The following is a 115,343-nucleotide window of genomic DNA, read 5'->3' on the forward strand; positions in this document are numbered from 1 at the left end:
GTAGGAAAAGAGTAGCTCATTGGAGTTACTCTTTTTTTTCGTTTAAGTGAAATCTAATTAGAAAAATGAAATCATTTCTCCTTATTTACACTCTTTTACATTCGGAGAAGTTGACTTCTTCATCTATAAGTTCTACGATATTAGTAAATAGAGGCTTGATTCGAAAGGGTGGTACTCTTGCAAGATTCTTCTGGTACTACGATTGATCCATTTTTAGAGTGGCTTGAAAAGGAAGGGAAATCATCAAATACCGTCTCGACTTATCATCAGGAACTTAAGAAATTTGAACAATGGCTTCAGGAGCGTCATCGTGGACTTGAAGACGTGAACCGGAATGATGTTCAGGACTACATCCGATTTTTAGAAGAAAAGGGGAAGAGTCCGATTACGACCGATAAGATTCTTGGTGTGATCAGGACTTTTTCTAAGTATTTGAAGAAACCTGATATTACATTTGATATTCATATTCATAAGGCTGAAAAGAGAGATGAGATAGACGTTCTTACTAGTGAAGATTGCGAGAAGTTACTATCTGAAGTAAAAGAGCATGAGAATGAAAGAAACATAGCCATTGTATATACGCTGCTTCATACCGGGATTCGTGTATCGGAGTTGTGTGCGCTTAATAAGTCTAATGTAGATTTGCAGCAAGATCTGCTTAAGGTTCCATCCGATAGTGGTAAGGGCAGGGTCATTCCGCTTTCTGAAGAAGTGAAATATCATCTTATGAAGTATTTGCCGCTTAATTCGATAGAGGCAGCTTTGTTTGTTTCGAAATCACATGAAAGATTAACGGAGAGAACCGTACAGTATATGCTGAAGAAGTACGGTGTCAATGCCCAAAAGTTGCGACACACGTTTTGTCAGGCATTGATTGATAAGGGAGTGAGCCTAGAAGTCGTCTCTAAGCTTGCTGGCCATAAGGATATTAATGTCACTAAGAGATATGCCAGGACCAGAGTGGAGCAGTCGGAGTACGAGGATGCAATCCGAAAGACCTTTTCGCCTGAAGGATGACCTGCTATAACAATGATAAAACCCCTTATTCAAAAGAATAAGGGGTTTTGGTTATTCGATAATATGTATGTCGGAATTTTTGTTATGCATATCTACATATATATACAAAATCCTTTATCTTACTCCTATATGATAGTAAGTATGATATAGGTGAGGGGGATATGCTGAATTTATGAGAATGTTACTATTGATTGGATTGATGATCGTCACGCTTTTTACACTAGTTAGTGGGAAGATTTATTGGGATGATAGGATAGAAAGAGTACAGGCCAAGGGGCAAACAGCGCATGAGGATTTTAATACTGGCGGGGATTCCCATGAGGAAGCTGAGGGAAAAAAGAACGTTGATGTCGTTACTCTCGATAAGCTAAATCTGCTTCCTAAAGAGATACAATCCTTATTTCGGTTAAAGGTGGGCCAGGGGCAATCTGTCAACCTTGCTATAGTTGGGTCAGCATCTGCCTCTAAAACAGAAAAAACATGGTCCCACTTGCTTGAAAGGAAATTGGTTGATACATACGGTGCCTCGGTGATTAAGATTACGACGAAAGAGATAGCAAATAAGACCTCCACACAGGTCATTAGTGAAAAGCTCCTTGACGGCCTTGCTGCATCCAAACCGGACATTCTGCTAATTGAGCCCTTTCTTTTATACGATAATACCAAATTGCCTATGGACGATCGATTGAAGAATCTTTCTACCATCATTGAACAGTTTAAATCTTTTAATTCCGATGTCACGGTCATGATTCAACCGTCCAATCCGATCTATCAAGCCCATTATTATCCTAAAGAGGAAAAGGAGTTGGAAAAATATGCCTATACTCATGGCTATACGTATCTCGACCATTGGAAAGCCTGGCCAAGCGGTGAATCGAATCAGCTGTTGAGTTATCTTACGGGAGGGGGGTTGCCCAATGATAAGGGGAATGAAGTTTGGGCACGTTATATAGAAGATTATTTCATTCAAAAAGCAGTTGATTGAGCCCATATTCCTGGTTGTCTAAAAATGTTGTCGATAAATAGATTAATAATTTATGGATTATTCAGACTTTTTTATAATATAATTGACAATATAAAGAAATTAACAGGAAGGAGGACCTGGTTTGCCGGTCTATTATATGAAGGAAATTTGGACGCCCCTGAAGATCATTGGAATTAAATTTTTCAGGTGCGAAGAAAAAAGGGTGTACATAAAAATTTTTCAATATCCCCGGAGACGGCTCTTTAGTTAACCAAAGAGAAAAGAATAGGATAGAACATATATGTACGATAAAGGCAAAACCATTGAAAGGTGGTGACGCAAAACTACAGGGGCTAACGTTCATCGAACTATGCCTGCCAGTTACCGAATACATATTGTTCCATGCGACTAAACCTTGAAAAGGTTTTTTTTATTTGGACAAAAAAGGTGTTTGAAGGCTGGGAAGATACGGTGAAAAGTGATCTTGTAGGTTGGTATAGTATTGGGCAGTTTAATCATCATGGTACCCACCTTTACACTATACTGATTTTTCACAAAAGAAACCTACAAATATACGAAAAAAAAAGCATAAGTCGTATGCAGAATAGAATAAACCAGAAACGATTTTCTACTTGAAAGTCCACATTTCCTCAAATTATGAGATTTTTCTCAAAAAACAACCAAATATAAATGGAAATATTCTGGGATTGGTATATAATAGTAATAAAGTCTCATATCTATAAAGATTCAGATAATAGAGGCTAATTTTGAAAAGAAAAAGGATGGTGTTTGGTTTGAAGAGTTTAAAAGAGTTGGTTACCCGGGGGACGCTGGCGATTGTCCCTGCCTATGATGGGATTCATCAATGCAGGGTCCATGACTTCGGGGGGATGAAGACGCTCAGCACGAAATCCACCAAGGAGATCCTGGACGAGTCCTGTATGGCTTACAGGTCCACATACGATGGAAGGATCAAAGCTGTCAGGCATGCCTTCGACTACCTAAGAAAGACACCTCTCATGATTTGCCCGCAGCAATACATCTATGCGATACCTACGATGGCCCCAACCGATTATGATTGTATCTGGTTATTCTGCCAGCATATTGAATCGACCTCCACCAGAGAAGGAAAAACCTATGTACATTTTACCAACGGGGAAAAGCTTGAGATCAACTGCTCAGAAAGTGTCATCAAGAGACAGAGGGAGCGGGCCGCCGTCACCATGACCCATTTCTCCACCATCCCGACCATTTCAACACTGAACCGTAACGAAACCGAACTCTATCTCCCGGGATTCCACTCACACCTCCAGAACCTGACTGAATTCGACTCCAGAGGGACGGACCTCTAAATAAGAATCAATCGAATAAGAAGAAACAGGAGTAGGAAACGTGTTCCAACTCCTATTTGACGTTGTTCGATAAATCTAGAAAACTTCCCCCCATTATTCCCACCAAAAACAATGGTCTATTCTAAAATTTAATTTCATATAATACAAAATAGAATTGAAATATTATTTTATAATTGAGTATAATAGAGTTAATGAAAACGCATACAGATTTCTGGGAGGAATGACTTGTGAAAGAAGATAATGTTTTTGAATTATCAACAGAAAAGGTGAATCAGAATACGCTTGGGATCGATACGGCGAGTACCGGCGACATTCTTACCATGATGAATGAGGAAGATCAGAAGGTGGCGGAAGCGGTAAGGCTCGTCATCCCGCAAATAGAAGAAGTGGTCGATAAGGTTGTGACGTCCATTTCGCAAGGGGGAAGGCTGATTTATATGGGAGCCGGTACAAGCGGCAGGCTCGGTGTCCTGGATGCGGTTGAATGCCCGCCGACGTTCAGTGTGACCAGTGATGTCGTCATCGGCTTGATTGCAGGTGGCGAAAAGGCATTCGTGAAAGCGGTGGAAGGTGCCGAGGATGATGAAGGCTTGGGCGTGGCAGATCTGAAGGAAATCGATCTGACGCCACAGGATACGGTTGTCGGGATCGCAGCGAGCGGTCGAACTCCCTACGTCATAGGTGGACTGAAATACGCGAGGGAAATCGGGGCGACCACGGTGGCTCTTTCCTGCAACAAGGGTTCGAAGATTTCTGCTGAAGCCCAGCATGCGATTGAAGTCGACGCAGGTCCCGAGGCATTGACGGGATCGACCCGCTTGAAGGCAGGGACCGCACAGAAGATGGTCCTGAATATGATTTCCACGGCAGCCATGATCAAGCTTGGGAAGGCATACGGAAATCTGATGGTGGATGTGAACATCAGTAATTACAAGCTTGAACAGCGGGCGATCGGCATCATCGAAAGCATCACGGGTGCCGATAAAGAAACGGCAGCCGCGACGTTGAAGACGGCGAATAATGAAGTGAAGCCTTCGATTGTGATGATCACCCTCGGCTGTGGGTATGAGGAAGCGAAGAATCGCTTGGAAGATGCCAACGGATATGTCCGCCTGGCCATTGAAAAATAGTCTATTTGTATAGGGGTACCTGTCCCATCCCATTCATAGACATTAAATGGGAGGGACACTCAATAGATTGAAGGAACGAAAGGGGAAGGTGAAATTGACGAATAAAGAACTGGCTGAAGTCTTATTGGAACGGTTTGGCGGGGCTGATAATATCGCAAGCTATGAACATTGTATGACGAGATTAAGAGTGAAAGTGTATAACGAAGAACTCATTCAGAAAGCAGAAATCAAAAAAACCGAGGGAGTCCTTGGATTTGTTGAGGATGAAACATACCAGGTCATCCTTGGACCGGGTAAGGTCAATAAGGTGACGGAAGAATTCGGGAAGCTCGTTTCAGCCGGTGCAGGGGACCTTGACCTGAAGGCAAGGGCAGCAGAGCAAAAGGCTGATCTGAAAAAGAAAAATGCCACACCATTCAAGCTGCTTCTAAGACGCGTGGCCAATATCTTCATTCCACTCATCCCTGCACTGATTGCGTCAGGGTTGATCACGGGCTTCACAAAGTTCTTCGTACAGGCCGGCTGGCTGAACGGGGAATCCCAGCTTGTCATGATGCTTTCCATCATCGGCAGTGGATTATTTGGGTATCTGGGTATCCTTGTCGGGATGAATGCAGCGAAGGAATTCGGAGGCTCGGCGGCGCTCGGCGGTTTGGCCGGAATCCTGATCATCAATCCCGCGATCGGTGATGTGACGCTGTTCGGAGAAAATCTATTGCCTGGCCGCGGTGGATTGATCGGGGTTTTGATTGCCGCCATCTTCATGGCGTTTGTAGAAAAGAACGTTCGAAAGGTCATTCCGCAGGCCATCGATATCATTGTGACGCCGACGATTGCGTTACTTGTCACAGGTTTGTTGACGTATACGGTATTTATGCCGGTTGGCGGTTTTATTTCAGACATTATCACAAATGGACTTCTATCCCTTATTGACATGGGTGGCCTGGTTGCCGGATTCGTCCTCGGTGCCACCTTCCTGCCACTGGTTGTGACAGGCTTGCACCAAGGATTGACGCCAGTCCATCTGGAATTGATCAACACGATCGGGGACGATCCCCTATTGCCGATCCTTGCGATGGGTGGAGCCGGTCAGGTTGGAGCGGCGTTTGCGATCTTCATGAAAACGAAAAAGAAGAAGTTGAAGAGAGCGATCGGAGGGGCTCTGCCTGCCGGAATGCTTGGTATCGGTGAGCCGCTTATCTTCGGTGTGACGCTTCCTTTAGGCCGACCGTTCCTGACTGCCTGTTTAGGTGCAGGATTCGGTGGGGCATTCCAGGCGTACTTCGATGTTGCGACGTTTGCCATCGGCGTATCCGGATTGCCGCTGATTTTCTTAGTCAACGCAGGGGAGATTCTCTACTATACTCTTGGACTATTGATTGCTTATGCGGCAGGATTCGCTTTGACGTACCTGTTCGGGTTCAAGGATGAAATGGCGAGTGAGTTTGAATGATCGGTATATCCGTCTATCTGTCTGATGAAGACGCGGAAGAGAGAATCCTCCGCGCTTCTTCATCGGGTGTCAAACTGGCGTTTACCTCCCTTCATATTCCGGAAGAATCGGGAGTGGGTCCGAAGCGTGTTGGCGAGCTCCTGTCCCTTTTTAAAAAGGAAGGATTTGAGGTGTTTGCCGATGTATCGAAGAGGACGCCTGAGAAGCTTGGGCTCCATCATTTTGAAGAGCTGAAAGGGTTGGGAGTCACCTCCCTCCGGCTCGATGATGGATTCACGACGGAAGAGATGCTGGAGTTGTCCCGACACTTCCGGATTGCCATCAATGCGAGCACCGTCGGAGAAAGGGAGCTTCAAGAGTGGATCGATTGCGGGATGGAAACGGGGGACATGATTGCCTGGCATAATTTTTACCCTAAGCCGGAAACAGGACTTGATCAGGAGTATTTCCTGAAGCAGCAAGATTTGTATGACAGGCTCGGAATTCCTGTCTATGCGTTTATACCGGGAGATGAAAAAAAGAGGGGTCCCCTCCATCTCGGACTGCCTACACTCGAAGATCATCGCGGTCAAAATCCATATGTCAGTGCCGTCCAGTTGAAGCGGTGGGGTGTGACCGGCGTCTTTGTCGGCGATCCCGGATGTTCGGGGGAACTGCTTCGAAAGCTCCATCACTTTGATCAGGAAGATGTCATCGAGCTCTTGTACAAGGGTAGCGGTGAAATCGAAGGGGAGTATCAGCTCCGGCCGGATCCTGGTCGGGACGTACTCAGGTTGCTCGATACAAGGACGAAGGATGAGGTGCCTCCCCTTGATACAGTGGAAAGGCCGCGGGGTTCGATTACACGGGATAATGATCTGTATGGACGGTATAGAGGGGAAGTGCAGATTGTTCGGAAAGATTTAATGAGAGATCCTGCAGTAAATGTGCTGGGGAATATATGTTTTGGGCCATTAATTGATTTGGTTCAGCCGGGGCAAAAGATCAGGTTCATAAAACAAGAACGATAACATAAAAAGAAATCCTGTCTACGGATCGAGACAGGATTTCTTTTTTACTGATCAACATAGCTTTTAAATTGTTTCATGGATACAGAATGAAAGATTTGAAACCTGGGAATCTCGTATATATGAGATTCGGGTGTAGCAAGGGCTTCTTCCGTTGTGAAGGCCATTTTGAAACCAAGCTCTTTCAAGATATCGATGGAACCTGGTGAATATTCACCATACGGATAAGCGAATGCGAGATTCTCACCCTCTAAATGAAAGAGGCTTGTCTTTAGATCTTTTTTTATTTCCTTTTGCGACTTTGATAATAGGTAAGGTTTGAGCACGTCATTCTTCTCATGATCCCGTTTATGGAGGTTATACGTGTGACTCTCAAATTGAAATACATCACATGCCTTTGTCAGCTCTTTCGTACTGAAGTACTGAACATATTCCGGGGTATATGTCTGGATGCGATTGGAAATCGCTCCGGTTATCAGGAAGCTTGCAGCTTGAAAGCCATATTCTTTCAATATTGGGTAAGCTTCCACGTAATTATCTTTATATCCATCATCAAAGGTCAAGACAACACTTTTCTCGGGGATCTTCAAATCCCGGGATAAAAACGCATAAAGCTCATCCAGTGTCAACGTAACGTAATCATTCTCTTTCAGGTACTTCATTTGTTTTCGGAAGTTTTCCGTTGTTACGATCATCGGATTTATTTCATCATCGATATAGTGGCGTTTGGATAGGTCTCCTTCTTCTGTAATGCGGTGATATGTCAGAACCGGAATGCTTTTCGCCCCTCCTTCTTTTACCGGAAATGAACGAATGTCCTGTTCTGATCCCTTCATGCATGCATCCAGGCCAAGTTCCTTGTCTTCAGGATAGGCCCCTTCGTATTCTTTGGCCAAAAGGTCATACTTATTGATATAAAATCCGAACCCCAAGAATATAAAGCTGACAAGAAAGAGAAATCCAAAGGCAAAGGTGACTTTCATGAAAAACTGCTTCATGCCCTTTTTTCCCCCTTCCAACCGACAGATCCGGATCGTTCAAGTTTATCCCAGGCCTGGGGCTTATAGAAATAGGACAGTGTTCCATACACAACGAAAGCCAGGTTGATCATCCGGTAGATGAAGATTTCAGAAGGAAGGAAGAGCAGTATGCGTCCTATGTCTTTTTTCGAAAAGGTAATATTGTGAAGGTGACAAATATAAATGGTCGTGATGCTTTGATACATAAAAAGGAAAACCGCCGTTAGTCCAAGCAGAATCAAAAGTAAGAAATTTCCCCTGTTCATAAAGAGCACAAAAGGAGTGATGATGACAGGGAAGGCGTTCAGAGTACCAATAAGGAATTGATCCAGGAGAAAGAAGACAGAGAATCTTTTTGAGAACTTGTGAAAATAACATCTGCGATAGTGGACGAGGCAATCGATGAAGGCCTTCTGCCAGCGAACCCTTTGTTTGAACATATCCCTGAAGGTACTGGGGCATTCGGTATAACAGATGGCTCCTGGAGCAAAAGCAATTTTTTCTTTTCGCCCGTTTTCTTCTATCCATTTATGGAGCTTCAGGGTAATATCCATATCCTCACCGATCGTGCTTCTGAACCCCTTGATCTTAAAGAGGGTCCCCCTCCTGAATGCGCCGAAAGCCCCGGCAATCACGGTGATCGCACCGACGGACGCCTGGGCACGCTTATGAAGGAAAAATGCCGTTAAATATTGAAGGAACTGGTACCGGATAATACCGCTTACCTGAAATGTTGGCCTTAACTGGTGGAGTTCCCCTTTAAATGCTTGAGAAATCATGACATTTCCACCAGAAGCAATGACTTCCCTTTCCTGGAAAACATCATTCATTTCGGATAACGCATTTGTTTCTAATATACTATCTGCATCGAGGGTGATGACGACCTCATTTTTGCTAAAGTTGATGCCTGCATTGAGGGCATCTGCTTTTCCCCCATTTACCTTATCGAGAACAAAGATGCCGGGATATTTAGTAGAACGATAGAAATTGAGTATCTCCTTATGCTTCAGTCTGCTATCTACAGGTCGATAATATCCCTTCAAATCAAGGGTTTGTCTTAATACCTCAAGAGTTTGGTCCTTGGAGCCATCATTGACGATGACGAGCTCGGCTGGTTGATGGTCCTGATGCAGAAAGCCCTGGATGCAATTTTCTATCACCCTGTCTTCATTATAGGCGGGAACAATGACGGAAAAACTGTAATTCTTATACACGACTTTCTCTTTCTTTTTTTCATTTTTGAAAATGGGGATGATGATGTATACCGTTTGGAACAACACAAAAGCGGTAAAAATAGCGAATGTGAGATAGAGAAAAAACATAGCATTTATCTCTCCTTACTGTTTGCTTGATAGACTCTTACATAATCGATGAGAAATTCTTTCGTCGAGCTATCATCTGGATCAGGTGGACCGGGCCATGTCCCGCCAATGGCTGTATTAATATAAAGAAATAATGGGGTATCGGGTGAATGCATCGTTGTTTCAAAAACCACTTCACCATCGAGTGTCCATGAAATGTTCTCCTTCTCCCAAATCAATCCATACGTATGAAAGTCATCAGAAAAGTTGGTATTGCTTGTGTATGTCGAGTAATCCCTCCGCTTTTCTCCATTTGAATCTGCCCAGTGAACGACAAAATAAATTTCATTTGGCACCTGCCCGATATTCTCCATAATATCAATCTCGGGAAGCCACTTTTCATTCGTTGAATTCACAAGCCACAAAGCAGGGAAAATTCCTGTTCCTTCAGGGATTTTTGCACGTATTTCCACTTTTCCATATGTGAACTCAAAGAGGTCTTCTGTCGTGATTGCCCCGGATGTGTAGCTTCTCTCCTTGAAGCGTTCTTTTTTGGACTGTATAACCAAATGACCATTTCTGATTTTCAGATTGTCAGGAGAGTAGTATTGTAACTCTTCATTTTTATCCGAAGCCCAATCTTGCAAGTTCCACCGGCTTCTGAAATCATAGCTGTCGAATTCATCGTTCCACACTAATGACCAGGGGTCTTTCTCCTTTACTTCAGCGGATAACGCTTTTGGGGGAAGTTCAACCTGTCTCTTCAAGCCTTCATTTTCCTGAGTAAGCCCCTCCGAGTTTTCAAATTTCTTCTTTATGGAAGAAAGAAGATCTCCCTGGTTGGAACATCCTGATACTGTGAGCATCACTATTAATATTCCTACTATTATTCTGATTTTTGCTCCCTCCTTTTAAGAGAATAAGGGTGTTTGGTCCTTCATCAAGAACAACTCATGTAGAAAGGGGAGGAGTGGTTTGTTCTGTATTGAGAACAATTGTATCAAAAAAGAATAACGGGGTAAAGAATTATCAAGTTAAGTTTATGTAAAAGCAAGGAATGGTTCGTTTATTGAACCTGCCGATCTTGCCCGATCTCCAGTTAGAGGCAGCAAACGTTTAGGTGATGATACATTGTAGAATAGGTGGAAACAAAAAAGAAGTCAGTCTCATACGCCTGGCTCCTTTTCCGTGCATCCTATTATTTGTGCTTCCTTTATCCCTAGCCGCCTGATACTTCCTGAAGGCAATTCTATAACAGAGTGGGCATGTCTAACTGGGAGGGTCATTTTCCAAGGATGCAAATCAGGAATCAGTTTGATCACCCTTTGTTCTCGATCGAGGAATACTGCGTCTATAGAAAATCTCATAAAGAACATGTGAATGGAGTTGCAGGGAGTAATCCAGATTCCTTCTTCCTGCAAGGGCTTCTTCCTGAACATCAACCCTCTCAATCTCAATAAAAAGCGATCGGCCTTCTTTAATGGATAGGGAATTGTTCGATATAAAGTGGTTTCCTCCAAGTCTTTCATCCTACCGCTCCTTTAAAAATAAATGTAGATAGACCTACTATACAACAGAAATTGATTAGTTCTCAATAGCGAATCATGTCGAATTTTTTATACAGCAATACTATTTACATGTTCATTATAATGAACTATTATGAGTGTACAAGGTGGTTCTTAAAAGAGAACAATCTATGAATCAAGAGGGACATACAAAAGGAGGAACGACAAATGGTGAACAAAATGAAGCAGTTAGTGATGGAAGAGGAAGGTCAGGGATTGTCGGAGTATGGGTTGGTGTTGGCTGGAGTTGTAGCTGTGGTTGCGATTGCGGTGGGTCTATTAAAAACAGAAATTACAAATCTATTCACAGGGCTTCTGAAAAGTGAATAAGATACCCGTTTTAAGTAAGCCCTGCAAAACAAGTAGGGCTTACCTTTACTAAACAGGAGTGATTCTTATGCTTTCCATCTATTTCGTACTTATATTTGCGTTAGGTGTATCCCTATTCACTGACTTGAAGAAAAGAAAAATACTGAATATCATCACATTCCCTGCTATCCTGATCGGCCTCCTATTCTATTCCATTACACAAGGATGGGATGGATTTTTTTTTAGCAGTGCAGGCTTCCTTGTGGGAATGGGGACATTACTGATCCCCTTCTTACTCGGGGGGATGGGTGCCGGGGATGTGAAGCTGATGGGGACGGTCGGGGCCCTTATGGGATCAGTATTTACATTGAAAGCATTTGTGGTGGTGGCTCTCATTGGCGGTTTCATTTCCTTGATCCTGATTGTTAAGAAAAATGGGATCATCCATTCGGTTAGAGCGTTTTATTTATTTCCGGTCCTGTTATCGGGGACAAAGGGGATGTTTCAAATGAAAGCCGACTCAGGATCGTCCATCGCCTTTCCATACGGTGTTCCGATTGTAATCGGGACCTTCATCACGTTGTTGTGGGGGGTTGTGTAGTGAAAAGTGAAAAAGGACAGTCACTTGTGGAATATGCGTTTGTGCTGCCCTTATTCTTATTACTCATCTTTGGGATTGTCGATTTCGGAAGGTATTTCCACGCCGCACTGACGGTGGATCATGCCGGGAGGGAAGCGGCAAGGGCGGCAAGTGTGGGGAAAAGCGACGTGGTGGGAGTGGCTGTGGAAAATGGGGCGAGCATACATTTAACCGCGGGTCAGGTTCAGTTCTCAACATCGACGGAGGAAGCGACCATCCGGATCGTCTATCCGATTACCTTCATCACTCCCGTCATCGGATCCCTTGTCGGGACATTGAATGTAGAAGATACCACGGTTATGAGGATTGAATGATGATGAAATTAAAATCGATAATTGGAAATGATCAAGGAAATATAGTGGTGTCCGCGGCTCTCTTCATGGTCGTATTGTTGGGGGTCGTAGGTCTGGCCTTGGATGGGGGAAGGATTTATGCCGAAAAGAGTTCGCTTCAGAAAGCACTTGATGCCGCCGTCTTGGGGGGAGTTCAAGTCATTCCGAGTAAAGGGGAAGCAGAGGCGATTACTGTTGCAAAGAACCTTGGGGCAAAAAATGCCCATTCCCTGGATGGAGGAACCTTTTCCACCACCGGCCAATCATTAAAGGTCAGTCAGAAAGTGACGGTGCCGATGACCTTTGCCCGGTTCCTTGGTTTTGATGAAGCTGCCGTATCCGCTTCGGCCAAAGCCATCGTAGCTCCTTTGCAAAAAGGGTTGAGAATCACCCCGATTGCTGTGGAAAAGGATTCCCTTCCACATAACACGGAATTGAAATGCGATAATACCGGTAAACAACATGGAAACTGCGGTTACCTTGCTTTTAATGGTAGAGGGGCAAGCAATCTGAAAGACAATATACTGAATGGGGTGGAAGTGTCGGTTGGGGAATTTGGGACGGTTGAGACCGAGCCCGGTCAGAAATGGGGCCCGGTTGAAGACGCGTTCACGACTTTGATCGATCGAGATGCCGGCAAGCCCCATTGTCAAAGCGCTGCTACGGCGGATAACAAGTGTGCCCGTGTCATTTATATCGTTGTCATCGATACATGGGAAGGGGTGAATGGCAGGGATACAGTAAATGCAGTGGGATTAGCGGCCTATTGGCTGGAAGGCATGCCTGAGAAGAAAAGGGTAACAGGTAAGTTCCTCAAAATGGTCACCCAAGGAGATATTGATGAATCGGCTCCTGATTATGGCTTGTATGGTGTGAAATTGGTTGAGTAAACTCTTTATTACTAGTAGCGGGAGGATGTTATGAAAACGAAGCGTATTTGGATGTGGTCATTTGTATTTGGAATCATTGCGGCACTTGTCGCTTATGTCGTCGTCTTTCCGGCACCTGCACCGGTTCCTGCTTCCACGACTACGGCAGTGAAGGACGATGGAAAGAAACCGGAACAAGAACCTGAATTGCCAGGCAGGGAAATGAATAACAAAATGATCCCTGCTGCAGAAGGTATGCGAGCCGTCTCCCTAAAGGTAACGGGCCTTGAACAGGGGGTTTCAGGGTATATTGAGCCAAATTCACATATTGATATCATTGCCTATGAATCGACCAGAGATGAAAAATCAAAAAAGGAGATGCGGACGGCTAAGCTCGTTCTTCAGAATATCAAGGTACTCGCCTCAGGTAAATCAGCGGACGGTACCGACGAAGCGCTTCGATATGAAACGGTGACGGTCGAGGTGACACCAGCACAAGGGGTTGAACTTAGTCTGGCATCAAGGGATAAGGATGGATTCTACTTTATGCTGCGTGGAAAAGATGATGCGCATATAGAGAAAGGTCCCATTTCATTTTCAAGGGAAGTTTTTAAAGAAGGGGAGAGTGAGGAATAGTGATTAACTGGTTTTATTACTCGGATACGAACACAGCTCCGGGAGACTTGGAGTTACTCCTTCAGAAGCAGTCATATGAACTCCATCAATTTCCGCAATGGGAGGATTTGATTTATCGAATCAAAGAAACGGATCATTCCATTCTATTTCTTAAAGCCAATGCCATTTATGACGGGTTTGAGCTGTGTCAGGAAATATCAATCCTGTTCCCTCATCTCTATATCATTTTAATCGTGCCGGATCATATGGAAAATGCAAGAAGAGCCATGAATGTGGGAGCATCTAACATCCTTCATTATTCATCGGAACAAAAAGAGAAAAAGGATGTCATCGATCAAGCCGTTAAATACTTGAAGCTCCGGGAAACGGGCGTGAACTTTCATCTTTCGAAAAATTGTAAAGTCGTATCGGTCTGCAGTCCCAAAGGTGGAATTGGACGGACCACAACGGCTGTCAACCTTGCAGTGACATATGCACAGATGGGGAAAAGGGTAGGGGTGCTGGACGCCAACCTCCAGTTTGGTGATCTGTTCATGCACTTTGATATCAGACCGAGTGGGACCCTTTATGAATGGGTGAAAGAAGAATATGAACGACATCGTTTTTCACTGGATAAATACCTCGTCGAACATGACAGTGGTGTCTCCATCCTTCCAGCGCCCCTCAGGCCGGAATTCTTTGAAATGATCACGGAGACCCATATGGAAAAAGTAATCGAAGAAATGAAAATGAGGTTTGACATTCTGATCATCGATATTCCTTCCTACTTATCAGAAGTTCATTTGAAGTGTTTGGAACGCTCGGAGGAATGCTTATTACTGGTGACAAATGACCTGCCGGTTTTAAAAAGAAGCAAGCTCTACATGGAAGCGCTCGATTCATTCCAATTCAGAGACAAAATAAAAATTATTCATATTCACAATAAGAAAAAGAAGCAGCTGGACCTGGGTAAAATGGAGAGGATTCTTGAAACCGTCGTCTTTTCTACCATACCGGCTCAAGAAGCTGTGATTGCCCAATCCATCAATCTGGGAATCCCTGCCGTTCTCTCGCATCCACGTAAACCGATCGGGAAGGGTTTTCTCACATTGGCCAAGAAGCTCATTCATCCGCCTGCTGAAATAAAACAAGAGGTACCACCAACGAAGAAAAAAGGTGTCAAACAATTAGTGCCTATGAAAGGAAGGTTATAGGATGGCCGTCTTCAGCAAGGTTGCCCAGGATCACAATTTGAAAGAAAACCACACTGATCAAGCCATGATGAGAGCTCCCAAAACCAATGAATTTTGGGAGCTGGGATCGCGACTCCATCACTATATAATAGAAGAATTAAAAAAATATCCCGGTCAGAATGAAGAGCAGGAGAAAAGTAAAATTAAAGAATGGAGTGAGGGATTTCTAAGTGAAGAGGGAGGACGGTTGACCTTCGAAGAGAAAAATCAGCTCGTGGAATCGGTGGAAGATGAGCTTCTGGGTTATGGTCCGATCACCCCTCTTTTGGAGGATTCTTCTGTTTCCGAGGTTATGGTCAATGGACCGCACCAAATTTACTACGAGCAGAATGGAAAGTTGATTCGGAGCTCAGTCACCTTCAGGGACGATCAGCATGTTCAGAGAATCATCGAGAAAATTGTCTCTCCCATCGGCCGCCGGGTGGATGAGAGCTCCCCGATGGTGGATGCAAGGCTCCCCAATGGTTCCCGTGTCAATGCCATCATTCCTCCCCTTTCGTTAAAAGGACCGATCGTCACAATAAGAAAATTTTCAGATACGCCTTTTTTAATAGAAGATTTGATACAATTCGGCACATTGAACCATGATATGGCGGAATTTCTTAAGGCATGTGTGTTGGGGCGATTAAATATCTTTATCAGCGGTGGAACCGGTTCAGGGAAAACGTCCTCCCTGAATGTTCTTTCATCGTTCATTCCTCATGACGAACGAATTGTGACCATTGAAGATGCGGCAGAACTTCAGCTCTCCCAGGAACATATTATTTCACTTGAATCCAGGCCGACGAATATTGAAGGAAGAGGGGAGATAACGATTCGGGATCTCGTCCGAAATGCGCTGAGGATGCGTCCCGACCGGATCGTGGTAGGAGAGGTGAGGGGTACTGAAGCTTTGGATATGCTTCAAGCGATGAATACGGGGCATGATGGAAGCTTGAGTACAGGACATGCCAACTCACCCCGGGATATGCTTGCACGGCTGGAAACAATGGTCATGATGGCCGGGTTCGATCTGCCGGTCCGAGCTATCCGCGAACAGATCGCCAATGCCCTGGATGTCATCGTCCAACAGGTCCGCTTAAAGGATGGCTCAAGAAGGATCACACATATTACGGAAGTACAGGGGATGGAAGGGGAAACCATTGTACTTCAAGATCTTTTTCACTTTAAGGAAACAGGATGGTCCCATGATGGGAAGGTGGTGGGAAGGTTCGTCTCAACAGGTATCCGGCCGGCGTTCATTGAACAACTTGAAGGAAATGGCATAGCCGTATCCCCGACCTGGTTCAAGGGGGAGTGGTAAGGTGGAAAATGGTATATGGACCTTAGGGATAGTCTTTCTCACAACCTGTTTCTTCTATATTATCCTTTCAAAGATTATGAAAAAACGACACGTGCAAAAGCGGATGGATCGCTATTTTGGCTCCCCTTCTTCCAGGCAAAGCGAGGAAAGTGAAGTAAAAAGGCACCACCCCTTGGAGAATATCAATCATACAATCTCCAAAGCATTCAAGGGTGTTCAGTTCAGTCAGAAAACAAAGGCACTATTAGTACAGGCAGGGAGTTCCATGTCGCCGGAGCAATTCTTTGCGTATCGGTTGATGGGCGCCGTTTCCCTCTCTTTATTACTGTTGATTCCCGGTCTGCATTGGATATTTGCGGTGATCGGCCTGACAATCGGCTTCCTCCTTCCAGGACTGGTAATGTCGCGGAGAAGGAAAAAAAGATTACAAGCCTTGCCGTTACAGTTAATTGACGCATTGGGAATGATGGCGAATTCAATGAGGGCGGGCTTCAGTTTTATGCAGGTGATGCAGCTTGTAGGGAAGGAAATGCCTTCCCCCATAGGGCCTGAGTTCCAACGGGCGGTCCGTGAAGCCGGACTTGGGATTCCGTTGGAAAAGGTATTTGACGATATGATCTATAGCTTACCCAATAAAGAGTTGGAGGTTGTCCTCGAAGCCATCATCGCCCAGCGGAGGAGCGGTGGAAATTTAGCCGAATTACTGGAAACGATGGAAGATACCATCAGGGGGAGAGTGAGGATCATGGGGGAACTGAATACGTTGACATCACAAGGGAAGCTGTCTTCACTTGTCATCACCATGCTCCCCATCGGGCTGGGTTTCTATTTATATGTAGTCGATCCCAATTATTTCGGTCCGCTCATTCACCATCCAATGGGCATCGCCATGCTCGTATTTGCGGGGTTACTCGTATTGCTTGGCTGGTTTGCCATCCAGAAAATACTGAGGATCGAGGTGTAGAAAATGAGTATTCTCTTTTTGTTGATGGCCATCTGTTCATTTACATGCTTAGCAGCAGCCATCCTTTTAACCTTAAACCGGAAAAGGATCGCCGTTGATACTCGGATCAATCACTATTTTCACCACATTCATCAGATGCACTCTGCCGATAAGGATAAGGGCAGAAGGAAACCCCAACGATTCACGCGATTATGGAATCGTGGACTGCAGCTGGTCAGTAAAAAAACAAGCAAAACCAAACAAAAGAAGCTGGACCAACTCATCCGGGATGCGGGTTATTCTGGGAAACTGACAGCAGTTGAATTCAGGTTGATTCAACTGCTTGTAAGCTTCGGGGGAGGAACGGCCGTTTTCTTCCTGTTTGCTCCCATGGCTGACAATATGGAGATGACGCTCCTTATGGCCTTTGGAATGTTCTTTCTTGGTTTTCAATACTCCACTTTCTATTTAAGTAAAAGAAGGACTCAGCGCATTGCCCGGATTAACCGGGATATGCCGGACTTCTTCGATACAGTGAATCTATTGATCGAAGCAGGGCTCGGCTTGGATGCTGCGATCTTAACGGTGTGCCAAAAGAAAAAAGGGCCGCTGTCCGAGGAATTTCTGTTCGTGTTGGAAGATATGAAACGAGGGAAATCAAGGAGGGAAGCATTCTATGAACTGCGGATGAGAGTCCCATCCGATTCCCTGCAAAGTACATTGACCACCATGATCCAAGCAGACTATCTTGGAGTGGGAATGGCAAAAGTCATCCGGAACCTGACCATCCGCATCCGTGAGCAGAGAAGGGAATCAGCGAGAGAACAGGCCATGAAAGCTCCCGTCAAAATGCTCTTTCCAATGGTCTTCTTCATCTTCCCATCCATCTTCATCGTATCCCTCGGTCCCCTTATCGTCAAAATCCTGACCGAAGGCCTGATGTAACCTGAGGGACGGACCTCCAATTAGGAGGTCCGTCCCTCTATGGTTATGAATGTTCAAATGATTGTAATCATTCCTCATGTTTTCTGGTATGATAATATCAACGAATATTTCGACAATAACCGGAGTGAAGGGAATGCCAATCAATGACTAGTGCTTCAACCATGCTGATTCAATACCTGGAAGATCATTCAGACGAATTTTTACATAATTGGCTCAAAAATATCGTAATCTCAGAAAGCGACATCTATAAAGAAGAAGTGTTGAACAATGGAGTGAAGATGTTTCAATTAGTGAAACGTGCGATCGTAAAGCCACTCAGTGAAGAAGAAATCACCATACTTGCCCATAAGACAGCCCTGGAGCGGGTCAATGCCAATGTGAATATCAGCGAGTTTGTATACAACGTGAACATAGGGAAGAGCATCATCATCAAATGGGTGAATAATTCCGGGATCGAACTGCGGGAATTACAGCCTTTGATTGAAGACATCAATTCGTTATTTGACCGCTTTTCCTACCTTGCCGTCAGAAAATATACGGAAATCAAAGAGCAGCAGCTTCAGGAGAAAGAGCTGTACATCGACCAGACTCATAAGGAGCGATTGACGATCCTTGGTCAGATGAGTTCAAGCTTCGTTCATGAGTTCCGGAATCCCCTCACGTCCATCATCGGATTTACGAAGCTCTTACAGAACGGTTATCCTGATCTTCCATACTTGGATATCATGCAGCACGAGCTTGAACAATTGAACTACCGCATCTCTCAATTCCTTCATGTGTCCAGAAAGGATATCATCGATAGTACGAGGGAAGAGATCACTCTGGCCGACCATCTGGAAGAAACCATTGAGTTTCTGTACCCGAGCCTCCTGGATGGGGATGTGTCGATTGATTTCAATTGCGGTGCTGACATCAAGGTGCTTGGGAACAGGGATGAACTAAGGCAGGTCTTTCTTAACCTCATCATGAACTCCATCGATGCCCTTCAAGAAGTGGAAGGACGTCGGCAGATCATTGTGACCTGTGATGTGAAAGAAGGAAGGACGAACCTGGAGATTTCAAACAACGGGCCCCGGATCAAGGAAGAAACCATCGAAGCAATCTTTGAACCTTTTTATACGACAAAGGATCTTGGAACGGGGATCGGTCTCTATATTTGTAAAAAGCTGATTGAAAAGCATGGCGGGAATATTTCCTGCCGCTCTAATGATGAATGGACGACATTTACGGTGGGGATCCCTGTGGAGTCAAACGTCGTCATGTAATGAAAAAACCTCGTTCACTGGGAATGAGGTTTTTTGACAGTGGAATGAATGACGGCAGGTCTTCCGATCGAGTAATAATCTATTGCAGCCTCCTCAGCTTCTTCAAGGGAGAAACAATTACGGCCGTCAAAAATGATCGGGGTTTTCATTAGCTTGGAGATGGTTTTCAGTCGTAAGACCTTAAATTCCTCCCATTCGGTCGCTATGAAGACCATTTCCTGATCCTCGATGGCATCGAAGCAGTTGTCTGCGAAGGCGACACTCGACCCGAGGATGGATTTCGCGTTTTCCGTGGCCACCGGGTCGTATACCGTCACCTGGACCCCTTCCAGGAGGAGTTGTTTGATCATTTCAAGGGAAGCCGCTTCTCTGATGTCGTCCGTATTGGGTTTGAAGGAGAGGCCTAATATCCCTGCGCGTCTCCCTTTTAATTCCTTTACGTGGTCCTTTGCGATTTGAACTAATTTTACCTGTTGTTTCGCATTAACGTGAATGACGGATTCCAATAACTCAAACTTATGTTCCATTTCCCCTGCCATTTGAACGAGGGCATTCGTGTCTTTCGGAAAACATGAGCCACCATAGCCGATCCCCGCCTGAAGGAAGGAAGCGCCTATGCGTTGATCCATTCCCATTCCTTTGGCCACGTCCTCAACGTTTGCGCCAAGCTTTTCGCACAAATTGGCGATTTCATTGATGAAGCTGATCTTGGTTGCTAAAAAGGCGTTAGACGAATATTTGATCATTTCAGCACTTTCGATCGAGGTGTGTAAAACCGGGACCCCAAACGGTGAGACCATAGCTTCCAATTTTATAGCCGCTTCTTCTTCTTCCGTACCAATCACGATCCGGTCGCCGTTGAAGGTGTCGTGGATGGCTGAGCCTTCTCGAAGAAATTCGGGATTCGAGGCTATCATGAATCTTCCCGGGGAGGAGGATTCTGTGTTCAACCAGGACTTGATCTTATGATTGGTCCCCACGGGTACGGTACTTTTGGTCACGATGATCGTTCCTCTGCGTTTCACATGGGAACCGATTTTCCCCGCCACATCCTGGATGGCGGACAGGTCGGCAGAGCCATCGGGAAGGGAAGGTGTTCCCACGGCAATGATGATGATCTCAGCTTTTTCACATGCGACCTGATAGTCTGTGGTGAAAGACAGGCGGTTGTTCTTTTTTACTAAAGCTTCTAATCCCGGCTCATAAATGGGCGACTTCCCGCGCTTTAATATTTCTACTTTCTGCTTGTCTGTGTCCAGGCAAATGACATGATGACCGATTTCTGCCAGACATGCCCCCGTGACAAGACCAACATAGCCGGCGCCGATCACTGATATATTCATTCCGACCCCACCTTTTCAAGCAATTCTTTCAGGTATGACGTCAACGGCAATTGTAGTTCCGGTCGTCTCATCGCACATTCAATCGTCGCTTTAATGAAGCCGAACTTATCGCCGATGTCATATCGGTCCCCGTTAAATACTTTGGCGTACATTGAGTGTTCCTGATTATAGTGGTTTAAAGCGTCGGTCAACTGAAGCTCGCCGCCTGCCCCCACTTGCAATCGTTCCAGATAGGGAAAGATTTCAGGGGTCAGGATATATCTTCCCATGATGGCCAGGTTTGAAGGAGCTTCAAGAGGATCCGGTTTTTCAACCATTCCCCTGATCCGATGGAGATCGTTTCCTGACATTTCTTCCGTTTGAAAAGGGGTCACGATCCCGTATTTTGAAACGTCCTCATCCTTTACTTCCTGCACCCCGATAATGGGCGCCTGACACTCATTAAATGAGTCGATCAGCTGACTGACACATGGTTGTTCAGAAAGAATCATATCGTCCCCCAGCATGACGGCAAACGGATCATCCCCGATGAAGGAACGGGCACAGAGAACGGCGTGACCCAACCCCAGTGGTTCTTTTTGCCTGATATAATGGATGTTTGCCAGATTCGCAATCGACTGCACTTCCTCCAGGGCATCCCATTTTTCTTTTTTCTCTAAACTCGCTTCTAATTCATATGATTTATCGAAGTGATCCTCGATACTCCTTTTTCCCCGGCCGGTAATGATGATGATGTCCGTAATCCCGGAGTGCACTGCCTCTTCAATGATGTATTGAATGGTTGGTTTATCTACGATCGGAAGCATTTCCTTCGGTTGAGCCTTCGTGGCCGGGAGGAATCGTGTGCCGAGACCTGCTGCAGGGATGATCGCTTTCGTGACCTTCTTCTTCTTGGGTAAGGATGATGCCAATAATAAGGAGAGATCGGATTGTTTCATTCTTTACACCTCCGAAAATATGTATCTTCTTCTATATTATCAGAGGAGGGGGGAGGATATCCCTTGGGAAAGGTTGGTTTTACGAAGAATTTACATGGGTAGGGGTACATTGGGTGAATGATCTTCCTTCTGTTTCTTAAATCTTTTGGGACTGACAGCGAATTTTTTTCTATTTAACAGTTAATGGAGTGATTAATAGAAACTGAGTGATATAATTGATATAGGAAAATAGAATCATTCAGTTGGGAGCGGTATGATCTTGGTACAAAATGAAAAAGGGGTCACGTTACTGGAAGTGCTACTGTCCATCACGATCTTATCCATTATTTTATTGTCGATAATGAACGTTTTTCCTCAAATGGGGATGATGAATGAGCACAATGAAGCTAAATCGCAAGGTGTGAATGAAGCGAAAAGGGTTTTAGTAAACTGGAAGGCTTCCGAAGAAGTGGTTGATTTCCTTCAAGATCCCGCACCCGCCAATCGGCCGATGGGTTATAAAAGGGAAGACACTACCTATTATTACTTTCAGACTTTAGAACAACCATTTGACGTATATATAAAAATCAAAAAGAACACTGACTTACATTCGGCTCCATCTAAAGCTCACCTGGTAGAGATCAAGTTACTGAAAGATCATCGCACAGTGAGTGAAACTTACGGATACATAACGATCGGTGAATAAAGGGGGGAGCTTGATGCCCAATGAACGCGGACTGACCCTGATTGAAGTGCTGGCCACCACCACCATATTATCAATTATTGGTGTAGTGATCTGGAATGTCTTTTTTCAAGGTCTTACTTATTCAGATAAGGCTGTCACTCAAAATGCATTGCAGCAGGAGTCTAACTATGTAAACATGAAGCTCACAAGGATTCATCAAACGTCAGAGGAGTATGAACTAACCAGTTCAAACTGTATGATCAAAGTGAAGTATAAGACTAAGAATAATGAGTTATTGGAAGAAACGTTTAAGGATCCTGATCTATGTTTATCAACAAGCTATTCAGGAATAGTCGATCCAAACAAGGAAGATCTCCCTATCACCATTACGATCCAAGATAAGGAAAGAGCTGCAAATAAGTTTGATATAGAAACGGTATTTTACAGGTTGAAGGAGAATGGGAGCGAATGAGACATTTCAAAAATGAAAAAGGCTATGCGTTGGTCACCGTGTTGTTAATCATGGTCGTATTCATGGTAATCTCACTCTCCTTTATGAGTCAGTCATTTACTAGTGTCAAGCAGAATAAGGTAGTCGAAAAAAACAATCAATCTGTAGCGTTGGCTGAAATGGGAGTCTCCTTTTACCAACTGGCTGTGAGAAATGCCTATCTTTCCAATCAAGAGAATATTGTGAGCAGGGTTAAGGAAATGATGGCTGCTGATCGCAGAAATCGGATAGAAAAATCACAGGATTATTATACTGGACGTGTTGTTTCCCTTATGACACAAGCCATGCGAACTTCATTGGAAAGTGAACAAACCAGCCTTACCATAGAAGACCGCGAAAATACTTCTTATTCCATTCAGGCTGTGAACATATCTTCCCAAGGGAATGATATCATCATTTCCTTTACAAGTCTTGGAACACAGGAGAATGAAACTTCAACTCTCAGCGCTGAGATGACGATCCCGATCAAAGATGTGGGATTGACAGAAGGAGGGGGGGAGTCAGACACTTCGACAACGTATTCGCTGCCAGATTTCACTCACATTAAAAAGCCCTCGGATTTAGCGGGAAAATGTAAAAACCCTCCTCTGATCTACGATAGCTGCAGTGAAATTTTGGTGGATGGATCCGCTTCTTTTTCTCAGAACCATAATCAATTAGAAAATAAGCTTATTTATACTACTGGTGCTTTACAATTAACCGGTAATGCCAATAATATGAGTCACACTCAGATTCATACAGAAGGTTCCATGTCTCTTGGGAAAAATATGAATGGTGCAGAGGATATATTCCTAGAGGTGAAAGGGGCTCTGAGTGTAGGCGGGCAGTTGAGAATGGATCGGTCGAATGTACAAGTAGGAGGAAGTATGAGTGTGGATGGTCATCTTGAAGTGGAAGACCAATCCTTCGTGTATGTTGGAGGAAGCGCAGGTATATCTAAACATCTCTCAATCAGTGCGAATTCGAAGATGTGTGTAGGGGGAGATTTAAATGCAGATCAATTGGATATAGACGGAAAATTATATGTGAAAGGATCTGTAAATGGGAAGATTAAGTCGGGTGAACCGGTAAAGGTCAATCAGACAGATTTTGAAAAGTATTGCGGTACCCTTGACTCCTCCAAAGACCTATCAATAAAGTGGGGAGAGATTAAAAATAATATCGAATACAGCTATTAACGAATCCATTCAAGAAGCAATCATCTAGCCGGTGATTGCTTTTTTAGTAGGGTATCATGGTCTTGCATCCTCTTTGTCATAAAAAACCCCTGAATCTCCTCAGATCCAGGGGGTTCATTCGGTTCATGACCCCAAAACCGCAGCGGTTTCCCGATCACCAATAAAGTCATTCAGTTCTTCAGCCGGAACGGGCCTGCTGAAGTAGTACCCTTGGGCATACTCGCATTGCAACTCCTTCAGCCATTCCAATTGAGACTGTGTTTCCACGCCTTCTGCGACGATGGTCAGCTGTAAATGCTTCGCCATCGCATGGATGGCGGAAACGATCGCTTTATTGGACTTATGATCATCCAGTCCCATGATGAAGCTCCGGTCGATCTTCAACGTTTGAATCGAGAATTTCTGCAGGTAGCTTAATGAGCTGTATTCAATGCCAAAGTCGTCGATGGCGATTGATACGCCGATTTCACGCAGGGTATTCAGTTTCGCTAATGCTTCCTCCACATGATGCATCGTCGTGCTTTCCGTGACCTCCAGTTCAATAAGGGAAGCGGGGACGTCGTATGTGTTCAGAACGTCTCTGACCATGTCGACAAATGTGGCATCATGAAACTGACGGGAAGAGACATTAATCGAAATCTTGAACTCATGTCCCTCCTTCATCCATGCCTTGAGCTGCTTGCAGGCTTCAATCAGGATGCGGTGCCCGAGGGGGATGATCAAGCCGGTTTCTTCCGCCAATGGGATGAAGTCTGCGGGGGAGATCAAGCCTTTGACGGGGTGATTCCATCTGATCAAGGCCTCCACACCGATCATCCTGTTCGTCGTTAACGAGAGCTGCGGTTGATAATATAGCTCGAACTCCTCATTCACCAAGGCTTTACGCAGGTTTTCCTCGAGCTCGATCGGGTTGATCCCTTTTTCTTCAAGCTGATCGGAAAATAGTAGCTGATACGCACCTTCGCTTTTTTTCATCGTATACATGGCGATGTCCGCTTTTTTCAAGAGGGTGGAAAGATCATGCCCGTCATGGGGATAAAGGGAGATCCCGATGGAGGTCGACGTCATGATGTCGTGTCCCCCGATATCAAAAGGGGTTTTCAGGCTATCGTGGATCGCTGCCGCCATCTTATGAACGTCGCCCCTATTTTTGATGGATGGTAGGAGGACGATGAACTCGTCCCCGCTCATCCGGGCAATGAATCCGTTCGTTCCCAATACCTTGACGCATCTTTTTCCGACACGGGAGATGAGCTCGTCCCCATAGCCGTGACCCAGTGTGTCATTGACGATTTTAAACCGGTTGAGATCCAGGAGCAGGATGGCCATCTGGTCACACCCTTCCCGAACCTTTCTCTCGAACACTTCATTAAAATACCGTCTGTTCGGTAATCCGGTAAGCTCATCGTGATAGGCAAGATATTGGATTTGTTCCTTGTCCTTCTTGGCTTCCGTAATATCCGTCGCGAGGACATGAGCCCCGGTCACTTCCCCGTTGAGGTAGATCGGCACGACGATCACCTGGATGGACATGAGATGCCCTTTGCGATGAGGCAGATCGATTTCAAGTTTCGTCGCTTCCCCACGCAGTGAGTGATGGAATGCCGCCTGAATCTGTTCCAAATCCTTCTCAAGGACATAGGTTCGGAACCCTTTTCCCACAATCTCCTCTATCGGATAGCCTGTCAGCTCTGCAGCCCGCACGTTCGCTTCCACGATGACGGCCTCCCGGTTATAGGTAAAGATGGCAGAGAGATTATTTTCATACAAGGACTTGTATTCCTGCTCCTTCTCATAAATCTCTTTCATCTGCTTTTTATGTAAATCATTGGCCAATTGATCCGGGATGAACCAAAGGATCAGCAGGATACCCATTTCGAGAATGAAGGGGAACAGATGATTATTTTCCACCATGGAAAGATGGGCTCCGTATTTTTCGGGGGCGAGAAGGGAATAGGCCGTCAAATAAGTGATCCCGGAAAAACCAAGGCCCATCACTAAACTCCAAAACGCGTGATGCGTTCCTTTATAGTGACCGATTTCCTGATTATTCAGCTGCAACAGCATCCGGAAAAAGGGAAAGGTCACGCCCAGGGTCATTAAAATCGTCAGAACGATGTACATAGGTTTTAATTCGACAAAAGGATAAATCAGTCCAACATAAGTAGAAAAATTCCCAGCCATCATAATCAGGGAAAAGATGAACCCTCCCCTTATGAAATTCACTTTATCCGTGTTCACGCCCTGAAAAAGCCGGAGGGACAGATAAATACTGAAAAAACAAATCACTAAAAAGATCGGAGCGAAATAAATGAACCGCTGGATGAAGATATCATATGAGACCATCAAGGTTACAGAAGCATGAAGCAGGCAGTAAAAAATAGTGTAAATAAGGGAAGGAAGCAATAGTTCCTTTTTGCGCACAACCTGCTTTTGACCGTTTCGCTTGAATGCTTCTTTCAGTGCCAGATAGCTGCATCCCGCCGATAATAAAATACTCATCATTATATTTATAGTAATCACCAAAAGATCAGTCATTTTTACCTCCGTCCAAATACCTATTTCCAACAGTATATCATCTATTTCGACGGAATTTTCTTATTTTATTGTATTTTTTTGTTGAATCGACCGATTTCTTCAGCGGCTTGTCTCCAGTTGTGTGGTCAGCAGAATGGCTTTGGTCAGCTGTTCTTTTTCCACATAGTGCTTAAAAAGCACCTTTCCATACCGTTCGATCAACAAGACATTCTTCTTTTCTAAAAAGTAAGGAAGAGCTTCCTGTTCAAGATACGTAATGTATTCATCGCAGCTGTTGTTCATTCGACGGGAAAAGAGTTGGAACAGCTTATGGAATAAGGTGCTTTTCAAGCTTTTACTCATGTGGAGTCCGTGTTGGATGTGCTTCTCGAGTTGCTTGTCGTTACAGAGCTTTCCTTCTATGCATGCATCTGTGTAATTGCATAATCTACTCAGGTACGTGACGGAGCCTTTTTCCGCGAGGGTGAGAGCCTCTTTGAAGCATTTCCTGGCACGTGCATATTCTTCACGATTGTAATATTCATATCCTAAGTTGTTTAACAGCATCCCTTTTTGTTCAAGGAATCCAAGTGAATCACAATCCTGGAACAGATTCTGGTACCTTTCCGTCAAGTCATGAAAATCATGATCCGTTTCACAGCTCAGCTGCAGCAGCATCAGGGACTCTGCCTTAATCGCTCCCAGATAATTATTCGTCTGTTTAAAATAACCCAGTGCTTTATCTGCATAGTAATACGACATCACCTTATTCCCGATGCACTGATAGGCGATGGATAGATGATAATAGCATTCCAAGTTATGATAGGCACCCATGTCGATTTTCTTTAATACCTGGACCGCTTTTTGCTGATTCTCATCGTTATTTCGATTGATATACATAATTCCTTGAACGTGATAAAGTAAATTGGTTTCAAACGCTGTCAGATTCCCGGGTTGGATGGATTCGAGAATGCGGCAAGCTGCGTCTGTCTTTTGATGTAAGATGAAGTACCTCGCCTTAAGGAGAAGAAAGTGGACGCCATACTTTGAGGATTTAAGAAATGCCGAGCGTTCAAGTTCTGATTTGATTTTTTCCACAAGATTCATTCTTCTCATGATGATACTGTTATGCCAAAGCTGCAGCTGCTTTTCTAGGTGTTGGAAAGAGTCGATTTCATGTTGGATATCAATACCCAGCCGTTCAGAAAACAGAGAGATGATGTCGTCCGAATATGCCGTTTTACCCCGTTCAATCTTACTCACATGTGTCGTTGTACATATTCCCTCCCCCAGTTGATACTGAGTAAGACCTGCTTTCTCCCTATAAAAACGAATGATTTCCCCCGTGTGCATGAATAACCCCTCCTGTTTGATATAACCCTGAAGAGTAGTATTTGGTGAGGATCGGGGATTTTCCTGCTTTGGGAGAGGGGATGAAAAATAAATGAGAGGGAGGGCATGGATTTTTGGTGGTTATTGGATGGGGAGGAGGTTTTTCGACAAGCTGGCATGATTATTTGAAAAACGGCATAAATATCCTGGATCTTGGGATGATTATCGGAAAAGTCGCATGAAAATCTGATCTGAAGCATGATCCCCTCAAAAGCGGCATGATTCCTGAAAAAGGAGTGAAAAGGTTTTGGGGAATTCATTTGAATAGAAGATTACCCTTCTCGAACCGATATAACAGTCTGAAAAATATAAAAAACCTCCCCGAATCCCCCGGAAAGGTCACTCCAATCTATCAATATCCTCAATGATCTCCTCATAAGGAGGATTCGACACGCCTTCATATTGCTTCAATAACACGCCATTCTCACTCACCAGGTAAAAGGAGGTCCCGTGCACAAACTGATTCGAACCTTCCACTTTGGCAGCGGGTGTTTTAAAGGACACATTGGCGAAGGATTCAATGTCATCCCGGGAATATCCCGTCAGGAAGCTCCAGTTCCTATCATGGAATTCATACCGGCTGCTGTATTCCCTAAGCACATCAGGTGTATCATGCTCCGGATCGACGCTGATGGAAACCAGCTGGACCTCCTCTTCCAATCCGGCTTCAGCAATCTTCTTCTGGAGCTTCGACATATTCGCCGTCATCGGCAGGCAGACCGTATCACAATTCGTAAAAATAAAATCGGCTACCAGAATCTTTCCATTATTGAGATCGGCCAGTGACACCTTCTCCCCATTCTGATCAACAGCGGCCAAGTCCCCGACCTCCACCTTCATCGGAAACGACTCCTCCACATCCTGACCCCCGCATCCAGTTAACAGCAGCAGAGACAAAGCAATTGCTGACAAGATACACTTCACGCCCACTTTGCTACCCCCTTCTATAATAGAGGTCCGTCCCTCAACATGAGGGACGGACCTTGCATCATTAGTCGATGAATTGTTTGTCGATCAGGTCGGTGAATTCTGGTTTTTCCTTTAGGAATTTCAGTTCGTAGGAGGAGTCGGCGAATGCCTGGACGGCGTCTGAATCCACTTTATAGGTGAATCCGATTCGTTCCCATGCCTGGTCGACGACTTCCTTGCTCAGTTCCTGACCGGTTACTTCTTTCACGTCTTTGATCGTAATTTCTTTCGCTTCTTCAGGGTTTTCCTCAATGAACGAAGTAGCTTCTTTATGGGCGTCTACGATTTTTTGGATCGTGTCCGGGTTTTCTTTTACCGATTTACCTGACGCTACGAGTACAGAAGCAGGAAGAGTTTCCCCGAAGGATATTTCATCATGGTCGATGATGATGTTCGCGCCGGTTTCCTGCTGGATCACGGCCGCCCACGGTTCCGGTGCAACGGCAATGTCGACTTTACCGGACTTCAGCATGTTCGCATACTGGGCAGGGTTTCCTGTCACGTGCTTCATCGTGCCCCCGATCCGCTGGGACTCGATCCCGTGCTCGCCGAGGAACGTTTCCACCTGGACATCATGGGTACAACCTACAGCTGGAGTGATGAAAGATTTCCCGGCAAAATCGTCCACGGATTTCACGCCGCTTTCTTTACTGGCAAGGACCACGGTCCCGCCTGTCGATCCGCCACCAATGATTTTTACATCAGCACCAGTCATATAGTTGTTCATGGCAGGTCCCGGTCCGACCAGACCTGCATCAATTTCACCTGTTTTTAAAGCTGTCATGAACGATGAACCATCAGGGAACGTTTTATATTCAATCTTCGTTCCGTCACCAAGCTCTTTTTCATAAAATCCTTTGTCTTTCGCAACCATTGCCGGGACGTGGTTAATATTCGGGAAGTAGCCGATGACGACTTTCTTGCTGACGTCGCCACCCGAGCTCTTTTCTGTCCCGCAGCCGGCGAGGAGCCCAAGGAATGTGAAGAAAATCGTGAGTAGTAAAAATGTTTTTTTCATTATTTATCCTCCTAAGTGCGGGTGAATCCGCAAATTTGTTTACGATTCTAATCCCCAGCGTTTGATCACGGATTTCTCGATGCGCTGGAATAGTAACTGATCGACGATGGCCCCGATGACGCCGATGATGATCATGACGGCAATCACAAGGCTCATGTCACCGAAATCTGATGCGTAGCGGAGCGTGTATCCAAGTCCCGGTCCCGTACTCAACAGTTCCCCTGCCATCAATGCCCGCCAGGCGAACGCCCAGGCAAGGCGGGAGCCCGTCACCACATAGGGGATCGATGCCGGGAAGATGACCCGGATGAATAAGTCCAATCCTCTTGACCCCATCGTCTGGGCCGCTTTCAAGTAGAGGGGCGAGACGTTTTTGATCCCCATCCGGATGTTGAGGGCCATGACGAATGTTCCCCCGAGGATGACCACGAAAATGACGGCTTTTTCATTGAGGCCGAACCACATGATGGCCAGTGGCAGCCAGACGATGCTCGGTACACTCTGGAAAGCGAGCAGTAATGATCCAAGTGTATCGTCGGCCGTTTTTGATTTGGCGAGAAGAACGCCGATGCTGGTTCCGATAATCAATGAAATCCCTAAGCCGATGAATAAACGTTTGAAGCTTGCCATAAGGTCTATGATCAAGGTTTGATCGGCAATTCCTGTAAACAAGGCATCGAAAACGGAAGTGGGGGATGGGAGGACCACTTCTGTCCATAATCCGAACCGCGACCCCGATTCCCAAAGGCCGATGATCACTGCGAAGAAGATGATACGTTTAAGAGCTGTGTTCATAGGCCAATTCCTCACTTATCACTTTGTCGATTTCCTTCTTCAAGAAGCTCATGATATGTTCTTCGATTTTCACCATTTCCTCTTTATGGGCATCCCGGGGACGGGGGATATCCACCTTGATATCCGCCAGAATCGTGCCGGGGCGAGTCCCCATGACGATGATCCGGTCTGAGAGCTTGATAGACTCAGAGATGCTGTGGGTGACGAACATCACGGTCTTTTTCGTCTCCATCCAGATCGTTTCAAGCTGGTGGTGAAGACGGGAGCGGGTCTGTTCATCCAAAGCGCCGAATGGTTCATCCATGAGAAGGATCTCAGGATTCATGGAGAGCGCCCGGGCGATCGCCACCCGCTGCTGCATCCCCCCTGACAGCTCATGAGGGTAATGGTCCTGATAGTTTCCGAGCTGGACCATATGTAAGTACTTGGCGGCCTGACTCCTCGCTTCATTCTTGGCCATTTCTTTTTTCAGGGGGAACGTCACGTTATCCCGGACGTTCAGCCATGGAAAGAGTGCCGCCTGCTGAAAGACCATGCCACGATCTTTTCCAGGCTTTTTGATCGGATTTCCATCTACACGAACTTCACCGGATGTCGAACCGGTCAATCCAGCCACGATCGAAAGCAGAGTGGATTTTCCGCATCCCGATGGACCGAGGATGGACACGAATTCTCCCTTATCAATCTCGAGATTAATATCTTTTAAGACATCAGTTGGCTTCCCGGTCTTATCCAGGTATTGCTTATTTAGAGAGTGGATCTCTATAAACATATAATCATCCTTATCTTATAAATCATATTAGTTTAGTCGGAATATAAATAATACAATTATAGTATATTGGGGGAGGTTGTCAAGGTTTCCTTTATTTTGGAATAAGATTAAAAAAAGAAGGCTTGTCAACCTAATTATTGAATTTGTAAATAAAATGAAAAAATATCCAAATAAATAAAATATTTAAGTGTTCAGAATCGTCTAATGTATATAAAGGAAAAACGGGGGGAATGGGATGTCTGACAATAGGTTGGTTGCAGATTGGTTTCATCATTACAGTGATTCCATCTATACGTTTCTCGTCTATCGCATGGGGTCAGTAGATGTGGAGGATCTTGTTCAGGAAGTGTTCATTCGGGCGCTTAACTCACTGGAAACATTTGAAGGGAAAGCGAATCCGAAAACCTGGTTATATTCCATTGCAAGAAATCTGGCACTGGATGAACTAAGGAAAAAGAAAAGGAGCAAATGGTCCATTACTTCATTTTCGCCCATTAACCATGAAGGAGCCTCATTCGAAACCCCTGAATCTCTTTACTTTCTTAATGAAGGAAGCCGCGAGCTTCTGGCACGTATACGAAAACTAAAATCGAATTACCGTGATGTATTGATTTTAAAAGGGGTAAATGGCTTTGACGTAAAGGAAACAGCCTTGATTCTTGGATGGACGGAGAATAAAGTCCGGATCACGTATCACAGGGCGTGTAAAAAGCTGCAATCTATAACAGGAGGATATCAGAATGAAGAAAAATAACGAAGAAAATCTGAAACAAGAACTGCCACAGCTACAATTGAACGAATCAGCAAAAGAACGGATTCATACAACCCTTCTCAATCATCAGCCTTCCCCACCTTCTAAGAAGCGTTCTTGGAAAGGGAGTAAATGGGGTAGTCTTGTTGCAGCGGCACTTGGTATATTCATATTTTCATTGCTTACCGTTTATATCATTTCAGAAACAGAGAAAGAGCGGGAACAAGAACGATATGTTCAGGCAGAAGAGGAAATCCAGGCGGTTTATGAAGAGATGGAAGGGAACCTGCAGAGTACAGAAGAAGGCCAAATGCTGAATCCGATAGAAGAGTCCAAGGTGAATTTGGCTCAATCGTCATTGAAAAAGGTGGAAGCATCCCCAGATAAAGAAGAGTTAACCTCCTTGATGAGGGAAATCGAAATATATAATCAAGCCGTGCCACAGGTCAATGAGCTCCAAACCCAAATCAATGATGTGAACAAAACTCTATCACAAAGTGTTTTTGATAAAGACTTAGGAGAGAAAATATCTTCATTGAAAAAAGAGGTGACAAATAAATTAAAAAAGTTAGGTCAACTCGGAAATCCTTCTCTTAAAGCATTTCTAAGTAAACATTATACCGCTCAAATGGATACCCTTGAGAAAGAATTTGAGACCTATACAGCTCTCCAAGAGGATGTTCAAGATCTTAAAAAAATGGCAGTGGAACAATCGGTGGATGCTCAAGAATTTGAACAAAAGTCAGAAGAAGTAATGAGCCAGGTTAACCGTCTGGAAAACAAAAAAATGGCTGCCAGGATCGAAAAAGAAATCAACACGGCGAAAGCCGAGTTTCAGGAGCTTATGGCAAAGGCGAAGTCAGAGGCAGAGGAAAAAGCAAAAGCAGAAGCTGAAGAGAATAAGCGTATGGAAGAAGAGAGAGTAGCCCAAAAACGCAGGAAAGAACAAGCTTCGAAATCAAAAGAAGTGAACGCCAGCGGTCCAGTGTCTAAAGAAAAAGAAGAAAGCTTAGATGAGAGCAGTCCGGAAGATGAGCTGTACCCGATGGAATTTACGATGACAGGTCCTAACGGCCATACGTTTAAACTAAGTCGTGATTTCAGTATCTATAAAATCGGAAAAGAATATGATGATATTGCGAGAAGATATGGAGCGCGTTTTTATTATACTCCAAACTCGGATGTGTCAAATGTCATCATTGGAAGGAAAATCATCGCCACCGTTTCTCTTGTATCAGCAGCCAAAATTGAGTACAAAGACCTCTTTATAGACCTGATGACCTTTCGATCCAAGCATTACACAAGGGAACAATTTGCTGCCTTGGTCGACACTGTCATTCAGAGCGGGGAACCTTATAAAGTCGAGGAAGGGAACTCGGGGGAATTATTAAAGCTGGAAAATGGAACATTTATTTATCACAGTTGGTAGAGTCAGGCTAAAGAGGCATCCTGTTTTCCGGGAATGCCTCTTTATTGCTACTTGGGGATAGCGTGACCTGACAACAATCTCAAAGCCGCCAATGTGCGGTTTTTATCATGGTGAAATTTCCGTGCTACATAAAAAATTAGTCGTTTTTAACCACACCAAAGAGGGTAACCCTATACTAAATACCAAAATTTTCTTTAAACCAAATAGGAGGGACCCATATTGATCAGCCAAACAAGAGACATTGTACAGAAATCATTGAATGCGCTACTGGAAGATCATTCTTTTTTACCTGATGTGAAAGGAGAGACAAGAAAGAAAGCGTTTACGTCGCTGACTTCCATCCTGTCGACGCCGAATCATGTACATAAGTCGTATTTGAGGATTCCACTCGGAGATGAGAAGGTCGTCCGGATTCCTGCGTTTCGAGTGCAGCACAATAATGCACTTGGTCCATATAAGGGAGGGATCCGTTTCCATGAGTCGGTGAATGAGGAAGAGGTTGTGAACCTGGCTTCATTGATGACCTTGAAGAATGCCCTTCATGACGTACCGTTTGGAGGGGGCAAAGGCGGGATCATCCTGAATCCCCGTGAGTATTCCGAGAAGGATCTTCACCTGATCGCCAGGAAATATGTGCAGTATTTCAGTGATATCCTCGGACCTGATAAGGATATTCCGGCTCCCGATATGGGGTCGGGTGAACGGGAAATGGACTGGATGATGGCAGAGTACAAAAGCATTCGTCCCGGGATGCCATACCGAGGGAGCTTTACAGGGAAAAGCATCGTGAACGGAGGTTCACTGGGGCGAAGGGAAGCAACCGGTAAAGGGGTGTTCTTTACATTCCGCTACCTGGTTCATAATTTTGTGAAGGAACAGAAGAGCCTGCTGACGAAGACGGATAATATTTTCGCCAAAACGGCCCTTGATTACGAGGACCGCCCACTCACGATTGCCGTCCAGGGCTTCGGGAACGTAGGTTCCGTGGCGGCACTTGAAGCTCATCAATCCACCCACTTACAAAATAAAGTGGTAGCCGTGAGTGACCGGAATGTGACGCTTTACAATTCAGATGGTCTGGATATCCCTTCTCTTGTGGAGTTCACAATGAAGAATAAGGGAGATCTGCCGACTGAAGAAGGACAGTTGAAAGAAATTGGCGTAAAGGCGGAGATACGGGAGCGTGATGAAGTCCTCTATCTCAACGTAGACGTGTTGATGCTGGCGGCCCTTGAGGATCAGGTGCATAAGGATAATGTAGGGAAAGTACAAGCACGAATCATCGTCGAAGGGGCCAATGCGCCGATCACCACCGAAGCGGATTCATACTTAAGCGAAAAAGGTGTCATCATCATACCCGATATCCTTGCCAATGCCGGCGGGGTGATCGTCTCCTACTTCGAATGGCTGCAGGGAAGGGAAACCCAGTTCTACACAGAGGAAGAAGTATTCAACCTCCTCTACGACAAAATGAAATCCACCCTGGACACCGTCCTGCCCCTGTTCTTCGGCGACCCATTCCCACTCCGCCAGAACTGCTACATCCACTCCGTCATGAAACTATCGACGGTATTATATCGACAGGGTAAACTATATTAACATTTGAGGGACGGACCTCAATTCCTAGGAGCTGGTACTAGGAGTCGAGGTCCGTCCCTCTTTTATTTCGAGAGCGGATTGGTTTGCCGTCCCAGGTTCTCAGGGATTGGGAGGCGCGGGCCTGGAGTCCGGGTTCAAGGAGGAGGGAGGTGAAGTTGTTGGTGGGGAGGGGTTTCAGGTTGTGTTTGGTGCAGAGTTTGTCTAGGTAGATCCTCATTTTTGTGTGGATGGCGGAGTTGCTGGAATGTCCGTATGCGTAAAGGACCGTGGCCATCGGGAGCTTCCGGACCTTGTACTTCTCACAGACGCGAAGAAAGAAATCCCAATCCCAATAGTTATTCATGGCAGGGTCCAGGTAACCAATCTGTTCATGTATCTCCCTGCGATAGATCGTACCGGATGGAATAAAGGTGGAGAATGTCCTCATGTCTTCTAATGAATAATCATAGGCGAAGAGTCTTCTGTTAACCGGGACACGACAGCCATTTTCCACTTTGAACTCAACCATTTCCGCATCGGTATGTATAAAATCCGCTCCCTCTTTTTCCATTACCTTCATCGATTCTTCCATATGCAGGGGGAGTAGCAGGTCATCGTCATCACATAGCAGGATATGTGAACCTGAAGCTGCCTGGATCCCCAGATTCCTCGCCATGACGTGATGTGGTTTCGGGTCCGGATTGATGACAGTAATGAATAATTCCGGATAAAGAGCACGCACAAACTCCACGCTTTCTCCACCATCATTGACGATGATGATCTCCATCGGTTGGAGCGTCTGCCGCAAAAGACTCTCTATCAGTTCACATAGATATAAGGGGCGGTTATAGGTTGGGATGACTACGCTGATTTGATGTTTGTGCATGTTTTTCTCCTTTCAATGTATAGGTATAATTGCCTGACCATGAAAGCTTATTCCCGTCAGAATCAATCTATGACACTATTTTTTATAAAGAGGTGTCCTTTCCCAGCCTATCTCCCTATATAAAGGGTGAAGGGAGGTGAGGCACATGGCAACAGCGGATCTGAAAACGACGAGAATACGCTTGGCTTACAACGATGGCCAGGACGAGAAGGGGAAACCGAAGTTTGCGTACAAATCGTACAGCTACATCAATGCCCTTGCATCAGCGGATGAAATGAACAGCGCGGCTTTGTCGATTGCAAGTCTTTCATCCAAGGTGCTTTTCAACGTCGAGAAGCTTCAAAGCTTTGACATCAACGAGTAACAGGTGATCAAGATCTAATCGGAAAGGAGGAGGTAGTATGGCAAAAGTGCTGGAATTGGAATTCAAAACGGAAGCGGGGAAGTCAGCGAAGCTTTCCATTAATGACCCGATCGAGCCGATTGACACAGTCGCCGTGAAAGCGGCGATGGACAATCTGATTGCGACCAATGTATTCGCAAGTTCGACGGGATCGTTTGTGAGTGTGGAAGGCGCACGCATAGTAGAGCGGAATGTGACGGATTATGATGTGATGTAGGTGAGTGGAAGCGTCCTCTTATATGGGGGCGCTTTTGTTTTTGGAAAAGGATTGCACACTTCGTTCACTTTTTCAGAAAATAGTAACCATTGGAATAACAATAAAGATAACGCTTACATAAAATTACCTGCAAAATCACCTATTGACTTCCCGTCCCATACCCAGTATTATCCTCTATAAGATTAAATATTTGAAAATTACATACATTCAATTATCCAGAGTGACCGAGGGATCAGGCCCTATGACGTCCGGCAACCTCCAGTATTGGAACGGTGCTAATTCCTGCAGAATGATTTCATTCTGAGAGATAAGTCGAGATAAACAGGCGATGCTTCTTTCAGTAGAAAGAGGCATTTTTTATTGGAGAAAAAGGGGTGTGCACATTGATCGAGATTCGGAATTTAGTCAAAACGTATAAAACGAAAAAGCAAACGGTGGTCGGTGTCGACAACGTCTCTGTCACCATTGGAAAGGGTGAGATATTCGGGATCGTCGGATACAGCGGGGCGGGGAAGAGTTCACTGATCCGCTGTCTGAATCTATTAGAAACTCCGACATCAGGGGAAATCATCATTGATGGTCAGGATTTCACGAAGCTCACACCCAAAAAGCTAAGACTCGCACGACAGAAAACGAGTATGATCTTTCAGCATTTTCACTTGATCCAATCCAAAACGGTGTTTGATAACCTCGCTTTTGCATTAAAAGCAGCGTACGTACCGAAGGCAAAGATCAAGCGGAGAGTCATCGAGCTCCTAGAGATGGTCGGTCTTTCTGATAAAGCAGACGCGTATCCTGCCCAGCTTAGTGGAGGCCAAAAGCAGAGAGTCGGGATAGCGAGAGCCCTAGCGAACAACCCGTCGGTCTTATTATGCGATGAAGCGACTTCTGCCCTCGATCCAAATACAACGAAATCCATCCTGAGACTTCTGAAAAAAATCAATCAGGAATTAGGATTGACGATCGTGCTCATCACCCATGAGATGGAAGTGGTAAAGGAAATTTGCGACCGGATGGCCGTAATGCAGGACGGGAAGATCGTAGAGGAAGGTCCGGTGTATGACTTGTTTGCCGAACCAAAGCAGCCTTTGACGAAGCAATTCATTGAGACAATTCTCCAATTCGACCTGCCACCGCATCTTGTGGAGTCAAGAAAAGGGAAACTCATCAAGATCCAATTCAAAGGATCGATCGCCGAGGAAAGCGTCGTATCAGAGGTGTTTCAACGGTACAAGGTAAAGGGGAATATCCTTCACGGCAAGATTGAATATATCCAGGACGTTCCACTTGGGATTTTCATCATGGAACTGATTGGCCACCCTGATGAAATAGAAGCCGCGATCCGTTATATTACGGCGAAGACACAAAGCCTGGAGGTGCTGGAGGATGCTGCCTGATTCATTGACTTCGATTTTGCCAGAATTGAATAAAGCCTTTTTCGAAACCGTGTATATGGTGGGGATTTCACTGGCGGTCGCGATTGTGGTGGGATTACCATTGGGGATTCTCCTTTTCGTCACAGACAAGGGATTGTTCCTGCAGAATAGTTTCATCAAAAAAGTGGTCGGATTCGTCGTGAACATGGTCCGCTCGGTGCCGTTCATTATTTTATTAGTAGCCCTTTTACCATTAACCAAACTATTAACGGGGACGACGATCGGACCGACGGCGGCATCGGTATCCCTCTCGGTAGCGGGGATTCCGTTTTTTGCGAGAATGGTAGAAACGTCGCTCAGGGAAATTGATAAAGGGGTCATCGAAGCGTCGGTTTCAGTGGGGGCCAGTCCATGGATGATCATTAAGGATGTGCTGTTGCCGGAAGCCCGGCCTGCCGTCATTCAGGCGATCACGATTACAACGATCAGTTTAGTGGCCTATTCCGCCATGGCCGGCATCGTCGGCGGGGGCGGAGTCGGGGATCTTGCGATTCGCTTCGGGTATTACCGATATGACAACACGGTGATGATCACCACCGTCGTCATCCTGATTTGTCTGGTCCAGCTCATCCAATATACGGGTGATATATTTGCACGATTAGTCGATAAACGATAACTACTATAGGGGGAACAACAAGTGAAAAAGTGGATTTTAGTAGCAGCATTAGCACTAACAGTGAGCCTACTGGCTGCCTGCGGCGGAGAAGAAGCAAGCTCAGAAGATAAAAAAGAAGTGACGATCGGGGCGACTTCCGGTCCATACAGTGATATGGTGACAAAAGCCATCAAGCCGGGTCTTGAAGAAAAAGGGTACACGGTGGAAGTGAAGGAATTCAGTGATTACATACAGCCGAACAACGCACTGGCACAGGGAGACTTGGATGCGAACCTTTTCCAGCATAAGATCTACATGGAAACCTTCGCGAAACAGCACAATATGGACTTATCCGAAGTGATTGTCGTACCAACGGCTCCGATGGGAATCTATTCACAGAAGTTCGATTCCATCGATGATATTAAAGAAGGCAGTGCCATCGCCATTCCGAACGACCCGACGAACGCGGCACGGGCATTCCAGATCTTAGAGGATGCCAAGCTGATCACGTTAAAGCCCGACACAGACCCATTGACGGTATCAGAAAAAGACATTGCTGAAAACGTGAAAAACCTGCAATTCAAACCGATCGAAGCGGCACAGCTTCCAAGAGCGGTGGACAGTGTGGATCTATCAGCAGTACCAGGAAACTACGCACTGGCAGCGGATATGGACCTTCTCGATGCCCTGCAACTGGAGGACATGCCTGACCAATACCGCAACCGAGTAGTAATGAACACAAAAGACGTTGACTCACAACTCGCCAAAGACATCAAAGCCGTCGTCGAAGCAGACCAATTCGAAAAAACCATCGACCAAGAATTCAAAGGCTTCGGCAAACCGGAGTGGATGGAGTAGAGGGACGGACCTCATATTTCGTACGAATTGAACATATAAACGTGATAGGGACGGGCTTCCGCATGAAAATGCGGAGGTCCGTCCCTCTTTTTACAGGCAGCACTTCTTATATTTCTTCCCGCTTCCACACGGGCACGGGTCGTTGCGTCCGATTTTGTCTCCTGTTTGAACGGGTTGAGGAACGAGGAGTGGTTGTTCATCCAATGAATGCTGTTCCACTTCTTCGATGAGACTCCTCCACTGTGAAAGCTTCGGGTGATTGATTTCGTTCATGACACAGTTGACGTAAAGGGATTCTTCCAGACAAAGCATGTTTTCATCATAGCCTTCTTCAATAAGTGCTTCGATTTTGGGAATGGCGTCAGTTGATAGCTGCTGACATAAGTAATCTGCAATCAGTGTTTTGGCGGTGGGATCATCCGTCTGATCAATTAATATCATTAACGCCTGTTCCGCTTCTTTGGTCTTGATTCTTCCGAGCACGTCAAGGGTATAGAAATAAGTATTTCCATACAATGCGACCTTTTCCACTTCTTGTACCACTTGCTCCGTCCCGATTTTCACCAGGGCATTGGCTACTTCCTCCAACAACAAATCTTCTGATTCCTCATTTTTAAAAAGGTTCACCAATTGTGGGATCACGCTCTCTTCACGGATTTCCCCAGCCATGTATACCGTGTATACGAGCTCGAAGCCGACTAGATCATCTTCCTTAATCTGTACTTCCCAGCTTTTAATTTCGCCTTTCTTTACCAGCTCGTGAACGATTCTTTTTCCTTGGTCGAAATACACTTGGTCATAATCATTCGTATCCAGGTAATGCATGATACCAGCAAGCTCCATGAATAATTCCTCATCTTTTAAATCAGGAAGCTTCGCAATCTTTTTCAGTTGCCCTTCATCTAGAAAAGGGTTGACTTCGTTACGGTACTTGATCAGCAATTCTGTTTCGGCATTCGCTATTAATTGAATGTAGAAGAGCACGTCGGCATCTTTTTTGCTCAGGCTCTTCAACCGATTGACTACCTCTTTCATGCCTTCCTCATTCAATGGCATGTACATCAAGTAAGGAAGTACGGGCGAAGAGTATTCCGAAACCCGTCCCCGGTCATGGGCTTTTAACCCGATTAAAAATGTATCTCCATCAACCAAATAGGAACCTTCCAACATTTCGATCGCATATCTTTGCACAAACGGATCCTCGCTCAAAAAATAAGGCTCGACCCTTTCAACAAAACGGTTCATCCAACCATCCTTTATCATAGTATTTCCTTCAGTGTAATGGGTGGAATGGGAAAAGGGAAGAGGGACGGACCTCGAAATCACGACAAAATAAGGTATAAAAGGTTAAAGGGACGGGCTTCCGCATGGAAATGCGGAGGTCCGTCCCTCTCGCATGTTTTTCTCATAAATTCCCATTGTGTTTCATAGTTATTTTCAGAAGGATGGCAGGACTTTTGTATGTGTGTGAGGCTATGCATGGGTCTGGTTTCCTTTGAGTTTGGGATTGCTGAGTGCAACGCTATTGAATACAAGGGAGGGTTTTTATGAGTGAGTTTCAGACAAAGATCGGCGGGGGATTGAATAAGCTTCAGGATTCCCTGCAGCAGGGAAAGCATAAGATTCAAATAGCCCAGGAAACGAGTCAGTTTCGCAAAAAGGTCCAGGTTCATGCCCAAACAAGGGCTAAGCTGATGATCGAGTTAGGGGAAGCGGCATATCGGAAAATCCGTTCAAATGAATTGGAGGACAGTGATCTGTTGAAGAATGCCGAGGATATTGCCAAGCATGATAAAGAGATGTTTAAAGCTCAGAGAATGATCAACGTATTAACTTCTCAAACTCAGGATTCTGAAAGCTGTACATGTGGTTCTCCCATCACCTCCGACATGAAATTTTGTGGGTCTTGCGGACAAAAGGTTGAAATTGCGGCCACACGCATGGAAGAAGAAAAGTTTTGTGGCTTTTGTGAGGAAAAGATTCCAATGAGTGCCCGCTACTGTACTTGTTGCGGAGTTCAACAAGAGAATTAGGAGGGACCGAATGTACTGTAAATCGTGCGGAGCAGAGCAGCTGGGAACATCGAATTATTGCCATGTTGATGGAACGAGACTACAGGAGTATACGAGCCGGTTCGTGTTAAGACCTTCATCCGTTTATTGTTCGGATTGCGGTTCTTCCTCGTCGACTGGAGAGAATTATTGCAAGGGCTGTGGGAATTCCCTATTGAAGTATAGTGAAGATAGTATGCCCGCCGGTGGGATGTCCGAGGAGAAAGCTGCTGCTTCCCTAACTCAAAGAAGAATCTCATTATCAGGTTTTCAATTTCAGTATATTAAACATGCTTTTTTACCCGTGTTGATTGCTTTTGCTATGTTGTTTACCATTTCATTTTTTCTGTCAAAAGATATTCAGGGGTTTTTTAATGACGTAACTCAAGAAGCGCTGAGTGACTCAGGTATCATTTGGGCCTTAGAGGATATCACCGCAGAAACGGGAGACGTCATGCCCGAGCTTGATAAGCTCTTCTCCGCAGGGGACGTCATGCTCATGACCCATCTGTTAAACCCCACAGTAAACGGAAGTTTTAATGGGAAGGTTTTTGATGGGGATCGATCTACTATGGAAAGCTCTGCTGAATTGTTCGGAGGGTTCCTGATTGTCCTTTGTATTCCTGTGCTATGCCTGATTATCGCAGGATATGTGATGAGTTCTATAAGAAAGAAAGAGTCCATATTGGAAAAGGTGTTTCAAGCTGCAGGTATCGCCATTGTTTATTCTCTTGTATTGGCACTCCTAACCTTATTCGTTGGCTTTTCGTATAAGCTGACGTCCAATAATGAATTATTTACAGGATCTTTAAATATTTCAATGGATTACTCATTTCTGGGAGCATTATGTGGGGGCTTTGCTTTAGCATTCCTTTTTAGTATGTTGGGGATTTTCATCCATTCCGGTGTCAGGAAAACAGCTAAGCAGTTCTCCGGGGAAATTCCATTCGGCACCTCCATCCTACATGGTATATCAGCTCCCATTAAAGGGATGGGGGCCATTTTCATCATCGTACTTATTTTTGTCAGCACGAAACTGACTCAAGTAAAAGAGTGGCTGGAGTTTGACTTCATCGATCTCCCGATTGGTGAACTGGCCGAAAAGACAGTTGCAATCGTTTCTCTATTATCATTGCAAATTAGCCAAGTCGTATTGAATTTGTCCCACTTAGCTCCTTTTACATTCATCTTTAAAGGCAGTGAAGGGGAGGGGATGAACGGTTCTTTAAGTACATTTGGCGGGGTGAATCAGGAACTTGAGAGTGAATTTGAACTGTTTTTAGCATTTTTGGACCAGGATACGATCGGGATGATTAGTTTAGTGGCGAAGCTATTTGTATTGGTGCCTGCCGGGCTATGTTTATGGGTTGGACATAGACTTGCTAAGCAATCCGGAAATCAATACATGACCATCGCGGTATTCAGTCTGGTTTATGCTTGTATTTTAGCAGGCATCAATATGGGGGTTGATCTTGGATTTGAAGCAGCAGTCGAGCAGAAATACGGTTCCCAACTAGAACGAAGTAACCAAAGTATGTTCATGGGCTTCTCAACGTTCGATCTCTTCATCCGAGGATTTCTGTTTTCTTACTTGTTCGCAATCGCCGGCACGTTTATCCGGAAACTAAGAAGGTAAAGGCAGGTGAAGCTATGGACTTCTGTACACAATGTGGATCACCAATCGATGAAAATAGAGCCTTTTGCATCCATTGCGGGGAACCCTACCCGGTTAAAGAAAAGGTGGAAGATATTGAAACCGAAAACGAATCCCCTGCCCGATCCAGGAAGATAAGGGTGGCGATCATCTGTGCTCTTTTCATGGGGGGAATACTGGTAGGGGCCCATCTTTTTATCGCCCATACATTCTCTCCTGAATCCTATATTGAGCAGGTGACCCGGGCCATTCAAGAAGGGGATGGGGAGGCATTATCCGGATTAGTGTCCGTATCAAATGAAAAAGTGGATATCGACAAGGAGACATTGAAGGATTTCTCCCTGTATATTTCTGAGAATAATCAGTTGATAGACCTCAGCAAACAACTGAATGCAGGCTGGAAGGAAACGCGTCGGACGAATCTTGCTTTTAAAATCAAGGATGAAAAGGGGAATGTTATTTTTACAATTGACAGAGGTGATAAGAAATGGGGGATTTACAAGCAGGCAAAGATAGAAATTGTTCCGTTTCAACAATCATTTGCGACCAATATCGGTAAAGGTGATGTAGAGGTTGAAGTAGAGGGTGAAAAGCTCCACTTATCAACAGGGGAAGAAGAGCCTGTCCTTATCATTCCAAGGAAACTTTCTGGAACAGCCTCCTTCAAGGGTAAGTATGGCAGTCAAACGGTACCGTATGAAACAAATCCCCTGAGTGGCAAGGCTAACAAAATTGTATCGGACATTCACTTCCAAGTAAGTGACGTTCGGATTGCGACCAATCACGAGGATGCGATTCTATATGTAAATGGAAAAAGTACAGGTAAGAGCATAAAAGAGATGAACTCAACCCTAAATGAAGTTCCCCAAGACGCTTCCTTAAGCTTTCATGCTGTTTACAAAGAATCTGGAGGGACGGACCTCATCAGTAACGTCGTTGCATTTAATGGGGAAGAAGAGATTTCGTTGGAATTTGAAGAAGAAAAAGAAGAGGAGCCTCGGCTAAGGCAGGAATTCCCAGTGTCTCAAACGGACGATTCCACCGGGCAATCTGAAGCGGGGAGACCACCAGCCGTGCTTGAACAAGAGGTCGATGAATTATTTTACACGTTAGAAAACTACTTTTACGCTTCAGTGGAAGCCATTAATACGGGTGATTTCACTTCTGTACAACGCTATACATTTACAGATAGTCCCGCCTACCTTGAACTGGTGGACTACGCTCAGTATCTTCAAGGGAAAAATATAAAGGAATCAGTAGTAGCTGTCGATTTAATCGAGATCGATCGACTTGACGGGGAAAATTATGAGGTGACCGCGAGTACGTCTTATGAAATCTATTATAATGACGGTACAACAGAAATAAAGGATTTCAGGGAAACCTTTCATTTGAAAAGAACAATGAAGCAGTTCGGTGTATATCAATTGATAGAAACGGTTGAACAGTAAGAAGGAGCAGGGAAACCGCCGTGTCTCTGTGCTTCTTTTTCTTATGAAGGTCCGTCCCTCAAAAAAGAAAGCCGCCAGCGACATCCCCGCTGGCGGCTTTTATCAAAATGGCTCCTGGATGGTTAAGGATTTATGTTCAGTGGAGTCGACGACATCCCAGTTTCCATTCTCGGTGTTGTATTCGCAGTAGTAGGTATAAAAATATTGCTTCGGTGTGGTGATGGCTGCGTCAGGATCTTGAGGGTCATTCCATCTGCTTGCGTATCTCTCTTCTACATTTATTGTGGCTTTGTAGAGTCCGCGAGCTTCTTTTAATGAAAAGGATTTTTTATCAAAAATCATATTTTCCAATCGTCCTCCATACGTAACGCTTCGTTTCTGGAGGTTCTTGACGGTATCGATATTCTCTTGAAGCAACACGCCTTTAACGTTTCGTAAGGCAGAGGAATTAAGATACGTAATCGATTCTATATAAGAGGTATTGTATGTGATGATATCATCACGGAGCTCTTCCAATACAGCGGTTGTGTCTAAAGGGAAATCAAGGGTAATCTCTTCAGAGGCATTTGCCGCTATGTCTCCGCTGTACACATCTCCCCACGGATAAGTAAACGTTCCGCTTATCGTGACCGGCTCATCTGAAGCAATCGGTCCAATCTTTAATGGAGTATCACCAATCTCCCCATACCGTTTTCCATTCAAAAACACTTCGGCTCCTTTGAAGCTTGAAGAAACCGTTACGTAATCCTCCTTGAATAAGATGGAAATAGGAATTGTGGTGGTTTGCCAAATAGTGACCGTTTCGGACGTTTCGGATTTTCCGTACTCACCATTTTTCACCGCTTTTACGGTATACGTTCCGGGGGGCACATCTTTTACCTTCTGAAGGTCCGTCCCTGAACCGGTGATTTTCTTTTCATTGAGGAAAATGTGTGCGTCTTTGTCTGCTTGTATGGTGAATGAGACAGGAATAAGGGAGATGGTGTATTGGTCGATGAGCAGCCACTTCTTTTGAGGTGATTTTGTAAGTTTGAACAGGTAGGGTTCGGTATTGGGGGCAACTTCTTGGCTTTTTATATTTTTAATGATGTTGGTGAGTGTTTCCGGTGATGCTTGAAGGTCGGTGATCAGTTTTTTCATAGATGACTCACTTACATACTTTCCGGTCTGGAGATTGATCACTTCATCTGAAAGAGCAGCGGCGTCTCCGTCTTTTAAAGCTTGTATAAAGGGTTCTGTTGCTATGGAAGGTGAAGAAGCTTTATGCACATAAAAGTAGAGCCATCCTCCTGACGCGAGGATTAATACGGCAAATATCCCTGCATAAATGGGCCATCGCTTGGTAGAGGCAGAACGTGATCTGTTGGTTTTGGGCTTATCTAATTGCCGTGAGGTACAACGTTGACATTCCACATGTGGCGATATTTCTTCTCCACAAATATGGCAAAGCCGGTTTTCTTCCCCGTTTTCCAATGGAACAAAAGTCGACAAGGGAGCAGGCTCACCGCAATTCACACAAAACGATTTATCATCAGCTATAGAGCTCCCACACTGAGTACAAAATTTCATCCCATTCCTCCTCATGAAAAAACGTTAACAGAAAAAGTACCCAACCAATCCCCATCTTTATTTTCTATATCTAATTAATACAAAAAATATAAGCAAATATGACTAAATGTTTTAAGCGGGGAAGAGGGACGGACATCCAAAATCACTCAAAATTTGTGGAGAACATTATAGGGACGGGCTTCCGTATGAAAATGCGGAGGTCCGTCCCTCATTATACTCATTATAAATATCTCTTATTAAGGTAAGGATGTGGAGGGAGGTGAAATTCAGATGAGGGTATTAGCGGTTTTGTTGTTTGGTGTATTGATCTTTATCCTGACGTGTACAAAGAGTGTCCAGGATTTTATATTTTATCGACAGCTATATTTTCAATGGAATCCTCATCCCGATTTTAGTAAGTTCTTAGATTTCAGCAGTTATCCTTTTGACTCTCCCACTTATGTATTTCAGAAAATGGGACATGGTATGTTCTTTTTTTTATTTTCTTTCCTCTTACGCAGGGTCACTTATACATTCAAATTTGTCTTCACGATTGGATGCTCCTTTGCTTTCGCAACCGAATTTGCACAATTGTTTTTTTCGAGGACCGGGTGCCTATTGGACGTATTGTATGACTCTGTGGGGGTATTGTCTTATTGTTCCATATTTTTAATTATTACTAAGGGGCAATACGCATATAAAGATTTTCATGATAAATAATCGCCATATGATAGTATTACGTATTATTGTATTTTAATCCCACTCCCCTTTCTTCAATTTTGCAGAAATGAAGGGTAAATAGAACCAGGAGAAAAGAACGATCTTTTCTAAAAGGACAAATTTACTCAATATTTACATTTGTTTTGACAATTCCTGTTGTAAAATGGAAAGTGTTGGCCATCAGGCCGGTAAACTATTCGTGAACAGGAGGAAGAGTTGTGAATCAAAAGAAAGTAACACGAAAGACTTTAAATATGTTCATTGTTTCAACCATGGCTTTAAGCCTTATAGCACCTTCCATGTCTCATCATGTATCTGCTGCTGACGAAGCTTTTCAGGATCTTTTTATTTCTGAATATATCGAAGGTTCAAGTTACAACAAAGCACTCGAACTATACAACGGAACAGGTGCAGATATCGATCTTTCAAACTACTCCTTGGAATTACATACAAATGGTGCGGAAACAGCAGGGAATAAACTTCAACTATCAGGGATTCTCAAGGCTGGAGAGGTATTCGTACTGGCTCATCCAAGTGCCGCTGCAGACATTAAATCAAAAGCGGATATGGAGAATGGATCGGTCATTAACTTTAACGGAAACGACCCTGTTACATTAAAGAAAAATGACACCGTCATCGATTCGATTGGACAAGTAGGTTCATCTGCCAATTTTGCTATAGACGTCACCCTTGTTCGTAAAGATGCAGTAGTGACAGGTGATGTTGATGTAACCGACAGCTTTGATTCCAAGGTTGACTGGAACTCATATTCTAAAGATACTTCTACTTATCTCGGATCTCACTTAACAGGAGACACACCTTCAGAGCCATCGCCAATCGAGCTCTCCACCATTGCCGAAGCCCGTACAGCTGCTAAAGGCACAACGGTAAAAGTACAAGGCATCGCAACAGCTTCCTTTGAAGCAGGTGGACAAACCAACCTGTTCGTTCAAGATGGAACGGCAGGCGTCATTATCCGTGGAAACGGCCTTACCGCACAACCAGGTGATGAAGTGACAGCCGAAGGAGTATTAAACGACTATTATGGCATGCAGCAAATTGAAACAACCGCTTCAAAGGTGGAAATCACTACGGAAGACAAAGGAATCCCTGCGCCAACATCACTTGTGTCTACAGACCTTTCAGCTGAAAATGGGGAAGAGCATGAAGGGACGCTTGTTGAATTTACCAATGTGACAGTGGAAGCGAAAGACAGCAACGGTAACTTCACCGCAACTGACAGTTCTGGAGAATTCGTTATCAAACCAAGCGATAGCTCCCTTCTGGAAATCGGAAAATCCTACGAAATCCTTCGCGGAGTTGTCGATTATAACTATGACGAATACAAATTGGTTCCACGTAATTCTACAGATGTCATTGAGAACGCCTTCTCTGTAACGGCAAATCCTGCGGGAGGCTCCGTGACTGAAGGAACAAAGGTTACTTTACAGACGGCAACGACAGATGGAACCATCCATTACACTACGGATGGAACGGCACCAACTGCTTCAAGCCCGGAATATACAGCGCCAATCGAACTGACATCCAATACGACCATTAAAGCAGTTGTCACAAAAGATGGCGAAACGAGTGAAGTAGCTGTTTTCACCTACAAAATTTTGAAATCGGCAGATGGGTTAAGCATTCATGATATTCAAGGTGATTCTCACACTTCCCCTTACGAAAGCATGAATGTATCCAATGTAGAAGGTATTGTTACAGCAAAAGCAGGCTCCAATGCGTTTTATATGCAGGAAGAGAATCCTGATGATGATATTGCCACTTCAGAAGGAATCTATATCTATGCAAAAGGAAATACCGTTAAAGTCGGAGACAAAGTGAATGTTTCCGGACAAGTGAAAGAGTGGAGAGAAGATGGTTACTCAGACGCCAAAGATCTTCTGACGACTCAAATCACAGCATCTGCAGTGACTACTGTATCTTCTGACAATCCGGTACCAGAGGCTGTTGTTATTGGTGAAGACCGCACACCGCCAACGGAAATCATCGAGGACGATGAAATGACGTCATTCGATCCGGAAACGGATGGTCTTGATTTCTATGAAAGCCTTGAAGGAATGCTGATCGAAATTCCAGACGCAACGATAACAGGTCCAGTCAAATATGATGAGCTGCCTGTCATTGTGAATACAAGTGAAGATCAGCTTCGCACAAGAGCAGGGGGAATCTTGATTACACCTGATGACTATAATCCTGAGCGCATGCTGATTGATGTCGATGGATTAAACATTAACGCGAAAACAGGTGATACCCTGGATGGCTCCATCATCGGAAACGTAAGCTATGATTATAGCAACTTCAAGATCCGCCCGGCTGGTGAGTTCCCATCGATCGTCGATGGTGGAACGGACCGACAAGTGACAACCATCAAGCCAAAGAAAAACGAATTGACGGTTGCTTCGTATAACATCGAGAATTTCTACTCTGGTACAGATCCGGATAAAGTAGGGAAAATCGCCGAGTCCATCGTATCAAATATGAAAAAACCGGATATCGTCGGTCTGATCGAAGTCCAGGACAATAACGGTCCGACAGATGATGGAACAACGGATGCAAGCGAATCGTTCCAGACGATCATTAAAGCCATCGAAGAAAAGGGTGGCCCAACATATAAATTTACAAACATTGATCCATTAGATAAGACAGACGGAGGGCAGCCTGGCGGGAATATCCGCGTCGGTTTCCTCTACAATCCTGAGCGTGTGGAATTAACGGACAAACAAGCGGGAGATGCTGTCACGGCAGTCGGAGTAACGAAGGATGGACTGACTCACAACCCTGGACGCATCGATCCGACAAATGAGGCATTCGAAGATTCACGGAAACCATTGGCGGCAGAATTCGAATTTAACGGGGAAAAGGTTGTCGTCGTCGCCAATCACTTAAATTCTAAAGGCGGAGACGGAGCACTGTTCGGTGCCGATCATCCAGTGGTTCTCGGCAGTGAGGCACAACGCATCAAACAGGCAACAGTCATAAATGATTTTGTGACCGAGTTAGAAAGTAAGATGAAGAATGCCAATGTCGTAGTTCTTGGGGACATGAACGACTTCGAATTCTCAGCGCCAATCAAAACGCTGGAAGGTGACGTCCTCACGGATATGATGAACAAATTGCCGGCAGCAGAACGTTACACATACAACTACCAGGGGAATGCACAAGTGCTCGATCATATCCTGGTTTCAAACAACTTAGCGAAAAAAGCTGATATCGATACGATTAACATCAACTCTGATTTCAGTGAAGAAGATGGTCGTGCAAGTGATCATGATCCAGTCCTTGCACAAATTAAAATCAAGAAGAGTCATGATGTGAAAGATAAGGTGTGGGATTTCTTGAGTCAGTATGAGAACTTTGTGGCTTGGTTCAAGAAATTATTGGAATGGAAACAATTATTACCTTAACATGTAAGGCTAATTCAGTGAATGAATGGACAACTACCATTGTGTAGTTGTCTTTTTTGTTTTGTAACTATTATCCATTTCAAACGTCATATTCAATATAACCAAAAAATATAAAGGAAGAGTGTATGAAATTATTTTGGAGATATATTTTTATTTTTGGGGTGGTCATGAATGTGGTTTGTTGTGATAGTGTTGACCAAGATAGAAGAATAAACAATAACCAAGAGACATTTGAAACAATAAATATCACGAATAACCGAGAAATAATTGCCACACTCGATCAAACGGTTCAAAAAACACCAAAATGGGACCAAGTAGTGAAAGAAATAAGAGAGGGAGAGGATTACAATATTGGTCACTTTAATAAAAGCCGAGACAGACTTGTTGAAGAATTAGCTATTCAAACAGTAGTAATAGAGTCCGTCATCCCACTCTTGGAGAATATTTACGGTGGGCGGAGTGGATTTGAGAAAGAAGGAGTCATATTCTTTGAGAGCAGTAACAAAAAGGTTGATAAGGCAGGTTTCTGGATAGGCATTAAAGACCCAGACAATCGGTTGGATAAATTTGTGGAAGAACTTCAAAAAAAGGTAGACGAAGGGGAGATCAAAGCCGATTCAATAAATATTTTCCATACACAACATACAGAAAGTGAAAATAATCATTTGATGAGAGAAGTTAACGATAATATTGAACAGATTTCAACAGAACATGGGGATAGTAGCTTAGAAAGAAGCGTTTCGGTAGTTGGAGTGAATTCCGATACTGGAAACATAGAAATTGGACACCATGGTCTGACTGAAGAGCAGAAGAAAGACTTGGAGAAGTCTTTTCCTAATCGGAAAATTATCTTTTATCATCAAGAAATGCATATTCCTGAAAATGCGGAAAAAACATTTCACCCAAATTAATGACTTAAAAACAACCTAGGTGAGTGAGTCTAAAGGATCTTAATAGAAAGGGAGGAGAGAATGATTCTCCCCTAAACTCTGTTCAAAATGAAAATAATCTTTACCCTCTATGCGCTAGGGATTTTTATACCTAAGGAAAAAAGGATGATTATATGAAAAAACAACTAACATATTTTCTCATAACCGTGACGTTTTTATCCTTATCGGCTTGTGGAAGCGCTAATAAAGTTGGAACAGGCGATCAAAGCCGAAAAGATGATCAAACCCAATCCGCCATAACCCCAAATAATTCTGGTTGGAAAACCATTGAGACCGTAAGTGAGCGAAATATCATTGCCAAACTTGAACAAACAGTAGAAGAAACACCAAAATGGAATCAAACTGTACAAAAAGTAAAAGAAAGCGATGACTTCAAACAAGGTTTATACGGAAAACCCACTGATGATCAAGCAATTGAAATGGCTATTCAAACCGTTGTTGGAAAGACGGTTATACCGCTCCTGGAAGAAATATATGAAGGTTACAAAGGTTTAGATGAAGCGGGAGTTGTCTTTTATGATAGAAAGAGCATGGGAGCGGAGCAATCTGGATTCTGGATTGGCATTAAAGAACCAGATGACAGATTGAAAAAATTCATAACAGAAATGCAGAAGAAGATAGATGCTGGAGAAATAAAAGCAAAATATCTTCATATTTTCTATACTCCTTATACGACAGCTGAGAACAACCTTTTAACGGATAAAGTAAATGAAAAAGTGAGGGCTATTGTAAAAAATCATGAGACACCGGATCGCTTAGCTGGTGGAGTATCGGTGGACACCATAACCGGGAATATTGAAATTGAACATAACTTTCTCACTGAAGAGCAAAAAAAAGGATTGTCTAATGCTTTTCCAACTCGGAAGGTTGTCTTTCATCAGCAAGGTAGGCTTGTTCCTAAGAAAGGAGAGAAGGACACAACTTATCCTGAAGAAACATACTCAAAGAATCCTTCAAAAGAAGGAGAATACGTTATGAGTCTTGGAGATAAGGGTATGCTGCTTATTTCTGCTCAGTCAACGGACTTTAGTGAAACGGGAGGCGAGAAGGAATTTTATTCAGCTACAAGATATAAGTTTCCAAAAGCCTCTCAAAAATTACACGTTGGCCAAAGGGTGAAAGTAGAAGCATCCGGACCCATCATGGAATCCTATCCTGGTCAAGGAACGGCTCTCTATGTGGACGTTCTTCCGGAATATAAGCCTCATCAAGCAGATTTGTCGGAATCCAAAGTGGTCCAGTTGGGGATCAAAAAAGCGGAGGATAATCAAAACCATCATATCCTTTCAATCCGGGACCTGTCTTATAATAAAAAAGCAGATCAGTGGACCATTATTTTCGTCAGGGATAAAGAAGTAATCGAGGTTGTCATCCCTGATGAGAAAATGTAGGTAACCAGAAAAAGAGTTCATGGACTCGATCTCCACGAACTCTTTTATCATCAATACAATCTCTTAAATCCATCAAACTTGGAGCTCCAATATGAGTCACTCAAACTAGTAATCTCGACGCCGTTGTCACCTGCATGGATGAATTGATTATCGCCTAAATATATCCCCAGGTGGGAGATTCCCTTTTTATAGGTATTCTCAAAGAATACTAAATCGCCGGCTTTTGGACTGTCAACATAATAGGACCGGCTGTAGTAGCCTTCACTAGAGTACCTTTTCATTGTTTGGCCGGCCTGCTTATGGACGTAATAAATGAATCCGCTGCAATCAAAGCCCGCAGGTGTCGTGCCACCCCATACATAAGGAGTGCCTAGTAGTAATTTTGCCTGAGTGATTACATCAGTACTGCTCTGTGGCAAACTTCCGGGGGTGGAAGAATTGATAGAACGACCAATAGAAAGAACCTGACCAGCGAAAATGCGATCATTCGTTAAGCTATTCCATGTTTTTAAGTCCTGTAAAGAGACTGTAAATCGATTGGCGATGGCTGATAAAGAATCTCCAGGCTGTACGGTATATTTCCTGGTTTCTGTCGTCGTTTCGGGAATGGTGTGTTTCTCTTCCGTTTGGCCAACTGTCGTATTGACTGTTTTCAACTGCTGACCGATATAAATCGTATCCTTTGTCAAACCATTCAGATCTTTAATCTGCTGAATAGTCATGCCAAGCCCTGCGCTGATATGGGATAAAGTATCACCTGATTTTACTGTGTATGTAGCTGTTTGCTGAGTAACGGGCTGACTCGGTTCATATGTATCGGGTGATGAAGAACTGTTCGATACACTCAGTTTCTGTCCTGGAAATATCAAATGATTAGTCAAATTATTGCGTTTCATCAGTTCTGTAACAGACATAGAGTGTAAGTTTGCGATCTTTCCAAGAGTATCACCGGACTTAACCTCATATGATCTGGTTTGCACAGTGATGGGTTTAGGCAGATCAGTTTTTGGTTTGGTTTGAGGAAGAGAGCTTGTTTGGACAATCTTTAGCACTTGGTTTGGAAATATAGCATCTCTCGACAAGTTGTTCAATGCTTTTAAATCATTCACATTTGTATTATATTTTTTTGAGATCGACCATAAAGATTCTCCAAACTCGACTTTATGGGTGCTGGCTGAAGCATGTGCAATGAAACTGGAAGATAAAATTGCCGTTGTCGTCACTGTTACGATCGCTTTTTTCAATTGTCTGTTCTCCTTTTCAACATGGAATATTGGTTGATTCCGACATCTTTTATCATATAGTGGAAGATTATAGTATTAATTAGAATATATCATAAAAGAATGTTGGGAAGTCTAAATTTTTTGAAAGTTAGGGTAGGAAAAAGGGATTATATATCATGTTATTTCTTTATATGTGAAGATTCTAAAGAAGGAGTTTCTGGCTCTAATTAAAGACCCTGAGTTTTTTAAGTGAAGATGGGTGTATGAGGAGTGAGAGATTTAAAGCAATAAATGGATGAAAAAAACGCCTGGAGATTTCTCCAAGCGTTTTGTACTGTATATTCAATTAAACCTTAGCTGTTTCCTTTTCGCGCTCAATCACTGCCAAACGCTCTGCCACTTCTTCTTCCGTCAAACCATGTTCCATAACATAGCGGTTTTCAGGACTCGTGCGGCACTCATGTGAGCAGCTTCTCATATATTTATGCTCATTTTCTTCGGAGCAAAGGATCTTTCGGTTACAAGGTGGGTGTGCACAGTTTACGTAGCGCTCGCAAGGTTCGCCAGTGTAGAAATCTTTCCCTACGACAACGTGCTCTGTCTGATTGACAGGAACACCGATGCGCTCGTCGAATACGTAAAGCTGACCGTCCCACAGTTGACCTTTTACTTCAGGGTCTTTACCGTAAGTTGCGATACCTCCGTGCAGTTGTGCAACATTCTCAAAGCCTTCTTTTACTAACCAGCCTGAGAATTTTTCACAGCGGATACCACCAGTGCAATACGTGATGATTTTCTTGCCTTCTAATTTATCTTTATTGTCGCGGACCCAGTTCGGGAGGTCACGGAAGTTTTTGATATCCGGCTTCACGGCTCCTCTGAAGTGTCCCAATTCATATTCATAGTCGTTACGTGCATCAAGAAGGATTGTATCTTCCCGCTGGATCTGTTCAAAGAAATCCTTTGGCTCAAGGTATTCACCAGTAAGCTCATTCGGATTTACGTCATCCTCAAGACGAAGAGTCACAAGCTCTGGACGATGCTTCACTTTTAATTTCTTGAACGCATGACCGTCTGTTTCGTCGATCTTGAATACAGTGTCCTTGAAATGAGGATCCTGTCTCATCGCTTCCATATACGCATCCGTCTGCTCGATCGTTCCTGAGCATGTTCCGTTGATTCCTTCAGATGAAATCAGGATGCGTCCCTTCAGGCCAAGGTCCGAGCACAGTTGTTTGTGCTGGGCAGTGACTTCCTCCGGGTTCTCAATGTCTACATAGTTGTAATACAGTAGTACTCGGTAATCTCTCATGTTTATTTCCACCTATCGATATATATTTGCAAGATATAATCTTAGGATTCAGTTCCTTATTACTCTTACGATGTACTATTATAACAAATTTTTATGAAATTGCATCATATGTGGGGGAGAAAAGATGGGGATTGTGAGGAAAAGGTGGTGGATATTGGGTTGGAAGGGTCATTGTGGCGGTATCTGAGGGAGATGTGACAAATTCAGGGTGAACTCCTTAAGGACATGCCTTACTAAAGAATATAAATACATTAAATTTGTAAAAATGGATAGGATTTGAAACAATGAAACTAACAAGAAAATAAACAAGGGGTGTCACTACATATGCTCAAAAAATTCATGCTGCTTGGTCTCTTTGTTGCACTCACTCTAATGGTCGCAGGTTGTCAGGAAAAGGTTCAGCCGGATGATCGGCTGCAGGAATACGCGGATCTTTGGAATAAAGGGAAGTTTGATAGTATGTTCTCAGACTACGTACAGACTTCAACCAAAGATACATACAAAAAAGAAGATTTCATTACAAGATATAAAGACATCTATAAAGATCTGGAAGTGAAGGATGTAAAAGTAACCTTCAAAAAGCCTGATAAAGAGGTGGACTGGGATAAAGAAACAAAAGCCAAGTTCCCCATGACCATTTCGTTTAAAACTCTCGCCGGTGAGGTTTCGTATAAAAAAGATGTAACGTTGACAAAAGAAAAGAAGAACGACGATGAAAATTGGTTCGTGGATTGGGACCCTTCGTTCATCCTGCCGGAAATGGAAAAGGGGGACAAGGTCGGAGTGGAAAGTATTTCTGCCAAACGCGGGGAGATCCTCGACCGGAATCAGCAGCCCCTTGCAGTTAACGGGGAAGCCTTTGAGTTAGGGATTGTCCCGAAAGAGTTCAGTGACAATGATTTGAGCAAGCTGTCATCCTTACTGAATTTATCACCAGAACTAATAAAGAGTAAACTGGACGCAAGCTGGGTGAAGCCTGACTATTTTGTCCCAATTAAAAAAATTGCCTTAAAAGAGCGTCCTCTCGCATTGGAAGTAATTGAACTGGACGGGCTTTACTCCAAACGGGTGCCTGCAAGGGAATACCCATACGGAGAAGCCACCGCCCATCTCACCGGTTACATTGGAAAGCTTACAGCAGAGAAACTGGAGAAGCTGAAAGACAAAGGCTATACCACTCAATCCTTGATGGGCTTAAGCGGAGCAGAGGAAGTGTATGAAGATCAACTCCGTGGCAAAGACGGGCAGCGCATTTATCTGAAGAAAAAAGATTCTGAAGACACCGTCACCGTAGCCGAACAACCCGTACAGGATGGGAAAAACATCACACTCACCATTGATGCCGAGATGCAAAAGAAAATTTACGCACAGATGAAGAATGAGGCGGGTACGGCAGCCGCCATCAATCCACAAACGGGAGAAGCGCTGGCCCTTGTCAGCACCCCTGCCTATGATCCGAATGAATTCGTTTTGGGGATGTCTGCAGAAAAATATAAGAAGCTTGCCGACGATCCGAAAAAACCGCTCCGGAACCGATTCCAGCTTGCCTATTCACCGGGATCCACAATGAAGGGCATCACAGCATCCGTCGGCCTGAAATCCGGCAAGCTTGATCCTAAAAAAATCTATGATATCCCGGGGAAGAAGTGGCAAAAGGATGAGTCATGGGGGAATTATAAAGTGGTCCGAGTTTTTGACAATGAGAGCAAAGTGGATTTGGAAAGCGCCCTTAAATTCTCGGATAACATCTATTTTGCACGGGTCGGACTGGATATGGGTGCCGAGACATTTATTGCAGGCTTGAAGGATTTCGGCTTTGGCGAAGAGGTCCCTATGTCTTACCCGATCTATAAATCACAGGTTTCAAACGACGGGGAAATCTCCAAAGAAGTCCAGCTGGCCGATTCTGCTTTCGGTCAAGGGGAAGTGCTGATGAGTATCGTTCACATAGCAAGTGCATACGGCGGGATCATCAACGATGGCACAATGATGGAACCAAAACTCCTGAAGGATGAAGAACAAAATGTGTGGAAGAAAGACCTGCTTTCAAAAGAACAGGCAGACATGATGAAAACGAATTTTCGAAAAGTGGTCACAGAAGGCATCGCCGGAAAAGCGAGTGTAGAAGGTAAAGCGATCGCCGGTAAGACCGGTACGGCAGAGATCAAATCGGAGCAGGGAACGAAAGGCAAGGAAAATGGAGTGTTCGTTTCCTATGACCAGAATGACCCGTCCATTGTTCTTGCCATGCTCCTTGAAGATGTTCAGGATGAGGGTGGAAGCACCCATACCGTCCAAGTGGCCAAGAAGTTTTATGATAGTTGGAAATAAAGAGGAAGAGAGGGGCAGATGCTCCTCTCTTTTTCAATGGTCAAGGGAAAGCGCAAAAAATCCCCAAAGACCTCCTTTGGGGATTAAAGTGTTTATAAGGCTGTGACCATTCCCCCATCAACGACCAATGATTGCCCGGTTATATAGGTATTGGCATCCGAAACAAGGAAGGCAATCACCCTGGCGAACTCATCCGGCTCACCATATCGTCCTAGAGGGATCGCTTTCTCACTCATGCTCTTCAGCTCGTCCAGGGTCATATTCCGTTTCTCAGCGTTTAGTTGATCCAGCTCCGCCACCCGGTCCGTTGAAATTCTTCCGGGACCGACCGTGTTGATGAGAATATGATCCTGGGCGAGTTCCCTTGATAAGCTTTTTGATAACCCGACCATTCCGGTCCTGAACGTGTTAGATAGAATAAGGCCGTCAATGGACTGCTTCGTGGAAGAAGAGGCGATATTCACGATCCGCCCACCATTATTCCTTTTCATATGAGGAATGACCTCCCTGATTGTTCGAATATAGCTGAGGAGGTTCAGTTCAAAGGCATATTGCCAATCGTCATCCTCGAACTTTTGAAATCCTCCCGCCGGCGGACCCCCGGTATTGTTGACGAGAATATCCACTCCACCCAGTTTCGATACCGCTGCTTCAAAGAGGGACCGGATATCTTCGGGCTTCGTCATATCACATGTCGTGTAATGAATGTGCTGATTCCCGGTTAAGTCAATGATTTCATTTGCGGTCTTTTGAAGCTCTTCTTCATTTCTGCTGGAAATAAGCACTCGGGCACCTTCTTTCGCCAGTTCCAGTGCCGTGGCTTTTCCTAAACCTTTACTTGATGCGGTCACTATGACTGCTTTATCTTTTAATCCGAAATCCATTTTCATCCACCTCATTTAATTGGGAATATAAATGCATTAGAACTGTATTTCTTCTAATCTTGCGTTGGTTCCTTCCAAGTCAAATTCTTCCGGATCGTGATCCGCAAACCTTTCCCTGAAGAACATCACTTCCTCATCTTTTTCATAGGGGTTTAATAATACCTCTAATACATGCTGATAATGATGTATGCCCCCACTATCTTCTATAGGACAATTTCGTTTTCCTTTAAGGCACACTGGAAAGTTCAATTTTTGATCCTCTGATATTTTCTCGAGGAGGATCTGATGCTGCCAATTGTCACCAAAATCATAGGTGTAAGAAATCTTATCATTCTCTTCATCCAACACATTTCCAAGGATCGCTTTACTGGAGTCATAAGTCCGATTTGCATCAAATTCATATTCTTCGTGAGGAAATTCAAACTCACCATGTCCAGTATCAAAAGAGTATAAATGTGAATGAGTCCAGCCCATTGTAGCTTGTATAACATGATGAAATTGATGGAGGGAAAGAGTATTGGGGATGAGTACCCGTCTCCATATGGGCGGTTTTGCGCCTTTTAAAGAAATTTTCACCTGAAAGGTCTTTTTCTTCACGGGTTGTATGACTTCTCTTTCTACCATTGGGTCAGTTCCATTTGGAAGAATTTGAGTTAATACTGGTTCGTGGAATTGTTCGATAAGCGCAGATTGGAGTCTTTTCTGGTCTTGAGGTGGCAATGCTCTATAGACTTCCGAGGTTTTCAGCTTAGTGATGAGACTTTGCAGGAGATCTTCATGATTTAGCATAATTTTCCTCCTTGGGTTATCATCGTTGCTAATAGTATAAGGGGTGAAGATCTTTCTTGTGATCCCAGTTTTCTTTCACCAAAATTGTGATGTTGTCTTGGGTATCCTGCTGGTTTTCTTCAAGTACGTTCATTCTGGATTCGAGCTTGTCCATGCGGTTTTCGAGTTTCTCCATACGATTTTCCAACCCGTCCATGCGTGTTTCCAATCGTTCAAAGCGAATATTCACATTTGATTCAAATCGGGTCATTTGTTCCTGTAACTCTTTAATGGTTTGTAAAATCTGATCCATCGCATTTTTCATCTCCTTATGCCATAATTGTAACACAGAATCTGGGAATAGTACCTTCACAATCACTGGAAAAAATCTTATCCGGACATACGGTTTTGCTTTTAAATATGGTAATATAAGAAAATGTAAAGAGAGATAACAAACGAACTATATTACATAGAGTTAGGAGAATGATCAATGAGTAAAACACTAATTTTCGGACACAAAAACCCGGACACAGATACGATCACATCGGCACTGGTTTATGCTGATTTGAAATCAAAAATCGGGATGGACGTGGAGCCGGTTCGTCTAGGTGAAGTAAACGGTGAAACACAGTATGCCCTTGATTACTTTAAAGTCCAAGCACCACGTTTGGTAGAAAAGGTTGCGGCTGAGACGGATACGGTCATCCTGGTTGACCACAACGAGCGCCAGCAAAGTGCTGAAGACATCGAAGAAGTACGCGTTCTTGAAGTCATCGATCATCACCGCATCGCGAACTTTGAAACTTCAGATCCCCTTTATTACCGTGCTGAGCCGGTTGGATGTACAGCAACGATCTTAAATAAGATCTACAAGGAAAAAGGAGTGGAGGTCACGAAGGAAATGGCTGGATTGATGCTTTCCGCTATCATCTCGGACTCTCTGTTATTCAAATCTCCAACATGCACGGACGAAGATGTAGCGGCAGCAAATGAACTGGCTGAAATCGCAGGAGTTGACCCACAAGTATACGGTCTGGAAATGCTGAAGGCAGGCGCCAACATGAGCACAAAATCAGTCGCTGAACTTGTGACCCTTGATGCCAAAGAATTCTCCATGGGTACCGCGAAAGTGGAAGTGGCTCAAATCAACGTTGTCGATGTGAATGACGTATTCGGACGTCAGCCAGAAGTCGAAGCGGCCATGGAAACGATGATCAAGGAAAAAGGACTGGATCTGTTCCTTCTTGTCGTGACGGACATCCTGGAAAACGACTCAACGGCTCTTGCCCTTGGAAGCAAAGCGGCTGAAGTGGAGAAGGCGTTCAACGTCACACTTCAAAACAACACGGCCCTATTAAAAGGCGTGGTATCCCGTAAGAAGCAGATCGTACCTGTGTTGACGGATGCGATGAAATAATGATGGTGAAGGAGCAGTCTTTGGACTGCTCCTTTTTTTAGGCGTTAGTGAAGAAAGGGAGACGATTAAATGAACTTCAAAAAAATCCACCACATCGCGATCATTTGCTCGGACTTTGCGAAATCTAAAGACTTTTACGTCAATAAACTTGGCTTTGAGATCAAGCAGGAGATCTACAGAGAAGAAAGAGATTCCTATAAACTCGACCTTATGTTAAACGGTGAATATATTATTGAACTCTTTTCGTTCCCTGATGCTCCTGAAAGGCCGAGTTATCCTGAAGCGCAAGGACTTCGTCATTTAGCTTTTGAAGTGGATGATCTTAAGGCGTCTGTGGAGGAACTGAATGAAAGAGGCATTATAACTGAAGAAATTAGGACAGATCCTTATACCCATAAACAGTTCACCTTCTTTGAAGATCCCGATGGACTTCCATTGGAAATATACGAAAGGTAGTTTTGAGGTCCGTCCCTCAAAAAAAGAGCACTTCCCACAAGGAGAAGTGCCGTCTAAAGGTATTGTAATTTGTCGTTAATTCTATTAAATCATATCTTGAGATGGGATGATTTCTTGTTAATGATTCATTTACACTAAAAAAATGGTGGGAAGCTTGTAAATATCTTTATTTCCTACATAAATATAAAGATATTAATATTTATCAGTAGCTCATTTTATAAAATAGTGAATAAGAGGTTCGTCCCTCTACAAAAAAAAGAGCACATCCCACAAGGGGAAATGCCATCAAAAGGTATTGTAATTTGTCGTTAGGTTTATTAAAACATAGATTTTATATCTATGTATTTACGGTCTGAGTCTATTAGGGACAGGATATGAAGATTTACCTAAAGATAATGCTCGTTTTTCTGGTAATATATAAATATATTAATATTTGTGGAGCGTGGGTGTATGGACTATTCGGTTATCGGAAAAAAGATCAAAGAGTTGAGGAAAGGTGTTCAATTGACGCAAGGAGAGTTAGCTGAAGGGATATGTACTCAAGCCCTCATCAGTCGTATTGAAAAAGGGGATATTTACCCAAGTGCGACTGCTCTTTATCAAATTTCTAAGAAACTGGGTGTCGATGTGAACTATTTCTTTGAAATTGGGACAACCCCCCGCCTTGATTATGTTCAGGAAGTAGAAAGGCAACTACGGAAGTTAAGGGTAAAGCATCATTACGAAGAAATGATGGATATTGTGAAAGTGGAGGAGAAGAACCCCATATTTAACCAAACTGACTTCAATAGTCAGCTTCTCTTGTGGCATAGAGCGATTTATACACAAGAAGTATTGAAAGATAAAGTGACTGCCAGAATTCTTCTGCATGAAGCCCTTGGCTTAACCTATGATCATAAGAAAGCTTTGTCAGAGAGAGAAATGGAGATCATGCTAAGTTTGGGTGTCATTGATTTTTCAGAGGAAAATTACGATGGGGCTCTTAAATATTATGAGCAGGTTAAGAATGGATTGAAAGGAAGTAAGCAACTTCACGATAAAGCTATAAAGACGCGTTTATTGTATAATATTGCCCGCCTCTATACACGACTGGAGAGATATGAAAAGTCGAACGAAAATTGTAAAGAAGCCATTCGTTGGAGTATTAACGAAGAGAATATGTATGCATTAGGCCATCTACATTATCATGTAGGATACAATTATGAACTTCTAAAGCAATATCAAAAAGCACTTCCTTACTTTGAAAAAGCTATCCTGATTTTTGAACTGCAGGATGAACATGTTTACCTTGATTACCTTAGAAAGAGGAAAGAAGGATTAATCTCCCGGGTTCAAAATACATAACGGTGTTGAAGCCAACGTTTGTTTCCAATCTTGTCACATACATTATCCCGATCTCTCATATGGATAAGTATAGACTGGCTAGTGAGAGGTGAAAAGATGAGAAGGAAGAGTCCGGTTCCACTAATCATTGGGGTAGGTGTCCTCATCCTCATCGGGGCGGCTCTTTTCATGTTTATAGGGAAAAGCCAAGAACCTGAAACACCAGAAGAAGTAATCAAGCAATTTTATGACTTTGAGAAAGAAGGGGATTTCGGTAATGCATGGGAATTGTTTCATCCGGAGATGAAAACCCTGTTTCCAAAGTCCACTTATATACAAACGAAAAATCATGTGTTTTTGGGTCACATGGGTGTAGATGAATTTGAAGTGAATATCGGGAAAATTGAAAGGCTAAAGAAATTCATTTTCAATCAAGATGGACTGACATTTAGAAATGTGAGAAAGGCCAAAGTCGACTTGATTTTTCAAAGCCAGTTTGGCGAGCTGGTCATAAGCCAGAATTGCTATGTAGCTTTGGAAGAGGGTAAATGGAGGGTGTTGTGGAATTATAATTTCTAAGAGTAATATCAATCTGCTGGGAATGAGAGGGAACACCATTTAGGTGACAAGGTGCATGATTGTTGAAAACAAAAAAGAGGCTGGGACAAAAGGGTTTCAGCTAAAGAAAAATCCGAACGAGTGGTTTGATAAAAACCTAACTCGTTCGGATTTTTGATTTTTAGTGCTAAAGCTTAATCTATACATCAACAGCGGTATAACACGTGATCTAATTGTTCGTCTTTAGAGTGTATAGATTTAGTTATGTCCCAGCCTCTTTTTATGTCTATTCCAAGTCTTCCCCAATAATTCGTACTTCACGTTCCAGCTCTACATCAAATTTTTCCTTTACCGTCTTTTGTACATGTTCGATCAGGGAGATGTAATCCTGTGCAGTGGCGTTGTCTTTATTTACAATGAATCCTGCGTGCTTGGTTGATACTTCGGCACCGCCGAAATTCGTTCCTTGTAGCTCGCTGTCCTGGATGAGTTTCCCTGCAAAGTATCCTGGGGGACGCTTAAATACACTTCCGCAAGAAGGAAATTCAAGAGGCTGTTTGGATTCCCTTTTAAATGTCAAATCATCCATGACAGCTTTGATTTCTTCATAATCACCAGGCTTTAGGCTGAAGGTTGCTTCCAGTACAATATCGCCTTTTTCAGAGATATTACTGTGACGGTAATCGAGTTCTAACTCGGCCGCTGTACGCTTCACCAAATTGCCCTTACGATCAACAACATAGCAATAGTCCAACACATCGCTGATTTCACCACCATAAGCACCCGCGTTCATAAATAAAGCGCCGCCGACAGTACCCGGGATACCGCAGGCAAATTCCAATCCGGAAAGCTTTTCCGCTAATGCCCTTCTGGATACATCGATGATGGCAGCTCCACTTTGTGCTACCAGCTGTGAACCATTTGATTTTATCTCATCAAAGTTTTTAAGATGAAGGACAATTCCCCTGATTCCCCCATCTTTTACAATCAGGTTAGATCCGTTGCCAAGTAAGGTAAATGGATAATTTTCTTCATTGGAAAGCTTTACAACTTCTTGAACTTCTTCATATGTGGTGGGTGTCACGAAAAAGTCTGCTTTTCCGCCAAGCTTTGTATATAAATGGTTTCTAAGCATTTCATCGGTCTTAACATTCTCCGGTGCAACGACACTGGTCAGTCTTGTTAATAATTTCTTTTTATCGATCATCTAAATCAGTCCTATTTAAAAGTTAGTATTCATTTTAAAACCATCACTTTCATTATATGCCTAACTGGGCTGAAAGTTAAACCTTTTGAATAGAAATCAAGCCTTTTACCCTAATAAGGAAGTGATATCAAAAAAACACCATTACAACGAATTGTAATGGTGTTGGTCGTTAGTTGGACGTATTTGATTCAATAAGGAATTCGTCAACAGCAACCCAAATGGCTTCCTTGAGGAGACTGTCCTTCTTATTGATGTCATTGATAAAGTATGAATCTAATCGTTCTTTTACTTTGGAACCCACTTTTTCAGGGGAGGCTTTTAATGTATAATCACTCCATTCTTGATCCCAAATGTAGACAATTAATGAAATGATTTCACCTTTTTCTTTAACAGACAGGGTTGAATAGTCAAATCCGTTCCAATGATAAAACTCATCATATTGGAGTCGTAAGAACATTTCTTCAACGAAATCTTCTAATGATTGCGTCTTGGACGTGTTATCAGCGTAAGTAAGGGTTACCGACTCATAGCTATTTACCAGCGTTACTTGATTTAAATTTTCCACCGAGTTAATGCCGATGACATTCAATGCATTCTCAAAATAAAGATCCTGTTCAATAAGGAAGAAATAGATCCATTTAGCTGCTGCTGCTCTGGTACCATAAGAAACAGGCATGAATTGACCATCCAAATTTCCTTCGGCAAAACCAATTTGCTCTGCGAAGGATACATAAGGATAGGCGGTTCTGGAAATAGAACTCTCATCAGTGAACTCTGAATCGAAGTTAAGTAGCTGTGAAAAGTCTTCCATACCCATGGCTCTCATGAACATGATGATCATTTCTTGTCTGGTGATAGGGGAGTTGGAACCAAAATATCCAGGTTTTTTCCCATTGGCAATGCCAGCGTCAATCAGTGCTCCCACAAAAGGCCTTACGCGTTCTGGAACATCTGTAAAGCTTGAGGCTGAATCTGCGTTTAAAGGCAAATCCAATGCCAGGGAAAGCATTTTAGCAAAGTCACCTCGTTTAATGGTTGAATTAGGTCGATAGGTACCATCTGGAAAGCCATCAATAATCTTCTCAGATCCTAATACCTCAATATAATCTTTGGCGAATGTATTTTGAATATCTGTAAACGAAGAAGCGCTTGCTGGTGTTACAAGTAGTTGGGTCAAAAGAATAAGAACAGATAAAGGCAATAATAACTTCTTTGCCAATTATTTCACCTCTCAAAATAGTTTCTACTAATTTTGTCATTCTTTAAAAATCATACCAAAAATCAATGTATTTTCAACTAGGTAAATAGTGATGATTATCATAAGTCCTAACAGTTATAACGTGAGTACCACAAAGAGAGAGTTAAAGTATTTGTAATATATTCATAAATTTACCACTTTTTATTCGGGTATCATCTGTTTACCTGTCACTATAGATATGTTTAACTAGTCATTGAATGTAAAATAATTGAAACACTAATGAAAAGAGGCGAAATAATTGAGGAAAATTACGACATTATTGCTGCTGATTTCCCTTCTTATATCTATAGCAATTCCCATTTCGGCGGCAATGTTAACGGACATTGACAACCATTGGGCAAAAGAAGAGATTAATGCATTGGTAGAGAAAGAGATTATTAATGGTTATCCTGACCATACATACAGACCAAACGCCAATGTGACACGTGGACAATTTGTAGCGTTTCTGGTTCGGGCATTAAACTTACCAAAGGGGAACTCTGGATTTGTTGATGTTAAAGCGGGAAACAATCTTTATGAGGAAATCAATGCGGCTAAAAAAGCCGGGATCATTCAAGGTACAGTGGAAGGCAAGGCCTTACCAAATGTGAATATTACTAGAGCGGATGCAGCGGTTATGCTTGATAGGGCACTTCAATATAAAGGAGATTTCAATGAAGGGGCTGATTTGAGCTTTACAGATGCAGGCTCAGTACCTCAGTATGCGTTAGAAGCATTTCAGCGTGTCGTTCATTATGGTTTCGTTCAGGGAACCAAGGAAAATACATTAGACCATTCTTCAACTGCTACTCGTGCTGAATCTGCAGTATTTATATACCGTTTATATACGTTTCTATTAGAAAAAGGATTACTGGATGGGGGATCTGAGGAACCGGGTGAACCTGGGGAGTCCGTGAATCTCTCGCCATCTGAAGTCCAACTTACGATGGCGAGCGGGGAAAAAGTACGAGTTCGGATGAACACCGGGGGGGTTCCATTATCCTATTATAAAAAAAGAGTAAATGATCATCTTCGTTCCGTGGACACTCATTATTATTACAAAATGGGTAATACTTCGGCGCCCCTTGGTGAACTTCGGGTAACCCTGAGGACTCTGGACAATGGCGATACCTTTGTCTTTACGAAATTCATTCATAATGGTGACAATACCTACTCGGCTTCGGTCATATTACCTTTTAAAGATGCAAGCTCTTACAGTTTAAAGAAAATGGAGGAGTACGGGACCATCACCCATGAGCATAACAATACGTTTGGAGTCGATCCGACTACCCACCCTATTGGATTATTGACGTTACAAAATGCTGATGGACTCACCAATAGTGTGATGCTGAGTAAAAGTTATACATCTATTCAGCGTGAGAAAGTGTACGCTAACGGCCAAAAATCCGTCATCCGGGAATTTGACGAAGAGCTTGAGAGTTATAAGATTCAAAAAGATCAGTCAGGTATTTATGCTGTACTGAACATGAAAGTCCTCAGCAAGGGGATTTCTGAAAATTGGGCCCTTGTCTCTAAGGAAAAACTATTTAAAGAACAACAATACATCGACTATTGGTTTGAACGCAGTGTAGATGAATATCGATCCATCAATAAATGGCTTACAGCTGACGGGGCTTACTCAAAGTTGCCCTGGTCCATTGAACCCGGTTACAAATTAGGTTACGGACGAAATATCGGTGCCATGCAAGGAGGGATTTATCTTAGGGCATATACAGGTTCTGAAGAAAGATATTTCTACAATCTTGTTCTTAATTCCATTGCCGATCTTGATGTCTTTACAGGTGGGTCCCTTACAAAAGGAGATGTGCCTGTATTCAAAACAGAATACACAAGTACTTGGTTGAAAAATGCGTACGGTACAACCGCGCCATATATCGACACTCGACATAATGAGAATACGGCTCTTTTCTTAAAGAATGCTGGAGAAGCACTGAATATATCAAAATTAAGTAATGCCAATATAAGGTACGCAGATTTCTTAGTGAATCAGAAAGAAATTGGTAATATTATTCCCATTACCGTATCAAGTCATTTAATAGCGGATTATTATGCTCCAGGCAGTAAAACAACCCATGTATCCTTAAATCACGCTTTAGGGGAAATGCGTTTCCTTATTGAAACCTATCGTCAGACAGGCGATGATAAGTACTTTAAAACAGCACGTCAATTAAAGGCTGGAATCGAGAACCTATACCCTCAATGGATACGTGATGATGGAAATCTTTGGTATCAGGTGAATGGGGATAAAGTGTTTAATGGGACGGACTATCCTACTCTGACTCTAGTAGATTTATTGTTAAGTCAAAAATTGTTCGAGGAAATTTCATACCCAAGAAGTTCTATTTTTGATGAGATGATCAAATCGAAGACCACGTACTTAGTTAACGAGAACCATCCTTTCAAAGGAAATGAGTTAGAACTTCTGCGGGAACAAGGGTTTGGTTATTTAGTAGAAAGCTATGGAAATGTGAAAGCCTCTTCTATTCCTTTAGATAAAGATACTCTGGATTTATTAGCTGAATAACCATATTTATTTTCCACAGAGAGACTGGCTTCTAACTTAGGAAGCCAGTTTTTTCTTGGTTTTAAATGGAAGGTTATCAACGCGCTAAATATTACTAATTTGGAGCCGATATAATGCATGTCACATGAAACAGGATTAACTTCACCAAGTCGAAAAACTTGAAAATCGATCCAAATAATGATAGAAGTCCCAATAGTAGTGTGGTAAAATGTAGAAAAATATCGAAAGGGGCAACAAATCTCTTGAAACGCTTTCTTCTTATGTCGATTTTGTCACTCGCAGTCATTGTTGCGTTTTCAAACGTATCACCCAAGTCAACGTACGCATCAACATTCCCGGATGTAGGAGATTCCCACAGAGCCAAGGACGAAATATATTACTTAGCCACTGGTAAAATAGCAAATGGAGATCAGAATGGTTATTTCCATCCTGACAAACAAGTTACAAGAGCAGAAGCGGCGGCTTTAATCGGGCGTGCGATTCAGCTTAATGGGGCACAGAAGAGAACGGAATTCAAAGATGTAGGCAGTCAGCATTTTGCTTCAGGTTATATACAGGAGGCGGCAGATAAAAAGATCATTACAGGTTATTCAGATGGTTCGTTCAAGCCTAATGCTCCCGTTGCGAGGGGAGAGATGGCTTTATTAATAAGCCGGGCCTTTGGCTATCAATCTACTACCATCAGTTCTGCGTCTGCCCAGTTAATTGATAGAGGAATCGCTCAAGGAATGTCTGATGGTTCGTTCGGAACGACACAGTCAATTAAGCGTTCGGATTTCTCGGTTTTCTTATCAAGAAGCATCAATGCCAAAATGCGACTGGCAGGTCAGGAGCCAACCTTCTCTAAAGTTCAATACGTTACGACGAATAACTTAAACTTCAGAGATGGACCTTCTACTTATTACTCCATATTGGGAAGTTTTGATAAAGGAAAAGAAGTAAAGGTTGGATATGAAATCGGAGAATGGGCCTTTATTCAGGCAGATGGAAAAGAAGGTTTCGTACATACCGCTTATTTATCCTCTAAGAAGGTTTCAGATATTGAAGATCTGTTAGCTGACAAAACAATTATCATTGATCCAGGTCATGGCTATCCCGATAATGGAGCTTCAGGATTCGGTTTAAAGGAAAGTTTTGTCGTTTTAGACACAGGTATGAGGGTAAAGGGATACTTGGAGAAGTCACCTTTTAACTTTGCAATGACAAGGGAGAGCGATAAGAAGATTGAGCTTCAGGATCGTGTTACCTTTGCAAGAGAGAAGGGCGGAGATATCTTTGTAAGTATCCATGCAAATTCTTTTAATGGAACTGCACATGGAACGGAGTCTTACTATTTTCAGTCAGCTGCATATAATCCATACGTAAATCAGAGCAAGGCCCTGGCTACTTACCTTCAAAATAGGTTGGTCCAAAGTTGGGATGCTTATGATCGCGGCGAGAAGAATGGGAATTTCCATGTTTTACGCGAGAATACAATGCCTGCTTCATTAGTGGAACTTGGATTTATCGACCAAAAAGAAGATAATGCTAAATTGGCATCCCCATCCTATAGGCAAAATGCCGCTAAAGCCATATATTTAGGTATTCTCGATTACTATTATCACTATGAAAATCTAAAGGGTATCGATTATTTATACCAGGAATTACAAGCCACACCATCACCTAAATTACATTAAACTACTGATATAGGAGTCTATTAAGACTCCTTTTTTTATAAAAGGGGATGAGGGAATGAAGAAGGTATTTAAAGTGATAGTCGTGAGTTTACTTTTACTTTATTTAGTACCCACAACAGTATTTGGTCAAACTGAAACTAGAGAAAAATACATATTGTTTCTAAATGACAATGGTAAAGAAATCATTCAACACCATCCAGAATTGCAAATTGAGAAAGAGTTTTCATTCATACCGGCAATATCTGTATGGGCAACCGCTGGGCAAGTTCGTTCTCTTCAGGATCAAGGAATTATCAAAGAAGCTCAAAAAGAACAAACATATAATGTAAGCAACCAAACGACTCCGTGGGCGTTTGAGGAGATGAACGTCACTAACGAGGTTAGAACAAACTTGACCGGTAAGGGTGTTAAAGTAGCCGTATTGGATACCGGGATTGATCAAACCCATCCTGACTTGAAAATTGCAGGAGGAATATGTGTACTAAAAACAAATTGTACGGATGGATACCAAGATGATAATGGTCATGGTACGCATGTAGCCGGGATTATTGCTGCCCAAAATAATAATATTGGAATCGTTGGGGTAGCTCCGGATGTATCGTTATATGGGATTAAAGTTCTCGATTTTACTGGGACAGGGACCTCTACAACCATCATTTCCGGAATAGAGTGGGCAATCCGGCAGGATATTGATGTGCTAAATATGAGTTTTACCACTACAGTGAACGACCCTGCTTTGAAGGCGATCATAGACGAGGCCTATTTAAATGGAATGACGATTATTGCAGCTGCTGGAAACAACGGTCGTCCAGATGCAACCGGTGATACTACCCTGTATCCTGCGAAATATGATAGTGTCATAGGGGTTGGAGGACTGGAGAAGTCCTTACTGCGAATGAATGAATCTTCCACGGGACCATCTGTCGAAATTTCTGCTCCTGGCAGAAGCATTGTTAGTACTTTTCCAAAAAATCTTGATACATATGATGGTCGTTCAGATGGATATGCCCCGCTCTCCGGGACGTCGATGGCAGCTCCGTATATAACAGGGGTTATGGCACTATTTAAAGAGAAATATCCTGAACAATCAAATACTCATCTAAGAAAACTGCTCGATCAGTCTGCACTTGATCTAGGAGAAAAAGGCAGAGATCCTTTGTATGGATTTGGGATAGGGCAATATACTGACGAGGATATACCCGGCAATTTTCCCACAGTTAAAGTGAAAAGTGATGGAACAGGTGCTGTCTCCTTTACCTTTGAGGGAAGTGGCAATGCAGAATCAGTAGATGTTTATCGGGATGGAACCTTAATAGAGTCTTCATTATCTGATTCTCACTTCACTGATTACGTAGTTGCGGGTACTTATTCTTATCTGTTTAAGTTTCATATGAATACTGGAGATGACATTGAAATCAAACGATCTGTGATAACTTCATCACCAGCATTTGAAGACCTTTCCCAGAATTCCTGGTATGCCCCTCACATGATCTACTTGTATGACCGGCAAATTTTAAATGGGACCGGGGAGCGATTGTTGGCACCTTCAAGAAAGATTACTAGAGGTGAAGCCGTTGCATTAATTGGAAGGGCGATTGGGTTAAATGGTGATAAAAGATCCACACATTTTAATGATGTTGGTAATCTTTACTTTGCATCGGGATATATACAATCCGCATTTGAAAGTAACATTCTAAATGGTTTTCCAGATGGTTCATTCAAACCTAATCAATACGTGACAAGGGCAGAAATGGCTATCCTGCTTTCACATGCTTATCAATTATCCGGTGGCAGTAACTATTCATTCAAAGATGTGGGACCAAATGTTTCGGGAAGTGAGGATATTTATAGATTAGCGGCAGCTCTTATTACCCAAGGCTATCCTGATCAAACCTTCCGACCGAATGAGGAAATGAGACGGTCTACATTTTCTGTTTTCTTATCTCGTGCGGAATCTCCCTATTTTATAGATAAATAGACACACTAAATGACATCTGGTCCGTGGACCTGATGTCATTTTTCGTTCATATCTTATTCATTCCGACAAACTTAGTGTGTTCAAGTAATAAACTTGTAATAAAAACGTAATGAAAATTGTCGGAAATATTTGATAGAATTTTACTAGATTAAGAGAAAAAGAAAAATTTGGGGGACAATGAATAATGAGGAAAGTCTTACAAGTGATCTTCACACTTACACTTTTGCTATTATTGACACCTGCTTTTTCTACAAAAGCTGCCACTGGAAATGAAGTAGTAAACTTAGCCAAGGAACATATAGGAACACCATATAAATTTGGGGGTACCACTCCAGCCGGATTTGATTGCTCAGGGTTTTTATATTATGTATATGGGCAACTCGGAATCAAACTTCCGCGTACCTCATCAGAACAATATCAAGTTGGTCAAAAGGTCTCAAAAGCTAACCTGCAACCAGGGGATCTTGTTTTATTCTCTAATACATATAAACCAGGAATATCGCATGCTGGCATCTACGTTGGTGATAATCAATTCATAAGTGCAGAAAATGCAGGGATTAAGATTTCATCATTGGACAACCCGTACTGGGGGCCGAAATTCACGGCGGGAAAAAGACTCGATTCAGTTTCTCAGACAAAGGACTTTTCTGATTTGACGAAATCTAATCCTGCTTATGCAGCAGTGATGGAGTTAAGCGGAAAGAATATTATTAATGGATTTGATGATCAGACTTTTAAACCTGCCAAGCCTGTTACACGTGGACAAGCAGCTGCAATCATAAATCGTGTATTGCATGTTCCGACTTCAAGTAAAGCAGCTTATTCTGATGTTTCACCTAATCAATCTTTCTATAAGGATATTGTTGCGATGCAGGCATCAGGAATCATCCAAGGCTATCCTGATGGGACCTACCGTTCAAATGAGTACTTAAGCCGGGCACAGATGGCTGTCATCGTTCAAAGAGCGTTTGGAGGCAATGTCAGTGGAGTTGTAAAGGCAAGTTCAATCTATGATGACGTCGCTTCAAATCACTGGGCTGGCAATGCCATTTCAACCCTTCACCAAAAAGATAGAACCACTTTATTTCAAACGAATAGCTTCAGGGTGAATGATAAAGCAACCAGGGCGGAATTCTCGGCTGCTATATATAATACATACCCATCTAAATAATGATTAAACCAAAGGCCGGGCAATTAACATTGCCCGGCCTTTGGTTTATTTTTGTTTACTCCAATAGTTCCTTCACCTTTGGATGATACTCAATATTTTTAGAATTCAAATAATCCAGCTTGGAGTCAATAAGGCCATCCAGTATCGGATAGCTAAAGTGGTTTACTTCTTTTAAAAGCTCTCGTGTTTCCAACAAATCAATTAACGTCAGTTGCTCATAGTCATTACCTGTAAAGGTAAGATCGGGATTTACTTGATACCATAAGTCTCCATTTTCCCTTATCCAATCAGTCCCTAAGTCCTCTATCCCTTTTAGGAGCTGTTGAGATTGAAACAGATATTCCTCATTACCAGATGATAAGAAAGAATGGAGTAAGATTTTAATGCCTCCAAGCTCATGGTTAAGCGAAGCATGAGTCTTTATCGCGCTTCCTTCTTTAAAATAGTCAGTAAGTAAATGGCCATTTTCTGTATTGATAATTTTTCCATTTTCCGTTTGTTCTATTAAAAAGTCAGCGTACTGAATGATGGAATTATCTGGTTGTTTTATGTCTAGCGCCTGATAGGCTTCATCTAAGAAGTAGGAAATAAATTCATTATGCCTGGTATCATAATAAGGAGCAGTAGTATTATAAGCCTTCTTTAACCACGTACTGGTGTATTCAGTCGGCCATAGTGAAGTATGTTTCTTACTTCTGTATTTTTCTAAATCCACAAGTGAATTATAGACAAGATCCTGAAAGAAGCGTTCATCCTTATCTTTATATAATGTTAATGCAGTTTCTTCTTGCATATCCCCTAAATTGCGTCCGTATCCCATTTTAGTATAGGGTTCAATGGACCATGGTAGTTTATTATATGGACCTTCACTGGTGTACCAATTATTTGTTTCAGTTTTTTTCTCAGATAAGGTCTGGATCCATTCCTTTTCCTCGACTGAACTTCGGAAGAAACCTTTTTCAGAGACAATAGACCAGGTTTCACTAATTTCATTATCTTCAGCTCGTAGCTTTATATTTAATGAATGACCTTTTGAAAGGGAACTTGCGTTTTGTTCCCTGACTAATTCCCTTATGATACTCTCATTTCCGGTATCATACTCTTTTTTCATTTCTGTCGTTAAGAAGGTTTTTCCCTGCACGAGTTGAATTTCCTCCGATTTCGTTTGAAAAGTATATCTTCCCACCGGATTTGTCGTTGGATCGGTGCCGAAATTCTTATGATGGGTGTGACTCACTTCGGTTTCGTTCCAAGGAATAAGATCTACCTTTTGGGGATTATTCACAATGAGTGAGCTATTTGTTTCGATGGACTTATTTTCTAAAGCCCTTAGTTTATGGAAGAGAAAGAAGTCTCCATTTGGTAATTGCCTTGTTGTAATGTTTATGTATCCAACTCTCATTCCGAATCTAACTAATACATATGTACGGCTGATCTCCTTAGAGCCTGCAATTTTCTCTGTCGTTTTATCGATTTCTTTCACCTTAGTAAAAGGAGAAGAAATCTCTAGCTTTGAATGATTTCCCAGCTGAAGCAATAAGCTGTTGCCTTTCAAAAACCAATATCCGCCTGCAGACAACAATACCCCAAAGATGAATATACCGATAATCGCTTTCTTTCTAAACATACATCCAACCCTCATTTGAAAAATATTTACCATTATAAACTTTATATAAAAACAGAATGGGTAGCAAGAAGGAATTAAATAGAATGAGAAAATAGAAGAAAATGAAATTTTAATAGGAATTTAGTTGCGCAAACAGTCTCTATCAAATTAAAATAGATTAGAAGAAAAATATTCCATCTATGGGAAAAGAGGGATTTTATTGAAGGGCGTATTTAAACAGTTTATGTCAGTTGGGATAACAGCGGGGCTAGTGGGAAGCAGTTTGCTGCTGCCCATATCAGGCTATGCAGAAACAAAAGCGAAAGTAGGTGTCTCTTCACTGGTTGAAAAGAGTCCATTGCTACAACAAAAATACTCTCAATCAAAACACAAAGGGTATAGCGAAGATACATTAACGGTGAAATATAATCGGGCATTCAGCTATTCAGAATTAAAACGAATGGGCGTCACATTGGAAGAGACTGTTCCTGAATTGAATTATATGATTGTTAAAGTAAAAGATAAAAACCAAGTTCATAAGGCGCTTCAAGCGTTTTCTAAGCATACCAAAACACTTTCTGTTAGTCCGAGTACGCTTTACACGCCACTTGGCAGTGTTGATCCTAAAGCGGGTACCCAATATTTACATAAGATGCTTAAAACAGAAGAAGCCCAAAAGCTTGCAGGCAAACACAAGATTACGGTAGCAGTAGTGGATCAGGGAGTGGATCCCAAACATCCGGATTTAAAGCAAAATCTATTACCAAGCTACAATGCAGTAAATCCAATGAATCAAGGAAACCCTGACTTTCATGGTACTCACGTAGCAGGAATTATTGGAGCTGTAAAAGATAATGGTGTGGGAGGATACGGAGTCAACCCAAACGTGAAGATCCTGCCAATCGATGTATTCAATAGAGGTTGGGGTGCTTATGATTTCGCCATTGCGGAAGGAATCTTAAAAGCTGTTGACAAAGGGGCAGATGTCATAAATTTGAGTATCGGTGGTCCTATGAAATCTCCATTGATTGAAGAAGCTATTAATAAGGCATTAGATAAAAATATTGTTGTTGTAGCAGCGGCCGGAAACACGGGAGATGATATGGTCAGCTATCCTGCGGGGTATGAAGGGGTTATAAGCGTCGGTTCTATTAACAAAAAGAAAGAACTTGCAACAACTTCTTCTTACGGTCCTTCAGTAGACATCGTAGCACCGGGAGATCAGGTTTATAGTACACTATATGATTATGAGAAAGGATCTACTTTCTATACTCTAAGCGGCACGTCAATGGCAACGCCAGTAGTTGCCGGGGTCGTTTCATTGATGTTATCCAAATATCCTACTCTCACTCCTGCACAGATCGAGTACATCCTAGAACATACAGCGGATGATTTGGGAGAAAAAGGATTCGATACGAAGTTTGCGAATGGTTTGATCAATCCGGTTAAAGCGTTATCTTATGATCCGAAAAAAGTTCCAGGGATTGTTTCGACTGAATTGACCTATAAGCAAAAGATGGAAAAGGCGACTGTTTTGGATGAAAAAGAGAAAAAGGGATATTTCACTAAACCTTATGAAGAACATTATTTCAAAGTCAATGTATCTAAAGGGGAAAATGTCCAGTTAACGTTAAAAGGCGCGTCTCAATACGACTATAAGCTGGTTGGAGAGTTCACTTCCATCTTTGGCGATAAAGAAGAATTTGACGTGAATAAAGTAAGAGAAGGTAAAGCTGAAGGAAAGCTATTCACTGCTCCTTTCAGTGGCACTCTGCTCCTAACCGTTAAGGACGTTAACGGAAGTTATGATGACTCCAAGGAGAAGGAATCACATTATGCGTTGAATACTGTGATTACGAAGGATTTACCGGTAGATCAATCAACAATAGATAAACCTTATCAAGTTCCAACTGTTCCCTATAAAAGCAATGATAAGCCATTTTATTTTATAGGGGATGGACAGGATGATGATTATTACCAATTTCAAGTAGACGAAGAGGGATTGGTGAACATTCACCTGTCGGAAGTGGCCGGTGTGGATTCTAGTATCAGTGTATATATGGAAGAAGACTTCCAAATGTATAAAGAATTAGAACAAATGAAAGAAATGGATGATAGTGAAGAATACTACATGGATCCAATGTATTATGCAAACTCTAACGGGATCAGTGAAAGTGAGTCACTTACTTTTAAGGCTGAACCTGGAGTATCGTATTACGCTAAAGTATCGAATAAATCCGATAACTTATTTGGCTTCTTTGATTTTATGATGAATCCTGAGCTGATGGAGCAAGAAAAAGAGGCACCGTCATCATTGAAGCCGTATTCTTTATCGATTGATACAAAAGTTCTTCCTCCTGATGAAGATATATTCCCTTACTATGGGATGGGCAAATGGGATGAAGAGAATCCAGAAGACGAAATGGTCGATGAAGTAAAGGAACAGAGAGTGAAAATCGCAGAGCTGTATGAAGAAGATAAACCGGCTGATGACGAACAGGATATGTTGGAGATGCTCCGAGAAGGGGCACTGCCTTATGCTGTCGGAGCTACAGAAACTGGTTTCCTTCAAATGCAGGAAGATGAAGATTGGTTTACGATCACTCCTGAACGGTCAGGTGTCGTGGAATTCCTGATTAACCAGAAGACAAAAGATAAACCATTAGTAGAATTGTATAAAGTGAGCACCTCTGAAGATGGGGATAAAGAAGAGCCGATGCAGTTTCTAGAAGGTATTGGAGAGAACATAAAGTGGGGCATGTCTGATATAGAACTGACATCAAGTCTATATACAGTACTGGAAGAAGGAGAAACGTATTTCTTGAAAGTACAGGCTGATTTCTTTAATGGAAGCATTCCTTTTGATGGATATTCCATTTCCTCTACTTATCTGTCAGGGAGAGTATCGGATCAATATGAACCGAACAATGAATGGGGGCAAGCGGTGCCGATCCCATCCCGTTCGTTTAGTGCGAACTTTGCTTCTCCAAGAGATATGGATATGTATTATTACTCCTCTAAGAAAGATGAAATCATGGGAGTGTCATTTGCTAGAGGAACGGCCCCTAAAAGTATGAGAGAGAAGCTCCCTAAAGAGCTATTTGCGGATGTATATGGAATGGTCGCGTTTGTTGAGGATAAGAATAATAACAAACGTTTGGATGAAGAGGAATATGTCAGGGCTCAGGGTATAGATTCAATGACGGCAGAGGGTGATACGTTTGGTTCTGTGAAAGTTGGCAAGAATAAGAACTATTTCGTCATAGTAGAAGGCTATATTGATAGTTATGTTCCCTTTAGTCTGAACCCGTATAAGTTAACATTCCATTCATTAGACAAGAAAGATGAAGATAGTGGGTCGGTTGTTAAAAACAATAAGCCAAGTAAACCACTATCATTATCAAATATCACCGGAAAGCTCTTTACCGGTAAGGGCTATTTGAACACAGGTGTTCCTTACGGTGATGAAGACTGGTACACGGTGAAAGTCCCGAGAAATACCAAAGTTAAATTCAAGCTTGAAACCGGATTTGAAGTGGATGGTGAAATTTCTATTTATCAAAACGGTAAAGCTATAAGTGTATCTGACTATTATGCTATAGGGGACGCGGAAGTCATAGAGATCCCATTAAGTAAAGGTACCTATTATGTGAAAGTGAAAGATGTACAAGGGAATGCAAGTCTTACACCTTATGAGTTAAAGGTATACATGCATTAACTCTGTTTTACCTATTTAAATGTTAAGGGACTAACCGATATAAGGGTTAGTCCCTTTTCTATTTCCATTGTTTACAAAAAAATACTTATTAATAACTATATAGATTACTATGATATATTTGGTAGAATAATAGTATAATTTGTAAGAATAGCTACATACAGGAGGAGTTCTAAAATGAAAAAGTTATTTTCAATCATAGCGATGACTATGATTCTATTGGGCGGTCTATCATTAACCGGTTCACCCAAGACCATCCAAGCAGAAGAATGCAAGGATGACATTACGGGTATTGACTTAGAGAAAGAAATGCGGGAAATGATTGCAGCTGAAGTACTAAATGGCTTTGGTAATTGTAAATACGGACCAAAGATCGACGTAACCCGTGGTCAATTTGCAACCTTTATTGCAAGAGGATTAGATCTTCCATTGGGAAATCAGACATTCCCTGACGTGGATCTTGAATCGAAATTGGCCGATGGCATAAGTGCTGCAAGTTCAGCAGGGATCGTAACCGGCTATTCAAGTGGATTGTTCGGTCCTAATGATAAAATCACCCGCGAACAGATGGCCATGATGATCCAGAGAGCATTGAAATTCTATGATATCACCCTGGAAGAAGCAAAGTTGAATTTCAAAGATGTTGATCAATTGCATTCTTCAGAGACAAAACGTGCAGTAGCTACCAATGTCTATTATGAGATTATCAAAGGTGTCCCTCAAGAAGACGGTTCCACCATCTTCATGCCGAAGGAGTATGCGAAAAGGGATGCAGCTGCCGCTGTCATCTCCCGATTACTCACCACGATCGATAATGAGATTGGTCCACAGCCAACAGATTTTCAGCTAGCCTCTATTGTAAAAGGAGAGCTTACACCTATCCGTACATACAGCAATTATGGAGCCGCACTGAGTGCATGGGACGGTTCCAATTCACAAGTCATCATGAACGGAGATCATATTGTGAAGATGAATACAGGAATTGCTGTAAGTGTAGCGACTCCGAGTACCAGTTTGACAACCATTTATGCTAATGAATCCCTTACTGCACCAAGAGTAGGGGTGACATACGATATGGAAATGAAATATCTGGAATCAGGCGAAGATTTCGTAAAGGTTCAATATGCCGACAAAGTCGGTTATGTTAAACAGGAACAGGTGAAATTGATTCCTATTAATCTTTTAAAGAACCGCACATATTACACGGTTCAGAATGGATTAGTGTACCATAAGTTGTACTCTCATTTAAAAGATTCATACTCCGCATACAGCGTCGGGAAAGCACCGGCATTTTTAGCTGAAGGACAGCAATATTACAGCTGGGACGGTAATACGTTTTATAATACAAGCGGAGTAAAGGTGGGGACGGCTTATCAATACTTCCAGTACCTTCCAGCGCGAACGGAAACAAGTTATACTGCGGCGGAGATTGATGCATACATTCTTGCCAAATTAAAAGAATTGGAACAGGATTATCCTGATAATCCAAAGTATAAAGATGCAAGCAAGAAGAGTAAGTTGATCGGTATCGGCGAATACCTTAAAAAAGTGGAAAAAGAAAAAAAGATTAACGCACTTCATATCCTTTCATTGGCTTTCAATGAAAGTGAGTACGGTTTATCGCCAAGAGCTCAGGAGTTTAACAATTTATTTGGATTAAGGGTATACGATGATAACCCTGCCAATGATTATTTCAGTTCACAGGAAGAAAATATTGATGAGCTGGTAAATGAGTTTTGGAATAAAAACTATATCCCACCAACAGGACCGTATGCCTATGGTGGAGCCTTCGGTAATAAGGGAGGGGGCTTCAATGTTAAATATGCAACTGATCCTTATTGGGGAGCGAAAAATGCAGGACATTACTACCGTATTGACCAGGCACTAGGCGGCAAGGACTTTAACAAGTATAAAATCGGAATGACAAACACAGAAGGGTTGAATATTAGAAGCAAGCCTGAAGTGTCTACTTCAACTTTCCTCTATGAATATCCGAAAGCAGGTATGCCAGTCGTAATTCTTGATAAGATGACATTACCTGACCGAACATGGTTCAAAATTAATTCTGATCCAATTGCTTATGGAGAAGTATACGCAGCCGGTGAATTCATTGATGAACTGCCTACCGTAAAATAGAGATCAAAAAAGACTGCTTCTCCATGAGGGGCAGTCTCTTTCTTTAGGTGCATATTATTAAACAGCTTTTTTCTTTTTGACCATGTTCAATAAACGATAAAAGCCTTCTTTATAGAAGAACCTCAGCGCTACCGTGTAGACGATGACACCTATCGGGACAAGGATGGCCAATTGAAATAAAGAATAAAGATTCGATACCACTTCAATTTTTTTCAGGAAATAGATGGGTAGTACCATTAAAACCGTTGGCGGAATTGCTCTGGAAAATAATCTCCAAAGTTTCCTTGCTTCCTGTCCCTCAAACCCTCTATATACGACCACAGAAGAGACGATCAGATAATAAACGGAAACGACAGAGCTTGCCACCGCTAATGCCGGGTAGCCGTAGCGATCTACCAATAAGAAGTTCAGAATAAGATTCACAACAATCGTCGTTACACTGATTCGAAAAACAATACCTGTCTTCCCTTGGGCATATAAAGACTTCGACACAATGAATTGAAGCCCCTGTGTGACGATCAACGGCAAGTAAAGTACCAGTGCCGTATACGTATTCGCCGTGTCCCCAGCGGTGAATTTTCCTCGTTCATAAATAAAGGAAAGAGCTTCTTCCCCCACGACCCAAAGACCAGCGGCAATCGGCATAAGCGTTAAAAGGGAGATTTCCATTCCCATAAAGAATGTGTTCTGAAATTTCCTTTGATCATTCACTTGTTCTGAAAGTAAGGTGAAGATAATTGCAGCGATGGTCGTTGCGTAAATCGCATTCGGGATACTAATTAATAGGGAAGCGTTATTTAAATACGTAACGGCTCCGCCAACCGTACCGGAGGCAAAGATTTTATTGACGAACATATTGATCTGTCCCACCACTGAATTTAGCAGGGAGGGGATAATCAATACGATAAACGCTTTTTTAAACGTTTCATCCACTTTGAAAGTGGGCATCCACTTAAATCCGTTTCGGGTTAAAAAGAAGAACTGTACAATGATTCCAAGAATGGTCCCGAATACAAATCCATAAGCCAAACTGTATATTCCCCAAGTATCTGAGAAAAGAAGGGCGAATACGGCTCCCATTAAGGTGGCGAGCAGTTTAGATATCTGTGATGGAACGAAGATTCTTCTTCCCTGGAGGTAAGACTCTAATATTCCGTTAAGGGCGATTGCGCTCATAAACAGGAAAAATATCTTTGTAATATCAACCGCAACTTTTTCAGTAGCCGGTTTCATATCACCAAAAAGGAACGGAACAAAGTAAGGAACGAGAAAATAGCCTGCAATGGTAATGATCAAAAAGAGAGCTACAGTGGAATTCATGATTCCGTTCGCATTCCGCTCCGTTTCTGCGGGTGAGTCCTCCTTATGCTTTACATATAAAGGTAGGAAAACATTATTGAACCCGATTGAGATCATAGCCACTACTAACGTGATAAAAGAGAATGCAATTAAATAACCATCCGTATAAGCGTTGGCGCCGAATTCCTTGGCGATGATACTTTCTCTAAGAAAACCTGATAGCTTCAAAATTAATGCGAGAAGAGTGATCCAAATGGCAGTCCTCTTTAAATTAGACACAATTTCACCTGCTTTTCTGTATAAAAAAGGGGAGACCTTCAAAAAGTGTTTTATCAGAAAGGGGGAAAGCTTCATTCCCCGTTTCCTGATTCGATTAGACTTTTCTGGTCAATCCCTCATTACTATTACTTATTTAGAGCTTTTTTGTAGATGCTTTCATATTTTTCAGCTGCTGCTAGGTGTGAGTATTCATTTTCAATTTTCGTTCTGGCTTTAAGGGCAAATTTTTCTCCCGTTTCCGGATGATCCAGTAGAGAGATGGTGGCATCGGCCAGTTCTTCTACGTTTTTCTCTTCGACGAGCAAACCATCTTCTCCGTGGTGAACAATCTCCTTTAGACCACCTACAGCACACGCGACCAGAGGTGAACCTGATCCCATAGCTTCAAGAGCGGAGATGGACGTTGCTTCCTCGACGCCTGCTGAGTGGACACTTGGTACCAAGACAATGTCACTTAAAGCATAGTACTCTTTCACCTGATCATGTGGGATGGCACCGAGTAGGGTCACGTGATTCTCCAGCTTATTCTCATCCACTATTCTTTTTATTTCAGACAGAGCTTCTCCACTTCCTGCGTAAATCAAATGAACATCAGGATGTTTTTCTAAGATTCTTGGAAGAGCAAGTGCAGGGTAGATTACCCCGTTTTTCTTGGTTAAACGTCTTGGGACGAATAATATCTTCTGTTCTGGGGATATCCCATGTTTCTTCCGGAATTCGTTCTTTTTTTCCTGGTCCGGTTTAAAACTGTGGATATCGATGAAATTCCGGATTGCTGTGGCTTCTACACCCGCGACTTCTTTCACATAGTCTTTTAATCGAGTATCCACTGTGATGATTTCTTTTGTTCCCTTGTATGCTTTGATTTCAATTTCCTTCATATAAGCTGCTTCGGGACTTCCTTCATCTATGGAACCTTTACTGACGGATTCAAATGTCATGTATCCATGGACTGTTGAAACCGTAGGGATACCTGTCTCAAGGGCTGCCAGAGTAGTGAATGGATCCTGGGCGTTGATGAGGTCATAGTTGTTCCCTTTATTTTTCTCGATGAGCTCCTGAAGCATTTTTTTGCGGACGTTGTGAGACCAGATGATGCCTTTTCCTTTTTTCATCTTATTTAAGACGAAGCTCGGACCCTGAGCATATAATTTACGCATGACAGGAGGCACATCGGTGAAGGACAGGACATCTACCTGATGCCCTCTTTCTTCAAGACCCGCTTTCAAAGTCGTTACGTGGGTGGATAATCCCCCTGCGTGAGGATAATCATAGGCAGTTGCAATTAATATTTTCATCATAATCCTCCTATTTGACGAAGTTTTCCTTTAACAGCTCCAGGTTTCGAACCGCTTCGCCTCTCATTGATTGAGCATTTTCCGTAATTATTTTTGAAGCCATATCATGATTTTCCAATAAATATTTTCCGTTTGTTTGCAGATCTTCTACATTTATTTCTTCCAGTACGGAAGAGTATTCCCACATGCCGCTTCTTTTCAGTAAACTTTCTACTTTCTTATCATAAGAGAACCCGATATGAGGAACTCCCATTAAAGTTGAGAAGATTAAAGCGTGAAGTCTCATTCCAATCGTAAGCTGGCACTCTCCAATGAAATTTAAATATTGGTTAGGTGTGAAATCTGTACCCAGCATTAAGCACTTCTCTTTATGTTTCATATGGGAAAGTACTTTCTCACTTGCGTCCCAGTCGTGATGTCCTTCCATCGGAACGAAAACAGGTGTAACCTGTTTTTCTTCTATTAAATAGTCCAATATTTGTGCCGTCTGTTCAAATTGGACCTCTCGTCCAAACCACGGGCGTACAGAAACGGCCACCAGCTTTTCCTCACCTTTAATTGGGAGGGATTCTATACAGCTTCGGTCTTCCTTGCGTTTGAAGGCGAAGACGATGTCTGAAGTGACAACCGTTTCGGGTTTTGTTACTCCCAACTTGTGTAGCAGCTCTTTCGAATATTGATCGCGGACGGTAATGAAATCAGCCAGGTTAGCAAGCTTCATTAATGTTTTTCCCCAACGGGATTTTACAGGTCCAATTCCCTGTGAGAAAAACATGACTTTGGTGCCGCATAATTTCGCTAATAATACAATTAATAAATAATAAGGAAGGGGACCGAATAAGAACTTAGTCGGATATGAGTCCTGCAGGAGTCCGCCGCCACCACTGATTAATAAATCGGCTTCCCTTAAAGCTTTTACTTTTTCTTTATTGCTGTGCCTCCAAGCACGGTATACAGATTTAACATTATGTTCCTTCGCGGTCTGCTCCGGTGATAAAGAAAAAACGGTAATTTCTGGATTGTCAAATTGATCACGTAAATTGTCGATAATCGACTCTAATATGGCCTCATCTCCTGTATTGCCGAGACCGTAAAAACCTGATATAACGAATTTCAAAGAAGTGCTCCTCCTTTTATAGTGGACGAAATAGTCTTTTATTTAGTACATTATACTTTGTACAAAAAATCAAACCTTATTTTATCATTACTATGAATTACTAGCAATGTAACTGATGCATCCTTTTTTTAGTTTTGATATACTATGTTAGAAATTGTCGTTTAAACTCAGATAACGAAATGAGGTTCTCATTATAATGAAAAAAGTTTGTGTTGTTGGTTTAGGATATATAGGATTACCGACTTCAGCCATTTTTGCGAAGGCAGGAATCGAAGTGGTTGGTGTTGATGTAAGTGAAAGAGTCATTGATTTATTGAATAAAGGTGAAATTCATATAGAAGAAGTTGGTCTGCCTGAGCTCATTAAAGAGGTAGTAGCTGATGGGCGTTTGAAGGGTTCCACAACTCCTGAAAAGGCAGATGCCTTTATCATTGCAGTACCGACTCCGATTCACGAGGACAACTCAGCAAATGTGGATTATGTCATCAGTGCGACTAAAGCGATTCTTCCTTACTTAGAAAAGGGGAATGTTGTCATAGTGGAGTCTACCATTCCTCCTAGAACGATGGATGATGTAGTGGCTCCAATCATTAAAGAGCACGGATTGGATCCTTACAAAGATGTTTATTTAGCTCATTGTCCTGAACGTGTACTACCAGGAAGAATTCTCATTGAATTGATTGAGAATACCCGTATCGTAGGTGGAGTCACACCAGAGGCATCAAGTAAGGCCGCAGAAGTCTATCGCACGGTTGTTACAGGAGATATTCTTGAGACAGAGGCAGTTACGGCGGAAATGTCTAAATTAATGGAAAATACATTCCGTGATGTCAATATTGCTCTTGCCAATGAATTGGTTAAAATCTCTGCCAAACTTGGCGTGAATGCTCATGATGTCATCGAACTTGCCAACAGACATCCAAGAGTGAACCTTCATCAGCCGGGGCCAGGAGTCGGTGGGCACTGTCTCGCTGTAGATCCGTACTTTATTGTAGAAAAGGCGGTAGAAGAATCACCGTTGATTCAGACGGCCCGTACGATCAATAATTCTATGCCGGAATTTGTTGTCGAGCAGGTATCTCGATTAACTTGTGAATTGGAAGCACCTAAGCTTGCTGTATTTGGACTAACGTATAAAGGAAATATCGACGATGTCAGAGAGAGCCCGGCGCTGGATATCGCCCAAATGCTTGTGGACGATCAACGCTTTAATGTCAGCGTGTATGATCCCCATGTAAGGGATGAACAGGTACCGTTCACATTGGATTCCTTCGAAGATGCAGTCAACGGGGCTCACCTTGTGGTCATTCTTGCAGATCACAATGAGTTCAAGGAACTCGACTTGACGAAATTGAGAGAACAAATGAAGACACCGGTAGTCTTTGATACAAAGAATTGCTCTCCAATAGGGGAAGAGGTCTTGACTTACCGAATTGGAGACCTGACAAATCTTAAAGCGATACAAGAGTAGGAGATTGACATGAATAAGGAAAATTACTTCGGAGTGAGTGTATCTTCCTACGATTATGAAGGAATTATTGATGATATCCGACACAGAATGGTAGAGGGAGAGAACTCTACCATCATTGCAGTGAATCCTGAAAAAGTCATGGCTGCTGAGAAGAATCCTGATCTCATGGAACTGATTAATTCCGCCACGTATCAAATACCTGACGGGATCGGGATCATCCTTGCTTCCAAGTTGAAAAAAGGAAGTATTCGATCAAGAGTGACGGGTGTGGACATGATGGACCGATTACTAAAATTCGCTGCAGATGAAGGTCATCGAGTCTTTATGTACGGAGCCAAGCCTGAGGTTGTGAACCAGGCAGCTGAAAACATTCAGAAGAAGTATCCTGCCATCACCATTGCCGGTACTCAACACGGATACGAGCAGGATCAACGTAAAGTAGTGGCTAAAATCAACGAGTCAAAGGCGGATATTTTATTCGTGGCTATGGGAAGTCCCAGGCAGGAACTATGGATCCGTGAACATATGGACGGTTTGCATGCGAAAGTGTTTCAAGGTGTCGGGGGTAGCTTTGATGTCTTTGCCGGTCATGTCCAAAGAGCGCCTAAGGTTTATCGGGACATGGGGCTTGAATGGTTTTATCGCTTGATGAAGGAACCTCAGCGCTTCAAGCGTCAGATGGCTCTCCCAAAGTTTTTGGCGAAAGTTTTATTTTCTAAGTAATGAAACAATGATAGTCGGTGATTCTTCACCAGCTATCATTGTTTATTGATTGTTTCCTTGAGGAGGACCTTTTATGAAGGTATTGCATTTAATTAGTGGCGGCGAAACAGGCGGATCAAGAAAGCATGTGGTGACTCTTTTATCCCGGCTGCCGAAGGAGGAAGTGTGCCTGGCTGTCTTCCAAGAAGGCGCACTAGCACAGGAAGCCAGGGAGTCAGGGATTAGGGTGGAAGTGTTTGCTCAGTCTTCCCGCTATGATTTATCTGTATTAAAGAGGCTGGTAACCTTTATTGGAGTAGAAGGCTTTGATATCCTGCACACACACGGACCAAGGGCAAACTTCTTTGGATCTTTCATTAAACATAAAATCTCATGTAAATGGATGACCACGATTCACAGTGATCCAATGCTTGACTTCATGAAATCCGGAATAAAAGGGAAAGTTTTCACGAAATTAAACTTGTTCTCCTTAAAAAGGATCGACTACTTTTTTGCAGTTTCGGAACGGTTTAAGGAAAACCTGATGAAGTTTGGTATCTCAGAGGAGAAAATCCAGGCGATTTATAATGGGATTGAATTTACTGCACCTGTTGAAAAAACCAATCATCTATATGAGGAACTTAATCTTTCTGAAGATGATTTCGTCATGACGATGGTTGCCCGGTTGCATCCAATTAAAGGTCACGAAATGGTATTGAACTCCTTAAAGCAACTAAATAACCCCTCTATTAAGCTTTTACTTGTCGGTGATGGTCCGATTCGGAATGAATTAGAACAAATAGCAGATAAACTTGATTTGGGGAAGAACGTGCGATTTTTAGGTTTCAGAAAAGATATTCAAGAAATTTATTCTATTTCTTCTATTTCATTATTGGCATCATTCAGTGAGAGTTTCCCATTGGTTTTACTTGAGGCTGCCAATGAACAGGTACCAATCATTACGACGGATGTTGGGGGAGTCAGGGAGCTGGTCAAGCCTCCTCTTCACGGATGGGTCGTTCCAGTCGATAATCAACCGAAGTATCAGGAAGCCATGGAAGAGGCTTATCAACTGCATGTAGAGAAAACTTTACCTCTGAAGGGGCAAAATTTGAGAACTTATGCAGAATCGACTTACTCTTTACAACATTTAGCAGAGCTGACAAGAGAAACATATAAGAAGATGATCATTTAGTTTAAATTTACCTTGTCAGTCTATACTGTATCGTGTAAGGTTTTAATGTGTTATGAAAAATAATCATTTGAAAACGTTCAAAGGAGAAAGCTTTCATTATGTCTTATAAGAATTCTTTAACGTATTATGTTACGTTGTTAACGTTATTTATCATTCCTCTTTTTTATTTTAAAACGTATATTGGTCCTTTGCCCCTTTCAGCTGAAATTATCCTGATCCCATTGCTTGTACTGGCTTTTCTGTGGGACTGGAGAAAGGGTTCAATTGAATTTAATGATATTAGCATAAAATGGTTTGTGATTGCTTTTTCTGCTTTCATACTCATTAGTCTTTTATCATTCGCTAAAGCCGTATTTTTTGTTCCTGCTGTAATGGAGACAGGCCGTTATATCTCTTATGTTGTCTTGTTTCTTATCATTTTAAAGGTCAAATTCACGAAGGAACAGTATTTGAACTTTGCTAAAGTTTTTGGGGCGGCAGCAATATTCATTGGGTTATTCGGGGCACTTCAGTATGTCTTTAATTTCTCATTAAATAAAGCCGGGTTGTATGCCTTACAGGAAGCAAAGGGAAGAATCGATTCAACTCTTGTGAATCCCAATTATTATTCTTCTTTCTTGAATTTTATTATTCCGACCCTGGTTTTACTGGCTGTTGTATACTTCAAAGATAAGAAAACACAGTTGCTTTTCTTTGCCATCTACGGCATTTATATTGTAAACCTGATTCTCACTTATACACGTGCAGCGTGGGTCACGATGGTATGTGCATTCCTTATGACCATTGTCATCATGCCAAAGCGTTTCTTGAAAGGAATTTTCAAACCTCATATTCTCATCGCATTCCTTATCTTGGGAGTGTTCGTTTACTTCATGCCTGATGTTCAATCGAGAACGAACTCGGCTGTTTATGCGATCGAGAAATTGGTCTTTAAAGATCAGGCAAGAGAGCACGTAGCCGGTCCTGATGATGAAGGCCAAGATACAGAAGAAGTAGAAGAAGAGCCATCTGTTGAAGACGAAACAACGAACAAAGCAGTCGTTTCCCGTATTACACTGTGGAAAACAGGCTGGGTCATGTTTAAGGATAACCCGATTCTTGGAGTCGGTATGGGGAACTACTATGATCGTTATAAAGAATTCACGATAAAATATCCAGAGCTGGATATTGGTCATGACACTTATTCCGTGCATAACTCTTATATCAAGGTTGCTGCCGAAACCGGGACGCTCGGAATTCTTGCGTACCTTTTGGTGTATGTGATTTACTTCGTCAACATTGCGATTCTTTACTTTAAACAACCGAACACGCTGGGGAAAGTATTAGCAGCCGGCCTGTTTGTCGGATCTACGACATATATGGTACAAAACATGTCGAACAACCTGATGTTTATTCCGCAACTAAACATCATATTCTGGTTAGTCGGGGGATTGGTTCTGACATTCCTGCACCGGAATTATAAACAATTTCAATAAGCACAAAATCTAGGCCCGTGGTGATAACCACGGGCTTTTTTGTGTTGTTTGAGAGGCATATAGTGCGAAAATACCAGGTTAATATCCCGATTTTTTGTTACATTTCTGTAAACTTTATCATCTTAATGGAAAATAAATAGAGAAATATGTAAAAAACAGTTGAAATATCCAACGAGTTTGGTAGAATAGAATTCGAGCTTAATAATTTCTAATTCTAGCAAGTACTACCTAAATAACCTTTATTAACTACATAGTCCTTATATTACCATATTTTAATGAAATATCAGGAATTTTTCTGGGGTTAAGGTCATAGGTTAAGTCTTGTGTGAATTAAGTTATTAACACAACCAATCATTAATCGATCACAAGTCGGTTAAAAATGACAAAATAGTAAACACAAAACAGGGAGGAACTTTTAACATGACTTATCAACCAAAGTCTTATCGCAAGTTCGTTGCGACTGCTGCAACCGCTACTTTAGTAGCATCAGCTATCGCTCCAGCAGCTTCTGCTGCAACATTCACAGATGTATCTGATCGCTACAAGGAAGCTGTTGATTATTTAGTAGAAAACGGAGTAGCTCAAGGTACTGCAGAAGCAAAATTCGGTACTGCTGATTCAATCAAACGTGTTGACGCTGCTGTTATGGTTGCACGTCTACTTGATTTAGAAGATGCTGACGCTCCAGATGCTGGATTCACTGACGTTCCTGATCGTGGACAATGGGCAGTAAATGCTCTTAAAGAAAAAGGAATTATCAATGGTAAAACAGCTACTAGCTTCGGTTCACAAGATTCTATGACTCGTGCTGAAATGGCAAAAGTTATTGCAAATGCATACGAACTAACTGGAAGCGAAGACCTACCATTTACGGATGTTTCAGCTACTTTTGAAACATACGTGAAAGCGATCTTTGAAGCTGGTATTACTCAAGGTAAAACTGATACACAATTCGGATCTAACCAAGATGTAACTCGTGGGGAATTTGCTCTTTTCGTTCATCGTGCTGAAATGATGGAAGATGAAGTTGTTGCTCCTGAAGTTACTAGTGTAAGTGCGATTAACGCTACTGAAGTTGTTGTTGACTTCTCTGTTCTTGTAGATAAAGATAGTGCAGAAACTGAAGCTAATTATGCTATCGGTGCTAATAACCCAAGTTCAGCTACTTTGAATGCTGATAAAAAATCAGTTACTTTAAAGTTTGCTGATGCTACTCAAGTTGAAGTTGACAATGCAGTATTTGTTGTTGAGCCAGTTAAGACAGCTGCTGATACTTCAGTTGAAACAGCTAAATTCACAAAAGTTTTCTCTTATGAAGATACAGTTCGCCCAATGGTATCTGGAGTTTCATATCCATCAAATTCTAGTTCGAAAGTTATGCTATCAGAAGCAGTAAAAGCTACTGATGGTGCTGATTTAGAACAATACATTACTATCACAGATTCTAAAGGAAATGACGTTTCGGATTCTGGTTTATATACATTAGCAACTGATAAAAAATCTTTTGCAGTCAATACTGCGTCATTCACTAAAGATGAAACTTATACTCTTTCAATCGTTGGATTAAAAGACTTAGGAGATAACCTTATCTCTCCAAACCCAGCTGTTGTTTCAATTATTAAAACAGAAGTTGATGCTCTTAAACCAAAAGTTGAAAGTGTTACTGCTTTAGACACAGATAAATTCAAAGTTGTTTTCTCAGAAGCAATTGATACTTCTTCTGATTACTTCACTTATTCTGTTGACGGTGCGGCTGCTGTAGTTGTTAACAGCGGTAATGCAACAATGAATGAAGCTAAAACTGAATTCACAGTTAACTTAGGTTCTGCCTTATCAGCTGGACCTCACTCAATTGCTATCGATGCCTATGCTGATCCATCTTCAAACGACGGTGATGCATTCAGCAAATTAATTAACTTCCAAGCTGACACTACTAACCCATCAGTTGTTTCGACTTCAATTGAAACTGTTAGTAATGTTCGTTATGTAGCTGTTAAGTTCAGTGAAGAAGTTACACTTACTGGTGCTGATCTTGACTTCTCATTCGTTCAAGATGGAGTACTAAACAGTGGAACAATCGATTCTTCTGCCCTTTCACTTTCAGATTTAGATGAAGATGGAATGAATGAAACAGTACTTATCAATACAGAAGATTACGATGGTTCAGGTGCTAAGCTGAAATCTGGTGAATATACAATTTCACTTCCTGCTGCATTAGTTACTGATACTTCTCAAAATACTAATGACAATACTGCTTCTTCAGTAAAAGTAACACTTGGAGATTTAACTTCTACTGATACAACTAAACCTGGTATTTCTTCAATTGCATCACAAGCTTCAAACAATAATACAATTGAAGTAACATTCAGTGAAGAAGTATCAAATGAAACGGCTTTAAATCTTGCAAACTACACAATTGAAGGTAAGCAAGTATTTGAAAAAGCTGTATTTATTGGAGATAAGAAAACTGTACGTTTAACTCTTAAAGAGGGTGCAGTTAAATTGAACGGTGACTATCAACTAGAAGTTATGAACATTAAAGATAAAGCTGGAAATAAAATGGATAACTACACTGTTACCAAGCCATTAACTGAAAATGCTCTTCCTGCTTTAAAAACAGCAGTATTAACAGAAAATGATGTTATTACGCTTACTTTCAGCGAAAATATGAACGTTTCTAGTATTGAAGAAGCTCTTGCAGAGGCAGACTTCAAAGTATTAGTAAATGGCGTTGAAGAAACTGGTGTTACAGAAGCATCAACTGACGGTAAAACATTCACTCTAACTTTAAGTGATGCGTTAACGTCTGCTGAGTACAATTCTACTATCAGCATCAAACCAACAGTTGATTTCGATGTAGAAGATGCTAATGGCAATGCACATCCTACATTTGATTCAGTTGTTGTATCAAAATAATAAAATTAGTAAGAGATGGTTTCTTGCTATAAAAAGAAAAGTCCTGTGGAGAATAACATCTCTACAGGGCTCTTTTTTAAGTACGGAAATTTTAGATGGTAAGTAACTGAGTATAAAATACCAGACTACATTAATTATTATGACTCGCATTCAAAGGCCTTAGCATTATTGATATTAAGGATGTTGAAAGAAATTAACTTGTATTTGAGGTTTTTTTTATTGTTGCGGCGAACCTAATCGGAATTTTGAGTAACACTAAAACCATTTAAATCAAGTTTATTAGGAAATTAAATCAGATTCAGTAATTGGAATTGGTTATAACCAGAATATTCATTTATATCAAAAACCATTTATTATTACCTAAAAATAATTTCATATTCCTGAATATTTGTAGTCTTTATCAACAAACACTAGCATACGAACCCATCCCCTTGTGGTGTGGATTCATATGCTATTTTTTATGGAGGTGAATATAACCGAACTACAATACTTCAGTAAGGAGGTGAACTAAAGTGAAATCAGGAAAACATACAAATTCCATTTACTATGCTCGAAGAGGAATCTACAGTAATAATCATTCCTCGAACCGAAAAATAACTTATGGAACAATTACGATGGAGACAACAGTGTCATATATCAGGACAGCAACCTTAAATCCTGAACAACTTCATCAACAACAAAGTTCCATTCTTGAGTATGTTCAAGAAAACAATCTTAAGCTACTAAAGCAATTCCAAGACATTGCTGTTTCTGGAAGTGATGATCGGAAGGATGGTCTAAAACAAATGCTTGAGTATATTAAGGTTAATGATGTAGATGTAGTTATAGTATACTCACTGAACCGATTCGGAAGAGGTGCTGCAAGTTTATTAGAAGTTCTATTTCAACTTAAAGCAAATGGAACTGAAATTATCACTTTAAATTAATACTTCAGTAAGAATTCTTAGCCCTAGTTATGGTTAAGTGCTTACTGAAGTTTAATTTGATTAAAAAGAGTAGTTGAACTAAGTATGTCAGAAACATAAGTTTACCAATTTACCCAATTAATCATCGATTAAAGTGTTTTCTGTCGGTGCTCGTCACACCGGCAATGAGTTAAGAATTTTTTTATTGTGAAATGATTACCAAGAAGTTAGTTTTTGGATTTACTGCAATTACTAATCAACTAGTTAACTAATTGAGAAGTTAACTGAAAGGCTAGAGTTAACTGAAAGCTAGAGTTAACCTTAACTAGTTAACTAGTGGTTGAGGTGAATTTAAACTAGTGGAAAAAACAATTACCTATGGACGCAAATCCATAAACCCTAAAGGATTTGTCAGCGAGAAAGACAGTATACGCTACCAAGAACAGGTAATGGAAGAGTATGCTCTTAACCACAATATGGAGATTGTAGCGAAATATAGCGACATTGGTTACTCTGGTGCTAACACTCAAAGGCCAGAGTTAATAGAAATGCTCGAATTTCTCCAGAATGAGGAAGAAAAAGTGGATGTTCTCCTCTTCTATACTGTTGACCGGTTGGGCCGAGATTTGAGAAATAACATCAATCTAGTATTACAAATAAGTGATTTGGTGAAAAAAATTGTATTTGTAGTTGAGGGTATAAGCAACGACTATGAGCATTTCAAAATGTTTCTGATATTGAAATCTATAGTTGCTGAGGAAGAACGTATAAATTTGCTCAACCGTTTCGCTAGTGCTCGTTGGACCAAAGTAACGAGCAGACAAATTTTCAATGGAGCAAAGAAGCCCCTAGGATATGTTCAAAAAGGGGAAGAACTAAGAAAAGCAACAATCGAAGAGACGAAAGATCTTAAAGAGATTCAGGGTCTCGAAGCATTAAATTACATTATCCTAGCATATCTCTCGAATCAATCTATCAGTCAGATTGCAAAGAATCTGAGTAGAAACTTTGGATTAACTCGTTCAGGTAAGAAATGGGACAAAAATTCAGTCGCATATATTCTGAGAAATGATATATATGCTGGAATTTTGAGCGGTAGGATGAAAGGAGAAAGATATGAGGTACCAACAAATAAGGTGGAACCGCTACTCTCAAAGACGACTTATGAGTTTATCCAGGCCAGGTTAAAGAACACCATTAAAGGTAGGCAACCGAAAAACAATGCCCTTGCCTTGTTAAGTGTTTGCATTCATTGCTTAAAACCTGTCTCTCAGGTGGGGCCACTGATCAGTTGCCCGGAATGTAAAAGGTCGATGGAGATTGAAGACATCTCCAGTGCAGTTGAGAGAAATTTAATCGATTACCTTTTAGGTAGTTATGAATTTACAGATAAAGAAGGGTATGTGCTAAAAGGATTTCTAGAAGATGAAGCGAGATCTGCTTATCAGGGAAAGAAGCGTGAAGGATATGAATCGCTACTTACTCTAATAAACCAAGGGAAAGTAGACGTTATAGTAGTCACCTTCTTTAACAGACTGGCTCGAAAATCAGAAGATATGCTTAATATCCTTCTACTACTGAAATCGAAAAATATTGAATGTATAAGTGTGGGTCAGGGGAAACGCCTCTCTATGATGAGTCATAATGAAATTGCGATTGAAGCTATTATGGCCGAAGAGGAAGATAAGAATCTTACCAGAAGGATCCATACCTCTAAGGGGATTTCTATAGCAAAGGGAGAATACCTGACTAAACCTGCCTTGGGATATAGAAGAACTGCAAATAGATCCTTAGAGATTGTAGATGAAGAAGCGGAGGTTGTAAGAAGTATCTACAATTATTATCTTGAAGGTATTCCACCAAAGGAGATCGCAAAGCTTTTAAATACTACCCAGGCAGCGGGTAGAAAATGGACCACTCAAACGGTGGAGGATGTATTAACAAATCCTGTGTATACAGGAAAGTATGTTAAAAGAAAAATACTTGAGGACCGTACTGTTGAATTTGAGAAACTGTCTTCAAGTGAGCACGAACCCTTAGTGGACGAGGAAATGTTTTATAGAGTTGCTCAAGAGGTCAACGAAGGCAGGAAAAAGAGAGGAAAAAAGAAATACCAAAAGCATCACCATTTGTTTAAAGGTGTTCTTTGCTGCCCTCAGTGCCATAAAATGATTAACAAAATCAATCAAAATTATAGTAAATATTAGAGGTGTTTTTTCCCATTCTCATTTCCAAAATGACTTGATTGGCATATGTTTTTGGAGAGAGAGATTTGACAACCATCCTTTCCTTTTATAGAAATGGTTAATTTTAATCGCTCAGTTTTTGTGGTAAGCGAACTAGTTATTCTATGGTTTGCTTGACTCCCATAGGAAAAGAGGCTTTTAGTGTATTGAGCTGAAAGAGAAATAGGGGAACGAACATCTATTTGCAGCACTCCATCCCTATTTTCTGGTTTTCCTATGGGATGGGTTATCATGGGTCTGCCTTTTCATTAACCCTGCATTAGATTTTTCTAACACTCCTAATACCCTAAGTATTAAGTTGAAAATAATTTGACCGAAATTATTAGTAGATTAAAATTTTAGGAGGTTATTATTATTAATCATCATGTCAAGGGAGTGGCAAAAGAAGCAATTGAATTTTCTTTAACTTTTAGACAGAAATTAGGAGTGGTAACTTTAGCGTTTGCTATTTTTTCTACATTATCATTTTTAACAACTTACAGTTTTTTGTTTGGTTATTATTTTGGAGGAGAGATAAATAATTCTTTTTCAAACTTTGAAGTTTTTAGAAGGTTTGTACCGTTTGATGTACATACAATCACGTTTACATATTTAATGATTTCTTTATCTGTGGCGTTAATAATCTATTCCCTAAAGTTCTTGAAGGAAAGAGGGTTAACATTCAAATTTCTAGCAGTATTTTGTTTAGCTATCTTTCATCTAATGATGACTATGTTTTTCTCTCAAGAAGTAACTGTCAAAAACGTTTTACTTTTTGGAGCAATATGGGTAATTCCTTTGTTTATCGGGGTCATGTCTTTATTTTTCGTACAAGGTATCAAATCTCCATTTAAAACTTATAGTGGTTCAATTTTAGGCATTGTATCAATAATAATCTCTATTATGCTCTTCAATCCTAATCTACCTGAAGAATGGATATTAATATGGTTAAATGTTTTTCTATTTAGTTTTGGGTCATTATTTTCAAGGTTTTCTTATAATAAATACTGGAACTTTGTTTTTGTTTTCCCTTATATCTCTCTTGCCTTCGCTATCATAATTAGTATTACTAAATTAGAAACCTTCAAAGAGCAAACCGATTTAATAAAGGCTATAATAATGATAGGTATCCCACTAATTATTAGCATTGTGCTCTCAAATTTTTTTAGAAAAAAGTTTAAGGAAAACGACAATCTATTGAAAGCTCCGGATGAGAGTAACTCTATTAGTAGTTTTATCTTAGACATACTTGTCATACTTTTTAATCCTAAAACCAATAAGAGCGCATTAGTCTTTATTATTATAATGCTTTTAGGTGCATATGTTATGACCCCTAGAGTTTCTACTTCAACAGCAAAAATTATTAGGTCATTTACACCACAGAGCGAATTTCAATTTGAATTAATCAGGGTTAAAGACCTTAATGACCTACCAAAAACTATTAAGGGGATAATCGTTGCTGAACATGAAGGAGTTATATACATTTCAAACGAAGGCTGGGAACTTGAACAAATAAAGACTGATAGTTATTTTGTAGAAAAAGAAAACGACTAAAATCCAAAACTTTAATATAGGAAAATTCGAAGTGCTATTAGTGCTAGGAAACAAATAGAATGAACCCTATTCCTTTTACGGTTGGGGTTTGCTATTTTTTCCTCTTTTATTTGTTGGGGAAAAATAGGAATTTATATTATCTGACGTATCTGCATAAGGGGTTTGAAGGGTTGGTAAATTAGTAGAAGAAGTAATCTTTATTGTGGTGAATATGAAAAAATCCATGATCACATTAAACTTTTCTTGGTCTTTAAGTCATTCATGGCTGAAAAAAAAGAGAATAATGCTTCTAAAGAAGTTAAACCAGCGGGATGAATGCTCGTCCTCTTTTCCATAAGAAGTTCTTATGGAGAGTGAACACTGTTAGCTTAAGTGATTTAGAGAATCAAGTGTGTTGAACAACGAAAGGTCTATTCGATCTCCTAATGATGGAGACAAGTTGATGAAGCAGTATCTAGGGGACCTTGTTGCTATTTTGGGGTTGAATGACATTACAAATGATCTTAATGAAACGCAGTAGCTTTTCGCAACTATATATGAATATTTTACCTATAGTAACAATTATTGACTATAAATAATCACTCTATTAAACTATTAAAGAGTCCTATTTTTCAGAAAAATCAATCCAGGACTTTTAAACTATTTAAGGGGGTAAATGAGTATGAAGTTGAACAAATTGTTCATCAATCTAGTCATTTTCTTAATGGCATTTTCCAGTTTTACAATTGGAACGAGTGCTGCCATTAATAAGAATCTACTAGAACAGAATAGTAACAAGAAGACACTCGTAAAATCATTTAGTGATCAGGACGAAGGCAAGTATAATCCGAACGAAAAGGTGAGAGTAATTGTTGAGCTGAAGGATAAGCCGGCGATTTTCTCAGCTCAAAGCATTGGCAAGTCGTACAGCGATCTTTCAGATTCTGTAAAAGAAAAGCTGAAAGAAGAAGCATTAAATGCACAGGAGAAAGTGAAACATGACATAAAGAAAGCTTCTATTAATATGTCTTATCAGGAAAGCTTTACGACCATTGTAAACGGATTCAGTGGGGAAGTGGACTATAAGTCTTTAGAAAAGATTGAGAAACTGTCTAATGTTGGAAAGGTACATATTTCACACGAGTATAAGCGACCTTCTGAGCAGCCTGACATGATTTACAGTAAAGAGCTTGTGAAGGCGCAGCAAACGTGGCAGGACTATGGGTATAAAGGCCAGGGGATGACGGTCGCGGTCATTGATACGGGTATTGATCCGGCTCATAAGGACATGGTTCTCAGTGATGAAACCAAACCTGAAATCTCTTCTGCCATGGTGAACAGACTTAAGAAAGAGAAAGGTCTACCGGGTAAATATTATACGAAAAAGGTTCCTTATGCGTATAACTACGCCGATGAAAATGATCAGGTGTTGGATTTAGGACCTGGTGCGAGTATGCACGGAATGCACGTAGCGGGAACTGTTGGAGCAAACGGTGATGAGGAAAAAGGTGGCATAATGGGTGTGGCCCCTGAAGCTCAGCTCCTTGGACTGAAGGTTTTCGGAAATGACCCGGAAATGCCATCCACCTATAGTGATATTTATATTAAGGCAATCGATGATGCCATCATCCTAGGCGCTGATGTTATCAATATGAGTCTTGGTTCGACGGCGGCATTCGTACTGCCGGATGACCCTGAACAAAAAGCGATTGCAAGAGCAGTGGAAAATGGTGTGTTGATGTCCATTTCTGCAGGAAACTCAGCTCAATTTGGCGAAGGTCACGATAGCCCATTCTCTGAAAATCCGGACATTGGCGTCGTTGGCTCACCTGGATTATCTGCTGATTCCTTGCAAGTGGCATCATTTGAGAATCAGTATTTGGATCTTGGAGGCTTTAACGTAACGGTCGACGGAGAAGAACGTGACGCAGTTGCATTCTTATCCGCAAGTAGCGTAGATCCATCCACTCTCGGGGAGCAACCTTATGAATTAGTGGATGCCGGTCTCGGACGCATGCCTGGAGATTCAGAAGCGAATCCGAATGCAAATGATTTTACAGGGGTGAATCTTGAAGGAAAAGTGGCACTCATACAACGGGGAGAAAGTTCCTTTGTAGCGAAAACATTGAATGCTCAGGAAAAAGGAGCCGTTGCTGTTATCATCTACAATAATACTGGCGGGTTTGTCAGTATGGCAACAGACAATTCCATCGAAATCCCCCAGCTTTTTGTCTTAAAGCAATATGGAGATGAGATAAAAGGATTATTGGATGAAGGGAAAAAGGTAGAAATCGCCTTTAAGGGAGAGAAAGTGAAATCATTGAACCCTGAAGCTGGAAAGATGTCGACTTTCACATCATGGGGAGTGACACCTAACCTTGACTTCAAGCCTGAAATTACGGCTCCAGGTGGAAATATCCTTTCTACCCTGCAAGATAATCAATATGGATTGATGAGCGGTACGTCTATGGCGGCACCACATGTTGCCGGTGGATCAGCCCTTGTTATGCAGAGAGTGGACAAAGATTTTAAACTCACAGGCTCTAAACGCGTGGAAATGACGAAGAATATTCTTATGAATACGTCAAAACCGCAGATGGATAAAGGAACGTACAATGACCACTATCAGACGGGCCTTCCATACTCACCGAGACGAGAAGGATCAGGACTGATGGATCTTCATGCAGCGATGAGTACTCCGGTTGTCATCACAGAAAGTAAATCTGGTTTAGGTAAAGTAGCCCTTAAAGAAATCGGGGATAAGACTGCTTTTACGTTAACTCTTAAGAACGTCAGCAATAAAGATGTGAAATATGTAGCGGACGGAACCGTACAGACGGATCTTGTTTCCGAAGGTTATAACACACTTGAAACTCAAGGGATCTTTAAGAAAGATACGATTAGGGAAGAAGAGCCATTCTTAGGAGAATTCCCGGTCTCGTTTTCTTCATCAAAAGGAATGGAAACGGATAAAGGGTATACTGTTACAGTTCCTGCCGGTGGATCGGTCAATGTCGATGTAACGGTCGATGTAAGTAATACCATTGATTGGTTTAATAACGCTTCATTAGATGAATTGTTTGAAAATGGATACTTTGTAGAAGGATTTATTTCCTTTAAAGACCCACAAGATACAAATCCGGAGCTTTCAGTTCCTTATGTAGGATTCAAAGGGGACTGGGACCAGGCACCGATTCTTGATAACACCATTTATGATGAAAAGTCCTTTTACGGAAAAACAGGTTTAGTCAGCCCGGTTAAAGGAGCAGATAACCTCTATCTAGGAACTAATCCGGTAGAAGAAGAAGCGTATGAAAACAAAGTAGCCTTTTCTCCGAATGGGGACGGAATACAGGATGTCGTATTCCCTGCTTTATCTTTCCTGCGTAATGCTAAGAATGTTTCCTTCTCCATTCTGGATAGTAAAGGAACTTCACTATTAAAGTTAAGAACAGAAAAAGAAATTTCCAAACATTATTATGATGGAGGCTCGGCAGAAGACTTCACCCCGTTTAGCGAAGCAAAATGGGACGGGAAGTATAAAGGCAAAGTGGTAGATGACGGATGGTACTACTATGAAGTGAAAAGCATCGTAGATTATCCAGATGCTGAGTGGCAAACGAAGAAGATGAAAGTCTATGTAGACACGAAAAAACCAACTGTAACGTCATCTTATAATCCTGAAACTGGAAGACTGATGTGGGATGCGGACGACCAGGGGGTTGGAGTTTCCTATGTTGACATTCTTGTCAACGGAAAGAGTATTCTGGAAAAACCATTTTCATCAAGAACGAGCGAATACAAATTGGAGAATGTAGATAAAGACGCAACCATTAAGGTCTTGGTGTATGACTGGGCTGGAAATGTAGGAATCTCAGCTGCTAATAATGGTGATGATGATACGATACCGTTTGTCACTGCTCTTACTCCGGAGGCACTGAGTGTAACCAAGGAGAGAGCGGTCCCGGTTGAAGGATATGTGAACGATGATTCAGATGTGAAAGAATTACTTGTGAACGGTAAAAAAGTATCATTGAAGTGGGATGCAGCAAATAAGCGATATGCATTCAGTACAACCGTTGAATTTAAGGCGGATGGTGTCCAGGACATTAGGTTCTCAGGAACCGATTCCAAAGGAAACCAAATTTCATTTATACGTAAAGTAATGGTAGATTCAACGCCGGCTAAATTGGACGTAAAAGCTTCATACTATACGAGTAAAGCAAATGCCATTCTTGATGTGAACATAGCTGATAACTTCAAAGAACTCCGTTTCTATATTGACGGCAGTGAAAAATATTATCAGGAATTCAGAGAACCTTATGAAATGAAAGCCATCCAAAAGTCACTTAAGGAAGAGGTATCCTTAAAAGATGGTGCTAATCATTTCGAGTTAAAGCTTGTTGATATGGCTGGTAATGAAACAGTGAAAAACATTTCCATCTATCGGACTTTCAAACAACCAAAATCGTTTAAAGATGTATCTTCGACTTACTGGGCAAAGGATGCGATCCAATACTTAAACGTAATGGGCGTCATCAATGGTTATAGTAACGGTGAATTCGGCATTGACGACAGCATCACACGTCTACAGGCTGCCCAAATGATCGTCAGGGATTTGAACTTGAGTACGAAGAATCGTCCTGATCCGAAGCTGAAAGATGTTAAACCTGGCAGCTACGGATACGATGTCATCGCAACGATCGCAGATGAAGGCATCATGACGGGTACATTGGAGAAAATGTTCAACCCTAATCAAACCCTTACCCGTGCCCAAATGGCAAAGATTCTAGTGGAAGGGTATGAACTGGAAGGAAAATCTAAAGATACCTTCAAGGACGTATCCAATAATCATTGGGCGAAAGAGTATATCAATACCCTTTCAGTGAACGGAATTACCATTGGTTATCCAAATAATACGTTCAAACCAAGTGATATTACGACACGTGCACAATTTACAATGTTTTTGGCACGTACGAAAGATGATCGATTTAAATAATTTAGAAGAATGCTATGGGACAAGTTTCCCATAGCATTTTTAATTTTATAGATTTAAAGGAAAATATATGTAATAAAGGAATATGTCCTATAACTTCCCAAATTATATGATAAAATCGTAATAGTGTTTTTGAGAGATTTAGGTAAAAAGTGAAATGACTCAAAGAAATTGATGATCATTACATAAAAGGAAGGGACTACACTATGAAATTATCAAAATCTTATCGTATGTTTATTGCTACTGCTGCAACTGCTGTCTTGGTTACATCTGCCGTTTCTTCATCGGCTGCTGCTTCTTTTACAGACGTATCGGATCGATACAAGGAGGCGGTTGACTATTTAGTCGATCAAGAAATTACAAACGGGTTAACCGATACGACCTTTGGAGTGACTGATCAAATTAAACGTGGGGATGCAGCTGTCATGATCGCGCGGGCTCTCGATTTAGATAGGTCCTCAGCGCCGGAATCAGGATTTACTGACGTTCCTGAGAGAGCACGTGAATCAGTAAATATCCTGAAACAACAAGGTATCATTAATGGTAAAACAGACGTGAAATTCGGAGCGGAAGACACCCTGACCCGTGGAGAAATGGCCATCATTCTTTCCCGGGCATACGCACTCACCGGGAGTTCAATCTTATCATTTACAGATGTAGGGGATCGCTATTTGGATGCTGTTCAGGCAATGGTTTATAATGGCATCACACAGGGGAAAACAGAGACACAATTTGGAACCCAACAAGAGATCATGCGTGGAGAATTCGCTCTTTTCATTTATAGAGCCGAAGGGAATGTGACTCCTGAAGTAATTGAAGTCAATTAGTGAAAGAGCAGCCAATAGGCAGAATTTAATTTAAAGACAAAAAACCTCCGAATTTCTCGGAGGTTTTGTCATTGTCATCACTCAGCAGCGTCTACGATACGCCCTTCAACCTGAGGATCAACTTTTTCTAATGATTTTAAGTAATCAATGAAAATCTCATAATCAATATACCCAGGTTCGCTTACACGTCCATCTGCATAAGCATTGGCAAACATATCATATCCGTCTCCACCTTTAGCAGTAAACGTGTTGGTAGCTACAAAGTAAGAATCGGATTCACTTAATGGAACAAATTCAGTTCCATTGTTCACGTCTACAGAAAGGACTCTCTCTCCAGCCGGCTTACTGCTATCGTACGTGAATTTTAAACCGGAAACATGAAGGAATGCACCACTTGCAGTCGGGGCCGCACTTACACTGTGCTCTAAGGCAGCTTTAATTTCAGCTCCTGTAAGATTCATGATACCAAGGCTATTTCCAAACGGCATCAACGTTAATACTTCACCCATCGTAATGTCGCCAGCATCAATGGAAGAACGGATACCTCCACCGTTTGAGAGGGCAATCATGGTTTCAGGGTTTATCGATTTAGCTTTTGCCAACATTCCGTCTGTAATGAGATTACCAAGATTGGTTTCTTTCGTACGGACATCTGCTCTTTCACCATCTAGTACCGAAACAGCTTCCACTCCAATGGATTGCTTTTTAAGGTCGGCGATTTGATCGGAATAAGGCTTTAGCATGGCAGCAACTTCAGGGTCTTCTTCTTGATCCGAAACATTAATCAATTCGCCCATATAATACGCAATGGTTCCATCTTCATCGAATAATACATCCAACGTTCCAAGAGCTTTTCCGTATTCACCCGTTTGAACGATTACCGTAGGCTCTTCACCGTCTTCATTGATTACTGGTTCTGATAATGTAGAGTGGCTGTGGCCACCGACGATGATATCGATTCCATCAACTTGTTTTGCTAACTCTAAATCATTATCATATTGAAGGCTGTCATCATAGCCGATATGTGTGATCGCAATGATTTTGTTAATGCCCTGATCTTCAAACGCTTCGACCATCTCGTTCGCTCTGTCGATATAAGAAGAGAACTCAACAGCACCTGTACTTGAAATGTCTGGAGTTTCTTCAGTGGTAAGACCGAAGATCCCTACCTTTTCTCCGTTTACTTCTTTCACGATTCCATCATAGATATGGGCGTCGGCCGGTTCGTCAGAAATAGCTGAGTACTGTAAGCCTTCGAACAATGGATCTTTGGAGAAATCAACATTGGAACTTACGAATGGAAAATTGGCATTTTTAATGAATTCAGTTAACGCCTTATGTCCATCTTCGCTTGCTCCAAGATCAAATTCATGGTTACCGAACGTCATGGCATCATACCCAAGATAATTCATGAATTCTAAGTCGGCTTGTCCCAGGAATTCATTAAAATAAAGAGTCCCGGAGAATACATCCCCAGCATCAAGTAATAGTGCATCTGGATTATACTCGCGGTAGTCCTTAATTGCGGTAGCACGCTTCGCAATAGCATCCAGATTTCCATGAGTATCATTCGTATGCATAACTGAAAGCGGGAAAAGGCTGTCCTGCATTTCTTTGGCTATTGCCGCTTTATATAGGAAGATCGCATAATCTCCTCGTTTAGCTGGAAGATCGATCCCAAACTGTGTTTCCGAAATTCCTTGAGTGATTTCATTCGCCACCATCATTTGAACAGCAGGAGCGTACGTTTCTTTCACATCTGTAAATGCGATCTCGGTTGTACCTTCTAATCCGAATCCTCTTTCAAGCCATAGAGCTAGTTCACCGCGAGTGATATTCAACTGAGACCCGAAAGAAGTGGACGTTTTACCATTGGTGATTCCTGCTTCTTTTAATGCATTCACTGCAGCCATACCGCGCTCGGGAACATCGGTAAATCCTGCTTCAGGTGCATTTTCGGTATCTAATTCTAGAACATTGGCTAATAAGATTGCGGCATCTACACGTTTGATGGACATACCCGTTCCGAATTGTGTATCGGATATTCCATTGGCCCCCATTGAAACGAGGAAGTCCACTGCATCCATATAACGGTCAGGAACATCGGTAAATTCCTTGGCGCCTGCGGATGCAGTAGGTATAAATGCACTTGCAACAAGAGTAGCCGTTGTAGCAGAAGCTAAAAGCTTACGGTAAGATTTGTTTGACAATTCAATTCTCCCCTTAGTCTAGATAAATTAGAAGCTTTCCATTTCGACAATACTATAGACTAATTTACTACAGTCTTGTCGAAATGGATCAACCCCTGTTCATTATAACAGATACTGTGTCAAATTTATTACAAAATTTACTCTTTACAAAATATTAATACTAATTATTTGGGAACGTTCTCATTAGATGGGTTTGATTTAGAAAATGTTAAGAAATAATTCATGAAAGCAAGTTTAATAGGAAAAAGTGAATAGATATGTGCATATGTATTCCAATAAAACCAAAAATTACTTATTTACATCTTGTAAGAATTACTATATGTGTTAAAATGGAAATGTAAGTTTTATTCCTGTTTTGTTTTAACATATGTGTGAGAGTTGGGCCGGGTTGAGGCCGGAGTTGAAGAGAAAAGCATCTCATCTTGATGAGATGCTTTTCTCTTTTTTGTTTGTTACTTTTTAACCATCTTACGGCATAAAACGATAAGTTTCCTAAATCCCCTTTAAAATCTTACAAATTTCGCTATAATTTATAAAGTGACCCATATTTTAGTAGAAACATAATACAAAAGGAGCGTTATCATTGTCATCTAGATTAAGAAAAATGTTGTATAGTTTGATTGTTACTGTGTTTGTTTTTGGTAGCTTCATAGTTCCGGAGTCGGTGTTTGCCCAACAAATTTCGTCAGGGGTAAATCATCAAAAAGAAAGTGTCAATATTTCCGGAAATACGCATGTTGTAAATACATTGACGATGAATTTATCCGACCCTTATACAAAGGTTGAAGTGGGCTTACCTAACCCCATTAATTCGCTATCGACCGTTTCAGGCATGGCGAAGCGGAATACATATGAAAGCCACAAGGTGGTTGGGGGAGTCAACGCTTCATTCTTTCATTGGGATAGCCGTTTACCAGCTTACCTCTTGGCTAAAGATGATAAGATTGTTAATCTGGGTGCTGTCTCCAGTTCTTATACTGATTTCATGTACGCTCCTGCTGCATTTGGAATCAATGCTAAAGGTCAAGGCCAAATTGATCGTTACAATATGGGGATTACGATTTCTCACCATAATCAAACCTTCACTTTATCGGGATTAAATCGTTCCAGAGAAGTGAATGAGAGTATACTGTTTACCCAAAGCTATAAATTTGATCATACTCGAATGAATCCATTCGGTATGGAAGTGGTTGTAACCGGTGTAAACAAGTCGGTTGACTATGATTTGAAATTTGGTGAAAAGGTAACAGGAAAGGTATCAAGCATTCGTCCTTATGGTCAGTCTACAAGTGCAACGATTCCTAAAGATGGCTTTGTTCTATCTGCTCATGGAGAAGATATTGATAAAATAAGAGATTTAAAGATAGGCGACGATGTTTCGTTATCCCTTAATGTTAATGATAAATGGAAAGATTCAGAGTTTATGTTGGCAAGCGGTCCTTTACTGGTTCAAAATGGACATGCAAAGTTATCCATAGATCCAACCAGTCCCCGTGTAACAGAGAGAGCTCCCCACACAGCCGTTGCGGTGGACTCTACTGGGAACAGAGTATTCTTCGTCACGGTGGATGGCCGTCAACCTGGATATAGTACAGGTATGAATCTGAAAGAATTCGCCAATTATCTAGTTAGTTTGGGAGCGAATTATGCTTTAAATCTGGATGGTGGCGGATCTACAACAATGGTCACAAGGAAAGTTGGTGATGAGTTTGCTTCATTAACGAACTCACCTTCCGATGGATTTGAGCGATCCGTTTCAGCCATTCTGCAAGCTGTGAGCACTGCTCCACAAGGAAACCCAACCATAATGAAAGCCCATCAGGTAAAAGAGGGATTAATTGGTTTAGGTGCTTCGGCAGATTTCAAAATTGATTATATCCTTGACCAATACTACAATCGATTAACGATCGATGAAAGCAAAATGGAACTCTCTGTAGAGGGAAATATTGGTGAAATAGAAAATGGGAAGTTTGTCGGGACGAAAGCAGGCAAAGGATATGTAGTCGTTCGTTATGGAAATGCATCAACCAAGTTGCCTGTGACTGTAGTGGATGAAGTAGGGAGGCTCTCAGTGAAAGTAAATTCTATCCGTTTGATCCCTGGAGATCGTCAGAAATTAGATGTCAATGCCGTTTCAACCAGTGGTCAACCACTGATATTTGATGATAGTAAAGTTCAATGGACCGTAGAGGGGAATATAGGAAAGGTTGAAAACAGTGTGTTTATTGCAGGCGACAAGGAAAGTAGCGGTAAACTAATCGCTACTTTCGGAAGTCAGTCGGTTGAGGTACCTGTCAGAGTATCACCACATCCTGAAATATTGCATAGCCTGAACAACTTAACGAACCTTTCTACAGAAAATATTCGTGCAACTTCAAAGTTGAAGACAGACACAGTGTTACAAGAAAAGGAAAATGGTGCTTCATTGAAGTTTAGATATAACTTCTCTGAAACACAATCAGGTGTAGCTGCTTCTTATATTAATTTTAAGGATCCTTTAAAGATCAGCGGGAAACCAACCAAAATCGGTATGTGGGTATACGGAGATGGTGAAGGGCACTGGTTAAGAGGGAAGGTAAAGGATGCATCTGCTAAGGAGCATACAATTGACTTCACAGGTTACGGAGATTTAAATTGGTTTGGATGGAAGTATGTTGAAGCACAAGTTCCTTCTCAGATAGCTTATCCGATCACTTTAAGTCAAGTGTATCTTGCTGAGCCGGATGATAGCAACAAAGGATCAGGGTTCATCTATTTAGATAAGCTGCAAGCAGTCTATTCTAATATGAAAGAAGAAGCTTTCTCTTCTTCAGACAATCCGAAGATCGTCGATGATCATAAAAAGTGGACCGTTAAGTTTAATATTCCAATGTCCAAGACATGGATTAATAATCAAACCATCTATGTTGAAGATCAAATGGGTGTTAGAGTACCTGTAAAAGTAACGTTGTCCGACAATGGCAAGTCAGCAGAAGTACTGGCCCCTGTGGCAGGATACGTGACAGGTAAAGAATATCGGCTAGTCGTAACTCGTTATGCAAAATCGACAAAGAACCTATTAATGGACAAGGATTCCATCACGCCGTTCAAAATAAAATAATCATCAATAGAAGAAGGTCCCGTTGGCTCGGGACCTTCTTCTTTGGTTTTAATGAGTATTTTGGACGGGACGTACCAACCATTTTGATAAGTTCGGGTGCTCTTTCTTCAGCAACTCTTTTTGAAAGATAAATGTCCATGGTTTAGACGTGTTGGCTTGAACTTCAAGTTCATTTAATTTAAATGCACCTTGAGCGATGACCTCTTGCTCTGCGTCAAGAACTTCTAGAGGAAGCTGGTGAAGTTGAATGGACCTTGGATTACCATTTCTGAATAGAACGGTCGTCGATAGATCCCCGTTTTCTGTCAACTTTGCTTGAACGCCCATGATATTGAATTCCTTTGACTTTAATCTAGGCAGGTTAGACACGAGCGTAGCGAGCTTCTCTTTTTCGCTTTGTGGCAATTGCTCGTCCCACGATTTATCTAAATCGAGTCTATGAGGCTGCATAGAACTGATATTGAAAGCAAGGGACCAGCCTTCAGAAGGAACTTCTCTTGTTACCAGAGCCTCCTTCTCAAAGATAAACATCCACGGCCGACTGCTTCTTCCTGGGATTTTTCCTAATAGAGAAAGATCAAATTCTTTTCTGGCAACGACGTTTTTATCTGCATCGAACAAGAGGAGTTCAATCTTTTCTAAACTGATTGCTTGTGAAAGGCTATTGCGTACAAAGGCAGTAACGTTAAAAGCTTCGCCTTCTTTTTCTATTTCGACACCAGCCAAAGAAATTTGATTTGGTTTTAAGGGTTGTAAATCGTTATTCAGAAAACGAAATACGTATTCTTTCTCTTTCGGCAAGTTCCAATCAGGATGGATTGATAATTCCGTCATGACCTCTTCAGTGCGAGAATGGTCTTGTGACTCATTCAGTAGCTCTCCGGAAGCTACTGAGCTATCTGCTCCGGTTTTCTTTATTTGATCTGCCGTTTTCTTTTTGAAAAATGGAAACATGCTTTCACTCCTTTTCCTGTTGATTATCCGTTGTAAGGTTTTTCAGAAGACCCATACATTCAGTAGAAATATTCTTCTCCAGTGAGTAGAACATATCTGAGAATAATTCCAAGCCTTCCCTTGCGTAAATCCTCATTGGATCTTCTTGTTGATACGATCTTAACCCAATTCCTTCTTTTAGACGTGTCATACTTTCAATATGCTTAATCCAATGATGATCGATGAAGCTGATCATGACTTGGGAAAGAGTGTTGGAAAGCTTTTGATCTTCATCGAAATCATCGATGAACGTCAATGTGTCATTAAGACAAGGCGTGACTAATTTATCGATCTCTTTACGGTCTTCTATTTCCATTGGTAAAATGACTTTTTCTGTGAAGAGTTGGTTGGTTAAGACACTCAATTTATCAATTCTCCATTCTACAGGGAGAAGCTCTTCTGAACATGTTCTGTCGAGCGTGTTTTGATAGGTGCTCTGAACCATGGCTTTTAATGTATGAAGAAGGTTTTCACCAGCAAGAGCCTTTTCTCTTAATTCGTATAATACACTCCGCTGTTCGTTAATGACGTCATCCAGCTTTAAATTATACTCACGCATGGAGTAGTTGGCTCCTTCTACAATGCGTTGGGTACGTTCAACAAATTCATGTATAGCTTTATTCTCCACTAATCCATCCGAATTGACTTTTAGTTTCTTGTTGAGCTTTTCCAGGTCATCTTTGGCGAAGCGTCGGAACATATCATCTTCTAATGAGATGAAAAATTGGCTGGAGCCAGGGTCACCCTGACGTCCGGAACGGCCGCGCAATTGGTTATCTATGCGACGGCTTTCATGTTTCTCAGTCCCTAGTACATGCAGACCGCCAAGCTGTGCAACGCCTTCACCAAGGATGATATCGGTGCCGCGACCGGCCATATTTGTTGCAATGGTAATTTGTCCCCGTTGGCCTGCATTTGAGATTAAGCGGACTTCCTGTTCAACACTTTTCGCATTTAATAATTCATACTTAAGCCGGGATTTATCCAATACTTTAGCCACTTTTTCGGACTGAAGGATGGAGGTGGTCCCGATCAGTATCGGTTGACCCGTACGGTGACGCTCTGTTACTTCGTCGAGCATCGCATCGTATTTCTGCTGAGTCGTCTGATATACCCGGTCCTGCATATCGACTCTAATTTTGGGACGATTGGTTGGGATGGATATTACCTGCATATTATAAACGTCCCGAAATTCTTTTTCTTCCGTTTTCGCCGTTCCCGTCATCCCTGATAGCATGGGGTACATTCTGTAATAGTTTTGAATAGTAATTTGTGCCTGTGTCTTGTTTTCCTGGGTGATTTCTAAACCTTCTTTAGCTTCGAGTGCCTGATGAAGTCCATCACTTAAGGTCCGTCCCTCCATGACACGTCCGGTAAACATGTCAACGAGCTGGATTTTACCTTCTTGCACGATATAGTCTACATCACGCTCAAACATCACATGAGCGCGGACAGCTTGAATCACGTAGTGGTAGAGGGTTTGATGTTCGAGTTCATAAAGATTGTCGACTCCGAACGCTTTTTCTACCTTACTGATACCGATCTCGGTTAGACTGGTGGATTTCGTTTCTTCATCAAAATCGTAATCAGTTTCACGCTCGAACCGTTTGGCCAACTTTGCCGCAATATAGTGAAGGTCCGCACTGGCTGACATCTTCCCTGCAATGATTAGAGGTGTCTTCGCTTCATCAATCAGGACACTGTCAATTTCATCAATAATGGCATAATGAAAAGGCCTTTGAACTTTGTCTTCATTTTTACGCGCCATGTTGTCCCGTAAAAAATCAAACCCGAATTCAACTCCGACTCCATATGTAATATCCGCATTATAAGCTGCTTTCTTAAGACCCGGATCCATCATTGGGAGATTCAATCCAACTGTCAGTCCCAGAAACTCATGTATACGACCGATTTGCTCACGATCCCGCTTGGCAAGGTACTCATTCACGGTAATAACATGAACACCTTTTCCTTCAAGTGCGCGAAGATAAGAGGAGAGGGAAGCTACAAGTGTTTTACCTTCTCCGGTAGCCATTTCAGATATATTACCTTCAGCGAGAACCAGCCCCCCAATTAACTGGACATCATAATGTCTCATCCCAAGAACCCGTTTAGAGGCTTCGCGAACTACAGCGAACGCATCCGTCGTAATATCTTCAAGAGAATTACCTGAGAGGAGTTGTTCCTTAAAGGATTCAGTCATCCCCCTTAATTGTTCGTCTGAATACTCTGCATAGGTTTCTTCCATTGTATTTATTTTTTCTACTTGTTTATGATATTTTTTTAATTGGCGTTCAGATTGATTTGCTGCCTTTTTTAAAAGTTTAATCATTGATATTTTCTCTCCTTAACCAGTTCCATAGATATGTACGCCATCATTAGTTAATCTTATCAAAATTGAGAAAAAAAGACTACTAGCTTGAAAAATTAGCAAAATTATGCAACTTTTACGTGATGTTTGTCGTCTTATTATAGAAGGGTATAACAAGGATATACCATCATACTTTCGGCTCTTTTGGTATAGTCGTAGAAATTTAGTATATGAAACAAGGAGACTAAGTGGTATAATCATTTTTGGATTTGCTTTACTGAATAATGAAAATGACTGAATCCGAAGAGATGGTTCAATTAGATATAAATAACAATATGAAATGATCCTTTTTTGGATATGATATCATTAAGGAGGTACTACATGGTTTACTTAACCTTGTTTATATGCTTTATTGCCTCGATTATTCTTACACCATTAGTAAAAATGCTTGCGTTTAAAATCGGAGCAACTGATCGACCCAATCAACGAAAAGTACATCAAAAAATCATGCCTCGTCTTGGCGGATTAGCCATATTTTTAAGCTTTGTATTAGGAGTTATTATCCTGCAACCTGAGAATGTTTATTCAACGGCCATTTTGGCAGGTGCTGCCATAATAGTCGTGACAGGTATGTTGGATGATATGATTGAGCTTTCAGCCAAATATAAGCTTTTAGGTCAAATTATTGCAGCCCTATTGGTAGTTGTATGGGGCGGTGCTCAGGTAGAATTTATTAACTTGCCATTTGGCGGTCAAATTGAATTCGGTTTTATGAGTATTCCCTTAACCATTATCTGGATTGTAGGGGTGACCAACGCAATTAATCTAATTGACGGCCTGGATGGTTTGGCGGCTGGAGTTTCCTCCATTGCACTCATCACCATCGCTGGTATGGCTGTTATTATGGGAGATACATTTGTAGCTGTTATGGCATCAATCCTTCTTGTTAGTACAATCGGATTTTTATTTTATAATTTTCACCCTGCGAAGATATTCATGGGAGATACAGGGGCTCTGTTCTTAGGTTATATGATTTCTGTTCTGGCTTTACTTGGCTTTAAGAACATTACAGTTGTGTCCTTAATCATTCCGGTTATTATCTTAGGTGTTCCGATTTCAGATACGTTCTACGCGATCATTAGACGATTTGTTAACAAGCAACCTTTATCCGCTCCAGACAAATCACATTTGCATCACTGTTTATTACGAATGGGATACTCACATAAGCAAACTGTATTAATTATTTACGCAATTGCAGCCCTATTCGGTCTTGCGGCACTTATCTTCTCCCAATCAACGGTTTGGGGGTCACTCATTTTCATTGCCGTCCTATTATTCGCTATTCAGATCTTTGTTGAAAGTATCGGGCTTATAGGAAATGACCACCAGCCTTTACTGAAATTCATGAAAACAAAACGAAACAACAGTTAAGATAAAAATCGGGTTCAAATTTGAACCTGGTTTTTTTATTTTTTGTTTCATCTAAACATATTATTCTTGATGTTCCGTGAATAAAAGAAGAAGACCGTTTAGAATAGTCTAAACGGTCTTCTTCTTCATTACCAGTTGATTAATCCATTGAAACATCTTCTTTAATTTCTAAATGATGCTTTAATGTTTCGCTGACTTTATCTAATTCTTCTTCATCCAACGACCAGTAGTATGTACCATCAATATACTCGTCTTCACCTGCGAGGGATAAAGTTTCCAAATCAAGCTTTCCATTTAAACCATAACTAGTAAGAGACTTCATCTCTTCAAAAGTCATATTGGTTTCCATATTATTCCCTATAGCTTCTATGATGTCGTCGTACTTGGAAACAGAATTGGCTGATACTGCTCTTTTCATAACTGCTTTAATTATCTCTTGCTGTCTTTTTCCGCGTTCAATATCGTTATCTTGTTTACGAGTGCGAGCAAGAGCGAGTGCTTCTTCTCCGTTCAGTTTTTGATAGCCAGGTTGCAGATGGATAGCCCTATTATTATCTTCGGCATCTTTTTCATATAGTTCATAAGGAACGTCCACTTTAATTCCATCCAGGGCATCTATCACATCCATGAAAGCGTAAAAATTCATCTTCACATAATAGTCCACTGGAATATCTATAGTTTCTTCGACTGTCTCAATGGTTGCTTTGGGACCACCGAAGTAGTGAGCATGGTTGATTTTGGTTTCGTAGCCGACCTCAGGAATATAAACATATGAATCTCGAGGGATGCTAACAAGTTTTACTGTTTTTTCTTTTTCATTTAATGTGGCAAGCATAAGTGCATCGGATCTCGTTTTCTCTCCAAAATCCCGGCTATCACTACCATCAACACCAATAAAGAGTACAGATACGTTATCATTTTTGGGATCCACAGCTTTTTCACGTTTTTCTGATTTTTTCCTTCCATCAAGATCTTGGTATGAGCTCGAGAATACCGTCTCTGCTTTTTTGTACAAGTAAGCACCATACCCTGCAGCTGAAAATGCAATGAGTAACATAGGAAGGATGAGGAAAAAAACAACTCTTCTTCGTCGTTTTTTCCGTTTAACTGTTCTCTTATAGTCTCTGTCTATGGGCATAAAAATAAAAACTCCTTTATGATCGTTAGGTGGTCTTGAAATAGATATGTAAGCATTCAAAAAATTATTGAATCCCTTAAAATTCGACGAAATATACCAAATATTATTTTACTATGTAACTAATCAATCGTAAAATGAAATTTTCATTACAGGTGAGGGACGGACCTCCAAAACGGAGGTCCGTCCCTCAGTGAAGACCTACAATGCTTCCTCCAGGTACTCAATATACCCCTCGGAAATCTCACCCTGCCCATTGGTAAGCTCCGTCATCCAATCTATAAACTGATCCTTAGACGCTTCCTCTACGTACACTTCAACCTCAACAGCATCTAGGTAATGAATGTCTTTCAGTTGATAATGAGATGATCTCACTTCATTCTCAACCTTACCCAGCCACGTATAATCGATTTTGGTCTTCATCACCCGCATCAGACGTCTCTCGACAATCCCCGTTGCATTCAGCCCTTCAGAGACAGCCCGTCCATACGCACGGATCAGCCCGCCTGCACCAAGCTTGATACCGCCGAAATAACGTGTTACCACGACGACCGTGTCTTTCAAGTTTCGTTTCTTTAACACCTCAAGCATGGGAACCCCGGCTGTACCGCTCGGCTCGCCGTCATCATTCGCTTTTTGGATCAGATTATGTTCACCGATCATATAAGCAGAACAGTTATGATTGGCATCATGATGCTTTTTCTTTATAGAAGCAATGAATTCCTGTGCTTCTTCTTCTGTTTCAACTCGCTCTATATAAGTGATAAATCTGGAGCGTTCGATATTGATTTCATGTTCTCCGAAACCCTTGACTGTATTATAGTAATGTAGCAAAATCATGTCTCCTTTCACTTTGTCGCAACTTGCGACAAAATACGCGCTTTTATCCTAATACTACTATATATAAAAATGATGAAGAATGCACAATTTGGAAACTGCAAGGGGTATTTTGTCAGGCAAAAACTGGTTCTCCATGAAATAATGGTAATACAATGTAATCAAACTTTAATCTCCGACAATATGTGACATGGTATAATGGACGCTGATAGTAATACTTCAGTTGTTCCAACGCTCTTTAAGGGGTAGGCGAATGGTCTAAGAAATTCCCATTCATTCTCTTTTTAACATGAGCGAGTAATCCCTTGGTAGAAGTATTACGTAGGAATATGCCTAGATGAATAAAGGAATTTAGTGACTTTGCATTGAATTGATAAGAGGTACTATCTATTATAGATGAAAAGTAGGTCTATGGACTTGTTATCGCAACTGTTTCCATAGCTTATTAAACCGATTATTACTATGTAAGGATAGTTTTCATGAAGTTAGGCGGACTACTATTGTGGAACAAAAGAGGGGTGTACCGTGTCACTTAAAAAAATAGACACCAAGATGTTGGATAGCATCCTGAAAAAGATGGTCGATACGGTTGACGAAAGTAAGGATGAGATCTTCCAGATTGGCGAGCAATGTCGAACTGATTATGAAGATTTGATGAGAGAATTACTGGAAGTGAAAGAAATGGTCCTCAGGGTGATCGATGAAGGAGATGACCTCCAACAGAAATCAAAGTTTGCCCGGCTCAGACTTTCTGAAGTCAGCAAGCATTTCCAAACCTATTCAGAGGACCAGGTAAGGGAAGCGTATGAGAAGGCTCATGACCTGC

The 115,343-nt window shown here is 41.9% G+C and carries 89 protein-coding genes and 2 riboswitches (1 of these 91 running past the window's edge); of the genes, 58 read left to right on the forward strand and 31 right to left on the reverse strand.

Features of this window, described 5'->3' with window-relative positions; genetic code table 11:
• The first annotated feature begins 177 nt into the window (after positions 1-177).
• The 6 genes from CN378_RS10440 (at position 178) to CN378_RS10470 (ending at position 6,926) form a co-directional block, all read left to right on the forward strand.
• Entirely contained in the window at positions 178-1,017 is an 840-nt protein-coding gene (locus CN378_RS10440) for a tyrosine-type recombinase/integrase (protein WP_179884869.1), read from the forward strand.
• Positions 1,018-1,189: 172 nt separating this feature from the next.
• Positions 1,190-2,002 carry an SGNH/GDSL hydrolase family protein gene (locus CN378_RS10445; RefSeq protein WP_098351833.1) on the forward strand — a complete coding sequence of 271 codons (813 nt, stop codon included), beginning with the start codon at positions 1,190-1,192 and terminating at the stop codon, positions 2,000-2,002.
• A 282-nt stretch (positions 2,003-2,284) separates the two neighbouring features.
• Positions 2,285-2,370, forward strand: a riboswitch (cyclic di-GMP riboswitch).
• 405 nt (positions 2,371-2,775) lie between these two features.
• Positions 2,776-3,333: a competence protein ComK gene (locus CN378_RS10455; RefSeq protein ID WP_179884870.1), complete on the forward strand. Its 558-nt coding sequence runs from the start codon at positions 2,776-2,778 to the stop codon at positions 3,331-3,333.
• A 227-nt stretch (positions 3,334-3,560) separates the two neighbouring features.
• On the forward strand, positions 3,561-4,463 hold the full coding sequence (gene murQ / locus CN378_RS10460; RefSeq protein WP_098351836.1) for an N-acetylmuramic acid 6-phosphate etherase: 903 nt from the start codon (positions 3,561-3,563) through the stop codon (positions 4,461-4,463).
• Positions 4,464-4,551: 88 nt separating this feature from the next.
• A complete protein-coding gene (locus CN378_RS10465) occupies positions 4,552-5,916 on the forward strand; it encodes a PTS transporter subunit EIIC (RefSeq protein ID WP_257141106.1) in 1,365 nt (454 codons plus the stop codon).
• Positions 5,913-6,926: a MupG family TIM beta-alpha barrel fold protein gene (locus tag CN378_RS10470; RefSeq protein WP_098351838.1), complete on the forward strand. Its 1,014-nt coding sequence runs from the start codon at positions 5,913-5,915 to the stop codon at positions 6,924-6,926. Before CN378_RS10465 ends, CN378_RS10470 begins: the two co-directional genes overlap by 4 nt.
• Before the next feature lie 44 nt (positions 6,927-6,970).
• Here the strand turns inward: CN378_RS10470 and CN378_RS10475 are convergent, their stop codons facing one another.
• The 4 genes from CN378_RS10475 to CN378_RS10490 form a co-directional block, all read right to left on the reverse strand.
• Entirely contained in the window at positions 6,971-7,921 is a 951-nt protein-coding gene (locus CN378_RS10475; protein WP_098351839.1) for a polysaccharide deacetylase family protein, read from the reverse strand.
• Positions 7,918-9,264 (reverse strand): glycosyltransferase family 2 protein, encoded by a 1,347-nt coding sequence (locus tag CN378_RS10480; RefSeq protein WP_098351840.1) that lies wholly within the window; start codon positions 9,262-9,264, stop codon positions 7,918-7,920. The genes CN378_RS10475 and CN378_RS10480 overlap by 4 nt, the downstream gene beginning before the upstream one ends.
• 5 nt (positions 9,265-9,269) lie before the next feature.
• Entirely contained in the window at positions 9,270-10,109 is an 840-nt protein-coding gene (locus CN378_RS10485; protein ID WP_098351841.1) for a family 16 glycosylhydrolase, read from the reverse strand.
• 300 nt (positions 10,110-10,409) lie between these two features.
• Positions 10,410-10,763 carry a DUF192 domain-containing protein gene (locus tag CN378_RS10490; RefSeq protein ID WP_179884871.1) on the reverse strand — a complete coding sequence of 118 codons (354 nt, stop codon included), beginning with the start codon at positions 10,761-10,763 and terminating at the stop codon, positions 10,410-10,412.
• A 213-nt stretch (positions 10,764-10,976) separates the two neighbouring features.
• Here CN378_RS10490 and CN378_RS10495 point away from each other — a divergent pair, with 213 nt between their 5' ends.
• The 10 genes from CN378_RS10495 (at position 10,977) to CN378_RS10540 (ending at position 19,282) form a co-directional block, all read left to right on the forward strand.
• Positions 10,977-11,138 carry a Flp family type IVb pilin gene (locus CN378_RS10495; protein WP_098351843.1) on the forward strand — a complete coding sequence of 54 codons (162 nt, stop codon included), beginning with the start codon at positions 10,977-10,979 and terminating at the stop codon, positions 11,136-11,138.
• A 67-nt stretch (positions 11,139-11,205) separates the two neighbouring features.
• Positions 11,206-11,718, forward strand: a complete 513-nt coding sequence (locus tag CN378_RS10500) for an A24 family peptidase (protein WP_098351844.1) — start codon at positions 11,206-11,208, stop codon at positions 11,716-11,718.
• Positions 11,718-12,071: a TadE/TadG family type IV pilus assembly protein gene (locus CN378_RS10505; protein ID WP_179884872.1), complete on the forward strand. Its 354-nt coding sequence runs from the start codon at positions 11,718-11,720 to the stop codon at positions 12,069-12,071. The genes CN378_RS10500 and CN378_RS10505 overlap by 1 nt, the downstream gene beginning before the upstream one ends.
• A complete protein-coding gene (locus CN378_RS10510; RefSeq protein WP_179884873.1) occupies positions 12,071-12,979 on the forward strand; it encodes a pilus assembly protein TadG-related protein in 909 nt (302 codons plus the stop codon). The genes CN378_RS10505 and CN378_RS10510 overlap by 1 nt, the downstream gene beginning before the upstream one ends.
• A 30-nt stretch (positions 12,980-13,009) precedes the next feature.
• Complete coding sequence (cpaB, locus tag CN378_RS10515; RefSeq protein WP_098351847.1) at positions 13,010-13,594, forward strand: Flp pilus assembly protein CpaB; 585 nt, start codon at positions 13,010-13,012, stop codon at positions 13,592-13,594.
• Positions 13,594-14,787 (forward strand): CpaE/TadZ family protein, encoded by a 1,194-nt coding sequence (locus CN378_RS10520; protein WP_098351848.1) that lies wholly within the window; start codon positions 13,594-13,596, stop codon positions 14,785-14,787. The genes cpaB and CN378_RS10520 overlap by 1 nt, the downstream gene beginning before the upstream one ends.
• A 1-nt stretch (position 14,788) precedes the next feature.
• On the forward strand, positions 14,789-16,129 hold the full coding sequence (locus CN378_RS10525; protein WP_098351849.1) for a TadA family conjugal transfer-associated ATPase: 1,341 nt from the start codon (positions 14,789-14,791) through the stop codon (positions 16,127-16,129).
• 1 nt (position 16,130) lies between these two features.
• On the forward strand, positions 16,131-17,093 hold the full coding sequence (locus CN378_RS10530) for a type II secretion system F family protein (RefSeq protein ID WP_098351850.1): 963 nt from the start codon (positions 16,131-16,133) through the stop codon (positions 17,091-17,093).
• A gap of 3 nt (positions 17,094-17,096) precedes the next feature.
• Positions 17,097-18,017 carry a type II secretion system F family protein gene (locus tag CN378_RS10535; protein WP_098351851.1) on the forward strand — a complete coding sequence of 307 codons (921 nt, stop codon included), beginning with the start codon at positions 17,097-17,099 and terminating at the stop codon, positions 18,015-18,017.
• A gap of 143 nt (positions 18,018-18,160) precedes the next feature.
• Complete coding sequence (locus CN378_RS10540; RefSeq protein WP_098351852.1) at positions 18,161-19,282, forward strand: sensor histidine kinase; 1,122 nt, start codon at positions 18,161-18,163, stop codon at positions 19,280-19,282.
• Between the two features lie 14 nt (positions 19,283-19,296).
• Here the strand turns inward: CN378_RS10540 and CN378_RS10545 are convergent, their stop codons facing one another.
• The gene (locus CN378_RS10545; protein ID WP_098351853.1) at positions 19,297-20,625 is read right to left on the reverse strand and encodes a UDP-glucose dehydrogenase family protein; all 1,329 of its coding nucleotides are present in this window, start codon (positions 20,623-20,625) and stop codon (positions 19,297-19,299) included.
• Positions 20,622-21,563 (reverse strand): UTP--glucose-1-phosphate uridylyltransferase GalU, encoded by a 942-nt coding sequence (galU, locus tag CN378_RS10550; protein ID WP_098351854.1) that lies wholly within the window; start codon positions 21,561-21,563, stop codon positions 20,622-20,624. Before galU ends, CN378_RS10545 begins: the two co-directional genes overlap by 4 nt.
• Before the next feature lie 259 nt (positions 21,564-21,822).
• On the opposite strand from galU, the gene CN378_RS10555 reads away from it, so the two are divergent.
• The 3 genes from CN378_RS10555 to CN378_RS10565 are packed head-to-tail and all read left to right on the forward strand — an operon-like array spanning position 21,823 to position 23,916.
• On the forward strand, positions 21,823-22,248 hold the full coding sequence (locus CN378_RS10555; protein WP_179884874.1) for a PulJ/GspJ family protein: 426 nt from the start codon (positions 21,823-21,825) through the stop codon (positions 22,246-22,248).
• Positions 22,249-22,261: 13 nt separating this feature from the next.
• Complete coding sequence (locus CN378_RS10560) at positions 22,262-22,699, forward strand: PulJ/GspJ family protein (RefSeq protein ID WP_098351856.1); 438 nt, start codon at positions 22,262-22,264, stop codon at positions 22,697-22,699.
• Positions 22,696-23,916, forward strand: coding sequence for a type II secretion system protein (locus CN378_RS10565; protein ID WP_098351857.1), 1,221 nt, complete (start codon positions 22,696-22,698; stop codon positions 23,914-23,916). Before CN378_RS10560 ends, CN378_RS10565 begins: the two co-directional genes overlap by 4 nt.
• A 123-nt stretch (positions 23,917-24,039) precedes the next feature.
• Here CN378_RS10565 and CN378_RS10570 read toward each other — a convergent pair whose 3' ends face one another.
• The 6 genes from CN378_RS10570 to CN378_RS10595 form a co-directional block, all read right to left on the reverse strand.
• Complete coding sequence (locus CN378_RS10570; protein ID WP_098351858.1) at positions 24,040-26,454, reverse strand: putative bifunctional diguanylate cyclase/phosphodiesterase; 2,415 nt, start codon at positions 26,452-26,454, stop codon at positions 24,040-24,042.
• A 99-nt stretch (positions 26,455-26,553) separates the two neighbouring features.
• Positions 26,554-27,786, reverse strand: a complete 1,233-nt coding sequence (locus CN378_RS10575) for a helix-turn-helix domain-containing protein (RefSeq protein ID WP_098351859.1) — start codon at positions 27,784-27,786, stop codon at positions 26,554-26,556.
• A gap of 378 nt (positions 27,787-28,164) precedes the next feature.
• Positions 28,165-28,755, reverse strand: coding sequence for an SCO family protein (locus tag CN378_RS10580; protein WP_257141097.1), 591 nt, complete (start codon positions 28,753-28,755; stop codon positions 28,165-28,167).
• Positions 28,756-28,816: 61 nt separating this feature from the next.
• Complete coding sequence (locus tag CN378_RS10585) at positions 28,817-29,812, reverse strand: aliphatic sulfonate ABC transporter substrate-binding protein (RefSeq protein ID WP_098351860.1); 996 nt, start codon at positions 29,810-29,812, stop codon at positions 28,817-28,819.
• Between the two features lie 39 nt (positions 29,813-29,851).
• Positions 29,852-30,607 (reverse strand): ABC transporter permease, encoded by a 756-nt coding sequence (locus tag CN378_RS10590; RefSeq protein ID WP_098351861.1) that lies wholly within the window; start codon positions 30,605-30,607, stop codon positions 29,852-29,854.
• Complete coding sequence (locus CN378_RS10595; RefSeq protein ID WP_098351862.1) at positions 30,591-31,379, reverse strand: ABC transporter ATP-binding protein; 789 nt, start codon at positions 31,377-31,379, stop codon at positions 30,591-30,593. The genes CN378_RS10590 and CN378_RS10595 overlap by 17 nt, the downstream gene beginning before the upstream one ends.
• Before the next feature lie 235 nt (positions 31,380-31,614).
• On the opposite strand from CN378_RS10595, the gene CN378_RS10600 reads away from it, so the two are divergent.
• The 3 genes from CN378_RS10600 to CN378_RS10610 all read left to right on the forward strand — a co-directional run bounded on the left by CN378_RS10600 (position 31,615) and on the right by CN378_RS10610 (position 35,158).
• Complete coding sequence (locus CN378_RS10600; RefSeq protein ID WP_098351863.1) at positions 31,615-32,133, forward strand: RNA polymerase sigma factor; 519 nt, start codon at positions 31,615-31,617, stop codon at positions 32,131-32,133.
• Positions 32,120-33,559 (forward strand): coiled-coil domain-containing protein, encoded by a 1,440-nt coding sequence (locus tag CN378_RS10605; protein WP_098351864.1) that lies wholly within the window; start codon positions 32,120-32,122, stop codon positions 33,557-33,559. The genes CN378_RS10600 and CN378_RS10605 overlap by 14 nt, the downstream gene beginning before the upstream one ends.
• Positions 33,560-33,778: 219 nt before the next feature.
• Positions 33,779-35,158: a Glu/Leu/Phe/Val family dehydrogenase gene (locus CN378_RS10610; RefSeq protein ID WP_098351865.1), complete on the forward strand. Its 1,380-nt coding sequence runs from the start codon at positions 33,779-33,781 to the stop codon at positions 35,156-35,158.
• Between the two features lie 37 nt (positions 35,159-35,195).
• Here CN378_RS10610 and CN378_RS10615 read toward each other — a convergent pair whose 3' ends face one another.
• Complete coding sequence (locus tag CN378_RS10615) at positions 35,196-36,023, reverse strand: glycosyltransferase family 2 protein (protein WP_098351866.1); 828 nt, start codon at positions 36,021-36,023, stop codon at positions 35,196-35,198.
• A 145-nt stretch (positions 36,024-36,168) separates the two neighbouring features.
• Between CN378_RS10615 and CN378_RS10620 the strand changes: the two genes are divergently transcribed.
• From CN378_RS10620 to CN378_RS10640, 5 genes are all read left to right on the forward strand, one after another.
• Complete coding sequence (locus tag CN378_RS10620) at positions 36,169-36,387, forward strand: DUF1659 domain-containing protein (RefSeq protein WP_098351867.1); 219 nt, start codon at positions 36,169-36,171, stop codon at positions 36,385-36,387.
• Between the two features lie 37 nt (positions 36,388-36,424).
• Positions 36,425-36,643, forward strand: a complete 219-nt coding sequence (locus tag CN378_RS10625; protein ID WP_098351868.1) for a DUF2922 domain-containing protein — start codon at positions 36,425-36,427, stop codon at positions 36,641-36,643.
• A gap of 208 nt (positions 36,644-36,851) precedes the next feature.
• Positions 36,852-36,957, forward strand: a riboswitch (SAM riboswitch).
• Positions 36,958-37,026: 69 nt separating this feature from the next.
• Positions 37,027-38,040: a methionine ABC transporter ATP-binding protein gene (locus CN378_RS10630; RefSeq protein WP_098351869.1), complete on the forward strand. Its 1,014-nt coding sequence runs from the start codon at positions 37,027-37,029 to the stop codon at positions 38,038-38,040.
• On the forward strand, positions 38,030-38,695 hold the full coding sequence (locus CN378_RS10635; protein ID WP_098351870.1) for a methionine ABC transporter permease: 666 nt from the start codon (positions 38,030-38,032) through the stop codon (positions 38,693-38,695). The genes CN378_RS10630 and CN378_RS10635 overlap by 11 nt, the downstream gene beginning before the upstream one ends.
• Before the next feature lie 21 nt (positions 38,696-38,716).
• Positions 38,717-39,532, forward strand: a complete 816-nt coding sequence (locus tag CN378_RS10640; RefSeq protein ID WP_098351871.1) for a MetQ/NlpA family ABC transporter substrate-binding protein — start codon at positions 38,717-38,719, stop codon at positions 39,530-39,532.
• A 90-nt stretch (positions 39,533-39,622) separates the two neighbouring features.
• Here CN378_RS10640 and CN378_RS23075 read toward each other — a convergent pair whose 3' ends face one another.
• On the reverse strand, positions 39,623-40,777 hold the full coding sequence (locus tag CN378_RS23075; RefSeq protein WP_306471858.1) for an SEC-C metal-binding domain-containing protein: 1,155 nt from the start codon (positions 40,775-40,777) through the stop codon (positions 39,623-39,625).
• 302 nt (positions 40,778-41,079) lie between these two features.
• Between CN378_RS23075 and CN378_RS10650 the strand changes: the two genes are divergently transcribed.
• From CN378_RS10650 to CN378_RS10660, 3 genes are read left to right on the forward strand one after another with little or no spacing between them, the layout of a single operon-like run.
• Entirely contained in the window at positions 41,080-41,565 is a 486-nt protein-coding gene (locus tag CN378_RS10650; RefSeq protein ID WP_098351873.1) for a zinc ribbon domain-containing protein, read from the forward strand.
• A gap of 10 nt (positions 41,566-41,575) precedes the next feature.
• Complete coding sequence (locus CN378_RS10655) at positions 41,576-43,219, forward strand: zinc ribbon domain-containing protein (protein WP_098351874.1); 1,644 nt, start codon at positions 41,576-41,578, stop codon at positions 43,217-43,219.
• A gap of 14 nt (positions 43,220-43,233) precedes the next feature.
• Positions 43,234-44,685: a TcaA NTF2-like domain-containing protein gene (locus CN378_RS10660; RefSeq protein WP_098351875.1), complete on the forward strand. Its 1,452-nt coding sequence runs from the start codon at positions 43,234-43,236 to the stop codon at positions 44,683-44,685.
• A 102-nt stretch (positions 44,686-44,787) separates the two neighbouring features.
• Here CN378_RS10660 and CN378_RS10665 read toward each other — a convergent pair whose 3' ends face one another.
• Positions 44,788-46,254 (reverse strand): zinc ribbon domain-containing protein, encoded by a 1,467-nt coding sequence (locus CN378_RS10665; protein ID WP_142323593.1) that lies wholly within the window; start codon positions 46,252-46,254, stop codon positions 44,788-44,790.
• Positions 46,255-46,524: 270 nt separating this feature from the next.
• On the opposite strand from CN378_RS10665, the gene CN378_RS23130 reads away from it, so the two are divergent.
• The 4 genes from CN378_RS23130 to CN378_RS10685 all read left to right on the forward strand — a co-directional run bounded on the left by CN378_RS23130 (position 46,525) and on the right by CN378_RS10685 (position 52,719).
• Positions 46,525-46,953 carry a VanZ family protein gene (locus CN378_RS23130; protein ID WP_098351877.1) on the forward strand — a complete coding sequence of 143 codons (429 nt, stop codon included), beginning with the start codon at positions 46,525-46,527 and terminating at the stop codon, positions 46,951-46,953.
• 218 nt (positions 46,954-47,171) lie between these two features.
• Positions 47,172-50,378, forward strand: coding sequence for a chitobiase/beta-hexosaminidase C-terminal domain-containing protein (locus tag CN378_RS10675; RefSeq protein WP_257141098.1), 3,207 nt, complete (start codon positions 47,172-47,174; stop codon positions 50,376-50,378).
• Between the two features lie 125 nt (positions 50,379-50,503).
• Positions 50,504-51,289 carry a hypothetical protein gene (locus CN378_RS10680; protein WP_098351878.1) on the forward strand — a complete coding sequence of 262 codons (786 nt, stop codon included), beginning with the start codon at positions 50,504-50,506 and terminating at the stop codon, positions 51,287-51,289.
• Between the two features lie 152 nt (positions 51,290-51,441).
• Entirely contained in the window at positions 51,442-52,719 is a 1,278-nt protein-coding gene (locus CN378_RS10685) for a DUF3221 domain-containing protein (RefSeq protein WP_098351879.1), read from the forward strand.
• 50 nt (positions 52,720-52,769) lie between these two features.
• On the opposite strand, the gene CN378_RS10690 is transcribed toward CN378_RS10685, so the two are convergent.
• Positions 52,770-53,963: a C40 family peptidase gene (locus CN378_RS10690; protein ID WP_098351880.1), complete on the reverse strand. Its 1,194-nt coding sequence runs from the start codon at positions 53,961-53,963 to the stop codon at positions 52,770-52,772.
• Between the two features lie 325 nt (positions 53,964-54,288).
• Positions 54,289-55,254 carry an oxygen-dependent tRNA uridine(34) hydroxylase TrhO gene (trhO, locus tag CN378_RS10695; protein ID WP_098351881.1) on the reverse strand — a complete coding sequence of 322 codons (966 nt, stop codon included), beginning with the start codon at positions 55,252-55,254 and terminating at the stop codon, positions 54,289-54,291.
• A 324-nt stretch (positions 55,255-55,578) separates the two neighbouring features.
• Here trhO and CN378_RS10700 point away from each other — a divergent pair, with 324 nt between their 5' ends.
• Positions 55,579-57,585 (forward strand): penicillin-binding transpeptidase domain-containing protein, encoded by a 2,007-nt coding sequence (locus CN378_RS10700; RefSeq protein ID WP_098351882.1) that lies wholly within the window; start codon positions 55,579-55,581, stop codon positions 57,583-57,585.
• 92 nt (positions 57,586-57,677) lie between these two features.
• Here the strand turns inward: CN378_RS10700 and CN378_RS10705 are convergent, their stop codons facing one another.
• Genes CN378_RS10705 through CN378_RS10715 form a run of 3 tightly spaced genes read right to left on the reverse strand, consistent with a single transcriptional unit; the run spans position 57,678 to position 59,550 of the window.
• Positions 57,678-58,469 carry an SDR family oxidoreductase gene (locus CN378_RS10705; protein WP_098351883.1) on the reverse strand — a complete coding sequence of 264 codons (792 nt, stop codon included), beginning with the start codon at positions 58,467-58,469 and terminating at the stop codon, positions 57,678-57,680.
• Positions 58,470-58,505: 36 nt separating this feature from the next.
• Positions 58,506-59,258: a plasmid pRiA4b ORF-3 family protein gene (locus tag CN378_RS10710; RefSeq protein ID WP_098351884.1), complete on the reverse strand. Its 753-nt coding sequence runs from the start codon at positions 59,256-59,258 to the stop codon at positions 58,506-58,508.
• Between the two features lie 28 nt (positions 59,259-59,286).
• A complete protein-coding gene (locus CN378_RS10715) occupies positions 59,287-59,550 on the reverse strand; it encodes a hypothetical protein (RefSeq protein WP_098351885.1) in 264 nt (87 codons plus the stop codon).
• Positions 59,551-59,727: 177 nt separating this feature from the next.
• Between CN378_RS10715 and CN378_RS10720 the strand changes: the two genes are divergently transcribed.
• The 4 genes from CN378_RS10720 (at position 59,728) to CN378_RS10735 (ending at position 63,012) form a co-directional block, all read left to right on the forward strand.
• On the forward strand, positions 59,728-60,654 hold the full coding sequence (locus tag CN378_RS10720; RefSeq protein WP_098351886.1) for a manganese-dependent inorganic pyrophosphatase: 927 nt from the start codon (positions 59,728-59,730) through the stop codon (positions 60,652-60,654).
• A gap of 69 nt (positions 60,655-60,723) precedes the next feature.
• The gene (gene gloA2 / locus CN378_RS10725) at positions 60,724-61,110 is read left to right on the forward strand and encodes an SMU1112c/YaeR family gloxylase I-like metalloprotein (RefSeq protein WP_098351887.1); all 387 of its coding nucleotides are present in this window, start codon (positions 60,724-60,726) and stop codon (positions 61,108-61,110) included.
• Between the two features lie 450 nt (positions 61,111-61,560).
• Positions 61,561-62,454: a helix-turn-helix domain-containing protein gene (locus tag CN378_RS10730; RefSeq protein WP_098351888.1), complete on the forward strand. Its 894-nt coding sequence runs from the start codon at positions 61,561-61,563 to the stop codon at positions 62,452-62,454.
• Positions 62,455-62,550: 96 nt separating this feature from the next.
• On the forward strand, positions 62,551-63,012 hold the full coding sequence (locus CN378_RS10735) for a hypothetical protein (protein ID WP_098351889.1): 462 nt from the start codon (positions 62,551-62,553) through the stop codon (positions 63,010-63,012).
• A 265-nt stretch (positions 63,013-63,277) separates the two neighbouring features.
• Here CN378_RS10735 and murB read toward each other — a convergent pair whose 3' ends face one another.
• Positions 63,278-64,198, reverse strand: coding sequence for a UDP-N-acetylmuramate dehydrogenase (gene murB, locus CN378_RS10740; protein WP_098351890.1), 921 nt, complete (start codon positions 64,196-64,198; stop codon positions 63,278-63,280).
• 169 nt (positions 64,199-64,367) lie between these two features.
• Positions 64,368-65,417 carry an S-layer homology domain-containing protein gene (locus CN378_RS10745; protein WP_098351891.1) on the reverse strand — a complete coding sequence of 350 codons (1,050 nt, stop codon included), beginning with the start codon at positions 65,415-65,417 and terminating at the stop codon, positions 64,368-64,370.
• A gap of 277 nt (positions 65,418-65,694) precedes the next feature.
• Here CN378_RS10745 and CN378_RS10750 point away from each other — a divergent pair, with 277 nt between their 5' ends.
• From CN378_RS10750 to CN378_RS10765, 4 genes are all read left to right on the forward strand, one after another.
• A complete protein-coding gene (locus tag CN378_RS10750; protein WP_098351892.1) occupies positions 65,695-67,980 on the forward strand; it encodes an S-layer homology domain-containing protein in 2,286 nt (761 codons plus the stop codon).
• 242 nt (positions 67,981-68,222) lie between these two features.
• Positions 68,223-69,656: an N-acetylmuramoyl-L-alanine amidase gene (locus tag CN378_RS10755; protein WP_257141099.1), complete on the forward strand. Its 1,434-nt coding sequence runs from the start codon at positions 68,223-68,225 to the stop codon at positions 69,654-69,656.
• A 55-nt stretch (positions 69,657-69,711) separates the two neighbouring features.
• Positions 69,712-71,634, forward strand: a complete 1,923-nt coding sequence (locus tag CN378_RS10760) for a S8 family peptidase (RefSeq protein WP_098351893.1) — start codon at positions 69,712-69,714, stop codon at positions 71,632-71,634.
• Positions 71,635-71,818: 184 nt separating this feature from the next.
• Positions 71,819-72,805 carry a C40 family peptidase gene (locus tag CN378_RS10765; RefSeq protein WP_098351894.1) on the forward strand — a complete coding sequence of 329 codons (987 nt, stop codon included), beginning with the start codon at positions 71,819-71,821 and terminating at the stop codon, positions 72,803-72,805.
• 55 nt (positions 72,806-72,860) lie between these two features.
• Here the strand turns inward: CN378_RS10765 and CN378_RS10770 are convergent, their stop codons facing one another.
• Positions 72,861-74,432, reverse strand: a complete 1,572-nt coding sequence (locus CN378_RS10770) for a hypothetical protein (RefSeq protein WP_098351895.1) — start codon at positions 74,430-74,432, stop codon at positions 72,861-72,863.
• Positions 74,433-74,631: 199 nt separating this feature from the next.
• On the opposite strand from CN378_RS10770, the gene CN378_RS10775 reads away from it, so the two are divergent.
• Positions 74,632-78,129 carry a S8 family serine peptidase gene (locus CN378_RS10775; protein WP_098351896.1) on the forward strand — a complete coding sequence of 1,166 codons (3,498 nt, stop codon included), beginning with the start codon at positions 74,632-74,634 and terminating at the stop codon, positions 78,127-78,129.
• Positions 78,130-78,303: 174 nt separating this feature from the next.
• Positions 78,304-80,262 carry an S-layer homology domain-containing protein gene (locus CN378_RS10780; RefSeq protein WP_098351897.1) on the forward strand — a complete coding sequence of 653 codons (1,959 nt, stop codon included), beginning with the start codon at positions 78,304-78,306 and terminating at the stop codon, positions 80,260-80,262.
• Positions 80,263-80,319: 57 nt separating this feature from the next.
• Here the strand turns inward: CN378_RS10780 and murJ are convergent, their stop codons facing one another.
• From murJ to csaB, 3 genes are all read right to left on the reverse strand, one after another.
• Positions 80,320-81,840 carry a murein biosynthesis integral membrane protein MurJ gene (gene murJ, locus CN378_RS10785; protein WP_098352036.1) on the reverse strand — a complete coding sequence of 507 codons (1,521 nt, stop codon included), beginning with the start codon at positions 81,838-81,840 and terminating at the stop codon, positions 80,320-80,322.
• Between the two features lie 125 nt (positions 81,841-81,965).
• Positions 81,966-83,138 carry a glycosyltransferase family 4 protein gene (locus tag CN378_RS10790; RefSeq protein ID WP_098351898.1) on the reverse strand — a complete coding sequence of 391 codons (1,173 nt, stop codon included), beginning with the start codon at positions 83,136-83,138 and terminating at the stop codon, positions 81,966-81,968.
• 10 nt (positions 83,139-83,148) lie between these two features.
• Entirely contained in the window at positions 83,149-84,255 is a 1,107-nt protein-coding gene (gene csaB / locus CN378_RS10795) for a polysaccharide pyruvyl transferase CsaB (RefSeq protein WP_098351899.1), read from the reverse strand.
• 196 nt (positions 84,256-84,451) lie between these two features.
• Here csaB and CN378_RS10800 point away from each other — a divergent pair, with 196 nt between their 5' ends.
• The 10 genes from CN378_RS10800 (at position 84,452) to CN378_RS10845 (ending at position 102,500) form a co-directional block, all read left to right on the forward strand.
• Positions 84,452-85,726: a nucleotide sugar dehydrogenase gene (locus tag CN378_RS10800; protein WP_098351900.1), complete on the forward strand. Its 1,275-nt coding sequence runs from the start codon at positions 84,452-84,454 to the stop codon at positions 85,724-85,726.
• Positions 85,727-85,735: 9 nt separating this feature from the next.
• A complete protein-coding gene (locus CN378_RS10805; protein WP_098351901.1) occupies positions 85,736-86,449 on the forward strand; it encodes a WecB/TagA/CpsF family glycosyltransferase in 714 nt (237 codons plus the stop codon).
• A gap of 73 nt (positions 86,450-86,522) precedes the next feature.
• Positions 86,523-87,623: a glycosyltransferase family 4 protein gene (locus CN378_RS10810; RefSeq protein ID WP_098351902.1), complete on the forward strand. Its 1,101-nt coding sequence runs from the start codon at positions 86,523-86,525 to the stop codon at positions 87,621-87,623.
• A 98-nt stretch (positions 87,624-87,721) separates the two neighbouring features.
• On the forward strand, positions 87,722-89,098 hold the full coding sequence (locus tag CN378_RS10815; protein WP_098351903.1) for an O-antigen ligase family protein: 1,377 nt from the start codon (positions 87,722-87,724) through the stop codon (positions 89,096-89,098).
• A 420-nt stretch (positions 89,099-89,518) separates the two neighbouring features.
• Positions 89,519-92,014 (forward strand): S-layer homology domain-containing protein, encoded by a 2,496-nt coding sequence (locus tag CN378_RS10820; RefSeq protein WP_098351904.1) that lies wholly within the window; start codon positions 89,519-89,521, stop codon positions 92,012-92,014.
• 512 nt (positions 92,015-92,526) lie between these two features.
• On the forward strand, positions 92,527-92,940 hold the full coding sequence (locus tag CN378_RS10825; protein WP_098351905.1) for a recombinase family protein: 414 nt from the start codon (positions 92,527-92,529) through the stop codon (positions 92,938-92,940).
• 338 nt (positions 92,941-93,278) lie between these two features.
• Positions 93,279-95,126: a recombinase family protein gene (locus CN378_RS10830; RefSeq protein ID WP_098351906.1), complete on the forward strand. Its 1,848-nt coding sequence runs from the start codon at positions 93,279-93,281 to the stop codon at positions 95,124-95,126.
• A 414-nt stretch (positions 95,127-95,540) separates the two neighbouring features.
• Entirely contained in the window at positions 95,541-96,698 is a 1,158-nt protein-coding gene (locus CN378_RS10835; RefSeq protein WP_098351907.1) for a hypothetical protein, read from the forward strand.
• Positions 96,699-97,359: 661 nt separating this feature from the next.
• The gene (locus tag CN378_RS10840; RefSeq protein WP_098351908.1) at positions 97,360-101,676 is read left to right on the forward strand and encodes a S8 family serine peptidase; all 4,317 of its coding nucleotides are present in this window, start codon (positions 97,360-97,362) and stop codon (positions 101,674-101,676) included.
• Between the two features lie 203 nt (positions 101,677-101,879).
• On the forward strand, positions 101,880-102,500 hold the full coding sequence (locus tag CN378_RS10845; RefSeq protein WP_098351909.1) for an S-layer homology domain-containing protein: 621 nt from the start codon (positions 101,880-101,882) through the stop codon (positions 102,498-102,500).
• A 77-nt stretch (positions 102,501-102,577) separates the two neighbouring features.
• Here the strand turns inward: CN378_RS10845 and CN378_RS10850 are convergent, their stop codons facing one another.
• On the reverse strand, positions 102,578-104,710 hold the full coding sequence (locus tag CN378_RS10850; protein ID WP_257141100.1) for a 5'-nucleotidase C-terminal domain-containing protein: 2,133 nt from the start codon (positions 104,708-104,710) through the stop codon (positions 102,578-102,580).
• Positions 104,711-105,293: 583 nt separating this feature from the next.
• Between CN378_RS10850 and CN378_RS10855 the strand changes: the two genes are divergently transcribed.
• Complete coding sequence (locus CN378_RS10855; RefSeq protein WP_142323594.1) at positions 105,294-107,810, forward strand: phosphodiester glycosidase family protein; 2,517 nt, start codon at positions 105,294-105,296, stop codon at positions 107,808-107,810.
• 48 nt (positions 107,811-107,858) lie between these two features.
• Here CN378_RS10855 and CN378_RS10860 read toward each other — a convergent pair whose 3' ends face one another.
• Both CN378_RS10860 and secA2 read right to left on the reverse strand, forming a co-directional pair.
• Positions 107,859-108,764, reverse strand: coding sequence for an accessory Sec system S-layer assembly protein (locus tag CN378_RS10860; RefSeq protein ID WP_098351911.1), 906 nt, complete (start codon positions 108,762-108,764; stop codon positions 107,859-107,861).
• Positions 108,765-108,768: 4 nt separating this feature from the next.
• Positions 108,769-111,135 (reverse strand): accessory Sec system translocase SecA2, encoded by a 2,367-nt coding sequence (gene secA2, locus CN378_RS10865; protein ID WP_098351912.1) that lies wholly within the window; start codon positions 111,133-111,135, stop codon positions 108,769-108,771.
• A gap of 360 nt (positions 111,136-111,495) precedes the next feature.
• On the opposite strand from secA2, the gene CN378_RS10870 reads away from it, so the two are divergent.
• Positions 111,496-112,545 (forward strand): glycosyltransferase family 4 protein, encoded by a 1,050-nt coding sequence (locus tag CN378_RS10870; protein ID WP_098351913.1) that lies wholly within the window; start codon positions 111,496-111,498, stop codon positions 112,543-112,545.
• Positions 112,546-112,684: 139 nt separating this feature from the next.
• Here CN378_RS10870 and CN378_RS10875 read toward each other — a convergent pair whose 3' ends face one another.
• Both CN378_RS10875 and CN378_RS10880 read right to left on the reverse strand, forming a co-directional pair.
• A complete protein-coding gene (locus CN378_RS10875) occupies positions 112,685-113,683 on the reverse strand; it encodes an LCP family protein (protein WP_098351914.1) in 999 nt (332 codons plus the stop codon).
• Between the two features lie 198 nt (positions 113,684-113,881).
• Entirely contained in the window at positions 113,882-114,514 is a 633-nt protein-coding gene (locus CN378_RS10880) for a YigZ family protein (protein WP_098351915.1), read from the reverse strand.
• Between the two features lie 528 nt (positions 114,515-115,042).
• Here CN378_RS10880 and CN378_RS10885 point away from each other — a divergent pair.
• A protein-coding gene (locus CN378_RS10885; protein ID WP_098351916.1) for a sensor histidine kinase crosses the window boundary here: on the forward strand, positions 115,043-115,343 show its 5' portion. The gene runs 842 nt beyond the window's last position; 301 of the gene's 1,143 nt are visible here — the first part of the coding sequence; it begins with the start codon at positions 115,043-115,045; its stop codon lies off the right edge, out of view.

Source organism: Bacillus sp. AFS015802, from assembly GCF_002561455.1.
Lineage (GTDB): Bacteria > Bacillota > Bacilli > Bacillales > Bacillaceae_B > Rossellomorea.

Coding starts and splice junctions, on each gene's coding strand:
- CN378_RS10765 (WP_098351894.1), top strand. CDS start 71,819: ATGAGGAAAGTCTTACAAGTGATCTTCACACTTACACTTTTGCTATTA.
- CN378_RS10780 (WP_098351897.1), top strand. CDS start 78,304: ATGAAAAAGTTATTTTCAATCATAGCGATGACTATGATTCTATTGGGC.
- CN378_RS10545 (WP_098351853.1), bottom strand. CDS start 20,625: ATGAATATATCAGTGATCGGCGCCGGCTATGTTGGTCTTGTCACGGGG.
- CN378_RS10770 (WP_098351895.1), bottom strand. CDS start 74,432: ATGTTTAGAAAGAAAGCGATTATCGGTATATTCATCTTTGGGGTATTG.
- CN378_RS10445 (WP_098351833.1), top strand. CDS start 1,190: ATGAGAATGTTACTATTGATTGGATTGATGATCGTCACGCTTTTTACA.
- CN378_RS10560 (WP_098351856.1), top strand. CDS start 22,262: ATGCCCAATGAACGCGGACTGACCCTGATTGAAGTGCTGGCCACCACC.
- CN378_RS10485 (WP_098351841.1), bottom strand. CDS start 10,109: ATGCTCACAGTATCAGGATGTTCCAACCAGGGAGATCTTCTTTCTTCC.
- CN378_RS10655 (WP_098351874.1), top strand. CDS start 41,576: ATGTACTGTAAATCGTGCGGAGCAGAGCAGCTGGGAACATCGAATTAT.
- CN378_RS10760 (WP_098351893.1), top strand. CDS start 69,712: ATGAAGAAGGTATTTAAAGTGATAGTCGTGAGTTTACTTTTACTTTAT.
- CN378_RS10535 (WP_098351851.1), top strand. CDS start 17,097: ATGAGTATTCTCTTTTTGTTGATGGCCATCTGTTCATTTACATGCTTA.
- CN378_RS10595 (WP_098351862.1), bottom strand. CDS start 31,379: ATGTTTATAGAGATCCACTCTCTAAATAAGCAATACCTGGATAAGACC.
- CN378_RS10540 (WP_098351852.1), top strand. CDS start 18,161: ATGACTAGTGCTTCAACCATGCTGATTCAATACCTGGAAGATCATTCA.
- CN378_RS10720 (WP_098351886.1), top strand. CDS start 59,728: ATGAGTAAAACACTAATTTTCGGACACAAAAACCCGGACACAGATACG.
- cpaB (WP_098351847.1), top strand. CDS start 13,010: ATGAAAACGAAGCGTATTTGGATGTGGTCATTTGTATTTGGAATCATT.
- CN378_RS10590 (WP_098351861.1), bottom strand. CDS start 30,607: ATGAACACAGCTCTTAAACGTATCATCTTCTTCGCAGTGATCATCGGC.
- CN378_RS10665 (WP_142323593.1), bottom strand. CDS start 46,254: ATGAAATTTTGTACTCAGTGTGGGAGCTCTATAGCTGATGATAAATCG.
- CN378_RS10820 (WP_098351904.1), top strand. CDS start 89,519: ATGACTTATCAACCAAAGTCTTATCGCAAGTTCGTTGCGACTGCTGCA.
- CN378_RS10565 (WP_098351857.1), top strand. CDS start 22,696: ATGAGACATTTCAAAAATGAAAAAGGCTATGCGTTGGTCACCGTGTTG.
- trhO (WP_098351881.1), bottom strand. CDS start 55,254: ATGAGAGATTACCGAGTACTACTGTATTACAACTATGTAGACATTGAG.
- CN378_RS10815 (WP_098351903.1), top strand. CDS start 87,722: ATGTCTTATAAGAATTCTTTAACGTATTATGTTACGTTGTTAACGTTA.
- CN378_RS10600 (WP_098351863.1), top strand. CDS start 31,615: ATGTCTGACAATAGGTTGGTTGCAGATTGGTTTCATCATTACAGTGAT.
- CN378_RS10810 (WP_098351902.1), top strand. CDS start 86,523: ATGAAGGTATTGCATTTAATTAGTGGCGGCGAAACAGGCGGATCAAGA.
- CN378_RS10800 (WP_098351900.1), top strand. CDS start 84,452: ATGAAAAAAGTTTGTGTTGTTGGTTTAGGATATATAGGATTACCGACT.
- CN378_RS10615 (WP_098351866.1), bottom strand. CDS start 36,023: ATGCACAAACATCAAATCAGCGTAGTCATCCCAACCTATAACCGCCCC.
- CN378_RS10510 (WP_179884873.1), top strand. CDS start 12,071: ATGATGAAATTAAAATCGATAATTGGAAATGATCAAGGAAATATAGTG.
- CN378_RS10685 (WP_098351879.1), top strand. CDS start 51,442: ATGAAAAAACAACTAACATATTTTCTCATAACCGTGACGTTTTTATCC.
- CN378_RS10525 (WP_098351849.1), top strand. CDS start 14,789: ATGGCCGTCTTCAGCAAGGTTGCCCAGGATCACAATTTGAAAGAAAAC.
- CN378_RS10605 (WP_098351864.1), top strand. CDS start 32,120: ATGAAGAAAAATAACGAAGAAAATCTGAAACAAGAACTGCCACAGCTA.
- CN378_RS10495 (WP_098351843.1), top strand. CDS start 10,977: ATGGTGAACAAAATGAAGCAGTTAGTGATGGAAGAGGAAGGTCAGGGA.
- CN378_RS10625 (WP_098351868.1), top strand. CDS start 36,425: ATGGCAAAAGTGCTGGAATTGGAATTCAAAACGGAAGCGGGGAAGTCA.
- CN378_RS10470 (WP_098351838.1), top strand. CDS start 5,913: ATGATCGGTATATCCGTCTATCTGTCTGATGAAGACGCGGAAGAGAGA.
- CN378_RS10845 (WP_098351909.1), top strand. CDS start 101,880: ATGAAATTATCAAAATCTTATCGTATGTTTATTGCTACTGCTGCAACT.
- secA2 (WP_098351912.1), bottom strand. CDS start 111,135: ATGATTAAACTTTTAAAAAAGGCAGCAAATCAATCTGAACGCCAATTA.
- CN378_RS10735 (WP_098351889.1), top strand. CDS start 62,551: ATGAGAAGGAAGAGTCCGGTTCCACTAATCATTGGGGTAGGTGTCCTC.
- CN378_RS10860 (WP_098351911.1), bottom strand. CDS start 108,764: ATGTTTCCATTTTTCAAAAAGAAAACGGCAGATCAAATAAAGAAAACC.
- CN378_RS23075 (WP_306471858.1), bottom strand. CDS start 40,777: ATGAACCGTTTTGTTGAAAGGGTCGAGCCTTATTTTTTGAGCGAGGAT.
- CN378_RS10710 (WP_098351884.1), bottom strand. CDS start 59,258: ATGCTAAATCATGAAGATCTCCTGCAAAGTCTCATCACTAAGCTGAAA.
- CN378_RS10585 (WP_098351860.1), bottom strand. CDS start 29,812: ATGAAAAAAACATTTTTACTACTCACGATTTTCTTCACATTCCTTGGG.
- CN378_RS10500 (WP_098351844.1), top strand. CDS start 11,206: ATGCTTTCCATCTATTTCGTACTTATATTTGCGTTAGGTGTATCCCTA.
- CN378_RS10870 (WP_098351913.1), top strand. CDS start 111,496: ATGGTTTACTTAACCTTGTTTATATGCTTTATTGCCTCGATTATTCTT.
- murB (WP_098351890.1), bottom strand. CDS start 64,198: ATGATCGATAAAAAGAAATTATTAACAAGACTGACCAGTGTCGTTGCA.
- CN378_RS10480 (WP_098351840.1), bottom strand. CDS start 9,264: ATGTTTTTTCTCTATCTCACATTCGCTATTTTTACCGCTTTTGTGTTG.
- CN378_RS10650 (WP_098351873.1), top strand. CDS start 41,080: ATGAGTGAGTTTCAGACAAAGATCGGCGGGGGATTGAATAAGCTTCAG.
- CN378_RS10635 (WP_098351870.1), top strand. CDS start 38,030: ATGCTGCCTGATTCATTGACTTCGATTTTGCCAGAATTGAATAAAGCC.
- CN378_RS10840 (WP_098351908.1), top strand. CDS start 97,360: ATGAAGTTGAACAAATTGTTCATCAATCTAGTCATTTTCTTAATGGCA.
- CN378_RS10575 (WP_098351859.1), bottom strand. CDS start 27,786: ATGCACACGGGGGAAATCATTCGTTTTTATAGGGAGAAAGCAGGTCTT.
- CN378_RS10875 (WP_098351914.1), bottom strand. CDS start 113,683: ATGCCCATAGACAGAGACTATAAGAGAACAGTTAAACGGAAAAAACGA.
- CN378_RS10790 (WP_098351898.1), bottom strand. CDS start 83,138: ATGAAAATATTAATTGCAACTGCCTATGATTATCCTCACGCAGGGGGA.
- galU (WP_098351854.1), bottom strand. CDS start 21,563: ATGAAACAATCCGATCTCTCCTTATTATTGGCATCATCCTTACCCAAG.
- CN378_RS10715 (WP_098351885.1), bottom strand. CDS start 59,550: ATGGATCAGATTTTACAAACCATTAAAGAGTTACAGGAACAAATGACC.
- CN378_RS23130 (WP_098351877.1), top strand. CDS start 46,525: ATGAGGGTATTAGCGGTTTTGTTGTTTGGTGTATTGATCTTTATCCTG.
- CN378_RS10475 (WP_098351839.1), bottom strand. CDS start 7,921: ATGAAGCAGTTTTTCATGAAAGTCACCTTTGCCTTTGGATTTCTCTTT.
- CN378_RS10700 (WP_098351882.1), top strand. CDS start 55,579: ATGCTCAAAAAATTCATGCTGCTTGGTCTCTTTGTTGCACTCACTCTA.
- CN378_RS10620 (WP_098351867.1), top strand. CDS start 36,169: ATGGCAACAGCGGATCTGAAAACGACGAGAATACGCTTGGCTTACAAC.
- CN378_RS10570 (WP_098351858.1), bottom strand. CDS start 26,454: ATGACTGATCTTTTGGTGATTACTATAAATATAATGATGAGTATTTTA.
- CN378_RS10730 (WP_098351888.1), top strand. CDS start 61,561: ATGGACTATTCGGTTATCGGAAAAAAGATCAAAGAGTTGAGGAAAGGT.
- CN378_RS10705 (WP_098351883.1), bottom strand. CDS start 58,469: ATGGATTTCGGATTAAAAGATAAAGCAGTCATAGTGACCGCATCAAGT.
- CN378_RS10680 (WP_098351878.1), top strand. CDS start 50,504: ATGAAATTATTTTGGAGATATATTTTTATTTTTGGGGTGGTCATGAAT.
- CN378_RS10805 (WP_098351901.1), top strand. CDS start 85,736: ATGAATAAGGAAAATTACTTCGGAGTGAGTGTATCTTCCTACGATTAT.
- gloA2 (WP_098351887.1), top strand. CDS start 60,724: ATGAACTTCAAAAAAATCCACCACATCGCGATCATTTGCTCGGACTTT.
- CN378_RS10660 (WP_098351875.1), top strand. CDS start 43,234: ATGGACTTCTGTACACAATGTGGATCACCAATCGATGAAAATAGAGCC.